The following is a 113,802-nucleotide window of genomic DNA, read 5'->3' as shown; positions in this document are numbered from 1 at the left end:
CGATACCGCGGAGGCCATGGTTGGGCTGCTTCGTCAGGCGGCGGAGACCAGCTGGTGGCATGAGTACGGAAGCGTGATACCGGCGAACTTCGATGTATATGTCGGGCTCGAGACCGCGGCTCGGAAGTTGACGACCTACCAGCCGGCCCTCGTTCCTGGGCTGCTGCAGATCCCCGAGTACGCTCGCGCGCTCATTCGAGCTGTGAAACCTGAAGAGACGGCCGCGGACCATGAGCGTCGAGTCGAGTTGCGGACGCGGCGGCAGGCAACGGTATCTCGGAGGTATCAGCCTCTGTCGCTGGACGTTGTCCTCCACGAGGCGGCGCTGCGGTGCAATGTGGGCGGTCCAATGGTGATGGCCGCTCAGCTGAGGCATCTCGCGGAGATCGGCAAATTGCCGAACGTCTCGGTTCGAGTGCTGTCGTTCAAGGCAGGAGCCCCGGTCGGTGATCCCGTGGGGCAGTTCGCGATTCTCGAGTTCGACGAAGATACCGGGGGCGAACGCGTCTGGCCTCCCGTGGTGTATCTGGAGACCTTCATCGGGTGTATGTACCTGGAGAAGGACGCCGACGTGCGGCGGTACTATCGGGTTCTCGATAGCCTTCAGCGGGCAGCGCTGGACGAGGCGGTCAGTCGTAACCTGCTGCGGCAGGTGGCAAAGGAGTTTTCAGCGTGACTGACCTATCCGCAGCCGAATGGTTCAAGAGCAGCTACAGCGGCGACAAGGCTGACTGTGTCGAGACAGCACATCTGCGAGACGGTTCGGTGGGGGTTCGCGATTCGAAGAACGCCAGCGGTCCCGCGCTGATCTTCACGCCGGAGCAGTGGGACGCGTTTGTTGCAGGTGTCGTGCGCGGAAAGCTGACTTCGAAACAGGCTTAGGTCGACTTCCAGGATTTGGCGCGCCGGGCGCGTTAGCGTGGGCTATGGCTGCTGATCAGGATCCGCCCGTTGTCCCTGGTGTTCGTCGGAGCTTTGTCGAGGCTCGGGGTGTTCGATTCCATGTGACGGAGGCGGGGGAGGGGGTGCCTGTGCTGGCGTTGCATGGGTGGCCGCAGCATCACTACACGTATCGGGATCTGTTGGCGGATCCGCCGGCGGGGATGCGGATCATTGCGCCGGATCTGCCGGGGTATGGGTGGTCGGGGGCGGCGCCGCATCGGTGGGCGAAGGACGACGTGGCCAGTGATCTGCTGGCGTTGATGGATGCGTTGGGGTTGGACGAGAAGGTCTTGTTGGTGGGGCATGACTGGGGTGGGTGGGTTGGGTTTCGGATGATTCTCAGGGAGCCCGAGCGGTTTCGGGGGTATCTGGTGTGCAATATGGCGCATCCTTGGTCGCCGCCGGGTGTGGTGGCTCGGCAGGCTTGGCGGATGTTGGCGTATCAGCCGCTGATGGCGAGTGTGGGGGTGCCGCTGCAGCAGCGGACACGGTTCCTGGAGTGGCTGATCGGGGCGGCCGCCAAGGGGGAGAACCGGTTTGATCGGGAGACAATCGAGATTTTTGCGGAGCGGTTCCGGGATCCGGTGGTGGCGCGGTCCGCGCGGGATACGTATCGGACGTTTCTGTTGAAGGAGGTGCCGGCGGCGGTTCGGAATCCGGAGCACAGGCGGGCTACCGTGCCGGTGCGGGCGTTGTTCGGGAAAGACGATGCGGCGGTGCACTATTCGCTGGCTGCGGCGGAGACGGCGCGGGCGGATGACTACACGCTCGAAATGGCGGAGGGGTGCGGGCATTTCATCGTCGATGAGCGGCCCGAGCTGGTGCGGGCGCGGCTGATCGAGTTGGCGGGTGAGACCGCGTAGGTGATGTGGCCGGTGCGGGCTCGCACAAGTGGGTGATTTCCGGTCGGAATGGTGGTGGGTGATGGGGAAAGTGCGGGATCTGACCGGATTACCGTCTGCGGCGTCTGATGGCTGCCGTGGCCTCGTCGACGCATCTTTCTACCGATTGATACACATCGGCTGCGGCGTACCTCAGCACGAGCCACCCATCGAGCATGAGCTCGTTCTGTCGACGCCTGTCGTGACGGAAGACCCTCGACTCGCTGTGGAACTCGCGACCGTCGATCTCTATGACGGTGCGCGATCGTTCGTCGACGAAGTCGCAGCGGTACGGGCCGATCGGGTGATTGCAGAGCAGGCGCATGCCTCGGCGGTTCAGGGCTCGCGCGAACAGGCGTTCCGGCTCTGACGCCGCGTGGATCGCGGCCTCGCGGAGTTGCCTACGGACAGTGGAAGACCCATGCAGGTGGGATTCGCACAATTCGAGCAAGGCCGGCCCTGACACACGCCGGCCGACGTTCAGATCGATCAGCGCATCGGCTTCACGCTCGGGAAGGACCGAGGCGCAGTCGAACATGGTCAACGCCGCTGTCGTGACTGGCAGGTCGTAGCACTCATCGATCCATTCGGCGCGGAGGCGGCGGCGGTAGAGCCGCAGCCAGTCCGGGGTGCAGCGGTCGGAAGCCTTGGGGATGGTCGCCTCCACGCGGGTCGGCTCATCAGGAAGGAGGCCGTGCAACCAGGCGGCGGTGCGATGGCTGAGGATCGCGCGCGGCTGCCAGGCGATGACCGCATGACATCTATCGAGAGTGGTTGGCGCGCCGACGCAATACGTACGAGGGAGCAGTCGTCTGTAAACGCCGCGCCGGCAGCGGTCGTTGATCGTGCCGACCGGGATGCCCTCCGCGAGGAGTTCGCTGCGTGTACGAATCATCGGGCAAGCGTGACACTGCGCCCGGACAGAACCGTGACGGCGAGCTGCGATTATGTCGGGTCTGTGGATGGTGGTGCGGCTGTGGAAATCAGTTGGTTCGAGTGCCGACATTTCACTTGCGGATGAACCGGCCGGCGGTTGCTCGGGAGTCGTCGACGAGTCAGGCCGGCGCGGTGCTGGTGAGGTTTCGCCTGTGCAAACTCTTTCGGGGTCGGAAGCAGGTGCTGTTGGTTGCTGGAGTCGAGGAAGCGTGGGTTGACCTGGCGGAATCGGCGTGTGCGGCGGCCGTGAAGCGGAGGCCGGCGATAGGGTGGCGGGCGCGGTTCGGCGCGGATGGCTAGAAATTGGTCAAGTGACCGACTAGTCTGCGGGAAACCTGAAATGAAACAGGTTCACTCTTTGGCGGGTGCGGGCTGGTTCGCATTGTCGCGGGTGTGGAAGTGAGGATGCGATGACTCTGTCCCGGCGGGCTGTGCTGGTGGGGGCTGCGGTGGGCGGCGTGGGGGCCGGTGCGGCGGCGTTCGGTGCGAATATGGTTGGGGCGCAACCCATCAGGCATCGGGACGCGGGGCAGGATTACCTGGTCGGGGTGGGGATCGCGGATATCACCGGGGCCCCTGCGGGGCAGGGGATGATGGGGTACTCCGAGGCCGATCAGGTCACTACGGGGCTGTTGACGCGGTGTTATGCGCGGGCCTACGTCGTGGTGGATCAGGCTACGGGGGATCGGGTTGCGTTCGTGAACACCGACAATGCCTGCCTGTTCCAGTCGGTGCATCTGGTGGTGATGCAGCAACTTCAGCAGCGGTTCGGGGATCTGTATACCGAGCGGAACGTCAATCTCAATGCGACGCACAACCACAACTCGTGTGGTGGCACCGCGCGGGAGTATGCGTATTCGCTTGCGGCCATGGGGTTTCAGCAGAACTCGCATGATGCCGAGGTGAACGGGATCGTCAAGGCGATCGTTGCGGCGCACGAGAATCTCGGGCCGGGGTCGATCACGCTCGGGCGGGGGGAGTTGCACGATGCCAGCGTGAACCGGTCGCGCGTGGCGTTCGAGGCCAATCCGGAGGGGGACAAGGCGGCGTTTCCGGATGCCATCGATCCGCAGGTCACCGTGCTGCGATTCCGGCAGGGCGGCAAGGATATCGGGGCGATCACGTGGTTCGCGACGCACGGTACCTCGCTGACCGATCGCAACACCCTCATCTCGGCGGACAACAAGGGATACGCCAGTTATCGCTGGGAGCACGACGAGATGGGTGTGCGGCATCTGGACGGTGCGCCATCGTTCGTGGCAGCCTTCCCGCAGACCAATGCCGGCGATATGACGCCCAATCTGTGGATCCGGCCGATGCATCCGTCGGGACCCACCGAGGACAATCGCACCAACTGCGCCATTATCGGTGAGCGCCAATATCAGGCGGGCCGAAAGGCTTTCGATGCCGCGACGCCGATGGGTAGTGCCGGCGTGGATTCGGTGTTGCACTATGTGAACCTCGCGGACACCGCCATCGACGGCGACTACACCCCGGATGGCAAGTCGGCCCGCACCTCGCCCGCCATGATGGGCGCGGCGGCCATGGCGACCAGCACCGAGGACAATTGGAACTCGCAGCTGTCGTTCCTGCAGGAGGGCGACGCCAATCCGATGGTGGCCGCGCTCGGCGGACTCAACTCGCCGATCGAAGACTGGATGCGAGATGTGCAGGCGCCCAAGCTGATTCTGGCCCCCCTCGGAGTGCTGCCGCCGCGACCGTGGGTGCCGCAGATCGTGCCGCTGCAGCTGATGCGCATCGGCGATCTCGTGCTGGCCTCGGGGCCGTCGGAGTACACGGTCGTGTCGGGGCTGCGAATCCGGCGACTGGTGGCGCGGGCATTGAACGTGCCGCTGGAGAACGTGCTGCTGCAGGGCTACGCCAATGGCTACTGCGGATACGTCACCACCCCGGAGGAATACGCCTCCCAGCAGTACGAGGGTGGCGAAACCCTGTACGGACGTTGGACACTCTCGGCACACATGCAGGAATTCGACCGGCTGGCAAAGGCTTTGGCGGCGCGCATCGACCTCGGCCGTGGCCCGGCCCCGCTCGACTGGGCCTTCGGATTGCAGCCGAACCTGCTGCCGCCGGTCCCGGCCGACGCCCCGCACGCCGGACGCGCGTACGGTGACGTCCTCACCCAGCCGAACGCGAACTATGCGGCAGGACAGACGGTTTCGGTGGAGTTCGTCGGCGCTCACCCCAATAACAACTTCCACCTGGACGGCACCTACTTCGAGGTCCAGCAGGGCTCCGGCGATGACTGGCGGCGCGTCTACGACGACAACGACTGGTGCACCGAACTGCACTGGTCCCGCCCGGACGGCCAGCCCGCCGCCTCCACCATCACTATCCAGTGGACGGTGCCGGACAGTGCCCCCTCGGGCCGCTACCGTATCCAGTACACCGGCGACAGCCGCGACGCCGGCGGAGCAGTCAACGAATTCACTGGAACATCGGCGGAATTCGTGATCGGCTGATCCCATGGTGTTTGTCCGGCCCGCCGACGTGGCGGACGAGAAGTTCCTGTGGGCCATGCTCTTCGAGGCGTCGTACGCCCGCGATCGCGGCATGGTCTCGCCGGACGAGCTGATGGATCAGCCGAAGCTCGCGAAGTATGTCCAGAACTGGGGTGCCGCAGGCGATCTCGGTGTGGTCGGCGGGTCCGACGGCGTACTGCTCGGTGCCGCATGGCTGCGCCGGTTCACCGCCGAGGACGCGGCCCTGGGGTACATCGACAGCGACACTCCGGAACTGGCAATCGGTGTCGCGGTCGTCAGCCGCGGTACTGGACTGGGGACTGCGTTGATGACGGCACTCCTCGACACCGCCCGCGAACAGTACGACGCCGTGAGTCTGAGTGTCCGCCTGGAGAATCCGGCCCGGCGGCTCTACGAACGCCTCGGCTTCGTCGACGTCCCGGGATCAGAGCAGATCAATCCGGCCGGAACCACCAGCATCACAATGCTTCTCCGCTTCCGCTGACCGAGTATTCGGGCCCTCTCCGATCGGCACAACGCGCCCGGACAGGCAGCTGCGACAGGCCCGTCCGCCGAGGACTATTGAGCGTTGGTGCCGCCGGTCCTCATCAACGGCAGGCCGACCGGCTCCAGCAGATCAGCCCTGCGGTGTGAGGTCGAATACCAGCCGCCCTGGCGCAAGATAGTCGTCGCGGTCCAGCAGCATTCGCACCTCCGGCCGCTCACCCTCCGGAATCCGGGCCACTTCCTCGTGCAGCGGCGTCCGGAACGCCTCACCCCGGGCGGTGATCAGCGGCAGCCAGTTGTCGTGATGGTTGGGCACGAACACCTTCGGCCGCAGCGCCTCGATATAGCTGCGCGGGTCACGCAGCCCGTTGGCGAACTGGTTGTACCCCTGCACCGCGCCGATGTGCACGTCCGACGCCGGCAGCGCGCGCAGCACATCCAGGACGTGCGGAGCCTTGTCCAGCAGCGGGCCGGAAGAATCGTGCCAGGTCAGCACGAAATCACCGAGCCGGAACTGGTACAGCAGAACTCCGCCCTCCGGCGCGAGTAGATTGCGCGCCAGGTGTCCGGCGTCGGCCAGCCCCGGGGGATAGGCGCGGATATCGCACAGGCAGGGCTTGGGTCGCACGGGTGCGGAGGCATCCGCCCCCTCGCGCCGGGGTGTCCGCGCCGAGTGCAAGTGGCGCACCGCGGTCACCGAAAGCCCCGGCGCGAGCTCGAAGTCGTAGCGGTCGCCCGACGCGGACTTGCTGGAACCCAGTTCCTGACAAGCCAATTCGGCCCCGCCCACCTGCTTGCGAGCCGTCGCGCAGTGCTCGGCTGTCCCGTGCACCACGGCACCGCTCGCCCGCGCGATCGCCCCCGCATCGGCCGCATGATCGAAATGGCCGTGCCCGATGAAGATCGCCGCCGGATCCAGCGCCGCGACCTCCTCCGGCCCGGTCGGCACATACCCGGAGGTCGCCCCGCGCGGCACCCACGCGTCCAGCAGAAACACCACGCCACCCATGGCCACCGCGAAACTGGCACACCCGAACCAGGAAACCAGCACCTGATCCTCCCGCACCGCCCCGCTCACCGGGTCCACCGCCTCCGCACCGAAAAAGCGCTGACGTGCGGCAATGGTCTGACTACTGGCCACCCGGTACCCCTTTGTCTCGCATCACAGCGGACACCGCCCGCCGCCGCCCCGCATTCTGCCTCCCTCCGACCGACCTGTCACCCAACCACCCTCATCCCAGATCCCCGCACAACACTCGGCCCGTCGGGTACCGCGATGGCGTCCGGAGTGGTGGATTGGGTTGTGCTGCCGCCCGGGCGTCGCGGTGCGCTTGGCCCGCAGTGGGGCAGTCGGAGCACGTCGCATATGCACCCAAGTCCTACCCGCACTGCGGTCGACCGCATCTCTTGGCCCGATGGCGCGAGCACGGTCGCAACACCACCGGCAACGATGCCGCCGGCCGCACGGCGACCACGCGATGGTCCTCGACACGTCTGGCTCGAGTCTCGCCGAGATGTTGTGCGGTGGGACGACAGCGGGCGCCGCTGTCGTCGTCAATCGCCGGTCCGTCACCGTCAGGGGCAGCACCAGATACACGTGCGCTGCTGAGCGCGTGGCCATACCCGAGTGCGGACGCCGCCCATCAGACCTTCGATCGTCCGAACTTGCTGAGGCTGAAGCCGAGATGGTGTCGCCACCCGGTTCTGGAGATTGGCGCAATCGCATCTGTTCGATGGTCGACACCCCGATTCCGGCGGTAAACCACTGCCTCACCGATCGGCTCGCTCGTCGGCCGGGGACGGGCCGGCGGGCGGCGTCGACGAAAGCAAGGAGCGGGTTGTCAAGGGTCGCTCGCGCACTCGTGGAGGTAACCGAGACCTTGCCGTTGCCGTGGGCTATCGGTTGGTGAATCCTGGAATCACACCGTGACTAAGCGGTCGGTAAATGTTCAGCCTGCTGTTAATCAATCAGCGTTGCATCGTATTCAGAGGTAGCTGAACGACGGCTGCTCCGAGGGCAATTGGGGGCTCATCATGTACAACGACGTGCATGCGGCCGCGCGGGAACGCGATGACCACAAGTACACGATGCGCATCAGCCGGCTGGCAATCGACAAACTCGGCATTCGGCTCTACGACAGGGTCTCGGCGGTCCTGGCCGAACTCATCGCCAATTCCTACGATGCCGACGCCACCGAGGTAGAGGTCGTGCTGCCGTGGGGTGCGATGCTGGCCGGAACCGTCAGGGCCGCAGACGAACCGGCATACGAGATCGTCGTCTCCGACAACGGGCACGGGATGACCGCGGAGGAGATCAACGAGCACTATCTGATGGTCGGGTCCGACCGGCGCGTGCGCACCGGGTCCGATCTGTCCCGGGAACGGCGACGGCCGGTGATGGGGCGCAAGGGAATCGGGAAGCTCGCCGCTTTCGGCATCTGCCGCACCATCGAGGTGATCACGGCGGGCAGCCGGGACGACGACCGAACCCCCCTGGGCTGGACCGTCTCCCACATCGTGATGGACCTCGACGACATGCTCTCCGACACCGAGAGCGACTACTTCCCCCGCCCCGGCCGGCTGGACGGCACGTTCGCCTCCCAACGGGGCACCACCGTCATTCTGCGGAATTTCTTTCGCAAGCGGGTGAATACGGGAACCGAACTGAACCGGCAGCTGGCGGCCCGTTTCGGCATCGAGCGTGCGGATTGGCGGGTCGAGGTGCGCAATGCCATCGGCCCGGAGAGCTTCATTCTCAGCCAGCTGCCGATCGACGTCATGGAGGAGACCCGGATCGACGCCGGCCGGGTGCCGGTGCGATTCGGGCGGCAATTCCTGCCGGTGACGGGCTGGATCGCCTATTCGAAGCAGCCCTACCGGGACGAGGCGATGGCCGGGGTCCGCATTTACGCGCGCGGCAAGATCGTCGCGCAGACAAGGGATTTCGGCATCTCCGCCGGATTCACCGGCGAATTCAAACTGCGCTCCTATCTGGTCGGCGCCATCCACGTCGACTGGCTCGACGATGACGACGATCTCGTCCGCTCCGACCGCCAGGACATCATGTGGAGCTCCCCGCGCGGTGAGGCGCTCGCGCAGTGGGGCCGGGCGCTGATCAAGGAGATCGGCAGGCTCGGCGAGAAATCCATCCGCCGCCGGGTCTGGGAGGAGTTCGTCGAGCGCTCGCGCATTCACGAGACCCTCGACGCCATCGCGCCCGGCGACCGCGTGTTCCGCGACTCCGTCCTGGACGCGGCGCGAATCCTGGTGGCGCACAAGGATCGTGCCTCGATGGACGATCCCGCGCACATCGAGAACATGCTGCGGCTGGCGTTGTCGCTGGGCCCGCAGCGCAGCCTGCTCGACACCCTCAAGGAGATCGCCGAGGACGCCGACCCCGCACTGGACGTGGTGGTCGCGCTGTTCGAGCGGGCCCGGGTGGCCGAGATCTACTCGCTGGGCCAGATCGCCAGTGAGCGTGTCGCCGTGGTGAACCGGCTGCGCTCGCTCATCGACGACCGCCGCTCCCTGGAACGACCCTTCCAGGAGCTCATCGAATCCGCCCCCTGGCTGCTCGCCCCCGAGTGGACCCCGCTGGGCATGAACGAATCCCTCAAACGCGTGCGCGCCAGCTTCGAACGCTGGTACGCACAGAAATTCGGCACGCCGCTGGTGACCACGTCCATCGGCAGCGAGAAGCGCGAACCCGACTTCGTCCTGCTGCACGACTCCGGCGAACTGTGGATCGTCGAGATCAAGCGCATGGATTACCACCTCACCGACGAGGAGTACAACCGCGCCGTCAACTACCTCTACGAGCTCGACCACTTCCTCGACGAGAACCCTCGCATCGGCGCCCAATTCCCGCGCCGCCGCCTCACTTTCATCGTCGACCATATCGACAAGCTCGGCCCCGCGTCCCTCTCCTCCCTGGTCAGCGACCACCGAGTGGACCGCCGCACCTGGCGCGAACTCCTCGACGCCACCCTCCGAGCCCACCGCGACTTCCTCGAACGCGTCTACGCCATGCGCGATCCCGAAGCCGACGAGAACACCCCGCCCCGAAACATGCGCGCCGGCTGAGGAAACCAAGGTCAGGGAGCCCTCACCGGGGAGATCCCCGAATCGCCACCACCAGCGCTCCCTGACCGCCAGCGACCCCGGGGTGGGGTCGCCCGCGCCGCATTGTCAGCGCCGGGCCGGAGGGGCACGGCCCGCGTGACGCGGCAATGCGCGATGCGGGGCGCGGTGCCCGGGCCGAAGAAGGGCCGGCCCGGGCACCTGCGGCGGACAGCGCCGCGAAAGATGAGGCACCTGGCCGTGACTCGCGGTGACCTCGTCCCGCGGACGCGAATATACAAATGCGATGCGGCGGTCGTGCTGGGGTGACACTCGCACGACCACCCTGGGCGAACCAGGATCAGGCAGCTCTCGGTGCGGAGACTTCTCCGTATCGCCTCCATCACAGCTCTCTGATCCTGGTCGGGAAGTTGGTGGGACATGCGTCTGTGGGGACGGTTGTGGTGGTGCGGATTCGAGGCGAAACGGGATGTGCGGGAAGGGCGTTGGCCAGGAGATTCGGCGCAGTGAAAGTCGGCGGGTGAGTGATGCGTGGGGGCAGGGAAATTCGATAGGGAGGTAGGGCCGTGTGAGTTGTCTTGGCCGTGGGAGCGGCTGGGCGGGCGTGGCGGCCGACCGTGTGGGCCGGGGGCGTGACACCATGGACCGCGGCACGCGCGGGGGCGTGGGAGTCCGGTCGGATCGAGAAGGTTTGGTAATGGTGCACGGCACGGTGAAGTGGTTCGACAGCGAAAAGGGGTTCGGGTTCCTGAGCCCGGACAGTGGCGGGCCGGACGTGTTCGTGGAGTACACCGCGGTGGAGGGCGAGGGCTTCCGGTCGCTCGTGGAGGGGCAGCGGGTCGAGTTCGAGGTGCGGCGCACCAAGCCGGGGCCCGAGGCGCTGATCGTGCGGGTCATTGCGGGAGCCGACTACTGAGTCGCGGCGTCCGGCCGGACACGCAGCGCGGCGGCCGTCCCGAGATGATCGGGGCGGCCGCCGCTGCGTGATGCTCGGGGGATTCTGTCAGCCGTGCAGCCGGCGCCGGAAGAACTCCGCGCATAGAGCCTGTGCATGTTGCCGGTGGGCCGCGTTGTCCCCGGCGAATTCCGCGGCGGCTCGCTCGAATTCGCTGGAGATGAACGTCGCGATCGGTTCGGGCACGCTGCCGGCGCCCATTTCCCGCGTGCGGGATTTCAACTCGGTCAGTTCTTTCACCGCGGTAGTGAAATCGTCGGGAAGGCCGCATTCGTCGAGCAGGGTCGACAAATGCATCGGCGCCACCGCTTTATCCGGGTATTCGTGTAGCCAGCGCAATGCCATGGCCGGCCGCAGCGAATAGAAAACCTTTTTCAGCGAACGATTGGTGTCGAAGAGACGCCACTGCCGGCGTCCCAGATGCAGGTAGTGCCGGGCCACCCGGTTGCGGTCGGCGACGTCGTCGGCCAGTGCGCGCAATTCGTCCCGGAATTGCGTGTCACCGCGGTAGACGATCGGAGACATCAGCCATTCGATGAGGACCGCGTTCCCGTTCACCAGCAGGCGCAGCGCCTTCACGAGGTCCCAGCCATTGACATCGAGTAAGCCAACCAAAGGGGTCTCGATGACGTCGCGACCGGGCCAGGGGGTGAGGTAGTCGTCCAGCGGCCGGAGGAAGACGAAGCGGCAGTCGTAGTCCGAGTCGGGGGAGGGGAAGCCCCAGGCGCGGCTGCCGCTCTCGATGGCGAGCAGCACGTCGACGCGGTGTTCGCGCACGATCCGGTCCAGTTCGCCGTCGATCGTGGCGACCACCGCCGGGTCCATGGAAGCAGGGATCGAGCGCAGGGTCATGGCGGTCGACGTTAGCGCCCCGGGATCCCGCTGGTCCACGCGTTTTCCGTGCGCCCAAGCCCTCAGAAATAGGGGCGTGATAGCCGCGTTATATGGCGGGAATTCGACACTCATATGAATGGTGCCACAGAATCCTGATGGCGTGACGCCGGTCACATAACGTAAATCCCTCGTAACAGGCCGTGAAACCGGCTCGATAGGCTTCACGTCAGAAAGTTCGTACGGAATTCAGAAGAGGTATTTTCATGATCCCCGTTATCATCGACACCGGTTCCGCTGCCCTCAACGGCCTGCTCGACACCGGTTCGGCCGCGCTGCACGGCATCCTGTCCACCCTGTGGACCGGCTCCTTCGGCCGCTAGGAACTGCTGACGTCGATTACTCGACTTTCGAAAGCCCGGCCCCGGACTCCGTAGCTCCGATGCCGGGCTTTCGGCTATCCGTGAAGGGTGTCTCAACGCCCTGAATTGCGCCTCCAGAGCATGCAAGTCCGTCGAAGTCAGCCGAAAGTCGAGGCCATACTTTCGCTGAGACACCTTCCGGCAATGCCCTATTTCTGGCTGCGCCGTGGCCGACATCATGATCGCCGCTGCGGACCGGGCCGCCGACACACCGGCCCGGTGGGATGCCGACCTGCCGGCCGCCGGCATGGAACCCGCAGGTGAGAACCGATGCACCGGAAAGATCCACGCGAGAACGGGTATCGGGGCTGTCATTGTGAATATCGAAGCGCTGCATCCACTGGCGCAGATCTGGATCGACGGCGCGGTGGCAGATCCGATGCTGACGGCCGAAGTTGCCGCCTGAGCCGTGCTCCCGGAGCCGCTTCCGGATCTCCGACACACGCTCCGGGTAAACCCGCAGTTCACGGGTTTGATGGCAGTTGCCTACCAGGCGGTAAAACACCCCGGATCCCAGCGCACTAAGCTATCGCCCGTAAATCCCGGAACCCTTCCTCAGGAGTACCCCACCGTGAGCCAAGCAGGCCGTCCTGTTGTTCTGATCGCCGACAAGCTCGCCCAGTCGACCGTCGACGCGCTCGGCGACGGTGTCGAGGTGCGCTGGGTCGATGGCCCCAACCGCCCCGAGCTGCTCGCGGCCGTGCCGGAAGCCGATGCGCTGCTGGTTCGTTCGGCCACCACCGTCGATGCCGAGGTGCTCGAGGCCGGCAAGAACCTCAAGATCGTCGCCCGGGCCGGCGTCGGCCTCGACAATGTCGACGTGCCCGCGGCCACCGAGCGCGGCGTCATGGTCGTCAACGCGCCGACCTCCAACATCCACACCGCCGCCGAGCACGCCGTCACCCTGCTGCTCTCGGCCGCCCGCCAGATCCCGGCCGCCGACGCCACCCTGCGCGAGCACACCTGGCAGCGCAGCAAGTTCAACGGTGTCGAGATCTTCGGCAAGACCGTCGGCGTCATCGGCCTGGGCCGCATCGGCCAGCTGTTCGCGCAGCGCCTCGCCGCCTTCGAGACCAAGGTCATCGCGTACGACCCCTACACCTCGCCGGCCCGTGCCGCCCAGCTGGGCATCGAGCTGCTGACCCTGGACGAGGTGCTCGAGCGCGCCGACTTCATCTCCATTCACCTGCCCAAGACTCCTGAGACCAAGGGCATGCTGAACAAGGAGACGCTCGCCAAGACCAAGAAGGGCGTCATCATCGTCAACGCCGCCCGCGGCGGTCTGATCGACGAGCAGGCCCTGGCCGACGCCATCACCTCCGGCCACGTGCGCGCCGCCGGTATCGACGTCTTCGAGACCGAGCCGTCCACCGACAGCCCGCTGTTCAACCTGCCGCAGGTCGTGGTGACCCCGCACCTGGGCGCCTCCACCGCCGAGGCCCAGGACCGCGCCGGCACCGATGTCGCCAAGTCCGTGCAGCTCGCCCTCGCCGGCGAATTCGTGCCCGGCGCGGTGAACGTCACCGGTGGCGCGGTCAACGAGATCGTCGCCCCGTGGCTGGACATCGTCCGCAAGCAGGGCGCGCTGCTGGGCGCCCTCGCCGACGAGCTGCCGGTCTCCATCGAGGTCCAGGTCCGCGGCGAGCTGTCCTCGGAAGACGTTGCGGTGTTCGAGCTCTCGGCGCTGCGCGGCGTGTTCTCGGCCCTCATCGAGGACCCGGTGACCTTCGTCAACGCCCCGTCGCTGGCCAAGGACCGCGGCCTCGAGGCCTCCGTCACCACCCACAGCGAGAGCCCGACCCACCGCAGCCTGGTCGACCTGCGCGCCGTGTTCGGCGACGGCCGCACCCTGAACGTGGCCGGCACCCTGACCGAGCCCGCCCAGGTCGAGAAGATCGTCAACATCAACGGCCGCAACTACGACATGCGCGCCGAGGGCCTGAACCTGGCCGTCCTCGCCTACGAGGACAAGCCCGGCCAGCTCGGCCGCCTGGCCACCAAGCTCGGCGACGCGGGCATCGACATCCTCGCCGCCCAGCTCACCCAGGACCTCGACCAGGAAGGCGCCACCGTCGTCCTGCGCGTCAACAAGGAGGTCCCGGCCGAGGTCCAGACCTCCATCGCCGAGGCCGTCGGCGCGGCCAAGGTCGCCCTCGTCAGCCTGGACTGAGGCAGACCTCGCGCAATGCGATGAGGGCCCCTTCCACGGACAGTGGAAGGGGCCCGATGCGTTCGAGGGGAAGTATCAGCGACCCGGTCGGTGATCCCGGGCTTCGATCGCGTCGCGCGCCTCGGCCAGACCGGCCGTCGGGTCCTGATCCCGGTACAGCTTGATGGCCTGGATCTTCTTGCCGCGCTGCAGGAGATCGTCGATCGCGCCGTAGTCGATGACGCCGCTCGGATCGGCGATACCCAGATGCTCGATGATGAGATCGATCTTGCGTTCCAGGCGATGAAGTTTGCGCTCGAGTCGGAGATTGTCGAACATCCACCGAACACTACCGACGCCGCCATGATTGATGAATGCGAGGAAAGACGCCGCCGACCGAGCCGCTGTCCGCGCGGGAGCGGCGCAATCTGCTGATCGGGAGCACTGTCGTCGTCGCGTTGATCGTGGCGGGGGTGGTGGCGTGGGCGGTGCTCGATCATCGGCCGGATTACTCGCGCTCCGAGAATGGTTGTGTCGCAGTGCTTTCCGCTGGGACGATGGGTGGTCAGCAGCAGCGGGCGTGTGGCAGGCAGGCGCAGGAATGGTGCCGGACGGTGGCGGGGCAGCAGGACGCTCTCGCCCTGCGCGTGCAACAGGAGTGCCGCCGCGCGGGAATTCTGCCCTAGCCCGCGTGCCGTCGCAGCGCCGCCACGAACCGGTGCGAGCGGCCGGTGATCCCACTGGTTGGGAGCGATTCGCCCTGGTGAAAGGGGTTACGGGCGTACCCGCTATGGTGGCCGGTGACTCTCCTGCCAGCGCGGAGAGGATCACCCGCGCGTCTTATCGAACGGAGCATGGATTTCATGAAACTGGCTGTCATTCCGGGCGACGGTATCGGTCCCGAGGTCATCGCCGAGGCCCTCAAGGTGCTCGACGTGGTGGTGCCCGGTGTCGAGAAGACCGAATACGACCTGGGGGCCAAGCGGTTCCATGCCACCGGCGAGATCCTCCCGGACAATGTCATCCCGGAGCTCAAGCAGCACGACGCCATCCTGCTGGGCGCCATCGGCGACCCGTCGGTGCAGAGCGGCCTGCTCGAGCGCGGCCTGCTGCTGCGCACCCGCTTCGAGCTGGACCACCACGTGAACCTGCGCCCGTCCAAGCTGTACCCGGGCGTCACCAGCCCGCTCGCGGCCAACCCGGACATCGACTTCGTGGTCGTGCGCGAGGGCACCGAGGGCCCCTACACCGGCACCGGCGGCGCGATCCGCGTCAACACCCCGCACGAGGTGGCCACCGAGGTCTCCACCAACACCCGCTTCGGCGTCGAGCGTGTGGTCCGCTACGCCTTCGAGACCGCGCGCAAGCGCCGCAAGCACCTGACCCTGGTGCACAAGAACAATGTGCTGGCCTTCGCCGGTTCGCTGTGGTCGCGCACGGTCGCCGAGGTCGGCGCGGAGTACCCGGACATCGAAACCGCCTACCAGCACATCGATGCCGCCACCATCCACATGGTCACCGACCCGGGCCGCTTCGACGTGATCGTGACCGACAACCTGTTCGGCGACATCATCACCGACCTGGCCGCCGCCGTCTCCGGTGGCATCGGCCTGGCCGCCTCCGGCAATATCGACGCCTCGGGCACCAACCCGTCCATGTTCGAGCCGGTGCACGGTTCGGCCCCGGACATCGCGGGCCAGTCCAAGGCCGACCCGACCGCCGCGATCCTCTCGGTGTCCCTGCTGCTGAACCACCTCGGCAAGGCCGAGGAGGCCGCCCGCATCGAGGCCGCCGTCGCCAAGGACCTGACGTCGCGCTCGGGCGCCGCCTCGACCGTCGAGGTCGGCGACCGGATCGCCGCCTCGCTCTAGCGTTCCACGGTCAAGCCCCCGTTCCCGCGACCGCGGGAACGGGGGCTTTTCCTTGTTCACGGCCGGATATCGAGCCCGACAAGGTGATTCGCCGGTCCGTACCACCCGGCGAATCGTCGAAACCCGACTACTTCACACGCTTCGTCCGTTCCCTCCTCGTCGCCGAAATGCAATCCTGGGAGGGGTTTCGTTGAAACCTCCTGGGCCAGTGAGGCATATCGCAGATTTTTATTCGTATGCGAAAACGTAACGGGCACAGCTCTTCCGGATTTGCCGGCGATCCGCCGGTCACCGGGAACCCGTGGGCACCAACGGGACTGCCGCCAGCGCCACCACCGCCGCCAGCAGGTAGGTGATCGGAAAACCGGCCGCGGTGATCAATGCGCCGAAGGCCGGGGCGATCACGGCCGCCGCCAGGTTCTGGCCCGTGTTCTGGACACCCAGCCCGCGACCCGACCAAAAGGGACCGGCGATCTCGGCCACCGCCGTGAAGGCCAGGCCGTTGTCGGCCACCGTGATGACCGAGGCCGCGACCAGAATCGGGACGGCCGCCCACCACTGGTGTGTCCAGGCCGCTACGGCCAAGGCGGACATGGAGATTACGGCCGCGATCGCCACCGTGCGCAGCGGCCGCAACCGGCTGCCCACCCGATCCGACCAGATCCCCGCGCCGATTCGCCCTCCCGCGCCCAGGATTTGGGTGGCCGTGACCAGCGCCCCCGCCGCCGGCAGCGACATGCCGACATCCCGATGCAGCCACAGCAGGCCGAAGGTCCAGATGGTGGCCTGCGGGATCACCAGCAGAATCGACACCCCGTGAATGCGCCACAGCGTGGAGTCGCCGCGGTACGGGTTGGCGGGACGCCCTGCGCCCCCGGCGGATTCGGGGCGCGGCGGATCCACAATCCCGAACAGGCAGCCGATCGCGGCCGCGCCCGCCATGGCCGCGGGGACCAGGACGGCCATCGAGAACCCGTGTGCCGCAGCGACGGCCGGAATGGTCATGGCGCCGACGGCCACGCCCAGCGGCTGGGCGGCCTGCCGGATGCCCATGGCCATCCCGCGCTGATCCGGCGGGAACCAGCCCACGATGACCCGCCCGCTGGCGGCATTGGTGCTGCCCGCTCCGGCCCCGGCCAGGAACAGCAATACGCCCAGCGCAACATAGTTCGAGACCGTCGCCGCCGCCGCGCCCGCCGCGAACATCAGCGCGGGACCGGCCACCAGGGCCTTGTGCTCGCCCACATGATCGACGATCCAGCCCCACGCGATCAACGTGCAGACCAGGCCGACGGTGGGCATGGCGACCAGCAGACCGGCGGTGGCCAGCGGCATTCCGCGCTGGGTCAGTGCGGGCAGCAGGAAGGCGGTGCCGTGCACCAGCGCGGCGCTGGAGCTCTGGGCGAAGACACCGAGCGCCAGCATGGTCCACCGTCGTGTCGTCCCGATTTGTGTCACGGTGGCCATGGCCCTCACCTCAGTCTCACTATATGGAATCAACGTCCTACTGTGTGAACATCGGATCTCACCGTACACGTGATGCGCAAGACGATTTCTGGGACGAGCTGTCAGTTTGCTCACACTCGCCCACTGATCTTGTGAGTCCACTCGCGAGACCCGAGTTCGCTTGCGTATAAGGGCTTTCCACATTCGGATCGGGGCGATGCGGGCCGGAATGCCACCCCTCCCGGCGGGCCCAGCCGCTGCCCGGCCCGCCCTGGTCCCCAGTTCCGGTCCCGCCCCGCGGTTGGGCGCGTTCGGGCAGGTCGAGGCCGGTCGATAGGATGCCAACCATGCGCCTAGGTCGAGTTGCCAGCCCAGATGGAGTCGCTTTCGTCAGCATCGAAGGGGACGGTTCCGACGCCGTCGTCCGGGAGATTGCCGAACACCCGTTCGGCACCCCGACCTTCACCGGTCGCAGCTGGCCGCTGGCCGACGTGCGGCTGCTGGCCCCGATCCTCGCCAGCAAGGTGATCTGCATCGGCAAGAACTACGCCGCGCACGCCGAGGAGATGGGCGGCCCGGCCCCGGCCGACCCGGTCATCTTCATGAAGCCGAGCACCTCGATCCAGAGCCCCAACGCTCCGATCATCCTGCCGCCCAGCTCTTCTCAGGTCGACTACGAGGGCGAACTGGCGATCGTCATCGGCCGCCCCTGCAAGGACGTGCCCGCCGCCCGCGCCAACGAGGTGATCCTGGGCTATACCGTCGCCAATGACGTCACCGCCCGCGACCAGCAGCGCCACGACGGCCAGTGGACCCGCGCCAAGGGCTACGACACCTTCTGCCCGCTGGGCCCGTGGATCGAGACCGCGCTGGACCCTTCGGATCTGGAGATCGTCACCGAGGTCGACGGCCAGGTCAAGCAGCGCAGCCGCACTTCACTTCTGCTGCACGATATTCCGAAGCTGATCGAGTGGGTCACCGCCGTAATGACCTTGCTCCCGGGCGATGTCATCCTCACCGGCACCCCGGAGGGCGTCGGCCCGCTGCAGGCCGGCCAGACCGTATCGGTGACCGTCTCCGGCATCGGCACCCTGTCCAATCCCGTTGCCGCCAAACGCTGAACGAAAGAGAGCCATGACTGACGTCCGGGTTCGTTTCTGCCCGTCACCCACCGGCACACCGCATGTGGGTCTGGTCCGTACCGCCCTGTTCAACTGGGCCTACGCGCGCCACCACGGCGGCACCTTCGTCTTCCGCATCGAAGACACCGACGCCGCACGCGATTCCGAGGAGTCCTACAACGCCATCCTCGACGCCCTGCGCTGGCTCGGCCTCACCTGGGACGAGGGCCCCGAGGTCGGCGGCTCCTACGGCCCGTACCGGCAGTCGCAGCGGCGTGACATTCATCTCGATGTGGTGCAGCGGCTGCTGGCGGCGGGGGAGGCCTACGAATCCTTCTCCACGCCTGACGAAGTCGAGGACCGGCACAAGGCCGCCGGCCGCGATCCCAAGCTCGGCTACGACAACTTCGACCGCGACCTGACCGCCGAGCAGATCGCCGCCTACAAGGCCGAGGGCCGCCCGGCGGTGGTCCGGCTGCGCATGCCCGACCGGGACCTCACCTGGAACGACCTGGTGCGCGGCGAGACCACGTTCCGCGCGGGCGTGGTCCCCGACTTCGCGCTCACCCGCGGTAATGGCGATCCGCTCTATACGCTGGTCAACCCGGTCGACGACGCCATGATGAAGATCACCCACGTTTTGCGCGGCGAGGATCTGCTGTCCTCCACTCCGCGGCAGCTCGCGCTCTACGAGTCGCTGAAACGAATCGGCGTCGCGGAGTTCACCCCGGAGTTCGGTCACCTGCCCTTCGTGATGGGCCAGGGCAACAAGAAGTTGTCCAAGCGTGATCCGGAGTCGAATCTCTTCCATCACCGCGACCGCGGGTTCATTCCCGAGGGTTTGCTGAATTATCTGGCACTGCTCGGCTGGAGCATCGCCGATGATCATGACCTGTTCTCGATGGCAGAGATGGTGGAAGCCTTCGATATCTCGAAGGTGAATTCGAATCCGGCTCGATTCGACCAGAAGAAGGCCGATGCGCTGAACGCCGAACATATTCGGCGGCTGACCCCCGGTGATTTTGCTCACCGGCTGCGCGAGTTCCTTACCGGACACGGCCATATCGGCGCCGAGATCGACGAGAAGCTGTTCGAAACGGCGGCCGATCTGGTGCAGACCCGGATCAAGGTGCTCGGCGAAGCCTGGGATCTGCTGAAGTTCCTCTTCATCAAGCCCGAAGAGTTCGCGATCGACCCCGCCGCGGAGAAAAAGAATCTGGGCCCCGATGCCGCTCCGGTGCTGCAGGCGGCGGTGAAAGCCCTCGAAGGCGTTTCGGAATGGACCGTCACGCCCCTGGAAGAGGCGCTCAAAGCCGCGCTCATCGACGAACTGGGCCTCAAGCCGAACAAGGCCTTCGCGCCCGTGCGCGTGGCGGTGACCGGATCCCACATCAGCCCGCCGCTGTTCGAGTCGCTGGAACTGCTGGGCCGCGAGCTCACCATGGACCGCATGCGGTCCGCGCTCGCCGGGATCGCCTGAGATCGCTGCCGCGACGGCCCGCGGGAAATCCGAAATGATGCACAAACCGGCCTCTGACCAGCCGGTTTGTGTATCTGCCGGGGGATGCTGCTAATCTTCTTCTCGGCCGGAAAGCGGTCGGGAGCTTCCCCCGGGAGGAACCCGAAAGCCCAGGTCAATGGGGTATGGTGTAATTGGCAACACAGCTGATTCTGGTTCAGCCATTCTAGGTTCGAGTCCTGGTACCCCAGCTGCGAGAGCTCCGGCTCTCGAATTCGAGAAGCTTCGGCGGACCACAAAGTCTGCCGAAATCTCATCCTGGTCCCGTCGTCTAGCGGCCTAGGACGCCGCCCTCTCAAGGCGGTAGCGCGGGTTCAAATCCCGTCGGGACTACAAAGCGAAGGCCCCCAGCCGAACGGCTGGGGGCCTTCACTTTTCTGTATGACCATGGTTGCCGACCAGCGGCCACCATGGTTGCCGGCCAGCCGTGCCTATGGTTGCTGACCAGCGGTGCTGCCGCCCAGCGGCATGGCGGGCAGGCCGAGTTTGCGGTGATCCCAGCTGCGGACGCGCTCGGGCACCACGCGCACGGCCACCCGCTTGTTCAGCATGGCCTCCACGAACGGCTTGGCCTCGTCGCTGTACGGCCCGGTGTAGCGCTCCCAGACGCTGATTCCCACCTTGAACAGCGCCTCGGGGTCGTCGACGACCTCTGCGCGGCCCTCGATGGAGATACCGCGCAGCTGGTCGTAGGTGTCGCCGGCCTCGAGCATCACGGTGATGCGCGGATCGCGGCGCAGGTTCACCGTCTTCTGGGCCTTGGCCTTGGTCTCGAACCAGATCTCGCCGTCGATCACCGCGTACCACATGGCGACCAGATGCGGTGCGCCCGTGGCGCCCAGCGTGGCCATGGTGGCGATGCGGCTGCGCTCGATGAATTCGGTGATCTCCTGGTCGGACATCACGATCTGCGCGCGTTGATTAACTCCCATGGGCCGACTGTAATTTACGGCGTATGAGCGCGGTCACAGTGGCCATTTCCTGCCACCTGGCTCACAGCCGGAGCGGCCGATCCGACCCTGGAGACGGCACCTCCGGGCCCGGAAACCAGCGCAGCCCCCGCCGGAATCCGGCGGGGGCTGCGGTCGGGAAGTCGAGCAACTGCGGGCGGGTGGCTGAGCGACCCGTGGGGCTGTCGTGACGGCAGTGGCCACCTCCAGGGTTGCCCCGGGCCCGCAAAGTCCGTCAGAGGCGCTTGTGGAGGGCGTCGGCGGCGGCCACCAGATCGGCGGCCCAGCGCGCGCCCGGGCGGCGGCCCATGCGGTCGATGGGTCCGGATACCGAGACGGCCGCGACCACGCCGCCCGCGGCGTCGCGCACGGGCGCGGACACGCTGGCCACGCCGGCCGCGCGCTCGGCCGCGCTCTGCGCCCAGCCGCGGCGGCGCACCTCGGCCAGGGCCCGCTCGCCGAAGACGGCCTCGGGCAGGACCGTGCGCTGCATCTCGGGATCGGCCCAGGCCAGTAGCACCTTGGCGGCCGAGCCCGCGGTGAGCGGTAGGCGCGCCCCGATCGGCACGGTGTCGCGCAGGCCCGCGGCGGGTTCCATGGCGGCCACGCAGACGCGGGCATTGCCGTCGCGCCGATAGAGCTGCACGCTCTCGCCGGTGATCTCGCGCAGGCGCGGCAGGATGGTGGCGGCGGCGTCGAGGAGCGGGTCGCTGGCGGTTGTCGCCAGCTCCGACAGGGCCGGGCCGGGCCGCCACAGACCCTGGCTGTCACGGGCCAGCATGCGGTGGGTTTCCAGGCCCACGGCCAGGCGGTGCGCGGTGGCGCGGGGCAGTCCGGTGCGGGTGCAGAGCTCGTTGAGGCCGCAGGGTTGCTCGGCTACGGCGTGCAGGACGGCCATCGCTTTGTCCAGAACCCCGATACCGCTATGCTGTCTCATAGAACGATATTAGCGTCTCGCATGTTGGGAAATGCAAACCAGCCGCTCCCAGCTCGGACGTCAGTCACCGCGCACACCAACCGGGCGTGGATATGTCAATCGAGAGGTGAGCAGTTATGGCCGACCGGCCACGCACTCTGGCGGAGAAGGTCTGGGACCAGCACGTCGTCGTCCGCGGCGCGGGCGAGGGCGCGAATCGCGAACCCGACCTCATCTACATCGACCTGCACCTGGTGCACGAGGTCACCAGCCCGCAGGCGTTCGACGGACTGCGCGCCGCGGGTCGCCCGGTGCGCCGCCCGGATCTCACCATCGCCACCGAGGACCACAACGTCCCGACCATCGACATCGACAAGCCGATCGCGGATCCGGTGTCGCGCCTGCAGGTCGAGACGCTGCGCAAGAACTGCGAGGAATTCGGTGTGCGCCTGCACCCGATGGGCGATCTCGATCAGGGCATCGTCCACGTGGTGGGCCCGCAGCTGGGCCTGACCCAGCCGGGAACCACGGTGGTGTGCGGTGATTCGCACACCTCCACCCACGGTGCGTTCGGCGCGCTGGCGATGGGCATCGGCACCTCGGAAGTGGAACACGTGCTGGCGACGCAGACTTTGTCGCTGCGCCCGTTCAAGACCATGGCCATCAATATCGATGGGCGGCTGCCCGCGGGCGTCACCTCCAAGGACGTGATCCTGGCGGTCATCGCGCAGATCGGCACCGGCGGCGGCCAGGGCTACGTGCTGGAGTACCGCGGCGAGGCGGTGCGCGGCATGTCCATGGAGGCCCGGATGACCATGTGCAACATGTCGATCGAGGCCGGCGCCCGCGCGGGCATGGTCGCGCCCGACGAGGTCACCTACGAGTTCCTGAAGGGCCGCCCGCACGCGCCCGAGGGCGCGGACTGGGAGGCCGCCGTGGCCGCCTGGGACGCCCTGAAGACCGATGAGGGCGCGGTTTTCGACGCGGAGGTCCACATCGACGCCTCCGCGCTGACCCCCTTCGTCACCTGGGGCACCAACCCGGGACAGGGTGCGCCGCTGGGCGACTCGGTGCCGGATCCGGAGCAGATTGTCGACGAGAACGAGCGCGCGGCCGCCGAGAAGGCGCTGCAGTACATGGACCTGCGGCCGGGCACTCCGCTGCGGGATGTCACCGTGGACACGGTTTTCGTGGGTTCGTGCACCAATGGCCGGATCGAGGATTTGCGCGCGGTCGCAGACATTCTGACGGGCCGAAAGGTCGCGGACGGTGTACGCATGCTGATCGTGCCGGGCTCGATGCGGGTGCGGCTGCAGGCGGAAAAAGAGGGTCTGGGCGAGATTTTCACCGCCGCGGGCGCGGAATGGCGCCAGCCGGGATGCTCGATGTGCCTGGGCATGAACCCGGATCAGCTTTCCCCCGGTCAGCGCTGCGCCGCCACCTCGAACCGGAACTTCGAAGGGCGACAGGGCAAGGGCGGTCGCACGCACCTGGTCTCGCCGCTGGTCGCCGCGGCCACCGCGGTGCGCGGAACCCTGTCCTCACCTGCGGATCTGAACTGATCACATTCCGGTAGCGGCCCAGATGCCGCTGCCCCCACAGACTCAGGAGAATCACCGATGGAAGCCTTCAAGGTCCACAAGGGGATCGGCGTTCCGTTGCGCCGATCCAATGTCGACACCGACCAGATCATCCCGGCGGTGTATCTGAAGCGCGTTACCCGAACGGGTTTCGAGGACGGCCTGTTCGCGGCGTGGCGGACGGATCCGAACTTCATTCTGAACACCGAGCCCTTCAACCGGGGTAGTGTGCTGGTCGCTGGTCCGGATTTTGGTACCGGATCCTCACGTGAGCACGCTGTTTGGGCCTTGAAGGACTACGGGTTCCGGGTGGTGATCTCGTCTCGCTTCGCCGACATCTTCCGCGGGAACGCGGGCAAGGACGGGCTTCTGACGGCCCGGATGGCGCAGAGCGATGTGGAATTGCTCTGGAAGTTGCTCGAGGAACAGCCGGGTTTGGAATTGGCGGTGGACCTCGAGGCGCGAACCGTCTCGGCTGGAACGGTCGTGTTGCCGTTCGATATTGACGACTACACCCGGTGGCGCCTGCTGGAAGGGCTGGACGACATCGGGCTCACTCTGCGGCACAGTGATGAGATCGACCGGTTCGAAAACGCAAGGCCGACTTGGAAACCCGCCACCATTCCGGCCCGTATTTCGCAGACGTAATCATTGATGGGCGTTAGCTGAACCCCCTCAAACCAGGTAGCTGAGCGTGTGCCATGCGTCATGTATTTCCGCGTGGCACATAGACTCTTGCCCGGAAAGGGTTTACCGTGGTACCTAGTCGGTCCGACGACGGGCCATTAGTCTGCGGAGGATTCAATGAACAAGGCGGAACTGATCGATGTTCTGACCGAGAAGTTGGGTACTGACAGGCGCACCGCTACTGCTGCAGTTGAGCAGATGGTCGACACGATCGTGCGTGCTGTGAACAAAGGTCAGAGCGTCACCATCACCGGATTCGGTGTCTTCGAACAGCGTAAGCGGGCCGCCCGGGTCGCTCGTAACCCGCGCACCGGCGAAACCGTCAAGGTGAAGCCGACTTCGGTGCCGGCGTTCCGTCCCGGCGCTCAGTTCAAGGCGATCATTGCCGGCAAGCAGAAGATCGCTTCGAGCGGCCCGGCCGTGAAGCGCGGTGTGGCCGCCCCGGTTTCGGGTAAGACCACCGCCAAGAAGACCACCGCCAAGAAGGCGGCCAAGAAGGCCGCCACCAAGGCACCGGCCAAGACCACGGCCAAGAAGGCCGCCTCGAAGGCGCCCGCCAAGAAGGCCACGGCCAAGAAGACGGCGGCGAAGAAGACGGTCGCGAAGAAGACCCCGGCCAAGGCCACTGCTGCCAAGAAGACCACGGTCGCCAAGAAGGCCACCAAGGCCACCGCTGCGAAGGTCACGGCCAAGAAGACGGCCAAGAAGGCTCCCGCCAAGAAGACCGCGGCCAAGCGCACCGCTCGCCGGTAGCGAGGCCACAACCCGTCGCTGACGGGGGTTTTCGAGCAGGACAACACGCGAGACGGCCCGGCATCGCCGGGCCGTCTCGCATGTGTGTGGGGGTGGGTTTGGGGGTTCGATGGGGGCTGGAATCGGCAGTGTGCCAGGCGGAAATCGGCAGTACGCACGGCGGAAATCGGCAGGGCGGCGGATGGATTCGGCCGGACAGGGGCCGGTACGGTGGCGTTCCAAGGGTTCTCGCCGGGGCCGGGCTGTCGGCACGGCGGGGAAAAAACGCCCGCCGACGGGCCGGAAAGCCGTCAGCCCCGGGGGAGATCGGCCGGGGTGAGAGCGCGGTCGAGATGGTCGGCCGCGATCAGACGGCCGTCGTGGAAGGACAGCACCCAGACGCTGCCCTTGCGATTGCGGGCCGGTGGCAGGCTGATGCCGTCGGCGGCGGCCCACCACTCCAGCAGATCCGGAATCACCTTGCCCTGACTGGAGATCACCCGCACGGTATCGGCGGAGACCAGGTCGCGGGCGCGTTTGCGGGCGGCATCGGGTGCTGCCGCATAACCGGATTCGGAGAACAGCGGTTCGAGTTCCACGTCCACGCCCAGCTTTTCCGCCAGCGGGGTCACAGTTTGGACACAGCGGTCCGGTGGGGCGGAGAGGATTTCGGCCGCGCCGAAGGCGAGCAGGTTCGGCACCAGGGCGCGAGCCTGTGCGCGACCGGCCTTTTCGAGCGGGCGCAGGTCGTCGTCACCGGCGAAACGGTCGCTGCGACCGGCCTTGGCGTGCCGCACCAGCAGCAGGGTGGCGGTTTCGGCGGGATGGCGCAGGAAGTTCCGGACGATGCTGCGGTCCATGGGATAGGACAGGGCGTCCATCACGGTGTCGAGACGGCGCCAGTCCAGGACGTCGACCTCCAGATTGGACTCGAACGCCCCGTCCAGGACCCGGGCGGCCCAGTAGTCCACTCGCTTGAGCTTGCGGTGCCCGGTCACCGGATACGTCACGTGGCCCAGATAGCGGCCCAGGCGCGAATTCAGGCCCGTTTCCTCGGCTACCTCGCGCACGGCCGTGACCACCGGCGTCTCACCGGGATCCAATTTCCCCTTGGGCAGCGACCAGTCGTCGTATTTGGGCCGGTGCACCAGGGCGATCTCGAGCGCGCCATCTGCCGCCGGACGCCACAGCACCGCGCCCGCCGCCAGAATATTGGCGGCGACGCGGGGATCGGCGAAATCGGCGGCAGGGTCGGAGTGGGCCGGGCTCACTGGTGCTGCACCGGACGTCGCAGCCGCATCAGGTGCTCCTGGTGATCGCGGATCTGATCGCCGGGGACGTCGGGTCCGGGCTGGGCGGTCCAGCTGCCGTCGGCCTGCAGCACCCAGCAGCGGGTGGCCGGGTGCAGCGCGGAGTCGAACACCTGGCCCAGCTGCTCGGTCAGCTTCGGATCCTTCACCTGCGCCAGCACTTCCACGCGCCGGTCCAGGTTGCGGTGCATCATGTCGGCGCTGCCGATCCAGTACTCGTTCTGCGCCTGGAAGTGCAGAACACGCGAATGTTCCAGGAAGCGGCCGAGAATCGAGCGCACCCGGATGTTCTCGCTCATACCCGCGACCCCGGGCCGCAGCCCGCAGATGCCGCGCACCACGATGTCGACCGGCACCCCGGACTGGGAGGCGCGGTAGAGGGCGTCGATGATCTGCTCGTCGACGATGGCGTTGGCCTTCAGCCGGATTCGCGCCGGTTCGCCCTGCGAGGCCAGCTCGACCTCACGCTCGATGCGTTCGATGATGCCCGCGCGCACGCCGGTCGGGGCGACCAGCAGGTTGCGGTAGTTGGCCTTTCGCGAGTACCCGGTCAGCGAGTTGAACAGGTCGGTGAGGTCCGCGCCGATCTCCGGTGCGGCCGTGAGCAATCCGACGTCCTCGTACAGGCGTGCGGTCTTGGGATTGTAATTACCGGTGCCGATGTGGCAGTAGCGACGGATGGTGGCACCCTCGCGCCGCACCACCAGGCAGGTCTTGCAGTGGGTCTTGAGCCCGACCAGGCCGTAGACCACGTGCACGCCGGCCTGCTCCAGCGCCCGCGCCCATTTGATATTGGCCTGCTCGTCGAAGCGGGCCTTGATCTCGACCAGCGCGACCACCTGCTTGCCCGCCTCGGCGGCGTCGATGAGTGCGTTCACGATGGGGGAGTCACCCGAGGTGCGGTACAGGGTCTGCTTGATGGCAAGCACCTGCGGGTCGGCGGCGGCCTGCTCGATGAAGCGCTGCACGCTGGTGGAGAAGGAGTCGTAGGGGTGGTGCACCAGCACGTCGCTCTCACGCAGGGCGGCGAAAACGTTTCGGGGCGTTTCGCGTTCGCCGAACGCCGGCGGGGTGGCCGGGACGTAGGGGGCGTCCTTGAGGTTGGGGCGGTCCACGCCGTAGACCTGCCACAGGCAGGACAGGTCGAGCAGGCCGGGCACCTGGATGACGTCGGCCGGGTCCACGTCGAGTTCGCGCAGCAGCAGATCGAGCATGTGCTCGGTCATGTCGTCGGAGACTTCCAGGCGCACCGGGGATCCGAAGCGGCGGCGGGCGAGTTCGCGCTCCAGGGCCTGCAGCAGATCCTCGTCGCGATCCTCCTCGACCTCCAGGTCGGCATTGCGGGTGATCCGGAACGAATGCTGTTCCACCACTTCCATTCCCGGGAACAGCTGATCCAGATGCGCGGCGATCAGCTCCTCCATGGGGAGGAAGGCGGCCAGGGACGAGCCTTGTGCCGCAGCGGAATCCCGGCCCGGGGCGGTATTGCCGGCCGCGACCCGGCGGACCCGGACGAAGCGATCCACATTGTCGGGCACCTTGACCCGGGCGAAGTGCTCACCGCCGGTGATCGAATCCTTCACCGTCACGGCGAGATTCAGGCTCAGGCCACTGATGTAGGGGAACGGGTGGGCCGGGTCGACCGCCAGTGGGGTCAGCACCGGGAAGACCTGATCCTGGAAATATCCGGACAGGCGCTGCCGCTCGGTGTCCTCCAGATCGGCCCAGCGGATGATGGCGATGCCCTCGGCGGTCAGCGCGGGCAGCACCTGGTCCAGGAAGACGCGGGCGTGGCGCTCGCCGATCTCCTGGGTGCGGACGGCGATCATCTCGAGCTGCTCGGTGGGGGACAGGCCGTCGGCGGATCGCACCGACAGTCCGGTTTCCGCGCGGCGCTTCAGACCGGCCACCCGGACCATGTAGAACTCGTCCAGATTCGAGGCGAAAATGGCGAGGAATTTGGCGCGCTCGAGCAGCGGCTGGGAATGGTCCTCGGCGAGGGCGAGGACGCGGGCGTTGAAATCGAGCCAGCTGAGTTCCCGATTGACGTAGCGGTCCGCCGGGAGCGGCGCTATGGCGGTGGGCGGTGGGGTTGCCGCGGGCGGCGCCGCCGGTAGTAGCGGCGATTGCTTGACGGTATCCGTATCGCTCACTCTCACGATCATTCCTTATGTCGCGGGTGGGGTGCCGAACTGACACCGTCCATTGCAGCGCAGATCACGCCGCGTCAGCACAGTGAGGACCCGGCTCGGTGCATATCGTCGATTCCTCGACACGCCTGCGACACGCCGATTTCACGCAGCAGCGCGCCGGTGGCCGTTCCGACCCCGAGCGCGGCGGCGCGTTCGAGATCCGCGGCGGTGTCGACGTCCTGCCGCAGCCCGGGCCAGTTGCCCAGCAACTCCACCGCGCCGCCGGCGATGTGACGGCGGGCGGAGTCCGGACCGAAAAGCGGGTTCAGCGCGGCGGATCCGCCGCGCACCAGCAGGGCGACGGTGCCGCTGCCCTCGTGATCGGCGACCACCGAGCGCTGATGCCCGGTGCTCGCCAGCATGTCGCAGAGTTCGGCCGGGCGCAGCGCGGGCAGATCCGCTTGCAGGGCAAGCAGATCGACCGGGCCGTGGGCCTTTCGCACCGCGGCCGCGCCCGCGGCCAGGGCGGCGTTCAGTCCGCTGGTGTGCGGCGGGACCGCGGCGGGTTCGGGATGGACCGTCGCGCCCAGGTCGCGCACCAGATCGGCGACCGCCGGATCCGGGGTCACCACCGTCACCGAGGCCACCCCGCGGGCGGCGGCCGCGGCGGTCACCGTGTCCGACAGCATGGCCAGCACCAGGCGCGGCCGTTGATGCGCGGGCAGCCCATCGGACAACCGACTCTTGGCCAGTCCGAGACTCTTGACCGCGATCACCGCGTGCACGGCTGTGTTCACTGTGCCCTCCGCTCCGCTCCGGCCGCGCGCATGCCCGAATCCTCCCACTCCAAGATGACGGCCGTGTGAGCGGCGTCGAATTCCAGGAGATGCCACAACGGCATGGCTCCGATCACACACGCATATATTGAGCAGATGGCAAGGGCAGCGGTGTTGGGCGCGGGGTCGTGGGGGACCGCGTTCGCGAAGGTGTTGGCGGAGGCGGGAACCGAGACCATCGTGTGGGCTCGACGGCCGGAGGTGGCCAAAGTGCTTGCCACCGAGCATCGCAATCCCTGGTATCTGCCCGATGTGGCGTTGCCGCCCCTGGCCGCGACCGATGATCCCGTGGTCGCGCTGGACGGTGCCGACATCGTGGTGCTGGCGGTGCCCTCACAGTCGCTGCGGACCAATCTCGCGGCCTGGAAGGACCTCATCCCGGCCGATGCCACGCTGCTGAGCCTGGCCAAGGGCATCGAGACCGGGACCCTGCTGCGCATGAGCCAGGTCGTCGCGGAGGTCAGCGGCGCGGATCCGAGCCGGATCGCGGTGCTGTCGGGCCCGAACCTGTCGCACGAGATCGCGGCCGGCCAGCCCGCCGCGACCGTCGTGGCCTGCCCGGACGTGGCGCGGGCCGAGGCGGTCCAGCACGCCTGCGCCACCGGCTATTTCCGGCCGTACACCAATTCCGATGTGATCGGCTGCGAGATCGGCGGCGCCTGCAAGAACGTGATCGCGCTGGCCTGCGGCATCGCCTCGGGGATGGGGTTGGGCGACAACTCGATCGCCACCCTCATCACCCGCGGGCTGGCCGAGATCATCCGGCTCGGGGTGGCCGTGGGCGCGGAGCCGGTCACCTTCGCGGGGCTGGCGGGTGTCGGCGATCTGGTGGCCACCTGCACCTCGCCGTTGTCGCGCAATCGCTCCTTCGGGCACGCGCTGGGTGCGGGCGGCACCATGGAGACCGCGCTGGACGCTACTCATGGCCAGGTCGTGGAGGGTGTGAAGTCCTGCACATCGGTGCGGGCGCTGGCCGCGGCGCACGGGGTGGAAATGCCGCTCACCAATGCGGTGCACCAGGTGTGCCACGAGGGGCTGTCGGCGGCCGAGGCGGTCGGACAGTTGCAGGGGCGCCGCCTGAAATCGGAATGACCTGTCCCTGGTCGGGGCGACCGTGTAACACTGCCGCCATATTCGACCGGGTACGGTTCGGGGCATGACCAACAGGACCAGGGTGGCGGTGGTGTTCGGCGGCCGCAGCAACGAGCACGGGGTGTCGTGTGTCTCGGCACGCACCGTGCTGGCGAGCCTCGATCCCGAACGGTACGAGGCGGTTCCGATCGGCATCACGCGCGACGGCACCTGGGTGCTCGGCGACGCGGATCCGCGGGCGCTGTCCGCGCAGGATCGAGCGCTACCCGCGGTCGACGAACAGGGCACCGCGCTGGCGCTGACCGCCGATCCCTCGCGCGGCGGCGCGCTGGTGCCGCTGGACGGCGCCGACACCGTGCTGGGCGTCGTGGACGTGGTGTTCCCGGTGCTGCACGGCGCCTTCGGTGAGGACGGCACCCTGCAGGGTCTGCTGGAGCTGGCCGAGCTGCCCTATGTGGGTCCGGGCGTGCTGGCCAGCGCGGCCGGGATGGACAAGGAGTTCACCAAGAAACTCCTTGCGGCCGAAGGTCTTCCGATCGGCGTGCAGGTGGTGCTGCGGCCCGGCGTGACGACGGTCGCCGACGCCGACCGGGCTCGCCTGGCGCTGCCGGTCTTCGTGAAGCCCGCCCGCGGCGGGTCGTCCATCGGCATCACCAAGGTGGACAGCTGGGACGAGCTCGACGCCGCCATCGAGACCGCGCGCCGCCACGACCCGAAGGTGATCGTGGAGGCCGGCATCGTCGGCCGCGAAGTCGAGTGCGGCGTACTGGAATTCCCGGACGGCAGGGTGGAAGCCAGTGTGGTGGCAGAGATCCGGATGCCCGAGGACGACGCCGAGGCGCCCGCCTTCTACGATTTCGACACCAAGTACCTCGACGACGTCTGCGAGTTCGACGTCCCCGCCAAGCTGGACGACGATGTGTCCCAGCAGATCCGGGAGCTGGCGGTGCAGGCCTTCCGGGCGCTGGACTGCCAGGGCCTGGCCCGCGTCGACTTCTTCGTGACCGCCGACGGTCCGGTCATCAACGAGATCAACACCATGCCCGGGTTCACCGCCATCTCCATGTACCCGCGCATGTGGGAGGCCACCGGCATCGACAACCGGACGCTGGTGAGCACCCTCATCGAGACGGCTCGCGCGCGCGGCACCGGCCTGCGCTGACCGCATCTCCGGCGGCCCGGTTCATCAATTCGGATGAGGGACCGGGCCGTTCGCATGCGACCTGCGGGCGACGGCAGCCGCCTCGGGCCGGGCGTAGCCTCGATCAGGTGATCGTGGCTCTGACGATTCCCGGCCTGGCCCTGCTGATCATCGCGGTGGCCTTCGCCGATGTGGCCTACCGCAGGGTGACCGGGCGGACCGCGCTGCCGTGGATGCGGGCCGAGGATGGCGACCGCAGCGCGGCGGCCATCGGCCTGGAGCAGTTCGACGCGGCGTTCAACTCGGCCAAGCGGCACGAGATGGAGCAGCGGCAGTCGGTACTGATGCACCGGGAGAACCCGGGTGACGGGGACGAGGGCGTGGAGATCGACCTCACGGCCGGGAAGGCCACGCTCCGCAAGCTCTGACGGATGGAGCGAGCACCGGCAGATATATCCGCCGGACCGGCTGCCGTCAGTTCGGGATCGGGTTCGGGTCGATCGGCTTCTGCGGGATCGTCTGCTGGATGGCCGCCGAAATGTCCTGCAACGGACCGGGTCCGGCATTGTCGGGCATGGTCAGCGCGATATAGATGCCACGGTCCACCGCCCAGTAGGTGCCGGAGGTGACACCGCTGGTCTGGTCACGCACCTCGAACCAGTTGACGCCCGAGTCCCCATTGGCCGCTTTGCTGGTCTGGATCTGGTTCATGCTCGAGGACTTGACGAATTCCAGCGGCCGATCCAGGCCGCAGCGCACCACGATGGCGTCGCCGCCGTCCGGCAGCTGCCAGGCGTGCGTGGCGGGCGGCGCGGGCTGCACCAGCTCGGAGGTGGTGTAGTCGCCGATCTTGTCGGGCAGCGCGGGCATCAGCGCGGTGCACTCCGGGCCGGACGCGGTCGGCGCGGGCACGGCGCCCAGGACCAGCGGGTCGCGGCTGTGGTGCCGATTGGCCAGCACACCCATGACGAGCAGCCCGACGACCAGCGCGACCGGGAGGGCGACGGCGGTGGCGATGAGCGCCGGCGAGCGGCGGACCTCATAGTCCTCGTCCGAGTCCTGGCTCGCGGCAGACTCTTCAACGGCGTCGGAATCCTTCGACTCCGCGACCTCCGAGTCCTCCGACTTCGCGGCGTCTGCGGTCTCCGCCGCCGTGGCGTCGGTGGCCTGCTCCGTGGCGTCGGCGGCCTTCGCCGCGTCGGCGTCGGTCGCGTCGGTGCGCTCCGGCGTGGTGTCCGGTTCGGTGCCGCGGGTGTCGTTGCTCATCCGGTCGTCGGTCCCCGATCGTGGCGTGCCGGGCACGCGTCCCGGCTGCTGGTCGTCGATTGCGGGTTCGAGGGTACCGTCGAGCGATCAGGCGTCCGCATCACACTCGTCCCGAAGGAGACCGCCATCACCGCCAGCAGCAGGCCGCAGTCCGTTCCGGCCGCCCGCACCGTGGGCGAGCTCGGGGAATTCGGCCTCATCGCGCTGGTGAACCAGGGGCGGACGCAGACGCCGGGGGTGCTGCTCGGTCCGGGCGACGACGCGGCGGTGATCGCCGCGCCCGAGGGCCGGTTCGTGGTGACCACCGACATGCTCGTGCAGGACCGGCACTTCCGCACCGACTGGTCGAGCGCGCACGATATCGGCCGCAAGGCCATTGCGCAGAACGCCGCGGACGTGGTCGCCATGGGCGCGGTGCCCAGCGCCTTCGTGGTGGGCCTGGGCTGCCCGTCGGACACCCCGGTCGAATTCGTGCGCGCGCTGGCGGACGGCCTGTGGGCCGAGGCCGGGCGGGCCGGGGCCTCGATCGCGGGGGGCGACATGGTGCGCAGCCCGCTGCTGATCCTTTCGGTGACGGCGTTCGGCGATCCGCGCCGCGCGCCCATCAAGCTGTCGGGGGCGCGGCCGGGCGACGTGGTGGCGGTGGCCGGGCGGCTGGGCTGGTCGGCCGCGGGGCTGGCGGTGCTGACGGCCGGGGCCGACGCCGCCGAGTTCGCGGACGCCGTTGCCGCGCACCGGGTTCCGCGGCCGCCGTACGAGGCAGTGCTGGAGCTGCCGGACACCGCGGAGATCACCGCGCTGACCGACGTGTCGGACGGGCTGCTCGCCGATCTCGGACATATCGCCGAATCCTCCGGTGTGGCCATCGATCTGGCGGCGGCGACACTGGCCGATCCCGGACTGGCGGCGGTGGGGAAGGCGCTGGGCGTCAACCCCCTCGACTGGATTCTGTCGGGCGGCGAAGACCACGCATTCGCAGCGACTTTCGCCGATTCGGGCGATGTGCCGGAGGGCTGGGTGCGCATCGGACAGGTCCGCGCCGGCGCGGGCGTCACCGTCGACGGCACCCTCCGGTCCGGACCGGCCGGTTGGGAATCCTTCGCATAGCCGGGTCCGGTACCGCGATGAAACTCGACACGATAAGTTTTCCCGACATGGGTGCGAAACCACTGTCGGAAGTCATCGATACGGGCTGGGCCGAGGCCCTCGAGCCGGTGACCGACCGCATTGCCGCGATGGGTGAATTCCTGCGAACCGAAAACGCCGAGGGGCGTGGCTATCTCCCGAAGGGGGAGAACGTGCTGCGGGCCTTCCAGCGGCCGTTCGACAAGGTGCGGGTCCTCATCGTCGGCCAGGATCCGTATCCGACGCCGGGGCATCCGGTGGGGCTGAGTTTCTCGGTGGCCCCGGATGTTTCGCCCATTCCGCGCAGCCTGTCGAACATCTACTCGGAGTACTCCAAGGATCTCGGCTTCCCGACGCCGTCCAACGGTGATCTGTCGCCGTGGTGCGATCAGGGGGTGCTGATGCTGAACCGAGTGCTGACCGTGCAGCCGGGCCAGCCGGCCTCGCATCGCGGCAAGGGCTGGGAAGCGGTGACCGAGCAGGCAATTCGCGCGCTGGTGGCCCGGGACCAGCCGCTGGTGGCGATTCTGTGGGGCCGCGACGCCTCGACATTGAAACCCATGCTGGGCAGCACTCCGTACATCGAATCCGCCCATCCCTCACCGCTGTCGGCTTCGCGAGGATTCTTCGGTTCTCGGCCTTTCTCCCGAACCAACGAATTGCTGGGTACCCTAGGGGCCGCGCCGGTGGACTGGCGTCTGCCGTAGCGCGGATCCGTTACCTGATTCAGGAGCATGTGTATGCAGAAGAAGACTGCCCGTGGTGTTTTCGTCGCGCTGGCCGCGGGTGCGGCGCTGGCCGCGGCCCCGGCCGCCGCGAACGCCGAGCCGTTGACGCTGGACCCGTACGTCCCCGACGTGAAGACCACCACGGTCACCCCGGTCGGCAGCCTGCTCGACACCAATAGCGTGAGCGGCCTGTCGTCGAACGTGACCTCGCGCCTGGCGTGCGTGGTGCAGTCGATCAGCCAGCAGGTGGACTGCATCAACGGCGCGGCGTGATCCCGGGCGTCGGGCGCCGGTCCTCGTCGCGCGGCGCCCGGCGCACCATCCGCACCTGCATTGCGGGACTGAAGGCTTCGACTCGGCGTTCCCCGTCGAGTTCGAAGCCGTACTTCTTGTAGAAGGCCTGCGCGCGGGGGTTCTCCTCGAACACCCAGAGTGAGGTGTCGGCGTCGTCCGGCAGCACCGTGCGCATCAGCTCGTCGGCGAGGCCGGTGCCGTAGTAGGCGGCACGCACGTACATGGCATTGAGTTCCCGTGGCGTGGGCGAGTTCTCCTCGGCCGCGGGGCCGGCGGCCGCGAATCCGACGACGGTGTCGTCGACGACGGCGACCCACACGTGCCCCGGATACTTCACCCGGACCCGGTCCCAGGCCGCCGCGCGCTGATCGACATCGAAGGCGTCCAGCACGTGCTGCGGGATCAGGCCCTGATACGCCTCACGCCAGCAGGCGACATGGCAGGCGCCGAGACCGTGGGCGTGCTCGGCCCCGAGCGGGACCACCCGCCATTCGCTCATGCGTCCTCCCACTGCAGACAAAAGCCCCGGATCACCCAATTCTGGGTGCCGGGGCTTTTGTGGAAAAGCTGATTCAGCCGCGAACGACCTTGCCCGCCTTCAGGCAGGAGGTGCAGACGTTCATGCGGCGGGTGTTGCCGGGGGCAACCTGGGCGCGCACGGTCTGGATGTTCGGGTTCCAGCGACGGTTGGTGCGCCGGTGCGAGTGCGAAACCGACTTACCGAAGCCGGGGCCCTTGGCGCAGACGTCACAGACGGCAGCCATAGTCGCGAGCTCCTTCATGTCATAGTGGGACGCGCTGCACGGTGTACAGCGTGTCCGAAAGCCTAATGTCTTGGACGTACCTACCAGCAAATCGCTGGTGAACGCGGGCCGATACCTGAGAGGGCAGGACCGTGCCTGCGTGAGGCAACCGGACAAGAGTAGCCAACCGTGCCCGGGCGTGTCCAATCAGCCCCCGGGCACGGTTCCGTATGCGGCGTACGAATGCCAGGTGGCGGCGTGGTGTCGGTTGCCCCGACTAGGCTGGCTGCCGGGATTCCACGACGCGAGAGGACGGTGACGGTGCCCGGGGTAGCGGACGCGTTCGACGGTCACGAGGGCCTGGATGGAACTGCCCTGCTGAGGTGGGGCCGGCTCGCCCTGAGCGCCCTGGAACGCCACCGGGACGAGATCAACGCCCTCAATGTCTTCCCCGTCGCCGACTCCGACACCGGCACCAATCTGCTCAGCACCATGCGGGCAGCCGTCAGCGGTGCCGAGGCGGCAGCGGGCACGCTGCACCAGTGCATCGGACCGGGCGCGGCCGTCTCGAAGGGCGAGGATGGCGCGCCCGCCCCCGGGGATGCGGCCGCCGCCGCGCATGCGAATCCGGGAAGCGGGCCCCGGGCCCGGGAAGTCGGCGCTGCCATGGCGCGCGCGGCGACCATCGGGGCGCGCGGGAATTCGGGGATCATCCTGTCGCAGGTGCTACGCGGGATCGCGGACGCGGTGACCGATGGGCCGCTGACGGAGCAGGCGCTGCGGGTCGCGTTGCGGCAGGCCGCGCGGCTGGTGCGGGAGGCGCTGAGTTCGCCGGTCGAGGGGACCATGCTCACGGTGCTGGAGCGGGCTGCCGAGCGGGCTGCCGACTGTGCGGAGCGGGATCTGGTCGCGGTGGCGCTGGCGGCGGCCGATGGAGCGGCCAAGGCGTTGGGGGAGACGCCCAGCCAACTGGGGGTGCTGCGCGAGGCCGGGGTGGTGGACGCCGGGGCGCGCGGATTGCTGGTGCTGCTGGACGAATTGGTGGCGGCGGCCGGTGGGAGCGCGCCGGCGCGACCGGCTTACCGGCGCGGCGCACCGGAACAGCACCGGGTGAGCGTCACGGGCGAGCTCGACGCGGACGCTCCGGGCGCGGGGCCGGGAACAGCCGCCGGAGCGGAATTGAATCCGATTGTCGCGGTGGCGAATTCGGCTGCCAGCGGATCGTTCGGCCGGGTGGCGGTGGCCACGCCGCACTACGAGGTCATGTTCCTGGTGCGCGGAACCGACGAGGAGCGGATCGCCGCCCTGCGGGATCGGCTCGGCGCGCTGGGGGATTCGGTGGTCGTCGTGGGTGACGGGTCGCAGACCTGGTCGGCGCACGTGCACTGCGCCGATGCGGGGGCGGCGGTCGAGGCCGGGCTCGAGACGGGGGCGCTGAGCGGGATTCGCATCGAGACGCTGACCGTGTCCACCCATGCCCCCGGCGGGACGGATCGGGCGATTCTGGCGGTGGCGGCCGGAGCGGGCGCGGTGCGGCTGTTCGAGGACGCGGGCGCCGTGGTGCTGGAGGGCGAGGTGACGGCGGACGTGCTCCTCGAAGCGATTCGCGCGGTCCGGCAGCGGGAGGTACTGGTGCTGCCGAACGGGGCGCTGCCCGCGCACGAGCTGGTGGCGGTGAGTGTGGCGGCGCGGGACGGGCAGCGGGAGGTACTGATGCTGCCGTGCGGGTCGATGGTGCAGGGGCTGGCGGCGCTGGCCATGCACGATACGGGGCGGGCCGCGGCGGACGACGCCTTCGCCATGTCGGAGGCGGCGGCCGGGACACGGTGGGGGGCTTTGCGAATGGCGCCGGAGCGGGCGCTGACCATGGTGGGGATGTGCGAGGCGGGGGACGGGCTCGGCCTGGTGGGCCACGATGTGGTGGTGATCGATCCGGATGTGCGGGCGGCGGGGCGCACGCTGCTGGACCGGATGCTCGGGCTGGGAGGGGAATTGGTGACCATGCTCATCGGATGCGATGCGCCGGAATGGCTTTCCGCTGATCTGGCCGGGCACGTGGCCGCGGGTTTCCCGGGTGTGGAAGTGGTGGTGTACCCGGGCGGGCAGGCCGGTGACCTGGTGCAGATCGGGGTGGAATAGATGGCGACACTGGCGGATCGGCTCGACCACGTGCTCGGGGTGAAGGCGGCCGAGGGGCTGCAGGAGCACTTCGACATGCAGACGGTGGAGGACCTGCTGCGGCACTATCCGCTGCGCTACGCCACCCAGGGGCAGCCGCTCACCGAGGAAGCGCCCGAGGAGGGCCAGCACATCACGGTGATGGGCCGGGTCACCAAGACCGAGCTGCGGCCCATGAAGAACCGGCGCGGCAGCCTGCTCAAGGTGAACCTGGACACCGGCGGCGCCCGCCCGGTGGAGATCACCTTCTTCAACGGCGACAAGGTGCGCTATCTGGTGAAAGAGGGTGTGCGGGCGATGATGTCGGGCACCGTGCACTGGTGGCGGCCCGACCGCTGGAACCTCTCGCACCCGGACTATCTGATCCTGCCGGAAAAGGGTGACGGGTCGATCGAGAGCCTCACCACCGTACGCGGCGGCGGCGCGCTGCGCGGCTTGGCACAGAGCGCGAAAGGTGCGGGGGGAGTGGATGTCTCGTTCTTCGAGCGCGAATTCATCCCGGTGTACCCGGCGACCGCCAAGGTGCAGAGCTGGGATCTGCTGCGCTGCATCCGCCAGGTGCTCGACCAGCTCGACCCCATCGACGATCCGCTGCCGGAAGCGCTGCGTACCGAGCACGCGCTGTTGCCGGTCTCCGACGCGCTGCGCCTGATCCACCTACCCGAGCACAAGGCCGATATCGAAGCCGCCCGCGGCCGTTTGCGTTTCGACGAGGCCATGGCCCTGCAGCTGGTGCTGGCCGAGCGCCGCCACCAGGTGGAGGGCCGGGCGGCCAAGTCGTGCCCGCCGCGCACCGACGGCATCGCGGCCGCCTTCGACAAGCGGCTGCCGTTCGAGCTGACCGAGGGGCAGCGCACGGTCATCGACGAGATCTCCGCCGACCTGTCGCGCAGCCATCCCATGCACCGGCTGCTCCAGGGTGAGGTGGGTTCGGGCAAGACCATCGTGGCCCTGCACGCCATGCTGCAGGTGGTGGACAACGGCCAGCAGTGCGCACTGCTCGCACCGACGGAAGTACTTGCGGCGCAGCACTATCGGTCCTTGACGAAGATGCTCGGCGATCTCGGGAACGCGGGGGAGCTGGGCGCGGCCGACCAGGCCACCAAGGTGGTGCTGGTGACCGGCTCCATGTCGGCGGGCCAGAAGAAGGCGGCCCTGCTGGACGCGGTCACCGGTGAGGCGGGCCTGGTGATCGGCACGCACGCCCTGATCCAGGACAATGTGGAGTTCTTCGACCTGGGCATGGTGGTAGTCGACGAGCAGCATCGTTTCGGCGTGGAACAGCGGGATGCCCTGCGCGCCAAGGCCAAGAACGCCGCCAGCCCGCACTTGCTGGTCATGACGGCCACCCCGATTCCGCGCACCATCGCCATGACCACGCTGGGCGATCTGGAAACCTCGGTGCTGACCCAGCTTCCGCGCGGCCGCTCCCCGATCACCTCGAAAGTCGTTCCCGCCAAGGTGAAACCGGCGTGGGTGGATCGGGCGTGGGAGCGCATCGGCGAGGAGGTGGCGCAGGGGCGTCAGGCCTATGTGGTGTGCTCGCGCATCGGCGACGAGGAGGAGAACGGAAAGGGCAAGGGCCGTAGGGCGAAAGCCGAGGAGGATAAGGAGGGGCCCACCACCCACTCGGCGGTCGACATGTACGAGATGCTCGGCTCCGGGGCCTTCAAGGAGCTGCGGGTGGGCCTGCTGCACGGTCGGCTGCCGTCCGATGAGAAGGACCGCGTCATGCGGGCCTTCAATGACGCCGAGATCGATGTGCTGGTGTGCACCACGGTGGTCGAGGTCGGTGTCGACGTCCCGAATGCCACGGTCATGGTGATCGTGGACGCGGATCGTTTCGGCGTGAGCCAGCTGCATCAGCTGCGCGGCCGCGTCGGCCGGGGCAAGCATGCGGGCCTGTGTCTGCTCATCACCGAGACCAATCCGATGGGAACGGCCATGGCCCGGTTGGAGGCGGTCGCGGGCACCACCGACGGCTTCGAACTGGCGGTACTGGATCTGCGGCAGCGCCGCGAGGGCGATGTGCTGGGCTCGGCGCAGTCGGGCACGGCCCGCAGCCTGCGGCTGCTGTCGCTGCTCGACGACCTCGAAGTCATCACGGCCGCACAGCAGCTGGCGCGCGAGATCGTCGAGTCCGATCCGGGCCTGCGGAACCATCCCGGCCTGGCGAGCATGATGCGCGCGGCCGTGGACGGCGAACGCCTGGAGTATCTGGCCAAGTCCTGACGGCTCAGCCGTCCGTGGGCTCCGGGGTCAGCCGCGCCAGTTCGTTCCACCGGGCGAGTTCTTCGTCGTGCGAACCCGTGAGCGTGGCCTCGGTGACATCGACCGCGGCCGCGTCATCGCTGTCGCCGTCGCGGGTGAGCAGCAGCAGCGGCCAGGTGGGCCGGCCGGGTTCGGACCCGTCGAACGGCTGCCAGGTCCAGGGTCCGCCGAAGCGCCACGCGCGCCCGCCGGCGTCGGCGACCTCGTCGCCGATCTCGAGGAAGGCGTATGGGCGGAAGCGTAATTCGACGCGCCGGGGGATGTCGTCGTCGGGGTCGAACGCGGCGCCCTGATCGTCGAGCTCCGGATCGAAGGATTGTCCCGCGCACAGGTAGACGACCTCCCGCCGCGGCCGCGGCAGCCACCCCGTCACGCGCGGCGGATCGAAGTGCCGCACGGCGACGACGTGGACGACGGTCGGCGGAATCCAGATGCGGCAGTCGGCCTCGGCAGCGAGTTCCCCGGCGGCGGGCTGGATCCGGAACACTTCCCGTTCCCATCCGGGCGTGTCCGGCCCGGCCGCCACCGCCACCACACCGTTCCACCGCACTCCGTCGCTCGCCGGATCCACGGCCCACCACGGCCATTCGACGAAGACGTCGTTCGCCGTCACCTCGGTCACCCGCGCCGCGGTGAACGGACAGGACAGCTCGAGGATGTCGCCAACCCGGTATTCGAACGCCACAGCCACCGAACCTAACCCGTTCCCACCCCCGCCGTCGCATTCCGCGGGACCGGCCGGTCTCGGGTACCGATCGTGGACGGGTGGGTGCGGCGCGTCCGGAAAGTCAGCCGGCGGCGGGGAATTCGTCGGCCTTCACGCCCTGGATGAAGGCTTCCCACTCCCGGACCGTGAAGAGCAGCACCGCGCCGTTGCTGCCTTCCTTGCTGTGCGCGACCACGATGCCGCGGCCGGGCCAGTAGCCGACCTGGACGCAGCTGCCATGGGGGCCGCCGGCCGCGCTCGTCCGCAGTTGGAGTTCGGCGGGCAGATCTGCCTGGGTGATCATGGGGGCGGTTCCTTTCGTCCTTTCACGGGTCGGGTCGGACGCGAGGCGAGGAAGAGCAGCCGGGGTCCACGATGCGGGACAGCGCCGTCTGGCATCGGCTGAACGAATGCGAACACGGGGTCCGGAGACGGCCGGATGACCGATTGTTCGACGGGTTCACACTACCGGGTAGCCGCTGGGTGCGCGCCCGATCGATTGCAAATCGGTGACCCGTCATGAGGATTCAAGATCGACGGCTCGCCACGGGTACAGACACGTTCGCCCGTACGGAATTCGGCGATGCCGTCCGTACGGGCCGCTCGGCGCGCTATGCGGGAATCTCAGCGGGGCAGGCGGGGATACGGCAGATCCGAACTGGTGTGCTCGCTGATCGCCAGCGGCCGCCCGATCTGCGGGAAGGCGCGCTGGGCGCAGCCGGGGCGCTCGCACACCTTGCAGCCCGCGCCGATGGGCGCGGCCGCGGCCGGATCGTCCAGCTCCAGGCTGCGCGAATACACCAGCCGGTCGGCGTATTCGATGTCGCAGCCCAGTCCGATGGCGAATTCCTTTCCGGCCGTGCCGAATCCGGTCGGGGTGGGCGCGGTGGTGCGGGCCACCCACAGGTAGCACCGTCCGTCGGGCATGGCGGCGATCTGGGACAGCATGCGGCCGGGATGATTGAACGCCTCGTGCACCACCCACAGCGGGCAGCTGCCACCCACCCGGGAGAAGTGGAAGGCGGTGGCGGACTGGCGTTTCGAGATATTGCCCGCGCGGTCGGTGCGGATCAGGAAGAACGGCACCCCGCGCTGGCCCTGCCGCTGCAGGGTGCTGAGCCGATGGCAGACGGTCTCGAAGCCGACCTCGAAGCGCAGGCTCAGCAGGTCGATGTCGTAGTGCAGCTCCTCGGCCGAGCGCAGGAACTTGCTGTACGGCAGGACGAGCGCGCCGGCGAAGTAGTTGGCCAGCCCGATCCGGGCCAGGGTGCGGGATTCGCCGGTGAGCGCGGGACTTTCGTCGAGAACCTCGTCGAGCAGGCCGCCGTGCAGCAGGAAGGCGAGGGTGGTGGCGATCTGGAAGGCCCGCTGCCCGGGCCGCAGCCGCCGGGCCAGGGTGAGGGTGCGGGTCTCGGGCTCGTAGTGGCGCTTGGGGATGTTCGGATCGGCGCCGTCGCCGCGGACCAGGACGGTGACCCCGGCGCGTTCCTCCGCGACCCGGGCCAGCTGCCGGTCGAGGGAGCCGATGGTGAGTCCGCTCTCCTCGAACAGCCGCTCGGCCGCGAGATCCAGCTGGGCGATGTGATTGTGGTGATCGTAGAAGAAGTCGCGCACGTCCTCGTAGGGCATGGGGACGCCGGGTGCGCCGGTGGGGGTGGCCACCTTGGAGGACAAGAGATCCAACTGGTCGGTCGCGGCACGTAGTCGGCGGTGCATGGCCACAACGATTTTCGCGACCTCGGGCATGCGGGTGGCCAGGTCCTCGACCTCGGCCACCGGCGCGGCATTGCCGCCCGCGGCCTCCACCAGGATCTCGTGCAGGTCCGAGACCAGCCGCGCGTCGGAGTCCGCGGCGAAGAACTGCACATCGAGGTCGAAGGTGGAATTCAGTTTCAGCAGCACGGGAATGGTGAGCGGCCGCTGATCACGTTCGAGCTGGTTGAGGTAGCTGGGGGACAGGTCCAGGGATTTGGCCAAGGCCGCCTGGGTCATCCGCCGTTCCTCGCGCAACCGCCGTAGTCGGGCGCCCGCATACATCTTGCGCACGTGCAGGATGGTACCGATTCGGCTTCGCAAACATCGCAATTTGAGGAGACTCGCCGCAACTTCGCCGACCCTGCGTGGCACTTCGCCATGGCGGACGGCCTGCGTAGCATGCGAATTCGATGCTACGAGCGGTTTTCCGCGCGAGTCCCCATCGTACGACCAACCCGACGCCGCCGAGGGGGAACGAGGTCCGGAATGTATGCCGAAATCCGCGGGTTCACCCCAGAATCAGGTGAACCTGGAGTTCGCCGACCAGGAACCCGAGCACCGCGCCGATGGCCACCAGCTTCCATTCGTCCTGTTTGAACGCCGGGCGCAGCAGGCCCTCGTACTCGTCGTCGGTGAGTTGCTTCGTCTTCTCGATGACAAGGTTGCGCACATCCAGGGCCTCGATGGCGTGCTGATCGAAACCGGAGTGCGCGGCGGCCTTGACGTGATCGAGCACGAAGGTGACCGCATCGCGTTCCAGGGCGGTGTAGCTGTCGCGCGCGACCATCATCATGAGCGGGCGGGCCGGGCCGGTCTGCAGTTCGAGGAACTCGCTGGCGTGCCGGCTCAGGAGAGAGGCCAACCGGTCGGCACGCTCGCCATTGAGGACGGCCTCGAGAATCCGTGCGGGGGTGAGGATCTCGGTGGCGATGAGATCACCGTAGTCGGTGCAGACCTGCTCCCGGCGCTTGTGGAACAGGCCCTGCCACTTGAACGGTCCGATACCGACCGGGCGGATCGGACGGAAGATCATCTGCAACGCCAGCCAGTCGGTGATCAATCCGGTGAAACCACCGAAAGCGGGCATGAGCAGCGGGGAGTGGGTGAGCGCCCAGGTGATCATCTGCACGAAGCCCAGCACCGTGCCGAAGATCAGGCCCGAGCGCACGATGAAGCGCAGCTCGTTGCGGCCCACCCGGCGCACCATCTCCACCAGCAGCGACTTGTCGTCCACCAGCGCGCTGATGGCCATACCGCGCAGATCCATCACCTGGTCGAGATTGGTGCGCAGGTCGTAGACGATGTCCTCGATCAGCTGCGGCAGATCCCGTTGCGCGCGTTCGATGATGGCGCGCTGGGCGGCGTCGGGCATGTTCACCCAGAGCCGGGGCTGATGCTTCATCATCATGGCGCGGACCATGTAATCGACACCGGCGTCGAGGGGTTCGCGCAGCCGCGTGGTCAGCTCGGCGACATCGATGCGGGCGATGACGTCCTGCGGATCGATGAGCTTGCCGAACATGAGATCCACCGCGATGGTCGCCATACGCGGCGCGGAGCGTGGAATGACGCCCTGCCAGCCCAGCCACGGTGGGATGCCCTTGAATTCGAGCGGATACATCAGCATCTGCACGGCGACGATCTTGGTCACCCAGCCGATGAGGGCGGCGACGAGCGGGATGGAGCAGTACAGCAGCCAGTGGTCGGCGAAATCCGCGATCAACCCTTCACCCCGGTGGTTGCCATGCCCTGCTCCTTGGTGCAATTATTCGTATTCAGCCGTGCGGCTATTTGTGCCGCGGCTCAGGCTAGGAGACCTGCGTGCCCACTGGCAAGACCGAGAGCTCACCGCCCACCCAGCGCGTGATCGCCATCGTGGAACTGCTGGCCGCCCAGGACGACTCGCTCACCTCCGCCGAGATCGCCGACAGCCTGGACCTGAACCGCTCCACCACCGGAGCGATCCTGGCCGCGCTCGCCGACGGTGGCTGGGTGCGCCGGCGGCCCGATCTGCGCTATGAACTCGGCGAGCGGCTCGCCGCGGTCGGGGCGCGCGCCGCGCTGGGACAGCGCGATCGCGCCTGGCTGGACCGGGAATTGGCGCGGCTGGCCGATCGCGTCGACTGTGGTGCGGCGCTGACCGCGCTCAGCGGCGGCCACCTGAAGTTCGTCGCCGTCACCCGCGACCGCCTCACCGTGGGAATGGAGTCCGGCGTACGGATTCCGCTGCTCGCTCCGGCCGGAGCCGCGATCATCGCCCACACCGGCGCTGCCCGCCAACGGGATTGGATCGACACACGCGGGGCCGAGCGGCGTGACGAATATCGCGCCGTCCTCGATACCCTGCGCACCGCAGGCTACTGTGCGTGGCGGCTGGAACGCGACAGCCTCCCCGGAGTCCGGGTGCTCTCCGAGGTCGCCGACCACCTCGCCGAACATCCGGGAAACACGGAGCTGCAGGGCAAGGTGCTGGCACAGCTGGCGACCTTCGGCGGCAGCGCCTACGACCAGCAGACGTTCGACAGCGACGCGACACTGCCGCTCAGTTATATGAGTGCCCCGGTTTTCGACAGCGGCGGCCACGCGGTCATGGAATTACAGATCGGCCCCCTGCGCGAGGACGTCACCCGCACCGAACGCCGCCACTACCTCACGGAATTGTCCGCGGCCGCCCGCCGCATCGGCGACGGGCTCGAGCCCGTCAGTCCTCGCCCCACACCACCGCCTGCGCGGCGATGACCGCGGTGCCGTTGAATGTCACCGCCGGTGATCCGTGCAATCGATACCCCTCGTCCAGCAGTGCGCTGATCCGCTCGCAGAAGGTCGCGTCGTCGGGCCCGGTGATCAGTCGATAGCGCAGTCGCGGTTGCTCGGTCATGACGCCAGCCTAGGGACGGCGGATTCCGGAGGGGCGGGCGCTACTGCATCTCGCGGGTGGTCGCGATGAGGAATTGGATGGTGTCCTGCACCTTCTGGTCCGTCATCCGCAGTGGGACCGAGCTCGTCGCGGCGATCTTGTCATCGATCGCCAGCATCCCTTCCCAGGTGCCGACCCGGGTCAGATAGCTGTCGTCCGGGGTGCGCCAGACGTCCTCACCGAAACCGTCCAGTCGCTGGTAGCGGGCGCCGATCGGGTCGGTGTGGTCCGGCTTGCGCATATTGCGGACCGTCAGCCACGCCACGTAGGGGGCGCGGCGCTGCAGGTTCAGGTAGCAGGATCCGGTGGTGTCGATCGAAGCGTCGATCGTGCCCTGGCTGAGTTCGGCCACCTGCACCTCGGGAACGCCGAGCGTGTTGTGGAAGAAGTCGATCATCCGCGTGCACAGATCTCGGTTCGAATGCGCGGAAGTCGTTGCGCCGGGACTGATTTGGGTTGCCGGGGACGATCCGCATCCCGCCAGCGCCAGCACGGCCACCACCGGCAGGCACCGGACCCCCCACCGCTTTCCGATCACCTCGACCTCCTGTCCGGGCCGCAGCGTAACAGGACCGGCGGGTCCGGCCAACCACGGTGGCGCAACTGCGCCGGGCCGACCATCAAGCGCCACAACAACTCTCGATGCGGAGGACGTCGACCGGGCTCGGTCAGAGGACCTTCACGATCGCGGGCACGACCTTCTGGACCAGGACGTCGGAGGAGCGGTCGGTCCAGGTCTGGAAGGACTGGACGGTGGCGGGATCGTCGACGATCACCAGCCTGGCGTGGGAGAGGCTGGAGGAGAGGAAGCTGCTGGGCAGGCCGCGCAGGCCGCCGTTGCCCGCCTGCCGGTCGGTGCGCACGACGATCACGATGTCGACGTCGGGGACCGAGACGTCGGAGGGGGACAGTGGGCGCGGCGACGCCTCGCCGGGCTGGGCGCGGTAGTCGGTGCTGTAGCGAAAGCCGATGTCCACCAGGAACTTCGCCTGATCGCTGGTGTCCAGGTCGGCGGAGAGGCTGCCGTCGCCGAAGTTGAACGCGGCGACGGTCTTGTTCTGGAAGGTGGGGTGGGCGGAGCGCACCTGATCCAGCGCATCGGTGTGCACGGTGGTGGTCACGGTGGCCGAGCCGCCGGAGTCGTGGTTGGTGACCAGGTAGGCGACGACGCCCGAAACACCGAGCAGCACGATGATCGCCGCGATGACCGGAGCGAGCCACACCCGCCGGTACGGCGCGGGCGGTCGTTGCGGGTCGATCCGCACGGTCGGCGGTTCGTCCTCGAGAACCGGGCGGGCGGCGACCGGTGGCGCGGGGACAATCGGTGCGGCGGAAGGCATCCGGCCCTGCAAGGCCAGCTCCGCGTCGCGGGTGAAGTCGTGGCAGGTGGCGTAGCGGTGGTCCGGATCCTTGGCCAGCACCTTGGCGATGACCGCGTCCAGCGCGGGCGGCAGATCCGGGCGCAGCGGGCTCAGCGCGGGCGGCGGCTCCTGGAGGTGACCCAGGGTGGCCTGGGCCAGGGAGGTCACCGGGAACGGGGTGCGGCCGGTGAGCAGCTTCACGAACGCGCAGCCCAGGCTGTAGATGTCGCCGCGATGGTCGAGCGGCCCGGCGACCAGGCGTTCGGGCGGCGCGTAGGCCAGCGTCGCCATCAGGCTGTCGGTGGCGGTGAGCTCGCGGCCGTCGGTAATCGATTTGGCCACACCGAAATCGGTGAGCAGCACCCGCTCCTCGCCGCCGGGCTCGCCGTCCGGTTCACCCGGCGAGAGCAGGAAGTTCGCGGGCTTCACATCCCGGTGCAGCAGCCCGCGCCGGTGCGCGTGGTCGAGGGCCTTGCCGACCTCGGTGATGATGCGCAGCGCCCGCCGCGACGTCAGGCCGGCGGGGTTCTTCTTCAATTCCACGGCGGCGTCGGTGCCGGGCACGTACTGCATGGCGATCCACAGCCGGCCGTCCTCCTCGCCGCGCGCGTAGACCGTGACGATGTTCGGATGATCCAGTTCCGCCGCGAGATTCGCCTCGCGCTCGAACCGCGCCCGGTAGTGCTCGTCGTGGGACAGATCGGTGCTGAGCACCTTCAGCGCGTCGAGCCGCCGCGGGAACATCGGATCCTGCACCAGATACACGGTGCCCATCCCGCCACTGCCGAGCACTCGGATCACCCGGTGGCCGCCCACGATCGTGCCGGGCCGCAACGGCATGGACATCCTCCCTCAGCACTGCCGGGATCCCGACCCTGTCGAATGTAGCAACGATCGTCACACCCGGCCCGGCATCAGATGTGCCCGTATGCCAGTAGCTCGTACTGTGCCGAAAGTCGTTGGCGCAGATCCTGGGACTGGTCGGCGAACACCTCGGCGACAAAGTGGTCGTAGGGCAGATAGCACAGGAATTTCGCTCCGGCGGCGTTCTTCTCGTCCTTCAGCTGCAGGCACCGGGCGGTCGCCAGGCCGGGCGGCGGGTCGATGGATGTGTACCGGTCGCCCAGCTCGTCCACGAAGGCGCCGGTGAGCCGTTGCGCGCCGGCTGCGTCCCGGGCCCGGTACACGCCGGAGAGCGCGTGCGCCACCAGGTCCACCCCGGCCTCGTCGAAGGCGCGCCGGGTGGCCGCCGGCCGATCGTCGAGGGTCAGGGCGGCGTGCGGACCGTACAGTCCCTCGGTCGCCCAGATCTGGCCCTTGCCCGGCGGCAGGGTGCGGCCGAGTAGATCCTCGGGATCGGCGGCCAGCCCGGCGAGCTGATCGAGCGGGGTGGGCCGGTAGTCCCGCATGGCCTCGATCGTCTTGTCCAGCACCAGTTTCGCCGTGTCCAGCAGAGCCCCCGGACCGTCGGGCACCGTGAGGTCGTCTTCGATGTAGAGCCAGTAGAGGTAGTCGTCCCGCGCGTAGGTGGCCTTCACCCATTCGAGCGACGTCAGCGCCGCCTTGGCGGTGGGGTATCCGGGAATCTGCAGCGGCCCCTTGTCCGGATAATCCGGATTGGCCAGTCCGACAAGAAAATTGCCGGCCGCCGCGGCCTGCTCGGGCTTCGCGAACCGCAGCACCGTGATGTCCACGTTCAGTCCGAGTGTGGTGTCGGACCGATGCCGCCCGCCCGACTCCCAGCCCGAGATCAGGCCCGGCGCTTTGTCATTGAAATTGTCGATGCTGATCGGTGGGTAGTCCGCCGTGATCGCGTGTGCGGCATTGTTGAACACCAGGCGGTTGTCGATATCCAGCGCCAGCGGTACGTGCTCGGCCATCCGGATCGACTCCTGCAGCAGATCGCCCACCGTGATGTCGGGCTTCTGGCTGGTGATCGTGCGCGGTACGACCGGATAGTTGCCCGGATCCAGTTGGGAGGCATCGACGATCGCGGCCTTCGAGGCGGGTGTCGCGGGATCACGATGGTCCGAGCCGCACGACGCCGCGAGGACGGTCGCCAGCGCCAGCAGGACCAGGCGGCCGGGCAGGGTGGCGGCGCGCGCGGTGGTCATGACTGTCCGCTCTTGGCCAGCATCGAATACTGCGCCGACACCCGTTGCGGGAACGAGGCCGGTGCGCCGCCGCTGAACCGCGCCTCCGCCCCGATCACCGCGACATACCGGCCGTACACGACCGCGCAGAGGTAGGTGTACTGGCGAATCGGCTCGGGTTCATCGAGCTGGATGCAGTGCGCGTCGGTGATGCCGGGCGGATTGGGGAATTCGTCGTCGTCGCGGCCCAGGGTGGTCAGCGCGGCCTGTAAACCGAAGGCGGCCGCCAGGTCCCGGGTGCGGTAGACGGTCGCGGCATTGCGGGCGACCAGATCCACACCGGCCGCGGCGAATGCCTTGCGGGCGGCGGCGCCGTCGCGCTCGTAGTGCAGGGCGCCCGCCGGGGTGTAGATACCGCCGTAATTCCATCCGAACTGGTCGGCATCGGAGGTGTCGTACTTGTTCGGCAGCGTCAATCCCAGGATGTTGTCGGGGTTGATCGGCAGATCGGGAAGGTCCTCCAGCGGCGTCGGCGTCAGATCGGCCATCCGGGCAAGCTGGGCCTGCACCATGGCCCGCAGTCGCACCCCCAGCGCGGCCGGATCGGCCCGCGGGATCACGGCGTGGCCGACGATCGCGTACACGCCGTGCACCGCGAAGACCTGGCCCTTGGCATCGGTGATGGACGAGGCCCGCGCGTCGACGCCGTCGATCGGAATCGGGTGCAGCCCAGGGGCGGCCAGCGCATCGGCGAACCCGTCGATCGCGGCCCGGGCGGCCGGCTCGGTCGGAAACCGCATGACCGCCAGCGTGATGTGCTTGCGCGCCCGGACACTGTTGTTGTTGCGCCAGATGTACGCGCCCGCGATCATGCGATTGTGCTGGGCGACCGCCTGCCAGGCCTTGGGGAAGGGGCCGTCGGTGTCGTCGAAGTTCGCGTCGGAGGTGTCCAGCACCCGGGCCCCGCCCAGATACGTGACGTCGGGATCGATTTCGTCCGGGCCGACCAGATAGGTCATCATGCGGCGCGATTCGATCTGGTACGCGTCGGTGGTGACCGAGTACGTCGGGGCGTACTCGATCGGGGCCGAAGGATACGGTCCGACAATGAGTTTCGAGAAGTCGGCCGGTGTCATGCCGGGGATCGGGCGACCCGGAACCGTCGACGACGCCATCGCGATGCCGAACGCCAGGACCGTCGTCACCACCGTCACGACCACCAAAGCCGTTCGTGGCCTGCGGAATTCTCGGATTCGCCTCACGCCGTCACCTGCTCGTCACCAGCACGTACTCGGCCGAGGTCTTCTGATACAGCTCCGGCACGTTCATGGCGCCGACCTGCACGGTGTACCGGTCCACGTGGAAGTTGCACTGGTTGGCGACCACATGTCCGTGGTCCAGCACCGCGAAACAGCCGATGTCGCCGGGGAAACCCGGCGGCGGGGCGATGCTCCGGCGATCGCCGGAGGTGTCCGTGGCCGGATTCCACCGGTCCCACAGCGCCCGGGCCGCCGTCCCGGTCCGGCTGTGGAACACCAGCGCGTCGCCGTAGCCGACCAGGTCGATGTCGCCGACCGTCAGGAAATCGAGGTCGTTGTCGGTCAGGCTCTGCAGCGCGCCGCGGCCCGTGTACACCCCGTCCGGATCCGGCCGCATGGGCTCTTCGGGATTCGTCGGCAGGGTGCGGCCGAGAATGCCGTCCGGATCGAGCGGCAGGTGCTCGAACCGGTCCGCCGGTGTGGGCTGGAACCGGTCCAGCAGCGGTAGCGCCACGTCCAGCATCCGCTCGGTGCGGGCGGTCAGGTCGAGCAGATCCGGTGCCGCGGCCAGCTCGTCGACCACCTTGATGAACACGACGTAGCGATCGTGCACGGTCCAGGAGCCGATCGAGGCCACGTTCGGCCGCCAATGCGCCTTGCTGTCAGGGTATTTCGGGAGGGTGACGGCCCGGTTGTCGACGTTGTAGGTGAAGTCGTCGTGCTCGAGCGCGGGGCCGACGGCCGTGGCGCGCCCGGCGTCCGGCAGCTCCAGCACCGCGATGCTCAGCCTGCGGTGCTTGTCGTCGGAATCGGATCCGGTGCACCAGGTATCGACCCAGCCGCCGCGCAGATCGTGGGCGACCTCGTCGAAGGTGTCGTTGATGAGGATGTCGCCCAAGCCCTTGTGATTGGTGACGATGTGCGGGCGGACGTCGTCGGAGCACTCGTAGGCGTAGTCCCGGTCGGCCTCGAACGGCAGCGCCACGTAGTCCGACAGCCGCTGTGACTCGCGGATGCGGGATTGCTTGTCGGTCTTGGCATTTCCCACCATGCGCGGTGCGATCTGATAGTTGCCGACCTCTAGGCCTCCCGGATCGGTCTGCTGCCGCACCGGTTGACCGGAAACGCTGGTGGTACAGCCGGTCGCGGCGGCGAGCACGACCGCGACACCGCACAGCAGCGGCGCGCGCGACGCGAACGATCTCACCGTCCCCTCCTCGCGCCGGATGTTACCGGCGCGCAAGTCTTCTCGCGCGGCTTTGGCCGCCGGTGGTGTGGTCTCGGACACGATCGCGCGGCGATCCGGGCACCGGGATGTCTCGGCGCGCGCCCGCGCCGCGGCGGGCCTTGGGGGCGCAATCCTTAGCATGACGGCGAATTCCGTGGTCGGAGCATCGCAACCCTCACCGACAGGGATGTATCGCGGTGATTAACACAAATTCGCAACCGAAAGGTCCGTCCTGTGAAGATTGCACCGAACGGGACTTCGATGCCCGATCCGTATCCCCGGGCAGGTACCTTCTACCCATGTTCTCCAAAGTCCTGGTCGCCAACCGCGGCGAGATCGCCATTCGCGCCTTCCGCGCGGCCTACGAACTCGGCATCGGTACCGTCGCGGTTTTTCCGTACGAGGACCGCAACTCCGTGCACCGGCTCAAGGCCGACGAGGCCTACCAGATCGGTGAGCCCGGTCACCCCGTGCGGGCGTACCTGTCGATCGAGGAGATCATCAAGGCCGCCAAGAGCGCCGGTGCGGATGCCATCTACCCGGGCTACGGCTTCCTGTCGGAGAACCCGGACCTGGCCGCCGCCTGCGCCCGCGAGGGCATCACCTTCATCGGCCCGTCCGCGCAGGTCCTCGAACTGACCGGTAACAAGGCGCGCGCCATCGCCGCCGCCAAGGCCGCCGGACTGCCGGTGCTGCGCTCGAGCGAACCGTCCGCCGATGTGGACGCGCTCATGACCGCCGCGGAGTCCATGGAGTTCCCGCTGTTCGTCAAGGCCGTGGCCGGCGGCGGCGGGCGCGGCATGCGGCGGGTCACCGATCCGGCCCAGCTGCGCGAATCCATCGAGGCCGCCGCGCGCGAGGCCGAATCCGCCTTCGGCGACGCGACCGTGTTCCTCGAGCAGGCCGTGGTCAACCCCCGCCACATCGAGGTGCAGATCCTGGCCGACCAGCAGGGCAATGTCATCCACCTCTTCGAGCGCGACTGCTCGCTGCAGCGCCGCCACCAGAAGGTGATCGAGCTCGCCCCCGCCCCGAATCTGGATCCCGAACTCCGCGACCGCATTTGCGCCGACGCGGTGGCCTTCGCCCGCCAGATCGGTTACTCCTGCGCGGGCACCGTGGAATTCCTGCTCGACGAGCGTGGCAATCACGTGTTCATCGAGATGAACCCGCGAATCCAGGTGGAGCACACGGTGACCGAGGAGATCACCGATGTCGACCTGGTGCAGTCGCAGCTGCGGATCGCCGCCGGGGAGACCCTGGCGGATCTGGGCCTGAACCAGGACGGCATCCAGATCCGGGGCGCGGCGCTGCAGTGCCGCATCACCACCGAGGACCCGGCCAACGGCTTCCGGCCCGACACCGGCCGCATCACCGGCTACCGCTCGCCCGGCGGCGCCGGCGTGCGTCTGGACGGCGGCGCGAATGTCGGCGCGGAGGTCGGGGCCTACTTCGACTCCATGCTGGTCAAGCTCACCTGCCGCGGGCGCGATTTCGCCACCGCGGTGGCGCGCGCCCGGCGCGCGGTCGCCGAATTCCGCATCCGCGGCGTGACGACCAACATCCCGTTCCTGCTCGCGGTGCTGGACGATCCGGACTTCCGCGCGGGCCGGGTGACCACCTCGTTCATCGACGAGCGGCCGCAGCTGCTCACCCTCAAGAGCTCGGCCGACCGCGGTACCAAGATCCTGCAGTACCTGGCCGACATCACCGTGAACAAGCCGCACGGCTCGCGGCCGACCAAGGTGTACCCGCACGACAAGCTGCCCGCCCTCGACATGACCGTGCCGCCCCCGCCCGGCTCCCGGCAGCGGCTGCTCGAGCTGGGACCGGAGGGCTTCGCGCAGTGGCTGCGCAACCGCGAGGGGGTGGCCGTCACCGACACCACCTTCCGCGACGCGCACCAGTCGCTGCTGGCCACCCGGGTCCGCACCAACGGCCTGCTCGATGTGGCCGGACACGTCGCGCGCATGACGCCCGAGCTGCTGTCCATCGAATGCTGGGGCGGCGCAACCTACGACGTGGCGCTGCGCTTCCTCTTCGAGGACCCGTGGGAGCGGCTCGCGGCGCTGCGCGAGGCGGTGCCGAACATCAACCTGCAGATGCTGCTGCGCGGCCGCAACACCGTCGGCTACACGCCGTACCCCGAAAAGGTCACGCGCGCTTTCGTTTCCGAGGCCACCGCCACCGGCATCGACATCTTCCGCATCTTCGACGCGCTCAACAATGTCGACCAGATGCGCCCGGCCATCGACGCCGTCCGCGAAACCGGCACCGCCCTGGCCGAAGTCGCGCTCAGCTACACCGGCGACCTGTCGAACCCGAGCGAGGACCTCTACACCCTCGACTACTACCTCAAGCTCGCCGAGCAGATCGTCGAGGCCGGGGCGCACGTCATCGGCATCAAGGACATGGCCGGACTGCTGCGCGCGCCCGCCGCGCACACCCTGGTCACCGCGCTGCGCCGGGAGTTCGACCTGCCCGTGCACGTGCACACCCACGACACCCCGGGCGGCCAGCTGGCCACCTACCTGGCGGCCTGGCAGGCCGGTGCGGACGCCGTCGACGGCGCGTCGGCGCCCATGGCGGGCACCACGTCTCAGCCCGCGCTCTCGGCCATCGTTGCGGCAGCGGCGAATTCGCCCCACGACACCGGGCTGAACCTGCAGAACGTGTGCGACCTGGAGCCGTACTGGGAGGCGCTGCGAAAGGTGTACGCGCCCTTCGAATCCGGGCTGCCAGGGCCGACCGGCCGCGTCTACCACCACGAGATTCCCGGCGGCCAGCTGTCGAACCTGCGCCAGCAGGCCATCGCGCTCGGCCTGGGCGACCAGTTCGAGCAGGTCGAGGCCAAATACGCCGCGGCCGACCGGATGCTGGGCCGGCTGGTCAAGGTCACCCCGTCCTCCAAGGTGGTCGGCGATCTGGCGCTGGCACTGGTCGGCACCGGCGTCGACGTCGAGGACTTCGCCGCCGACCCGGGCCGCTACGACATCCCGGACTCGGTCATCGGGTTCCTGCGCGGCGAGCTCGGCACCCCGGCCGGCGGCTGGCCCGAGCCCTTCCGCAGCCGCGCCCTCGCCGGCCGCGGCCCCGCCAAGCCGGAGACCCAGCTGACCGCGGCCGACGAAGCCGGGCTGAACGGGACCTCGGCCGAGCGCCGGGCCACCCTCAACCGCCTGCTGTTCCCCGGCCCCACCGCCGAATTCGTCGCCCACCGCGAGAAGTTCGGCGACACCACCGGGCTGTCGGCCAACCAGTTCTTCTACGGCCTGCGCCACGACGAAGAACATCACGTCCAGCTCGACAAGGGCGTCACCCTGCTCATCGGCCTGGAGGCCATCTCCGAGCCCGACGAGCGCGGCATGCGCACGGTCATGTGCATCCTCAACGGGCAGCTGCGCCCCATCACGGTGCGCGACCGATCCATCGCCAGCGAGATCCCCGCCGCCGAGAAGGCCGACAAGACCAATGCCGGCCACATCGCGGCGCCCTTCGCCGGCGTGGTGACCCTGGCCGTCGCCGAAGGCGATTCGGTCGCGGCGGGCGACACCATCGGCACCATCGAGGCCATGAAGATGGAGGCCGCCATCACCGCCCCGCGCGCCGGCGTGGTCCGCCGCGTGGCCATCACCAAGGTGCAGCAGGTGGAGGGCGGCGACCTGCTCGTCGACGTGAGCCTCACCGAGGCCGCCGCCGAATGACCCGCATCGTGGCGGGTACCGCCGGGGGCCGCCGCCTGCGCGTCCCCCCGGCGGGCACCCGCCCCACCTCCGACCGGGTGCGCGAGGCCCTGTTCAGCCTTCTGCACGCCCGCATGGATTTCGACGGCCTGCACGTCCTCGACCTCTACGCGGGCTCGGGGGCGCTGGCCCTGGAGGCGCTGTCCCGCGGCGCCTCGCACGCGCTGCTCATCGAAGCGGACCGCAAGGCCGCCGCCATCATTCGCGGCAATATCGGCGACCTCGGACTGCCGGGCGCGGAGCTGCGCCAGAACTCGGTCACCAGCGTCCTGTCCGGTGCGCCGCCGGAACGCTACGACCTGGTCTTCTCCGACCCGCCCTACGACCTCGACGTCGCCGACGTGCAGGCCGACCTCCGCGCGCTCGCCGCCAACGGCTGGCTCCACGACGACGCCCTCATCGTCGTCGAACGCTCCACCCGCTCGCCCGAGGTGTCCTGGCCCGACGGCTACGCACCCCTGAAGTCCCGCACCTACGGCGAAACCCGCATCGACCTCGCCGAATTCGAGGGCTGAGTGGTCATGCCATCCGCGGCAGTACGGCGTCGGCGTCCTGAGTCGCGCCGAAGATGAGTTCGCCCGCGGCTGCCGCAGCGGCGAGCTCCTCGGCAGCCGCGGGTTCGCGGAATTCCTCGCTTTGCGTGCTCATTCTTCGCGACTACGAAGAATGCGGAGCGAGGGCCGACGGATTCTCGGACTGCCACTGGTCTGAATACCGACAGGAACAGACCGGAGTAGGGAGTACGTGATGTCGGATTCGATACGGACCGCCGTGGTCACCGGTGCGAGCCGGGGATTCGGGCGGGCGATCGCCGCCTCACTCGTCGCGTCGGGCGCGCGGGTGATCGGCGTGGCGCGGGACGAGCAGGCACTGCAGGACGTCCGTGTGGAGCTCGGGGAGAGGTTCGTGCCGGTGGCGGCCGACGCTACCGAGGAAGCCGTGGCGCAGAAGGTGATTCGCGTGTACCGGCCGGAATTGCTGGTGCTCAATGCCGGGGCCACTCCACCCCTGGCCCCCGTGCACGAGCAGACCTGGGAGACCTTCAGCCGCAACTGGGAGACCGATACCAAGCAGGCGTTCGTCTGGATCGGGGCCGCCCTGCGGGAGCCGCTGCCCTCGGGGAGCGCGGTGATCGCCATGTCGAGCGGGGCCGCGTTGGCAGGGTCGCCGCTCAGCGGCGGATACGCGGGAGCCAAGTCCACCATCCGGTTCATCCGGGCCTACGCCGCCGAGGAATCGGACCGCGCGGGGCTCGGCATCCGGTTCGTGGCCCTGCTGCCCCGGCTGACACCGGCCACCGGGCTCGGCCAGCAGGCGGTCGCGGGGTATGCCGCCCGGCAGGGCATCGACGTGGAAACCTATCTCGCCGGGATGGCACCGGTGCTCACGCCCGAGCAGGTCGGCAAGGCGGTGGTCGAACTCGCCGATGATGCCGGCAGCGCGGCGGAATACTTGGTGAGCGGCGCCGGGCTGAAGCAGATCGGCTGAGGGGTCGCGACCATGACGACCAGCGCACCTCCGGGAGTAGCGGCCATGCCCTCCGACACCGAACGGCCCGCGGTCACCGCACCGCCCACCGAGCGCGAATTCGCCGCTCTCACACAGCGATTCCGGCCGGAGCTGCTCGCGCACTGCTATCGCATGCTGGGGTCGGTGCACGATGCCGAGGACCTGGTGCAGGAGACCTACCTGCGGGCCTGGCGTGGGTTCGGCGGGTTCGAGGGCCGGTCGTCGCTGCGGCACTGGCTGTACAGGATCGCCACCATGGCCTGCCTGACCGCGCTGGAAGGGCGATCGCGCCGGCCGCTGCCGTCGGGGCTGGGTGCGCCGGAGGACGATCACCGGGTGGCGATCACGGCCCGGGAGCCCGGGGTGGCGTGGTTGCAGCCCGCGCCGGACTCGGTGTTCGGGTTCGACGATCCGGCCGCCATCGTGGCCGGGCGGACAGGTGTGCGGCTGGCCTTCATTGCGGCACTGCAACTTCTGCCCGCCCGGCAGCGCGCGGTGCTGACGCTGCGCGACGTGCTGGCCTTCCGGACCGCGGAGGTCGCCGCCATGCTGGACACCACGCCGACCGCCGTGGACAGTGCGCTGCGGCGGGCGCGGAGCCGATTGGCGCAGGCCGGACCAGTGGAGGCGGACCTGGCCGAGCCGGACGAACTCGCGCAGCGGCGGCTGCTCGACGGCTATGTCGACGCGTTCACCCGCGCCGACCATGCCGCGCTGCTCGAACTCCTGCGTGCCGACGTGGAGATGGAAATGCCGCCCACGCCAACGTGGTTCACCGGACGCGAGGCGGTCCTCGGATTCCTGCGCAGCCGTATCCTGCGGCCGGGCCTGTGGCGTTTCACGCCGACCCGCGCGAATGGCCAGCCCGCCTTCATCGTTCACAAACGCGTCGACGACCACCACTACGAGGCCTACGGGATTCACGTCCTGACGCTGATCGGGGCCAGGATTGGGCGCATCACCGCGTTCAACGACCCGGCCCTGGTCCGCACCTTCGGCTTCGCCGCGACGATTGAACCGGACAAAGACGTCACAGATGGTGAAGACGCTCACTGACCAGCCGAACCCGGGCACTATGGACGAGTACATCTGCCTGCGATGACCGGGAGGGGTTCGTGCGTAGGTCATACAAGTTCCTGCTGCGCCCCACTCCGAAACAGGCCCAGGCGTTGACAGAGATGCTGGCCGATCACTGTTCCCTGTACAACGGTGCGTTGCAGGAACGCCGGGACGCATACCGGCACCAGTCGAAAACGACTGTGCGATACAACGAACAGTCTGGCCAATTGAAGGAGATCCGGGCATTCGATCCGGATCGGCAAGGCCGCTGGTCGTTTTCCTCGCAGCAGGCCACGCTACGCCGCCTCGACAGGGCGATGCAGGGGTTCTTTCTGCGGGTTCAGGCAGGTGAGGCTCCGGGCTATCCGAGGTTCAAGGGAGTCGGGTGTTTCGACACGGTGGAATTTCCCCGGGACGGCGACGGATGCCGGTGGGACTCCACGCCGACCGAACCGGTCACCCGGGTCCGGTTCCAAGGTGTCGGGCATGTCCGCGTCCACCAGCATCGTCCGATATCGGGCCGGGTGAAAACCGTGTCTGTGAAGCGCGAAGGGCGACGTTGGTTCGTCATCGTGTCCTGCGACGATGTGCCTGTCCAGCCATTGCAGGAAACCGGGAGGAGCATCGGTATCGATATGGGAGTTGTCCACTTCCTCACCACGTCCGGCGGTGAGCATGTGGCCAATCCCCGTTACCTGGCGCAATCCGAAAACCGGCTCATCGGCGCACAACGTGAGCTGGCGAAGTTCCCGCGGAGACCGAGGACCAAGCGGAGCCGTAGGCACCGCGCGGCGGTTGCCAAGGTCGCCTCTGTACATCGGAAGATACGACGGCAGCGCCTGGACCACGCCCATAAGACCGCGTTGAACTTGGTGCGACAGTACGACGTGATTGCCTACGAGCGCCTGAATGTTGCAGGCATGACCCGTGCTCCGAAACCTGGACTCGGCAACGAGGGTGAGTTCATGCAGAACGGAGCGCGAGTCAAGGCCGCGTTGAACCGTTCGATTCTCGATACAGGGTGGCGAAGTTTCCTGACGATCTTGGTAGGCAAGGCTGAAAGCGCCGGTCGCCGTACGGTCGAAGTGGATGCTCGCAACACCTCTCGCACGTGCCCAGCTTGCGGGTACGTGTCGGCACACAACCGCATCACGCAAGCGGAATTCATCTGCCTGCGATGCGGATTCACCGGTCATGCCGATCGGGTAGCCGCATGCAATATCGCAGTCAGGGCTGGGCTGGCCCTTCCTGCCGTCGATTAGCGGCGGGGAAAGCCCTGCGGCTTCTGCGGCGGGGCGGAGTCACCATGATGTAGAAGGTGTCGAAAAATCGTAGATGACCTGGCGTAATCCTCGTGGCAGACATCGGGGCGGAGGTCAGGCGTCCGGTGAGGTGCGGTAGCGTTCGGCCATGGCTGGAGCACTGTGCCCCGGGTCGTTCGACCCCGTGACCAATGGACATCTCGACGTGATCGCCCGCGCCGCCGGGCAATTCGACGAGGTCGTCGTGACCGTCGTGGTGAACCCCAACAAACAGGGCATGTTCACCGTCGAGGAGCGGATGGACCTGATCCGCGAGGTCACCGCCCACCTGCCCAATGTGCGGGTGGAATCCTGGCGCGGCCTGCTGGTCGACTTCGCCAAACAGCAGGGCATCACCGCCATCGTCAAGGGCCTGCGCGATGCCACCGACTTCGGCTACGAGCTCCAGATGGCTCAGATGAACCGCAAGCTCACCGGTGTCGACACCTACTTCATCGCCACCAACCCGGCCTACGGCTTCGTCTCCAGCTCCCTGGTCAAGGAGGTCGCCGCCTACGGCGGTGACGTCGCCGACCTGCTCCCGCCGATCGTCCACAAGCGCCTGCTCGCCCGCATCGCCGAACGCCGGGGCTGATCGCCACCGCGGGGGCGCAACCTCTTCCACCCCTGCGGAATCCGGCCCGGTTCGGAGTGCGCGGACGGCGATAATCACAGTGCGCGGACCGTCAGGCCGCGCGGTTCGGGCGCCGGGGCCGGCTCGATCCGGCCGTCCGGGCGGCGTCGGCGGGTGGCCAGGGCGGACCGCAGGTGCCGGGCCGGCCGCCCCCTGACCAGGTCGTCCCAGGTCCAGCGGACCACGTCGAAACCGAGGGCGCGCAGATAGGTTTCACGGGTCCGCTCGCGCTGCACGGCGGCCGCGAGGTCCTGACCCGGCCGCAACAGCCGGCCGTACTCGGTGGGCCCGTCGAATTCGCAGAGGACACCGGCGGATTCGTAGTAGAAGTCGACCCGGCCGACGAACCGGCCGTCCGGAGTCAGCACATTGCCCTGCGATCGGGGCAGCGGTAGCGCGTGCTGCTGGATCATGGTGCGGCTCAGGGACTCGCCGATGCTCCGACTGCGGCCGTCGAGCATCGCGATCACCTGCTTCGCCTGCCCGATCCCGTAGCGGCCCTTGGCCCGGGCGAGCTCCTCACCCAGTTCGGCCGCTCCCAGTCCGAACATGCCGGCCAGCGCGTCGCCCGCCACGACGGCCGCGTCGAACGGCAGGGTCAGGGCCAGATCCACCACCGTCCGCGCCGGGGTGGTGACCAGCAGCCCGTCGAGCTCCGCCGCCGAATCCACCGGCGAACCATGGATTTTCGTGCAGGGCCTGGTCCGGCCGCCACCGCGGCGGTTGCGGGTGACGCACACGCGGTCCAGGGGCGCGCGCCACAGCGTGGTGCCGTAGAGCACGGCCGCCGACTGGTGACTCACCACGGTGCCCGCCGCCATGTCCGGCAGCACGGCCCGGATCAACCGCCGATGCTGTTCCCGCCGGTCCAGAGCCGGCGCGAGCCCGTGCTGCCCACGTCCGCGCTGTTGCCCGAGGCTCCGCTGCTGCCCGTGGCTCCGCTGTGCGCCGCACCCCTCGAGCAGCGCCTGCCGGGATCCGCTTGTCCCGCACCGCCGTCCGCCACTCCCGGCCGTCCCCCTGGCACCGGTGGTGATCGTCTCGGCCGTGGCGCCCATCGCCGCGGCGGCAGCCGTGGTCCGGGCTGTCACTCGCCCTCCCGGCGGGGCGGCTGCGGGCGCCGGTGCCGCACGCACGACCCGCAGACCCGCCCCGTCGGCCGCTGCGGTCGCGGCCCGGCCGTATCCCGCCGTCCCCCAAGGCATCCGCGCCAACGGTCCATGTCGGAACTCCTTTCGTCGTCGATGCTGTCTTGGACGCCGACCGGCCGAAAAGGGTTCCCGCACACGCGGAGAACACCGAGGGGATGAGGCTCAGAACACCCAGAGCCGCAGGGTGAGGAAGCGCATGGTGCCGACCGCGGCGGTGATGCCCAGCACCGCAATGGCTTCGGTGAGGCCGCCGATGCCCGGCTCGGTGACCTCGAGAATGGCCAGCCCACCCGAAGTGATGGCCAGTCCGGCCAGCGCGAGCGCGCCGCCTTCCAATTGCGCTGTGTACCAGCGCACCCGGTCGGCCGCCTGGAAGGTGAGCCGCCGGTGCATCTCGTTGGCCAGCGCGGTGCTCACGATGGAGCCGGCCAGATTGGCCAGCTGCGGGCCGCCGCCGTAGAGCGCGAGGAACAGCAGGATGTAGCCGACATTGCTGAGGCCGCCCACCAGGGCGAAGCGAATCAACTGCGCGAAGACCGCGTCGCCGCGGAGCCATACCCCGAGCCGGCCAAGCCAGCGCGAGCCCGTCGCGTGCAGGGCTTCGGTGCCGTGGGCGAGGGCCTCGGTGCCGTAGGCCAGGGCTTCGGTGCCGTACGTATAGGTGTTCACCAGCCCGGTCACGGGCATCGTCGCCCGTTCCGGAATCTCGTGGACAGCCATCGTCTTCCCCATCCGAACACATCGGTGTCGGCCGGGCGGTCCGGAGTTCTTCCGGGCCAGCCAGTGGCCGACACGTTCTCGCCCTTCCACGGTAACACCAAGTGGAGTGGATTCCTCCACTTGTTTTTGTGGTCTGTGAAACAGGCCATGTTCCGGAAAACCAGCGACACGCCGTGTCGGACCTTGTTGACAGCGCTGAGATTGGCAGACTGGCGGAAGCGGAGAGTCTCGCCGTGAGTCCTGGCAGGAGAGTGGGGTAGCACATGTACCGGGTATTCGAAGCGCTCGACGAACTGGTGGCCATCATCGAAGAGGCCCGTGGCATCCCGCCGACCCGCAACTGCATCGTGCCGCGCGGTGAGGTGCTGGAACTTCTGGATGATGTCCGCGAGGCCCTGCCCGGCGAACTCGACGACGCCCAGGACGTGCTCGATCACCGCGACAAGATCGTCACCGACGCCCGCACCGGCGCCGAGACCACGGTCAAGACCGCCAATGAGCAAGCGCACCACACGGTTACCTCCGCGCGCGACGAGGCCGACCGCATCCTCGCCGACGCCAAGGCGCACGCCGATCGCATGGTCGCCGAGGCCCGCGCCCACGCCGAGCACCTGGTCGGCTCGGCGGAGGAGGAGGCCGAGCGCACCGTCGCCGACGGCCAGAAGGAATACGACACCCTCACCGGCCGGGCCCGCGCCGAGGCCGACCGCCTGGCCGTCGCCGGACAGGCCTCCTACGACCGCTCGGTCGCCGAGGGCAAGGCCGAGCAGGACCGTCTGGTCTCGCAGACCGAGGTGGTCCGCGCCGCCCATGTCGAATCCGCCCGGCTCATCGACACCGCCCAGGCCGACTCGGACCGCCTCCGCCAGGAATGCGACGACTACGTCGACGGCAAGCTCGCCGACTTCGAGGAAACCCTGCACAACACGCTGCGCATCCTCGGCCGCGGCCGCCACCAGGTCCGCCCGGGCGGTTCCGTCCCCGACTACGCCTCCGAGTTCCGCCGCTGAATTTCCGGTTGGATTGCCCGCTTTCGTCCCATTTGGGTCGCAAGCGGGCCCTTCGGTATTGTTGGGTGGTTGCCCATTCCACACCTAGCGTGAGTGAGTTCAGAGATGTCCGCCGATTCCGGTCATGGTTCGCGTCATCGTCACAAGACGACCGACGCGGGCTTCGTGCTGGACGTACGCAGTCTCGGACGCGCCCCCGGTTCCATGCGCGAACTGCAGCGCACCCTGACGACCGCCGAGAAAATCGGCCTCGATCTGATCGGCATCCCGGCCGGTGCGCAGGTCGAGCTGGATCTCACGCTGCAGTCGGTCTCCGAGGGTGTGCTCGTCACCGGCACGGTGTCGGCTCCCATCGAGGGCGAATGCTCGCGCTGCCTCGAATCGTTCACCGACGAGATCGAATTGCAGCTCACCGAGCTGTTCGCCTACCCGGACAGCGCCACCGAGCAGACCACCGAGGAAGACGAGATCCCGCGCCTGGTCGACGATTTCATCGACCTGGAACCGGTGATCATCGACGCCGTCGGCCTGGAGCTGCCGCTGCAGCCGCTGTGCGAGCCGGACTGTGCCGGATTGTGCCCGGAATGCGGCGTCAAGATGGCGATTGCGGGTTCCGGCCACGGTCATGAGATACTTGACCCTCGCTGGGCCGGACTCGCCAAGTTCTCTGCCAAAGAACACAGCAACGCTGAGTCCACCGACGCGGAGACCGTGTCGGACCCATCAACCGATTCCACCCTTGCGGGACACAACGGTGCCGCAAGTAAGAAGACAGAGGAGAGCTAGTCGTGGCCGTTCCGAAGCGCCGGATGTCCCGTGCCAACACCCACGCGCGTCGCAGCCAGTGGAAGGCCGCCGCGCCGACCCTGATCACCTGCCCGAACCGCGCCTGCGGCCAGAAGACCCTGCCGCACATCGCGTGCCCGAGCTGCGGCACCTACAAGGGCCGTCAGGTCACCTCCGCGATCTGATTCGCTTCAGCCGACCGTGACCGCCAGCAAGGATGCGGCGGATATTCCCGCCGTAGGTGATGCAGCCGACCATGCCAGTCTGCTCGAGGCACTCGGCGTGGACGTACAACCGGAGCTTCTGCGCCTAGCGCTGACGCACCGGTCGTACGCCTACGAGAACGGTGGCTTGCCGACCAACGAGCGCCTGGAGTTCCTGGGCGATTCGGTGCTCGGCCTGAGCATTACCGAGCGCCTCTATCTGGAGCACCCGGACAAGTCCGAGGGTGAGCTGGCGAAGCTGCGCGCGAGCGTGGTGAACATGCACGCGCTGGCCGAGGTGGCCCGCTGCCTCGGTGAGGGCGGTCTCGGCCGCCATCTCCTGCTCGGTAAGGGCGAGGAGCTCACCGGTGGCCGCGACAAGCCGAGCATCCTGGCCGACGGCATGGAGTCGCTGCTGGGCGCGGTGCACCTGCAGCACGGCATCGATGTGGCACGCACCGTCGTGTTGCGGCTGTTCGCCGAACTGCTCGAGCGCGGTCCCCGCATGGGGGCCGGGCTCGACTGGAAGACCAGCCTGCAGGAGCTGACCGCCGAGCGCGGTATCGGCGTGCCCAGTTACGAGATCACCTCCACCGGGCCCGACCACGACAAAGAGTTCACCGCCACCGCGGTGATCGGTGGTCAGGGTTATGGCCAGGGGGTGGGCCGCTCCAAGAAGGAAGCGGAACAGAAGGCCGCGGGCGCGGCCTACAAGGCGTTGAACGCCGAGAACGCGCCCGAGGGTTCGGCCGACGGCTCGAAGAGCTAGATGCCCGAACTTCCCGAGGTCGAAGTCGTCCGGCGCGGGCTCACCGAGCATGTGGTGGGCCGCGTCCTGGACCGGGTGACGGTCAAGCATCCGCGTTCGGTGCGCCGGCACGAGCTGGGCGGAGACGATCTTGCCGCCCGACTGACCGGTCTGCGCGTCGAGAACGCGCAGCGGCGGGGCAAATTCCTGTGGCTCACCTTCGATGAGCCGGACACATCTCTGGTCGTGCATCTCGGCATGTCCGGGCAGATGCTGGTGCAGCCCGCGACCGCGCCGCTGGAGAAGCACGCGCACATCATCGCCGCCCTCGACGACGGAAACGAACTGCGGTTCGTGGACCAGCGCACCTTCGGCGGCTGGATGCTCTCTGATCTGGTCGAGGTGGACGGGATCTGGGTGCCGGAGTCCGCCGCGCACATCGCGCGCGACCCGCTGGATCCGCTCTTCGACGCCGATGCCGTGGTGAAGACCCTGCGCGGCAAGCAGTCCGAGATCAAGCGGCTGCTGCTGGATCAGACCGTGGTGTCCGGTGTCGGCAATATCTATGCCGACGAGGCGCTGTGGCGGGCCAAGATCCACGGTGAGCGCTCGGCGGCCAAGCTGACCGGGCCCGCGCTGCACACGCTGCTCGGCGAGACGCGGAACGTCATGGACGCGGCGCTGCGGGCCGGCGGCACCTCCTTCGACGCCCTCTACGTGAACGTCAACGGCCAGTCCGGGTACTTCGAGCGGTCGCTCAATGCCTATGGGCGCGAGGATGAGCCGTGCCGGCGCTGTGGTGCGATCATGCGCCGGGAGAAGTTCATGAACCGTTCGTCTTTCTCATGCCCCCGTTGCCAACCCCGCCCGCGCGGCTGAGACCAGCGGGTATTCTTCGCTTCAAGGTCATTCCAGTGTGGCCGAGCCTCCCTATCCTGTCTGTCGAGGCGCTACCTTTTTCACTAGCGGCATGTGTTGTGCCGGCTGGAGGAAACAATGCGCAAACTGACCTACTACGTCGCGGCCACCATCGACGGATTCATCGCCACCGATGCGGGCTCGGTCGACTTCTTCCCGGTCGGGGGTGACCACGGGCCCGCGATCATCGCGCAGTATCCCGAGACTCTCCCGACCAAGGTTCGTCAGGTGCTGGGCGTCGACAAAACCTGCCAGAACTTCGACACCGTGATCATGGGCCGCAAGACGCACGATTTCGGCGTCCGGACCGGCACTTCCAGCCCGTACGCCCATCTGCGGCAGTTCGTGGTGTCCACCACGCTGCCGGAGAATCCGGCCCCCGATGTGGAGTTGATCGCCGGGAACCCGACCGAGCGGGTGCGCGAGCTCAAGCGCGAGAAGGGGCTCGGCATCTGGCTGTGCGGCGGCGGTGAACTCGCCCAGACCCTGCTGCCCGAGATCGACCAGGTGTTCCTGAAGCTCTACCCGATGGTGCTGGGCCACGGCCGCCCGCTGTTCGGCACGGCCGGTCACCTGCCCGAACCCGCCCGGTTCCGGGTGCTCACCAGCCGCGTCTTCGAGGACGGCGTGGCCTTCATCAAGTACAGCCGGGTGCGCTGACCGCCGCTATGCCAGGTCGTGGTCGAGCGCGTAGATCGCGGCCTGGGTCCGATCCCGGACACCCAGCCGCGTCAGGATGTTCGAGACATGGTTCTTCACCGTGCCCTCGCTGACATACAGGGCGCGAGCGATCTCCCGGTTGGACGCGCCGGTCGCCAGCAGGCGCAGGATCTCCGACTCCCGTTTGGTCAGGTCGGCGGCGGGTTGCGGGCCGGTGCCGCGGCCCGGGTCGCGCAGCATGCCGAGCACGCGGGCGGACACGGTCGCCGAGTACTGATCGATACCGGCGTGCACGAGCCGGACCGCCGCGGCGAGGTCGGCCGCCGGCAGATCCTTGAGCAGGTATCCGCGCGCGCCCGCCCGCAGGGCCCGGATGACGTACTCGTCGTCGTCGAAGGTGGTGAGCATGAGGACCTTCGTGCGATCGCGTAGTGCCGCCGCCGCGGCCAGGCCGTCCAGGACCGGCATCCGGACGTCCATCAGTACCACGTCGGGTTTCCTTTCGAGGGCGAGATCGACTGCGGCCGAACCGTTCTCAGCGGTGCCGACTACTCGCACCCCGGCCTGGAGCGTGAGCAGGGAGGCGATGCCCTCGCGAACCAGGGGTTGATCGTCGGCGATGAGGACGGTGGTCGCGGTGGTCATCGTGCACCCCGGGGGAGTCGCGCTCGCAGCCGGGTGCCGGCCGGCCCGGTGTCCACCCGGAGTTCTCCGCCCAGGAGTGCGAGCCGTTCGCGCATGCCGGTCAGGCCGTGACCCGCCACCGCGCCGGGATCGAAACCCCTTCCACCGTCGGAGATTTCGAGGAGGCTGTGCGCGGTCCGGTGCTCCACGCGAACCGTGGCGGTCGGCGCTCCGGAATGGCGGAACGCGTTGGTGAGACCCTCCTGCGCGGCCAGATACAGGGCGAACGCCGCGGATTCGCCGGGCTCGTCGGCGCCGGCGATGTCTATCCGCACCGGAAATCCACTGCCGTCCAAGCGGTTCGCCAGTGTTGTCAGTGCGGCGGCGAGCGTGAAGCCGCCGGTGTCGGCGCGCAGGGTTCCCACGGCGGTGCGTACCTGATCCAGTGCCGCACGTGCGGAATCGCGCGCGTCGGCGAGGGCCTGATCCGCGGCGGCGGCATCCCGGCTCCGGTACGCGGCCGCTTTTTCCAGCTGGATCGCGACCACCGCCAAATGGTGTCCTGCGGTGTCGTGGATATCGCGCGCCACCCGCGCGCGCTCGGCGGCCGCGGCCAGCGACGCCGCCTGATCGGCGTATTCCCGCAGGCGCGCATGCGATTCCGACAACTCCGCCAGCAACCGTTCGGCCCGCCGCTGGCCGTTCTCGGCCCGCACCGTCAGCGCCCCGAGAGCCACGGCGAACACCACCCCGGTCGAGAACATCACGAACTCGGCCGGCCGCGCGGTGCCGGTGCGGTCGTGTGCGTGCAGCGCGACGGCGGTGGCCACCACGCCGAGGATCGTCGCCGCCACCCCGATCGCGGCCCGGCGGCCCAGCGTCACAAAGGCTTCGAACGGCAACAGCACGAACAAGACCTTGGCATTGCCCGAAACGTCGGCAGCCGCTGCCACCGCGAACAGCACCGCATGCCCGCCGACCGCCGCCACCGCCATGATCCACCCGGCCCGCCACGGCTCCGGCGCTGCGGCCACACCCGGCGCCCCGGAAGCAACCGCCGCGCAGGCTGATTCGGCCGCGGCTCCGTCGTCGCGTCGGTGCGGCTCGTCTGGCGGGCGCGGCGTGCTGCCCGGGTTCGAATCGGGAGGCCATCGGCGGCGGTGCAGCGTGGGCGACTCCGGGTCGTCGGCAGGGTGCCGGGAGGTGGCCGCGATCCGGCCGGCGACCTGGGTGGACCGGCCGGAGCGGAGGTCCAGCGCGGTGAGTGCGAGCAGGGCGAGGGTGAGGGTGGTGAGGCGGAGGGGAGTGGCAGGGATGGTGGCGGAGAGGGCCGCGAACCAGGCGGCGCACAGGACCGAGGCGTAGGTGAAGCACGTTACCCAGGTGAGTGCGCGCGGCCGGGACATGGGATCGAGCGTAGGGACGCGGTGCGGGCGGGGCGAGGGACCGGCGCGGAAATAGGTCGAAGGTCATGCTTTCGTCACCGTCACCGTGCCGCAGGTCATCGGCCGGGCGGCACTTATCGGCCGGGGGTGCCGGTTCGTAGCGTTCGGGAGGTACGACTTCGTCTGCCCCGGAAGGGAATTGCGTAATGAACGGTCGATCGTTGTTCCGGCTCGCCGCCGTCGCCGGTGTGGTGTGCGGTGCGGCCACCGCACTCGCTGGTGTCCTGGAAACCATTGCCGTGCAGAAGTTTCCGGTCACCGAGGTGCTCAATGGCGGGGCGGTGCCGTTCGGGATCGCGTTCGCGGCGGGGCTCTACCTGGCGCAGTACGAGCGGATGGGGCGGTTCGGTGGATGGGCGTTCGCGGTGCACTTCCTGAGCTTCGGATACTTCGCGGGCATCGCGTTCACCATGAACTTCGTCCTGGTGCATCTGGATTCGGCCGTGGTCGGCCACCTGCTCGACGGGCCCGCGCGCTGGGCGTTTCTCGCCACAGCGGCGCTCACCCTGCTCGGGACCTGGCTGTTCTCGGCGGCACTGTGGCGTGCGCGAATGGTCCCGCCCTTCGCCGTCGGGTGCTATGCCGCCGGACTGACGGCGCTGTCGCTGACGTTCCTGCTGCCCGCGCCGATCGTGCGGGTGGGCCATGTGTTCGTGGGCGCCGGCATGATCTGGCTGGCCACGTGGCTGCGTGCGGCGGCCGGGCGCGCCGCGGACCGGCTGCCGCAGTACAGCTGATATGTGGGCCTGTTCTGTCAAGTGGCAGGTGAAAGCGGTCCCGGCAACGTGGGTTGCCGGGACCGCTTTCGTGTGCGGTCGGGCGGGTCTGCCTCGGGTCGTGTCGTGTTGGCGACGGCGTGGTCAGACTGATATGCGCGGGTTGGTTACCGCAGGACGACTGTTCGATGGGGACGGTGCCGCTGGTCTAGAGTCGGGCGTGACAACGCGAAAAACGTTGCTGCCCATAGCTGTCGCGGATCGTCCCGCACGCCGACACGAGTGTTCGCCGCCCGGCCGCGGGTCCCGGGGCCGGTGCTCAGCCGTCGAGGACTGCCAGTGACCAGCACCAGCCGGCGAGTTCGCGGGCGATGGCGACATTGGCGATCACGGGGCGTTTGTGGTGGGCGGTGAACTGTTCCCAGCGGTGGTGGAGCCGGTGGTTGCCAGCGTGCCCGCGAGCGCGGGCAGCGGCAGGGGCCAGCGCCCATCGGGCACTCATGGTGGCGGTGGGATTGCGGTAGGTGCGGCGGTGGTGCCAGGCGGCCTCGACCAACAGTCGGCGGGCGTGACCGTTGCCGGTCTTGGTGATCGAGCCCTGGCTGCGAGTGCTGCCGGAGGAGTATTCGGTGGGCACCAAACCCAGATACGAGCCGATGGACTTGCCGGTGAACAGGTGCCAGTCGCCGATCTCGGCTGCCAGAGCGAACCCGGTCAGGGTCGAGATACCACGCAGACACCCGAGCCGGCGCACGAGCGGGTGTATTCGCTGGTAGCGGCCAGCTCGGCGATGGCGGCATCGAGCCTGTCGCGGCGCGTCTTGGTCAACAGCATCGCTTCGAAGTCGGCGTCGAAGGCCGTCTGCAAGGGCGGCTGGTCGAAGCGCTGGGCCCGCAACCAGACCTCGTGGGCCCCGGTCCACGCCTGTCCGCCCGAATAGACGATCCCTTGCCGCAGAAGAAGTTTCGACAACCGGTGCCGGGACCGCATCAGATCACCGCGGGCGTCCTCGCGGGCACGGACCAGATCCCTCGCCGCTTCCTGAGCAACGGTGGGCACCCTCACCGCCACGATCTCGCCCAGCCGCAGCAGCCGCGCCAGATGAAGCGCGTCACGCGCGTCGGTCTTGACCCGGTCCCCGACCGGGCGTTGCAGTTTCGACGGGGCCACCACCACCGTGTCGATCCCGGCCGCCGTCAACGCCCGATACAACCCGAACCCGGTCGGCCCGGCCTCGTAGGCCACTCTCACCGGTGCCGCCAAACCTGTCAACCAGCCCACGATCTCGACCGGATCCGGGCACAACCGCCGCCTGCTCACCTGCCCGGACTCGTTGTCGATCGCGCACGCCACCACCGACAACGCGTGCACATCCAGCCCGACACTCGTACGCTCGATACTCACCGGGGGCCTCCTGACCTGCAAATGTGGCTCTACCGAAGTGAGTTTCACCCCGGCAACCCACGTCGTTTTGCAGAACCGAGGCCTCCGGCCCCAAACCTCAGCGGGCCCTCATACCGTCTAGCCGGGCCTCAGAGGATCGCGACCGCCACCACCAGGCCGATGGCGATGTGCGCGGCGGACACCACCACGGACTCGCTGTTGAACTCCGGATTCTTCAGCACCGCACCGATATCGATGCCGAGCACGAATTCCAGGCTGCGCATCGCGATCACCTGGGCCACGATGCCGACCAGTCCGTAGATCGTGGTGGCGATCAGGCCCTCGGCGAGCTTGCCCGCCTGCGCGTAGATGGCCAGTACCACGATGAACGCCGTGCTGAGCATGGCCGCGGAGCTGACGATCACGGCGTTCGGCAGCCCGCGCGCCACCATGGCGCGCAGGGGGCCCGGGGTGGTCCAGTCCACGGCCTGGAAGCCGATGAGCAGCAGCACCAGGCCCAGCAGGGCGTAGCACAGGATCGCGCCGACGCCGCGGCCCAGGGAGTGCCAGTACCCGGCTTCGAGTGCGAGAGCGGTGGTCATCGGGATCCTCCGGATCGGGGTGAATCGGGCGGTGGCTACTGCGGTGTGTGCGGCTACTGCGGTATGCGGTGCGGGACGAAGGTGGAGCTGTCGTCGGTGATCAAGCCGACGGTCTCCCGGATACCCAGTCCCGCGGAGGTGTCGCCCACGATCCAAGCACCCAGCACCGGTCGCATGCCGTCGAATTCGGGGAGCGGGTCCAGCATCTGGTAGACGTACCCCTCCGCGCCGTAGACGCCGCCGGTGGCGGTTTCCATGCCCGCCCCGACGATGGTCATGTTCGCGCCCTCGCGGCCCAGCTTCGGCTTGCGGATGTACTCGGTCAGCTCGTGCGGGTCGTCGAGGTAGGCGGGCAGCAGGTTGGGGTGGCCGGGGTACATCTCCCACAGCACCGCCAGGATCGCCTTGTTGGACAGCAGGGACTTCCAGAGCGGTTCGATCCACATGGTTTCCGGCAGGGACTCCACCACGCGGCGGCCGAAATCGTCGTCGAGGGCCCATTCCCACGGGTAGAGCTTGAAGATGGCCTCGATGGGAGCGTCGGCCAGATCCACGAAACGGTGCAGCTCCGTGTCGAATCCGACGTCCTCGATGGGCAGGGCGACGGTGTCGAATCCGGCCTCGGCGGCGGTCTCCTGCATGTAGGCGGTGGTGACATTGTCCTCGCCGGAGGAGTCCGCGCCCGACCAGCTGAAGTGCAGCTGCGAGCCCGGCAGCGTCTCGCGCATCTCACCCCAGCGCTCGACCAGCTTCTCGTGCAGCGAATTCCACTGGTCGTCGTCCGGGTGGGTGTCGGTGAGCCAGTGCCACTGCACGATTGCCGCCTCCAGCAGGGAGGTGGGCGTATCGGCGTTGTACTCCAGCAGTTTCGCCGGGCCGCGGCCGTCGTAGCGCATGTCGAAGCGGCCGTAGATGTGCGGGTCGGAGCGGTGCCAGGACTTGGTGATGGGTTCCCAACTCCACTGCGGCAGACCGAAATCGGCGAATCGCTCGGTCAGCACCACCTGTTCGACGGCGTGCAGGCACATGGAGTGCAGCACCTCGACCTGCGCCTCCATGGCCAGGATCTCGTCCATGTCGAACTCGTAGTGCACCGACTCGTCCCAGTAGGGCCGGGGTTGCCCGTTCGGGTATTGCCCCGGCGAGCCGTAGACCAGACCCTGACTCTCGATGATCCGCTGCCAGCCCGGCCGCGGAGTGCTGCGTACCCGCCGCACTAGGAACCTCCACCGTGGATCTTCGCGCCGAGTCCGCCGCGTTGAATCGTGCTGCCGCTCTTGGTCTTCACCGTCGCACCGCTGGGCGCCGAGGTGCTACCGCCGCTCGGCGCGTGCCCGATGGTGCCGGTGCCGCCGTAGTAGTAGCGATACGAGTGCCCTGCCAGGAGGAAGAAGCCCGGGTGAATCCCGCTGTCCCCGTGGTCCGTCGCATCCGAGCAGTAGTTGTCCGGAACGACGATCTCCTGATTGTCCTGTGTCGCAGTGACACTCTGCCCCTGCCCGGTGGGCACGGTCTCACCCTTGTTGGCCACCACCGTGCAATAGGCGGTCACCTCGGGTCCGTTCCAGGCCGACGCCACCAGGTACCCGCCGCCGACCAGCGCCGCGATCCCCACCACCGCCGCACCGCCGATGAGTAGCCGCTTCTTCTTGCGCTGCTTGGCTTCCGCGGCCTCCGCCTCGGCCCGCTCCTGCTCCTCGGCCCGCTTCCGGGCCTTCTCGCGTGCCCGCGCCTCCGCGACCGTGGGCGGCCGCGGCTGGGTGATCCCCGCCTCCTGCGTGGTGATGGTGCCACGTCGCGGCGGCGCGGCCGGCTCGACCACAGGCGCCGGCAAGGCCGGTTCCGCCGGCTCCAGCACCGGCCCGGGCAGGACGAATCCGGCGTTGCCCAGCAGCGGCCCCGGCGCGGCGGTCGGGCCACCGGCCCCCGGCCGCCCGAAAGCTCCGGGCCCACCATGGAATTCCCCCGCGAGATGATGCGGCCCGTGCTGCTCGCCGCCGTGCTCCGCCCCGAAATCCGCCGGCATCGGCAGCGTCGGCTGGTGTCCCGCCGGGCGATCCGCACCGGGCTCGCCGAAAACGCCTGCGCCGCTCTGAGATTCACCGGATCCGGATTCGTTCGGCAGCGCGAGCGTCGGTTCGTTGCCGCCCCGGCGACCCGGGCCCGGCGGGCCGGATTGTCCGGACTTGCCGCCCGCATCTTCTGCACCGGATTCGGCGGGCAGCGCGAGAGTTGGCTCCTGGCCGCGTGGTTGACCTGATGCGGGTGCTCCGGTCGAATCAGGTGCGGAGCCCGAACCTCGCGCGGTCTCCGGTGTGAATCGGACGGTCGGGTCGGTACGGCCGATCGGCGCGAAGGTCTCGTCGTCCGGATCGCTGGGGAGCGGGTAGTGCTCGTGGCCCGGGTGGGCGGGATCGGCTGGGGCGGTATGGGATTCGGCGGGGTGCGCGGGGTCGGGGGTGGGGCGGTCCGGGTTTTCCGGACTACCGGGACGGTCTGTGGACATTGGTCGACTCCGTGGGCTCGCCGCTCGCTAGCGTTCTTCGAATCCTGTCATGTCGCCCGCGGCGGCATTCCAGTCTTCCACCACCAGGTTTACCCGACCCGGTGTAGTACCGGAACGTAGCAGGTCGAGCAGGGTTTCGCAGCGATCGCGGGGCCCTTCGGCCACGACGTGCACGCGGCCGTCGCTGTGATTGCGGGCATAGCCGGTCAGGCCCAGTTCCAGGGCGCGCGAGCGCGTCCACCAGCGGAAGCCGACTCCCTGGACCAGGCCGTGGACCCAGGCGCTGAGCCGGACCGGTTCACCGCTCATTCGTCGACGCGGAAGGTCAGGTTGACGGTGGTGCCCGCCTTGAGGGTGCGGCCGACCGTGCAGACCTTGTCGACGGCGCGCTGCGCGGCGACCAGCAGGCGGTCGCGGGTTTCGGCGTCGAGTTCGCTGAGGTCGAGCTCGAACTCCTCGTTGAGCTCCGGGTACACCTCGTTCTCGCGGTCGGCGTCGCCGGCGACGTGCACGGTGGCGTCGAACGTGTCGCCCAGCCGGCGCGCGAGGGTGAAGTCGGCGCTCAGGCCGGTGCAGCCCGCCAGCGCGATCTTCAGCAGCTCACCCGGGGTGAACGCGCCCGGCACGCCCGCGGACGCGATGAGCACCTCGCCACCGCGGTTGTTGCGGCCGGTGTAGGCGCGGGTGCCGGTGCGTTCGGCCCACAGCTTGACCGGCTCGGCGGCCGGGTCGGTGGTGGCGGTCTGCGGTGCGGCGGTCTGTTCGGACATAAGGAAGATCCTCCCATTGGGTCACCCGGGGCAACCATCTGGTTGCCGCTCGTTCGGAACGCCGAGGTCGTCAGCCGAATTCCGCCATCAGCTCCGGGGTGATCTCTTTCAAACTGTCGGCGACGTACGCCGCCAGCGCGAGGGCGTCCACGGTGAGCGGGTACTTGGGATGCGGAACGGCGATGACCGTCATACCCGCGGCGTGGGCGGCGCGCAGGCCGTTGCTGGAATCCTCGATGGCCACACACGCGTCGGGGTCGATGCCCAGCCGTGCGGCGGCCTCGAGGTAGCCGTCGGGTGCGGGCTTGCCGCGCGCCACCTCCTCGGTCGACACGGTGGCGGCGAACAGGTCGGTGACGCCCATGCGATCGAGCACCACGTCGATCAGCCGGCGCGGGGACGAGCTGGCCAGCCCGAGGGTGTGGATCCCGGCCAGCCGGCGCACGGTGTCGACCGCGTCCGGCATGAGCGGCAGGTGGTCGCCGTAGCGGGCGGCCATCCGGGTGATGACGTCCTCGGCGACCTCGTCGGGTGTGCGGTGGCCGTCGAGCAGATCCTCGCTCAGGTACCGCGACCATTCGGCCGTGCTCATTCCCATGAGCCGCTCCTGGGTGTCGGGCAGCCAGCGCCCGCGCATCTCCTCGACGTACGCGCGCCGCACCTCCTCCCAGATGGGCTCGGTGTCGATGAGCACGCCGTCCATGTCGAACACGATCGCAACAGGCATGTCCTCCATGGTGGTTCATCACCGTCCGGGTACCCGGCATCGGGGGCGCGTGCGGCGCGTCCACTGAATGGGATCGCGGTGCGGAACCGCGCCGCGCGCTCGCGGGCGGCGTTAGCGTCCGAAGCGAAAGACGCATACCCGCAAGCGAATACCGAGGTGGGCCGTGGGCACGGTCATGGACATCTACGATCCGGAGCTCTATGTGTCCGGGCCATTCCACGAGATCTTCGCCGATCTGCGGCGCACGGACCCGGTGCACTGGCAGGAGATGCCGGGCGAACCCGGCTACTGGGCGATCCTCAAACACGCGGATGTGGCGCACGTGGCCCGCAATCCGGAACTGTTCTCCGCCGAGCGGGAGGGCGTGATCCTGGAGAACCAGCCGCCCGAACGCCTCGAGCAGACCCGCAACATGCTGCTCATGATGGATCCGCCGCGGCACACCGACTACCGCAGGCCGCTGGCCGAGCACTTCAAGGCGCGGGTCATCGGCGAGCTGGAGGATCGGGTCCGGGAGCTGACCCGGAATCTGCTCGAAAGCGTCGACGGCGACGTCGAATTCGTGCACGACGTGGCGGGCGTGCTGCCCAGCCAGGTGGTGGGCGGTCTGTTCGGGATTCCGGTCGCGGACTGGCCGAGCATCCGGCGCTGGGCCGAACAGTCCACCAGCCAGCAGGATCCGGACCTGGTCGGCGATTTCGACGTGACGGCCGAGCTCACCAATATGGCCATCTACGCCATCCAGTTCGCCATGGCGCGGCGGGCCGAGCCGCCGCAGGCGGATCTGACCTCGCTCATCCTGGGCGGGTTCTACGGTGGAAAACCCATGTCGGACCTGGAGTTCGGCAGCTTCTTCACCCAGCTGGTGACCGCGGGCAACGACACCACCAAGACCATGCTGTCCTCGGGTCTGGAACTGCTGCTGCGGCATCCCGAGCAACTCGCGGCACTGCGCGCGGATCCGGCGCTGATTCCCGGTGCGGTAGAGGAGATCCTGCGATACGCCAACCCGCTGCACTACTTCCGGCGCACCGCCACCGCCGACACCGAGATCCGCGGGGTCCCCATCAAGGCCGGGGACAAGGTGGCCATGTGGTACACCTCGGCCAATCGGGACGAGGACGTCTTCGACGATGCCCAGCGCTTCGACATCCGGCGAAATCCCAACCCGCACCTGTCCTTCGGGCTGGCCCAGCACTTCTGCCTGGGCGTGCACCTGGCCCGGCTGGAGGGCCGGGTGTTCTTCGAGGAGCTGCTGACCCGCTTTTCCGCAATAGAGCAGACCGGCGAATCCCGCCGGATCCGTTCGAATCTGAACAACGGCCTCAAGACATTGCCGCTCCGCCTGACGCGGTAAGTTCGCGCGTCCATCACCGCGACGACGCCCGGCCGTTACCCGCACCCGCGACTCTGTCGAGATCTCGGCGCACCCGCCCGGGTGGCCGGAGGTGAGGAGACGGAATTGAGTCAGGCGCGGGGACTGGGCTACCGGCTGGCAGCGGCCGGGGCCTGCGGGATGCTCGGGCTGGCCGCCGGGTGCGGGAGCAGCGGGGATTCTGCGGCGCACGATCAGCATGTGCTGCTGCTGTCGATCGACGGCATGCACCAGTCGGATCTCGCCGGCTATGTGGCGGCGCACCAGGATTCGGCGCTGGCCAAGCTGGTCGCGCGCGGCGCACAGTACACCGGCGCGCAGGTCCTGGCGCCGGCCGACTCCTTCCCGGGCACCATCGCGATGATCACCGGCGGCAGCCCCAGGACCACCGGCGTCTACTACGACGACACCTGGGCCCGGGACCTGCTCCCCGCCGGCACCAAGGACTGCGCCACCGCAAAGAAGGGTGCGCAGGTCCCGCTGACCGAAGAGATCGACAAGAACACCGACGAGCTCGACGGCGGCCAGGGCCTGACCGGTCTGCCGGACGGCATCGCGGCCATGACCGGAGATCCGAGCTCGGTGCTGGATCCGGCCAAGCTGCCGGTGGATCCGGCTACCTGCAAGCCGATTTCGCCGTCGGATTATCTGAAGGTGAACACCGTCTTCTCGGTGGTGCACGACGCCGGGCAGCGCACCGCCTGGTCGGACAAGCACCCGGCGTACCAGATCATGAACGGCAAGGGCGGCCGCTCGATCGACGACCTGTTCACCCCGGAGATCGACAGCAAGTCGCCGAAAGGTGATGCCTGGACCAAGGACCCGGACCAGATCAAGCGTTACGACACCTACAAGGCCGACGCGATCGTCAACGAGATCAACGGCAAGGACCACTCCGGCATCCAGCAGGCCGGCGTGCCCGCGGTGTTCGGCATGAACTTCCAGGCGGTGTCGGTCACCCAGAAGCTGCCCGCGTCCAAGGGCTACTCCGCCGACGGGAAACCCGGTGCGCTGCTGTCGGCTTCGCTGGATTTCGTGGACCAGCAGATCGGCCGTTTCGTCACCGCCCTGGACCGGGCGGGCCTGACCGGCAGCACCACCATCGTGCTGACCGCCAAGCACGGGCAGTCGCCGATCGATCCGAACGCGCTGACCCGGGTCGACGACAAGCCGATCATCGATGCGGTGAACAAGGAGTGGGCGGCCACCCACCCCGAGACGCCGAAGCTGATCGCGCACTCGATCGACGACGCCGCCATCCTGTGGTGGCTGGCCGACCGTTCGCCCGAGGCCACCGCCTTCGCGAAGCGAAAGCTGCTGGAGGCCAGCGGAACCGGCACCGACATCAATGGCAACCCGAAGCCGTTCACCGCGTCGGGCGTGGACACCGGCCAGGTGTACGCGGGCGCGGACGCCGTGAAGTACTTCGGCGCGGACGCTGATGACACCCGCGTGCCCGACCTCTTCGCCGGTACCAACGGCACGGTCTACACCGCCGGCAAGTCCAAGATCGCCGAGCACGGTGGCACCAGCCCCGACGACCGCCACGTCCCACTGGTGGTCGTGGGCTCGGGCATCTCGAAGCACGATGTCCCCGACCAGGTTTCCCTCACCCAGGTCGCTCCGACCATCCTGGCTCGCCTCGGCCTGGACCCCCGCAAACTCGACGCCGTGAAATCCGAACACACGGCGACCCTGCCGAGCTAGGGGGTCCATACCAGATCAGGGAGCTCTCAACGCGGAATTCTGTCCGATACCGCGTGGTGAGGGCTCCCTGATCGCTGTCCGGGGGGGATTCACGACTGGAAGCGGTAGCCCATGCCCGCCTCGGTGAGCAGGTGTTTGGGCTGGGAGGGGTCGTCCTCGAGTTTGCGGCGCAGCTGAGCGAGATAGACACGCAGGTAATGGGTTTCGGTCGCATAGGACGGGCCCCAGACCTCGCGCAGCAGCTCACGGCGGCCGACGAGCTTGCCGCGATTACGGACCAGCATCTCCAGCACGCCCCACTCGGTGGGAGTCAGGTGCACGTCGTGGCCGTGGCGGGTCACCTTCTTGGCCGCGAGATCGACGGTGAAGGAAGCGGTTTCGATGACCGGCTCGGCGGTGTCGGCGGTACTGGCCGAGCGGCGGACGGCGGCTCGCAGCCGGGCCAGCAGTTCGTCCATGCCGAAGGGCTTGGTGACGTAGTCGTCGGCGCCGGCGTCGAGGGCCTCCACCTTGTCGGAGGAGTCGGTGCGGGCGGAGAGCACGATGACCGGGGCGGTGGACCAGCCGCGCAGTCCGGCCAGCACCTCGATGCCGTCCATATCGGGCAGGCCGAGGTCGAGAATTATGACGTCCGGGTGCTTCTCGGCGGCCGCGCGCAGGGCCGCGGCCCCATTGGACGCGGTGGTCACCTCGTAGCCGCGGACCGACAGATTGATGCGCAGGGCGCGCAGGATCTGTGGTTCGTCGTCGACCACGAGCACTTTGATCGGCGCTGCCGCCGCGTTCGTCACCCGACCTCCTCTTCGGTGTTCGCGGGGTCGTCTCCCGCGGGCAGATCGATCACCATGGTCAAACCGCCGCCCGGGGTGGGCTCCGCGTGCACGGTGCCACCCATGGCGTCCACGAAACCGCGCACCACCGACAGGCCCAGGCCCACGCCGGTGGAGGTGTCGCGGTCGCCGAGTCGCTGGAAGGGCTCGAACAGCTGGTCCTCCAGGCCGGTCGGTACGCCCGGACCGGTATCGACCACCGTAACGGCCACCCGCGTCCCGACCTGCTCTGCCGCCACCCGCACCATCGAATCCCTGGGGGAGTAGCGGGCGGCATTGTCGATCAGATTGGCCAGGACCCGTTCCAGCAGACCGGGATCGGCGCGCACCGAGACGGTGTCGACGTCCACCTTCACCCGGTCCATGGTGGTGCGGCGCATGCCGCGGGTCCCCATACCCATGAGCGCGTGATGCACCACCTCGTCGAGGTAGACCTTGCGCACCTGCGGCTTGATCACGCCGACCGCCAGGCGCGAGGAGTCCAGCAGGTTGCCGACCAGCGCGGTCAGCTGATCCACGGATTCCTCGATGGTCTCCAGCAGTTCGGCGGTGTCCTCGGGGGAGAACTCCACATCGTCGCTGCGCAGGCTGGACACCGCCGCCTTGGCCGCGGCCAGCGGGGTGCGCAGATCGTGGCTGACCGCCGAGAGCAGGGCGCGGCGCAGCTTGTCGGCCTCCATGACCGCCTGCGCGGCGCTGGCCTCCTCCTGCAGCTGCTTCTGCTGCACCAGTCCCGCAGCCTGATTCGCGACCGCGCCCAGCACCAGGCGGTCCCCGGAGGTCACGGGACGTCCTCGCAACAGCAGCCAGTGCATGTCATCGCCTGCCTCCAGGGCGGTTTCGGCGTCGCTGACCTTCATCGGCGGGCGCTCGCCCACCGACGCGATGACCTCGTCGTCGGTGACCAGGCTGACGGCGTCCTGGCCGTAGGTCTCGCGGGCGCGTTCGAGCAGATCCGGGAGATCCGCGCCGTGCAGCACCGAGCCCGCGAACAGCGTCAGCAGCTCGGCCTGGCGAGAGGCCTTGCGCGCCTCCAGGGTTCGCTTGGCGGCCACATCCACCAGCGCCGCGACCGCGACCGCCACGAACAGCAGCACCACGATGGTGAGGAAGTTGTCGAGCTGGTCGATGGTGAGGCTGTAGCGGGGTTCGGTGAAGAACCAGTTCAGCAGGACACCCGACAAGAGCGCCGACAGCGCCGCGGGGGCCACACCGCCGAGCAGCGCGACCGCGATGACGCCGATGAAGAACAGGGCGCTCTCACCGCTGAGGTCCAGCAGGCGATCGAGCCAGAAGTAGATGACCGCGCAGATCACCGAGGGCACGATGAACGCGGCCGACCAGGAGCCGACCTTGCGCTCGCGCCGGGTCAGCGAGGACCAGCGGAAGCCGCCCTTGTTGGATTCCTCGTGGGTCACCATGTGTACGTCGATCTTGCCCGACTCCTGCACCACGGTGGCGCCGATACCCTCGTCGAGCATGCGCGCCCAGCGTGAGCGGCGGGAAGTGCCCAGCACCAGCTGGGTCGCATTGACCTGACGCGCGAAATCCAGCAGCGCCGTGGGCACGTCCTCGCCGGTGACGGTGTGCAGGCTGGCGTCGAGGCTGGTGGCCAGGTCGCGCAGGCGGTTCAGCCGTTGCGTCGAGACCCCGGCCAGGCCGTCACCGCGCACGATGTGCACCACGATCAGCTCGGCGCTGGATTTGGCGGCGATGCGACTGGCGCGCCGCACGATGGTCTCCGATTCCGGGCCGCCGGTCACGGCCACCACGACGCGTTCGCGCGCCTCCCAGGTGGTGGTGATCTTGTGGTCGGCACGGTATTTGGCGAGCGCGGCATCGACCTGATCGGCCAGCCACAGCAGCGCCAGCTCGCGCAGCGCGGTCAGATTGCCCGGGCGGAAGTAGTTGCGCAGCGCCGCGTCGACCTTCTCGGCGGCATAGACATTGCCGTGGGACATGCGGCGGCGCAAGGCTTCCGGCGTGATGTCCACCAGCTCCACCTGGTCGGCGGAGCGAACCACCCAGTCCGGCACGGTTTCCCGCTGCACCACGCCCGTGATCTGCTCGACCACGTCGTTGAGGCTCTCCAGATGCTGCACATTCACCGTGGACACCACGTCGATGCCCGCGTTCAGCAGGTCCTGGACGTCCTGCCAGCGCTTCTCGTGCTTGCTGCCCGGCACGTTGGTGTGCGCCAGCTCGTCGACCAGCACCACCGCCGGATGCCGCCGCAGCACGGCGTCCACATCCAGTTCGGGCATGGTGGTGCCCCGGTACTCGATCATCTTCGGCGGGATGCGCTCGATTCCGGCGAGCAACTCGGCGGTCTTGTTGCGGCCGTGGGTCTCGACGACGGCGGCCACCACATCGCGCCCACGCTCGAGCCGCCGATGCGCTTCGGCGAGCATCGAGAAGGTCTTGCCTACGCCGGGGGCCGCGCCGAGGTAGATCCGTAGTTGCCCGCGTTTCACTCGTCCATCATCGCGCGGTGTGCGCGGAAGCCCTGCTGTGCCGTGCGGATGGATTCGCGAGTGCCTTCGGCGGTGGCCAGGACGCGCAATATCAGCGCGCAACCGAGGAACCCGAAGATCACCATCAGGGTGACGGCGATGTGCGGCACGGCTTCTCCTTTACCTATCGGGGGTGTGCGCCCGGGCGCGCGTGCGCCAGTGCGGGTTCCCACTTCATACCTCCGATGCTGGTCAGGTCGCTGATCCTGACGGTTTCTTTACGGTGGTGTCTCGCGTTGTTGACAGGATCCGAGCGGGCTCGGAAAGACCCACCGGTACGAGATCAAGCTGGATGTCGGCATCCGGGAGTCGCTCCGTGAACCACCGCACGGATAGCAACAAAGTGGCAAGCATCGTGCTCACCGATAGCGAGGCTATTCGTGTGATGTGTGAGTCGCTTGTGGCTCGATGCGACTTATGGGCAAATAATGTGGTTTACGCCACACTTTCCTGCATAACACAGTTACTGTGTAGCTATCATTCTTGACGCACGTGTCCGATAACCAGTGGTCAGGGGAGCTGTTCCAAGTCGAATCCAGCGAGAGGGCGGTCGCATGACTCGTCGGTATGGAGAATCCAAGACCAGCGCGTCGCGACGCGCCCTGCTGCCGGTCGTCGGCGCGATACCACTGGCTGTCGCGGTGACCTGCTCCATCGCCGCGGGCGACGCCGCGGCGCAGCCCAGCGTCCCGGCTCCCGCGGCTGTCGAGCAGCTCTGGACGAGCCCGGTACAGCCCGCTGTGTTCGGCATCCCGGTGCCGCAGAGTGTCCCCGACACCGTGCTCGATCAGGCGAAAAACGCTGCAGCAGCTGCCAATGCCGCCGTCGGCGGCGGCCTGCACTCGGTCGACGACAACTTCTCGGACAGGGTCACCAGGCTGAATGTGAATAGCGGCACCGCCGGTCTCATCATCGGCACGGTCGTGGGGGCTGTACCGGGCGCAGTGGTCGGGGCGGTGCCGGGAGCGATTATCGGGGCTGCGTTCGGTGCGATTGCCGGCGCGATCGCGGGCGGCGTCGTCATGGCCGTCCCGACCATGGGAATGGGTGCGCCCTTGGGCGTCGCAGGCGGCGCCCTCGCGGGGGCCGGCGTCGGTGGTGTGGTGGGTGCCGTGGCCGGCGGGTTATTGGGCGGTGTTTCCGCTGGTGTCGTGGGCGCAGCCGTCGGTTACGAGCTCGGCGCAGCCACCGGGCAGGGCAACGGTATGCAGGGCACTTAGCCGGAATTCACCACGCTCGAAAAGACTGAACGGTACGAGATCTCGCGCGGGCAGTGTGGGAACCCTAAGCTGTCGTCCGTGAATTCCGGGCGGGCAATGGTCGACGGGCGTTTCGAGTTGATCGAACCACTCGGCAGTGGCGGCATGGGCACGGTGTGGCGCGCCTACGACATCGCGCTGCACCGTGAGGTGGCGTTGAAAGAGGTGCGGGCCGAAGGCGACGCGGGCTCCGCGGAGGTGCAGCGGGAACGGGTGCTGCGCGAGGCACGCGCGCTGGCGCGGATCACGCACCCGAATGTGGTCGCCATTCATCACATCGTGGACACACCCGCCGAGAAGCATCCGTGGATCGTGATGGAACTGGTCGCGGGCGGCTCGCTCGCGGACCGGCTGGACGAGGGGCCGATGTCGCCGGGGCAGGCCGCCTGGGTCGGTCGCGGCATCCTGGCCGGCCTCCGCGCCGCACACGCGGTGGGCGTCCTGCACCGCGACGTGAAACCCCCGAATGTGTTGCTGCGCACCGACGGTTCGCCCGTCCTCACCGACTTCGGCATCGCCGCGGTGAACGACCTCACCGGTCTCACCTCCACCGGCAGCGTCGTCGGCTCCCTCCCGTACGTCGCCCCCGAACGCCTCCAGGGCCACGAGGGCAACCCCGCCTCCGACCTCTGGTCCCTCGGCCTGGTCCTGTTCGCCGCCGTCGAGGGCTATCAGCCCATGCGCCGCGACACCGATGTGGCCACCCTCGCCGCCGTCCTGATGGGCGCGGTCCCGCCCCCGCGCCAGGCGGGTCAGCTGACCCCGGTCCTGCAGGCCCTGCTGGTCCCCAACCCCGGCCACCGCCCGCCGGCCGACCAGGTCGACCAAATGCTCGCCCAGGTCACCCAGGACTTCACGCCGCCGTCCCAGGGCTTCCAGCCGTCGCCGCGGGACTTCACGCCGCCGCCCCATTTCCAGGGATTCACGACGGCGACCGGACCCCAGGACGCGCCGCCGTCGCAGGGCTTCCCGGTAACGCCCCCGCCCCAAGGGTTTTCGACCGCACCGCAGCAGCAGGGCTTCCCGACCGCGCCACCGACGACGGGATACCCGACAGTCCAGCAGCCCCACGGATTCACCGCATCCCAGCCGTTTCCACCTGGCTCGCCGAACCCTGTCCACCCTGCGCCGCAACGCAATTCGCGCCCCTTGATCCTCGCCGGCGTCGGTGTCGTCCTGGCCGTCGCCGCGGTCGCCGCCATCGCTGTGTGGCCCTCCTCCTCCGGCGGCCAAGGCCAATCGGGTCAGCCGAACATCCCCACGCAACCCACGGGCATCCCCCTGAGCGGCATCATCCCGCCCACCGTCATCGCCCCCACCACCGACGAGGGCGACGCCACCACCGACCTGCTCACTCCCGACGGCATCCGCAAGGCCGTCGCCGCCCTCGAAAAGGTCACGGGCGGCAAGCAATTCACCGAAACCACGATCTACCCGACGTACATCAGCACGGGCGCCCCGGTCCAGGGCCAGTCCAAGCTCTACGACCAGTTCTCCTACCGTAAAGGCACCGCCAAGCGCGACGGCGCCGGCAGTGAGCTGACCGAGCCCACCATCGACCTCGGCTCCATCAACTGGGACCTCCTCCCCACCCTCCTCACCGCCGCCGCCCAGCAACTCAACGTCCCCAAACCCACCAGCCGCTACATCATCGTCAACCCCGCCTGGACCTTCAACGACCACCAGCCCAGCCTGCTCGTCTACCTCTCCGACGACTACGGCAGCGCCTACCTGGCAGCCGGCCTCGACGGCACCATCGTCAGGACCTACCCCCGCAAGTAACCCCGCCGTTCAGGCCACGGTCGAGGGCCCGGCCACCCGGTCCCGTTCCCGATGCGGCTTCTGGCGACAGCCCCGGAGAGCATTGCTCTCCGGGGCTTCTCCGCGTCCGGATTCCGTCGAAATACCAGGTCCTGACGGTTTCTTGATGGATTTGGGCGATATGTCGACGACATCTCTGCGACACGCGGCGTGACCCTGTAAGCGGAGCGTCAATGCGACCCGCTGGGACGCTAAGAAGGCGTAAAGGACCTCCAAGTCGGGCTATCCGGGCGCTTGACTCACTGCGGCGCGTCTCAGGACGTGCCCGAAAGCAGAGAGGTTTCGAGACATGTCTGTCGTGGTGTTCACGGTGCTGACGGTGGCGATCTTCGCACTGTTCGGCTTGATCCAACGCGGGGTGGAACGGCTGTGACGCAGAACATTATCGGTCTGGTCCTGGCCATCGGTATCGCCATCTATCTGGTGGCGGCGCTGCTGTATCCGGAGAGGTTCTGAGTGAGCACGACAACAGCGGGGATCCTGTTCGCGGTATCCCTGATCATCGCGCTGGCCGCGGTGCATGTGCCCCTGGGCGACTACATGTACCGGGTCTACAGCAGCGAGAAGCACTCCAAGGCCGAGAAGGGCATCTATCGACTGATCGGCGTGCAGCCGGGCGTCGAGATGACCTGGGCCGTCTACGCGCGCAGCGTGCTGGCCTTCTCGGCCATCAGCGTGCTGCTCCTGTTCTTCCTGCAGCTGATTCAGGGCAAACTGCCGTTGCACCTGAACGATCCGGGTACCAAGATGACCCCGGATCTGGCGTGGAACACCGCCATCAGCTTCGTCACGAACACGAACTGGCAGAACTATGCCGGTGAATCGACGATGGGTCACGTTGTTCAGGCCGTGGGCCTGAGCGTGCAGAACTTCGTCTCGGCGGCCGTCGGTATGGCCGTGGCGGTCGCGCTGGTGCGCGGTTTCGCCCGGCGTCGCAGCGGCGAACTCGGCAACTTCTGGGTGGATCTGGTGAGGGGAACCACCCGTATTCTGTTGCCGCTGTCGATCGTGTTCGCCATCGTGCTCGTCGCGGGCGGCGCCATCCAGAACCTGCACGTGTACGACCAGATCGCCCAGACGGTGGGCAACACCGGTTCGCAAACCCTGCCGGGCGGACCCGTTGCCAGCCAGGAGGCGATCAAGCTGCTCGGCACCAACGGCGGCGGTTTCTACAACGTGAACTCGGCGCACCCGTTCGAGAACCCGACCGCGTGGACCAACTGGGTCGAGATCTTCATGCTGCTGGTGATCAGCTTCTCGCTGCCGCGGACCTTCGGTCGCATGATCGGCTCCAAGAAGCAGGGCGTGGCCATCGCCGCCGTCATGGCGACCCTGGCCATCCTCAGCGTCACCGTGATGAACCTCTTCCAGCTGCAGCACCACGGCACGGTGCCATCCGCCATCGGCGCGTCCATGGAAGGTGTGGAAACCCGTTTCGGCGTCTCGAATTCGGCGACCTTCGCCACCGCGACCACGCTCACCTCGACCGGCGCGGTGGACTCGGCGCACGACTCGTACACCAGCCTCGGCGGCATGATGACCATGTTCAACATGCAGCTCGGTGAGGTCGCGCCCGGTGGCACCGGTTCGGGCCTGTACGGCATGCTGATCCTCGCGGTCATCACGGTGTTCATCGCCGGTCTGATGGTCGGCCGTACCCCGGAGTACCTGGGCAAGAAGATCACCCCGAAGGAAATCAAGCTCGCCGCTTCGTATTTCCTCGTCACCCCGCTGATCGTGCTGACCGGCACCGCCGTCGCCATGGCCCTGCCGGGTGAGCGCGCGGGCATGGCCAACTCGGGTCCGCACGGGCTCTCGGAGGTGTTGTACGCCTTCACCTCCGCGGCCAACAACAATGGTTCGGCCTTCGCCGGTCTGTCCGGCAATACCGTGTGGTGGAACACCGCACTCGGCCTGGCCATGGTCTTCGGCCGCTTCATTCCCATGATCTTCGTACTGGCACTGGCCGGTTCGCTGGCGGCGCAGGGTCATACCCCCGCCTCCGAGGGCACGCTGCCCACGCATCGGCCGCAGTTCGTCGGCATGGTCGCGGGCGTCACCGTCATCCTGGTCGCGCTCACCTTCCTGCCGATGCTGGCGCTCGGCCCGCTCGCTGAAGGAATCCACTCATGAGCACTCCCACCCTCGATTCCGCGCCGGCGGAACAGGCGCACGGCAAGCCGAAACGCGGTGTCTCGGCGGGGTTGTTCGACCCCAAGATGCTGGTGAAGTCCCTGCCGGACGCGGTCAAGAAGCTGGATCCGCGCATCATGTGGCGCAATCCGGTGATGCTGATCGTCGAGATCGGCGCGGTCTGGTCCACCATTCTCGCGCTGGTGCATCCGACGTTCTTCGCCTGGGCGATCGTCGTATGGCTCTGGCTGACAGTGATTTTCGCCAACCTGGCCGAAGCGGTGGCCGAGGGCCGCGGCAAGGCGCAGGCCGACACCCTGCGAAAGGCCAAGACCGACACCATCGCTCGCCGTCTGGTGAACTGGTCCCCGGGCGCGCGGGTGGTCGAGGAGCAGGTCGCGGCCCCCGACCTGCAGCGCGGCGATTACGTGGTCGTCGAGGCGGGCCAGGTCATTCCGGGTGACGGCGATGTCGTGGAAGGCATTGCCTCCGTGGACGAGTCGGCCATCACCGGTGAGTCCGCGCCGGTCATCCGCGAGTCCGGTGGTGACCGTTCCGCCGTCACCGGCGGCACCACGGTGCTGTCGGACCGGATCGTCGTCGAGATCACCCAGGAGCCGGGCGGCTCGTTCATCGACAAGATGATCGCGCTGGTCGAGGGCGCCTCGCGGCAGAAGACGCCGAACGAGATCGCGCTCAACATCCTGCTGGCCGCGCTGACGATCATCTTCGTGTTCGCGGTCGCGACCCTGCAGCCGCTGGCCATCTTCTCGAAGGTCAACAACCCGGGTGTGGGCGACAACCAGGCGCTCGACATCAACGGTGTCACCGGCATCGTGATGGTCTCCCTGCTGGTGTGTCTGATCCCGACCACCATCGGCGCACTGCTGTCCGCTATCGGCATCGCCGGTATGGACCGTCTGGTGCAGCGCAATGTGCTGGCCATGTCCGGTCGTGCCGTCGAGGCCGCCGGCGACGTCAACACCCTGTTGCTGGACAAGACCGGCACCATCACCCTCGGTAACCGCCAGGCCTCGGACTTCGTGCCGATGCCCGGCATCACCGCCGATGAATTGGCTGATGCCGCACAGCTTTCCAGCCTCGCGGACGAGACCCCCGAGGGCCGCTCCATCGTGGTGTACGCCAAGCAGGCATACAACAAACGCGAGCGCACCCCGGGCGAGCTGGTCGGCGCCAGCTGGGTGGAGTTCACCGCCCAGACCCGTATGTCGGGTGTGGATCTGGCCGATGGGCACCAGTTGCGCAAGGGCGCGGCCAGCGCCGTCACCGAATGGGTGCGCGGCAATGGCGGTGAGGTCCCGAACGAGGTCGGCGTTGCCGTCGACGGCATCTCGGCCTCCGGCGGCACCCCGCTGGTGGTGGCGGAGATCAAGAAGGGCACCGCCACGCTGCTCGGCGTCATTCACCTCAAGGACGTCGTCAAGCAGGGCATGCGGGAGCGCTTCGACGAGATGCGCAAGATGGGCATCCGCACCGTCATGATCACCGGTGACAACCCGTTGACCGCCAAGGCGATTGCCGACGAGGCGGGCGTGGACGACTTCCTCGCGGAGGCGACTCCGGAGGACAAGCTCGCGCTCATCAAGAAGGAACAGGCCGGTGGCCGCATGGTCGCCATGACCGGTGACGGCACCAATGACGCGCCCGCGCTCGCGCAGGCCGACGTGGGTGTCGCCATGAACACCGGAACGTCGGCGGCCAAGGAAGCCGGCAATATGGTCGACCTGGATTCCGACCCGACCAAGCTGATCGAGATCGTGGAGATCGGCAAGCAGTTGCTGATCACCCGTGGTGCGCTCACCACGTTCTCGATCGCCAACGACATCGCCAAGTACTTCGCGATCATTCCCGCGATGTTCGTGGTGCTGTTCCCGGGTCTGGACGTCCTGAACATCATGCGCCTGCACTCGCCGCAGTCGGCGATCCTGTCGGCGGTCATCTTCAACGCGCTCGTCATCGTGGGCCTGATCCCGCTGGCGCTGCGCGGTGTGAACTACCGTCCGTCGAGCGCGTCGAAACTGCTGAGCCGCAACCTGTACATCTACGGCCTCGGCGGCATCATCGCGCCGTTCATCGGGATCAAGCTCATCGACCTCGTCATCCAATTCTTCCCGGGGATGTCCTAATGCGTATGTCAACCTGGATCCGGCAACACATCGCGGCGCTGCGCGCGCTGCTGGTGCTCACGGTGATCACCGGGATCATCTATCCCGCGGTGGTGCTGGGCATCTCGCAGATACCCGGGCTGAAGGACAAGGCGGACGGGTCGCTGATCACCAAGGACGGAAAGCTGGTGGGCTCCAGCCTGATCGGGCAGGCGTTCACCGACGGCAAGGGCAACGCGTTGGTGCAGTACTTCCAGACGCGGCCGTCCAACTCCGCCCCGGCCGACGGCAGCATTCCCGACGGCTACGACCCGACCAACACCGCCTTCGGCAATATGGGCCCGGAGTCGGTGGTCGACAGCCTCGACGCCAGTGACCCGAAGAAGGACAAGCTGAGCCTGCTCAGCACCGTGTGCTCGCGTAGCGCGGCGGTCGGCCGGCTGGAGGGTATGGACGGCAGCCGTCCGTACTGCACCTCCGGTGGCGTCGGCTCGGTGCTGGCGGTCATGGGCGATCGTGACTCGCATGGTCTGGTCACCCACCCGACCCAGGTGATCAGCGTCAACGAGCCCTGCTCCACCGATCCGAAGAACCCGACCACCCCCTTCCAGGAGGCGTACGAGGGTGTGAAGGTGGAATGCGCCAAGCGCGGCGAGGACTACTCGGCCGGTCGGATCGTGCCGATCCGCGGCGACGCCTCCTCCGACACCCCGGTGCCGACCGACGCGGTAACCGCCTCGGGCTCCGGCCTGGATCCGCAGATCTCCCCGGAGTACGCCGCCATCCAGGTGGCGCGGGTTGCCAAGGCGCGCCACGTCTCCGAAGATCAGATCAAGGCCCTCGTGGATGCCCACCGGAGCGGCCGGGCCCTGGGCTTCATGGGTGAGCCCACGGTCAATGTCGTCGAGCTGAACTACGACCTGGACAGCAAGTACCCGTCCAAGGGCTGATCAGCCGACTCGGGGGGTCCGGTCGCTTCGCTCACGAAGGCGACCGGGCCCCTTGGCATGTCACCGTATCGACGCCGGAAGCCCTTGCCGCGTCGGAGTATTCGGTGCGTGCGGATTGGTGGCTGCGATGGTGCAGCAGGCGGTGGCGCCCGGCGCAGGGGCCGGTCGTTGCCGAGCATCTCCAAGGCCCCGAATTCTGGTGTGTGACCGCGTCATCGGTAGCGCGTATGGATTCGGTAAAGAAGGTGGGCCGGGTCGGACTGGGGCCGTCAAGGTCGGGCGACCAGCCCGTCCGCACGGCCTAGCGTCGGTGGCGACAAGGTTCCGTGGTCGAAAGGCGAGGCGTCGGTTCGATGGACAACCCAGCGGATGAGCTGTCCGCACTACGTGAGCTGGTGAATCACCGCGGCGTGGTGGAGTTGCTCGACCTCCTGGCCCGCGAGCCGCACACGGTGCGGCAACTGCACGCCGAACTCGGCCTCCGCAGGCCCGGAGTCTCGCGAGTTCTCCGGCTTCTTGCCGCATACGGCGTCGTCACCGCCGACCACGTCGGCACCTGGGACGACCCCCTCGATTTCGCCGGCCCCGTTCATCTGACCGAAAGCGCCTGGCGCACGATCGAATTGCTGAGCAGCTTCGCGGTCTGGGAAGCGCTCTACCAGCACCCGCATTCGGCCCGCGACCGCTGATCACCAGCCGGGTCCGCGCAGCATCGGGCCCGGAATCGTCGTGTCAGGGGGTGTGTCAGGCCCGTGTCAGGTGTGTGGCAGCGGGGGCGACGACAGTTGCGGACATCGCCCGACGCGGATCAAGGAGAAACCTGTCATGACGAACAACAGCACTTCCCCGGCCACCTCGACCTGGACCGGCATGGTGGCGGTGGAGGACACGGCCCTCGCGGTCAGCGACACCGGCGGTAGCGGCGTTCCGGTCGTCTACCTCAACGGTTCCTATGCCACGCAGAAGAACTGGAAGAAGGTGATCGCCGATCTCGGTCCCGGGTTCCGGCACATTACCTTCGACGAGCGGGCGCGCGGTAAGTCGACGACCTCGGCGGACTACTCGTTCGACGCCTGTGTGCGGGATGTCGATGCCGTGCTCGCGGCGCGGGGTGTGGAGCAGCGGCCGATTCTGGTGGGCTGGTCCTACGGTGCGCTGGTCGCGGTGCACTGGGCCGACCGGAACCCGGACCGCATCGCGGGCGTCGTGTCGGCCGACGGCGCGATGCCCTGGGGTTTCACCGACGAGGAGAACCTGGAGCGGATCCGGGCGATGTTCCGCAAGATGGGGCCGATGATGCCGGTGCTGCGCCCGCTCGGCCTGGCCGCGCGGATGAGCGCTGAGCAGCACGCCGAGGTCAATGTCGAGCTCAACCAGCTCTGCGCCGCCCTCGGCCCGGTCCTGGAACGGCTGCGCTGCCCGGTCCGCTACGTCGTGGCCACCGGCGCCAATCTCGGTGCGGCCGAGGAGGAGATCGAAGCGGTCCGGGCCTCCCTCGAACCGCTGCTGGCGATCAACCCGAACCTGACGGTCAGCGCACGGGTCGCCAGCAATCACTCCAAGATCCTCGCCAAGGATTTCCACGCCGTCGCCGAGGCCGTCCGCGAGACCGCGTCGGCTCTCGACCGGCTCAGCTGAGCCGGTCGATCCATCTGACACTCACCAGGTTTCAGGACACCCGTGCACTTCGGCCACCACCGGTCCGGGATGGAGCTACCACCAGTCCAGGATGGGCTGGAGTTCGCGGGCCAGTTCGGGGGCCATGGACCGCGAATAGCTTGCGGTCAAATGGTGTTCGTCGTGGTAGATGAGGATGTTGCCCTCGGCGACGGGGCAGATGTCGTGCTCGCAGACCGCGTCGTTGGGGTCGATGAGGTGCATGTTCGGGAAGGCGGCGGCGGGGGTGGCGGCCGGGTTCTCCGCATTGAGGGCCTCGGCGCGCGGGATGCCGCAGCTGAGGCGATCGCCGCCGCCGGCCAGGCAGTCGATGGCGCGATAGCGAATGCCGTTGCGGCGCAGCCACGGAGTGTCGCGGATGCCGATGAGCTGGAGGCCGCGGTCGGAGAGCGCGGACCAGACGTCGACGTAGTCCTGCGGGGTCTCGTCGCCGCCATTGTCGCTGGGGCGGGTGGCGGTGGTGAAGACGTAGTCGGGGCGCTCCACGCCGAGCCGGTCGATCACCTCGGACGACCAGTCGCGGCAGTCCGGATTCTGCTGGCCCTTGTACACGGGCTCCTCGGCGACCGTGAGCGGGCAGCCCATCTTCAAGTAGACGACGACCCGGAAACGGTACTGCTCGCCCAGGATCTGCAATGCCGGAATCCAGTGCTCGGCATGCGAATTGCCCACCACCGCGAGGGTACGGTGCGCGTCACGGTCACCGTAGGTGCAGGTGGTGACCGCGCGGGTGTCGAAGTCGGAGATGCAGCCGTCACGCGTGGGGTAGGGGATATCGGCGGGGGCTTCCTCGGTGGTGGGGCGCATCGGGGCGCGCGGCACCAGCGCGTGATCGGTGAGCGCCTCCGCACCCGGATATTTGGCGGGATCCAGCTCGCCGACCGCGTGCGCCTTCGCACCCATGCTCCACTGCCAGGCGAGGGTCGAGCCGACCAGCAGCACCCCGACCGTGGACACCGCCACCCCGGCGAGCACGCGGCCGAGCGCGGGGGTCGCGGCGGGCCGCGAGCGCAGCCGCAGCGGCTCCTCGACCAGATGATGGGTCACGAAGGCCAGCAGCAGCGAGATCAGGATGATGACCAGCCCGCCCAGCCACCCGGCCCGGCGCTGATGCTGTTCACCCAGATAGAAGATGAGCATCGGCCAGTGCCACAGGTACAGCGCGTAGGCGAACCCGCCGAGCTGCACCACCGGTCCGGTGGCCAGCAGGCGATTCACCACCGGCTGATCGGCGGTATCGCGGCCCGCACCCGCGAGAATCAGTGCGGCCGTGGCCAGGACCGGAATCAGGGCGGCCGGACCGGGGAAGACCAGGGAGCCGTTCACCATCCAGCCGCAGCAGGCGATGGCCGCGATTCCGGTCCAGGCGAACACTTCCCGCGTCGGCCTGGGCAGCCGGATCAGCGGCGCGGCCAGGGCGAGCAGACCGCCCACCAGCGGTTCCCAGGCGCGGGCGAAGGTGTCGTAGTAGTTCCAGCCCTGCTGGGTCGAAACGCCTTCACCGGCATGGCGGAACGAGATGAAGGCGGCGGCGGCGAACATTACCGCGAGCGTCAGCCGCAGCATGCCGTCCTGTCCGATGCGGCGCAGCAGCGGGTACTCGGCGGCCAGTTTCCACGCCCCTGCCCGGACCACGCCGCGCAGCACCCAGGCCACGGCGGCGACCGTCAGCAGCACTACGAGATACATCTGGCCCTGGACCGACATCGACCACAGATGCTGCAGCGGGCTCACCGAGGGATCCGCGGCCAGATAGTCCGACCAGGACAGCGCCAGGTACCAGTTCTGGTAGTAGAACAGCGAGGCCAGCGTCTGGCCGGCGATATTCGACCAGCGGGTGTGGGGGAGCAGCACCACCGTGGCGACGACCACCGCCGCCAGCACCACCACCATGGCGGGCAGCAGCCGGCGCAGCGTGCGCCGGATAGTGGTCAGCACCCCCACCGATCCGCTGTCGGCGCGGCGCACCAGCATGCCGGTGAAGAAGAAGCCGGACAGCACCAGGAACACGTCCACACCGCCGGATACGCGTCCGGCCCAGATGTGGAAGGCGACCACCAGCGCGATAGCTACGCCACGCAATCCGTCCAGATCGCGTCGGTAGGCCCCGGGCCGGGTGGGTGCGTCCGGTGCGTCCTGTCGGTCGCTGCCCGGCGCGGTCGGGTGATCGGTGCTGGATATGGACATGGCGGCTGCCATTGTCGGTCAGGGGTCGCGGAAATTACCAATCGCCACACAGAACAGGTCCGTGTTGTGCCGATTGTCGCTGGTCAGGCGAATGCGAAATAGCGCAGCCACAGATATGGCGCGGCCACCGCAATCGTGACCGCGGTCACCGGAATGCCCTTCCGGGTGAATTCCCAGAACGAGATCGGATGGTCCGAGCGCCGTGCAATGCCGAGCATCACCACATTCGCGCTGGCCCCGACTGCTGTGAGATTGCCACCGAAATCCGCGCCCAGTGTCAGCGCCCACCACAGGGCATTCCCCTGGGCCGGGTGATGAACGTGCTCCACCAGCTGGGCCACCAGTGGACTCATGGTCGCCACGTACGGGATGTTGTCGATGACACCCGACAGCACCGCCGAGACCACGAGTATCAGCAGCGTTGCCACGAGCGCGTCACCGCCGGTGAGTTCGGTCGCGGATTTCGCCAGCCGGGCGATCACACCGGTTTTCACCAGCGCCCCGATCATCACGAACAGACCGGCGAAGAACAGCAGCGTTTCCCATTCCACCGCGGACAGGTAATCCCGTTGCGGCAGACCGGAAATCAGCACCAGCGCGCCCGCGCCGAGCAATGCCACCAGCGACGGTTCGAGGTGGAGAACCGGGTGGCCGAAGAATCCCGCGAACACGGCGGCGAGCACAATTCCGCACTTGATCAACAGCTTCGGATCGCGAATCGCCTCGCGCTCGTTCAGCTGCATGATGTCGGCGGCGCGTTCGGGATCGACATCGAAGGAGCCCTGGAACAGGCGCGGCAGCAGCAGGGTGAACACGGCCAGCGTGATCAGCACGATCGGTGTGAGATTCAGGAAGAAGTCGTTGAACGACAGCCCCGCCCGGCTGCCGATGATGATGTTGGGCGGGTCGCCGATGAGGGTCGCCGCGCCGCCGATATTGGAGGCCAGCACCTCGGCGATGAGGAACGGCGCCGGCGGCACCTCGAGGCGCTCGCACACCAGCAGGGTGACCGGGGCGATGAGCAGCACGGTGGTGACATTGTCCAGGAAGCCGGACGCGGTGGCGGTGATGAGCACCAGCAGGATCATCACCCGCAGCGCGGATCCCTTGGCGCGCTTGGCCGCCCAGATCGCGACGTACTCGAAGATGCCGGTCTGCCGCAGTACCCCGACGATGATCATCATGCCGAGCAGCAGGTAGATGACGTTCCAGTCGATGCCGGTCTCGTGCGAGTAGAAGACGTCGTCGGAGTCGAGGATGCCGATGCCGATGACCACGCCCCCACCGACCAGCGCCGCGATGGTCTTGTGCACCCGCTCCGTCGCGATGAGCACATACGCGACGACGAAAACGGCGATGGCGACAGCGGTCACGACTGCCGCCCCGGCGGGCTCAGTTCGCCAGCGCCACCTCGAGCAGCCGCGCGGACGTGATCACGCCGAGCAGCGTCGTCCCGTCCTGCACCGCCACCAGCGGCGACTTGTACTTCGCCATCAGCGCGGCCACCTCGACGATATTGTCGTCGGCCTTCGCCGCCGGAATCTTGGTGAGCCGCTCCGGAATCACATCCCGAACCTTCTTGCCCCGCAACCGCTTCACCACCTGTCCGCACATGGACTCGTTCAGCACCCCCGCCAGCGACGGATCGTCCTGCACGTACTTCGGCACGATGAACAGCACCACCTGCGATGCCGGCAGCACCGAATGCGGCTCCCCCTTGGCATCGGTCACCAGAATCCCGGGTAGTCGATGCTCGGCCAGCAACTTCGCCGCGTCGATCGCGTCGGAGTCCAGATCGATCACGGGATAGTCCTCGGCCATCTGAGCGGCATGCATAACTGCAGGATACGACGAACAGCCGGGCATTCACGGCAGCAGAATACGTCAAGATCGAAAACGGATGCCGCATCGAAACTCCCAGGTAGGACCGTGCGGCCCGAGGTTTCGGACCGGCCGACCAGACTTCCCGGCACACCGTGTGTAGAGATTTCGTCAACGGTACCGCGAACGGGTTTACCTGTCGCCTGGGTGGCTGAGCTCGTACACCCGGCAGGCCGTGCGGATAACCGGATAGGAGACGTTGCGGACCTCCACGCCGCCTGCGGTGCGGCCGAATTCGGTGCCGCCGTGGGCATGGCCGTGGATGGCGAGGGCGGCGCCGGCCGCGTCCACCGCCTCGGCGAGATCGTGACAGCCCAGGCCCGGGTAGATCTTCGGGGCTTCGCCGGCCAGGGTGTCCACGACGGGGGAGAAGTGCATGAGGGCGATGCGGAGACCGGTGTCCAGGGATTCCAGGGCGGCGCGCAGGCGGGTGGCGTCGGCGGGGCCGCGGCGGAAGCGGGCGCGGTGTTCGACACTGCCCTCGGCGGGATTGCCCGGGTGGCCGGGAAATCCTCCGCTGCCGCCCATCACCCCGGCGATGCCCAGGCGAATCCCATTGACGGGCAGGGTGATCGCGGTGCCGTCGAGCATGTGGACGCCGATCCCGCTGAGCCGCACCGAGATCCGGAAGCCGAGCCGGCGGTCATGATCGTGATTGCCCAGGACGGCGACCACCGGGACCGGCAGCTCCTCGATCTCGGCGCACAGCGCGTCGGTGTCGCGCAGGGTGCCGCCATTGGTCAGATCACCGGCCAGCAGCAGCACATCCGCGCGTTCACCCAGCTCCAGCAGGGCGGGCCGGAATCGGCCGCGCATGCTCTCGCGCATGTGCAGATCGCCCACTGCCGCGATCCGGACGCGTCCGGAATCGCTCTCACCACGGCCCATACCGTCAGCCAGCCACAGAACCTTCCTGGCTGTCAACGCTATTCGGGCCGTGGCCGGTGCGGGCCTACTCGCCCAGGGGCTCCAGCCGCAGCGGGACGCCGATCCGGTTCCACAGGTTGATCTGCGCGGTCACCGCGACCAGACCCGCCCGCTGGCCCTCGTCGAAGTGCTTCTCCACGCCCGCCCAGATCTCGTCGCTCACCCCGTGCGGGCCGAGTTGCGTTGCGGCCTCGGCGTATTCCAGCGCGGCCTGCTCGGCCGGGGTGAAGAGCTCGGACTCCCGCCAGGCGTTGAGGTGCCAGAGCCGCCGCTCGGTCTCGCCCTCCTTGCGGGCCTCGGTGGAGTGCATGTCGATGCAGAACAGGCAACCGTTGACCTGCGAGACGCGGATCTTGACCAGTTCCCGCACGGTGGCGTCGAGGGGGCCGCGACGGATCGCGGTCTCGGCGGCGATCCAGGCCTTGTAGACCTCGGGGGCCGCCTGCTGCATGTTCAAACGCGACATGGTGTCGTCCTTTCCTCCGGTTCGTTTCCACACCAAGGACGAGACAGGGCCCGCGGACGTGACGGGTGGGCCGCTGTGGCCTCGATCACACCAGCGTGGCGCTGGTCGTGGCCGCAGTTGCCGATGGGTGTCCGGCCCGCGTCCCAGCTGGACCGGTCGGCTCCTTCGGTCCGGAGGGTGGCGTTTGCCGTAATTGTGCGAAATGCGGCGCGGCGGACAATAATCCGCACGTGGGAACAGTTCTGCTGATCGCGCTGGGTCTGTTGTGCTTCGTCACCGGACCCGCATTGGCGCTGGTTATCGTGCTCGCCGTACGAGGGTCGGCGCGGGGCGCCGCCGCCGCGCCCCGGTCCGGACGCCGTGATGCCGGACGGATACCCGTCGGCGTCCACCAGGGCCATCGCCGATAGCCACGGGATCGCCCGCGCGACGGCCAGGTTCCGATGGATCCCCCAGGCGATCCACCGGAACCCGGCCGGACACCGGATCACCCCTGAACCGATGCGCGGGAACCGCTACGGCCGCGTCAGTGCGGCATAGCGGGCGATGTGCTGGTCGGTGGTGCCGAACTCGTACTGCACGGCGGTCAGGCGCTTGAAGAAGTGGCCGATGGCCAGCTCCTCGGTCATGCCCATGGCGCCGTGCAACTGCACCGACTCCTGGCCGATGCGCCGGGCGGCGCGGCCGATGGTGGCCTTGGCGGCCGAGGCGGCGCGGGCCCGCTCGGGTGCGGGGGCGTCCAGCTTCAGCGTCACCAGATACGTTGCGGCCACGGCCTGTTCGAGCTCCAGCAGCATGTCCACCATCCGGTGCTGCAGCGCCTGGAAGCTGGCGATCGGGACGCCGAACTGCCGGCGCTGCTTGGTGTAGGCGACGGTGTCGGCGACCACCTTGCGCATGGCTCCGACCGCCTCCGCGCACACCGCCGCGATGGCCTCGTCCAGGGTGGCCGCAATGGCCTCGCCCGCGTCCGCGAGCAGCAGGGCGTCGGTGGGCACGCGCAGGGCCTCGAAGGTCAGGTCCGCGGCCTGGCGCTCGTCGATGGTGCGGTACGGGCGCGCGATGAGCCCGGCGGGCGGATGGGCGGCGTCGAAATCGACCACGAACAGCGCGATGCCGCCGTGCAGTCGCGCGGTCACCAGCAGGTGGGTGGCCAGCGGTGCGGCGGTCACCACCGTCTTCTCACCGGTCAGCACCCAGTCGTCACCGTCGCGGACCGCGGTGGTCGCGACAGCGGTGTAGTCGTAGCCGGATTGCGGTTCCAGCGCGGCGAATCCGGTGACCACCTCGCCGGCGGCGATGCCCGTCAGCAGGTCCTCGGCCCGCTTGCCGTCGGCGCGCCGCAGCAGGCCGCCACCCACCACCACGGTGTCCACGTACGGTTCCAGCACCAGTGCCGCGCCCAGCGCCTCGGCGATGATCATGGTCTCGACCGGGCCGCCTCCGATGCCGCCCACCGACTCCGGCAGGCTCGCCCCGAGAATCCCGACCTCCTCGGCCAGCCCGCGCCACACCTCCGGCTGCCGGCCGGCCCCGGTGCGCGCCGCCGCGCGGCTGGGCTCGAGCGGATAGCGCGCCGCGAGGAACTCGGTGACGGTGTCGCGGAGCAGTTCTTGTTCGGCGGTGAAGGAGAAGTCCATGGCTACAGTCCCAGGGTGGCTTTGGCGATGATGTTGCGCTGAATCTCGTTGCTGCCGGCGTAGATCGAGCCGGCACGGTCGTTGAAGTACCGCAGCGGGGCGACCGCCTGCCAATCCGCGCCGGCGACGAAACCGTCTGCGGGCGGGGTGAAATCGGCGATCGGGCCGCCCGGCATGGTGGCGTGCGGCTGATAGGCGCGACCGCGCGGACCGGCGGCCTCCAACGCGAGCTCGGTGAGTGTCTGGCTCAGTTCGGTGCCCAGGATCTTGATGGTGGACGCGGCCGGGCCCGGGTCCTTACCGCTGGAAACCAGTGCGAGGGTGCGGTATTCGAGGATCTCCAGCACGTCCGCGCGCAGGCGGGCATCGGCCAGCTTGGCGGCGAAGGCCGGGTCGTCGATGAGCGCGCCGCCGTTCGGGGCGACCTGCTCCGTGGCCGCCTGGGCGAGCTCCTCGGCCATGACCTGCAGGGCCGGGGCCGCCGCGCCGCCGCCGCGCTCGAAGTTGAGCAGGTACTTGGCGACGGTCCAGCCGTCGTCGATCGCGCCCAGCACATTCGCCTGCGGCACCCGCACCTGGTCGAAGAACACCTGGTTCTGCACCTGCTCGCCGGAGGTCATGACCAGCGGGCGGATCTCGATGCCCGGGGTGCGCATGTCGATGAGCACGAAGGTGATGCCCTGCTGCTTCTTGGCCTGCCGGGAGGTGCGGACCAGGGCGAAGATCCAGTTGGCCTCGGTGGCGTGCGTGGTCCAGATCTTGGAGCCGGTGACGACCAGGTCCTCGCCGTCGGGCACCGCGGCCATGGTCAGCGAGGCCAGGTCCGAGCCCGCCTCGGGCTCCGAATAGCCCTGGCAGAAGAAGACGTCGCCGGTGAGGATGCGGGGCAGGAAGAAGTCCTTCTGCTCCGGGGTGCCGAAGGCCATGATGGCGTGCGCGACCATGCGAATTCCCATGGGGGACAGGTTCGGTGCGCCGGCCAGGGTGCATTCGCGGCCGAAGATGTAGTGCTGGGTCAGGCTCCAGTCGCAGCCGCCGTACCGCACCGGCCATGCCGGGGCGGCCCAGCCGCGTTCGTGCAGGATGGCCTGCCACTGCATGCTGGCCTCGTGGTCCGGGTAGACGCTGGTCGCCAGCCGTCCCGCACGGCGAAGATCGTCGGTTAACTTTTCGTCGAGGAAGCTGCGCACTTCATCACGAAATGCCAGATCGGCAGGCGACCAGTCGAGGTCCACGATGACTCCTTGTCCGAGAACTGACACTAACCATCTCACCGCATCACCCCTGCTGGCAAATGTGCTGGCACCCGCCTTCACTTCAATTGCTTGACATTCCATTGTGGAGGTTTATCCTGGATTCATATTCCACTGTGGAACATATGGCAGCGTCCGACCGAGAGGATCGACATGGACATCACCACCGGCACCCGCGCCTCCGACGCCGAGCGCACGCAGATCGCCGACCTCCTCGGCCGCCACCTCTCCGACGGCCGCCTCGACCTGGCCGAATACAACGAGCGCCTCACCCGGGTCTACGCCACCGCCACCCGCGAAGACCTCCAACTGGTCCTCCAGGACCTCCCCAAACTGCCCAGGACCGTTGCACCCCAGTCCATCTCCCGCACCCGCTTCCCCATCTGGCAGCAGATCGAAGGCAGCGCGTGGCTCGGCGTCAGCCTCCTCTGCCTGGTCATCTGGGCCGCAATCTCCCTCGCCACAGGCGAATTCACCTACCCCTGGCCCATCTGGGTCATCGGCCCCTGGGGCGCAGTCCTCGTCTTCCGCGTCGTCATGGGCTGGGAATCCGCCGCCCAGCACCGCCACCGCACCCGCTGACCCCCGACCGTGCCGCACGTCCGATGCGGGAGGTGCGGCACGCTATTCGGCCGTGGACGCCGGCGGTCGTCGCTTCAGCGCTGAATGATCCGGGCGCGGAGGGCTGCGGCGAACCAGTCGAAGGCCGGGCCGAGGTCGGGGAGTGGGGGCCAGGCGTTGATGGTGGCTACCAGGTGCCAATAGCGTTCTACGCGTGGGTCGTTGGCGATTTCCAGGCGGTTCAGAATCCATTCGCGGAGATTGCGGTCGTCCGGCTTGGTGAAGGTTTCGGCATAGCGGGCTGTGAGGGTGTCGAGGACAGGTGCTGCGGCGGGGCTTTCGGGGGCGATGCCGTCGGTCAGGGCTCGGGCGACTTCGGTGCGGACGGCCTCGGTGAGATCGTGGTGGAGGCCGGTGTGGTCGCCGGCGGCGCGTTCCTCGGCCTGGTAGTCCGCCATGCGGCGGACCGCGGCGCGAAATTCCTTGTCCTGCACCAGTTCCACCAGGTCCATCCAGGCGCCGACCTGGTCGGGGGTGGGGTCGTCGGGGAGTTCCGGCATGGTGGAACGGAGCAGTTCCAGGACGGCGGGGTTGCCGTCCACGGCGCCGAAGGTGTCGTCGACGAAGTCGTGAATGATGCGGGCGCGTTCGGCTTCGGACAATTGCACCAGTTTGTGCATGAATCCCATCTCCTTGTCATCCGATCCCCGGTTGGCCACCGCCCGGAGCACCGCGCGCCGGAGCCGCAGTACACGGATCTGCACGTCCACCGCCTCGGCGTGCGCGGTCGCGACCTCGGTCAGGGAGGTTTCGCGGGACAGCACGCGCCGCACGGTCGCCAGGTCCATGCCCAGTTCGCGCAGGGTCCGTACCAGTTCCAGGCGCGCCACGGCCTCGATGTCGTACAGCCGGTAGCCGCCGGGGCTGTACATGGTCGCCGGAACGATCCCCTTGTCGGAGTAGAACCGAATGGTCTTGACCGTCAGGCCGGTGCGTTCGGCCAGCGCCCCGATCGTGTAGAGCGTTTCGTCGTCCATGCGTCAACCTTGGTGCTTCCCCTTGGTGGAGACTCAAGTCCTGGTATCCGGCATACTCGGGGCAATCCCGGCGGAGCGGGTAGTCTGAGCCGCTGTGCACCTGAAGAGTCTGACGCTGAAGGGGTTCAAGTCCTTCGCGTCCGCGACGACGTTGCGATTCGAACCGGGGATCACCTGCGTGGTCGGGCCCAACGGGTCGGGGAAATCCAACGTCGTCGACGCGCTCACCTGGGTGATGGGTGAGCAGGGCGCGAAAGCCCTGCGGGGTGGGAAGATGCAGGACGTCATCTTCGCCGGTACCGCGGGCCGCGCCCCGCTCGGTCGTGCCGAAGTCACGCTGACCATCGACAACTCCGACGGCGTGCTGCCCATCGAGTACTCCGAAGTGTCCATTACCCGCCGCATGTTCCGCGACGGCGCGGGCGAGTACGAGATCAATGGAAACTCCTGCCGGCTCATGGATGTCCAGGAGCTGCTCAGCGACTCCGGCATCGGCCGGGAAATGCACGTCATCGTCGGTCAGGGCCAGCTGTCGGCGATTCTGGAATCGCGGCCGGAGGATCGGCGGGCCTTCATCGAGGAGGCCGCGGGCGTGCTCAAGCACCGGCGGCGCAAGGAGAAGGCGGTTCGCAAGCTCGACGCCATGCAGGCCAACCTGGCCCGCCTCACCGACCTCACCACCGAATTGCGCAGGCAGTTGAAGCCGCTGGGCCGGCAGGCCGAGGTGGCCCGCCGCGCCGCGACCGTCCAGTCCGAGCTCCGCGACGCCCGCTTGCGCCTGGCCGCCGACGATCTGGTGAGCCGTCGCCGCGAACTGGAGAGTCAGCAGAGCAAGGAGGCCTACGCCCGCGAGCGGCAGGTCAATATGCAGGCCGAGCTGGACGCCGCCAATGCCGCTCTGGCCCAGCAGGAATTCGAGCTCTCCAAGCTCACCCCCAGCGCCGAGGCCGCCGCCCAGACCTGGTTCCAGCTGTCCGCCCTGACCGAACGCGTCAATGCCACTATCCGCATTGCCCGCGATCGCGCGCGCAACCTCACCATCGAGCAACCCGCCGGCGCCGGCCGCGACCCGGAACAACTGGAGCGCGAGGCGGATCGGGTCGAAGCCGAAGAGGCCGAACTGCGCGAAGCGGTCGAAATGGCCACCGAAACCTTGGAAGCCGCCCGCGAGCAACTGCACGAACGCGAGCAGGCCGCCAAGGCCGCCGAACAGGCACACCTGGCCGCCGTCCGCGCCATCGCCGACCGCCGCGAGGGCCTGGCCCGCCTGTCCGGCCAGGTCGACACCCTGCGCATCAGGGCCCAGTCCGTGGACGGCGAGATCGCGCGCATGTCCACCGGCATCGCCGAGGCCCGCCGCCGCGGCGAGGACGCGAACGCCGAATTCGAGGCCGTCCAGGGCGAATTGAGCGAACTCGACGCGGGCGAGGAGGGCCTCGACACCTCCTACGAGCACGCCGCCCAGGCGCTCGCCCTGGCCGACCAGCGCGTCACCGAACTGCGCGAGAAGGACCGCGAGGCCGGTAAACGCGTCGCCTCGCTGACCGCCCGCATCGAGGCCCTCACCATGGGCCTGCGCCGCAAGGACGGCGCGGCCTGGCTGCTCGAGCACCGCACCGACGGCCTGCTCGGCCCGCTGTCCGGGCTGATCCGGGTGCACGGCGGTTTCGAGTCCGCGGTCGCCGCCGCACTGGGCCCGCTGGCGGACGCCGTCGCCGCCGACACCGGGCCCTCGGCCCACGCCGCCGTGCGCGCCCTCAAGGAATCCGACGGCGGCCGCGCCGCCATCGTCTACGCCGACGCCACCGATCAGCCGGTGGCACAGGCGGATTCGCGACTACCGGCCGCCGCGCGCTGGCTCGCCGAGGTGGTGGACTGCCCCGCCGACCTGCGCGGCGCCATCGCCGCCCTCACCGCCGGCATCGCCGTCACCGACGATCTCGCCACCGCCGCCCGGGTCCTCGCCGAGCGCCCGGAACTGCGCGTGGTCACCCGTGACGGCGACCTCACCGGCAGCGGCTGGCTGCTCGGCGGCTCCGACCGCGCCCCCAGCCAGCTCGAGGTGCAGGCCGACATCGATTCCGCCAAGGACGAATTGGTCTCCTGGCAGCGCACGGCGGAGGAACTCGAGGCCGCGCTCGCGGGCGCGCTCGCCGAGCAGTCCGACCGCAAGGAGGCGGTCGACCACGCCCTGCTCGCCCTGCACGAATCCGATCAGGCCCTGGTCGCCATCTACGACCGCCTGGGCCGCCTCGGCCACGCCGCCCGCACCGCCCAACGCGAATGCGACCGGCTGCTGGCCCAGCGCGACGACGCCGAAACCGGCCGCGAGGAAACGCTTTCCAAACTGGCCGACCTCGAGGACCGGCTGCGCCACGCCGAACTCGAGCAGGCCGAAATGGATCCGGAGGCCGCCGGCACCGAGACCGCGGGGTACGCCCGCGAGGAGGCCGCCGCCGCCCTCGCCGAGGCCCGCTCGATGGAGGTCGAGGCCCGCCTGGCCGTCCGCACCGCCGAGGAACGCGCGGAATCGGTACGCGGCAAAGCGGATTCGCTGCGCCGCGCGGCCCGCGCCGAACGCGAGACCCGCGCCCGCGCCGAACGCGCCCAGGCCGCCCGCCGCCAGGCCGCCGCCGTCGCCGCCGTGGTCGCCGAGTCCGCGGAACGGGTGGCCGCCGAACTCGAGCAGGTGGTCGGCCAGGCCGCCACCCGCCGCGACGAATTGGTGCGCCGCCGTAGCGAATTCGCGGCCCAGGTGGAGCAGACCAAGGAACGCTCCCGCGCCCTCACCACCCAGCTCACCCAGCTCACCGACGCCGTGCACCGCGACGAGGTGGCCCGCGCCCAGGCCGCGCTGCGCATCGAACAGGTCGAGACCACCATCTCCGAGCAGTTCGGCATCAGCCTCGACGACCTCATCGCCGAATACGGCCCGGACGTCCCGATGCCGCCCACCGCGCTGGAGCTGATGGAGTACGAGCAGGCCCGCGACCGCGGCGAAGCCGTCAGCGCGCCCCGGCCCATGCCCTACGACCGCGCCACCCAGGAGCGCCGCGCCAAGCGCGCCGAGAAGGACCTCACCACCCTCGGCAAGGTGAATCCCCTGGCGCTGGAGGAGTTCGCGGCCCTCGAGGAGCGCTACACCTTCCTCAATACCCAGCTCGAGGACGTCAAGAAGGCCCGCCAGGATCTGCTCGACGTGGTCGCCGAGGTGGACGAGCGCATCCTGCAGGTCTTCACCGAGGCCTACGAGGACGTCGAACGTGAATTCACCGGCGTCTTCGGCCGTCTGTTCCCCGGCGGTGAGGGGCGGCTGCTGCTCACCGATCCCAGCGACATGCTCACCACCGGCGTCGAGGTCGAGGCCCGCCCGCCGGGCAAGAAGGTCAAACGGCTGTCGTTGCTCTCCGGTGGGGAGAAGTCCCTTGCGGCAGTGGCTTTCCTGGTGTCGATCTTCCGGGCCCGGCCCTCCCCGTTCTATGTCATGGACGAGGTCGAGGCGGCGCTGGACGACACCAACCTGCGCCGGCTCATCGGCCTGTTCGAGCAGCTGCGCGAGAAGAGCCAGCTCATCGTCATCACCCACCAGAAGCCGACCATGGAGATCGCCGACGCGCTCTACGGCGTCAGCATGCGCGGTGACGGCATCACCCAGGTGATCTCCCAGCGCATGCGCGGGGAGAATCTGGTCGGCGCGACACCGTGACCCGGTGACGAGCCCGGCGCCGCCGTCCCGATGAGCGGGATTGCGGTGCGGGGCAAAGTGAAACGCCTGCGCGTCGCACGGGCGAGGCATTAGCGTCCGGCCCCATGAGACGCTCCATCGCAGTACTGGCCGCCGGCATCGCCGTCGGCCTGGCCGCCCCGCTTCCGGCCGCCCTGGCCGACTCCGGATCCTCCGCACTCGGATCCGGATCGGCCTCCGGCTCGGGCACCGGCTCCCTGTCCGGTTCCGGTGGCAGCAACAGCAACCTGCCGCCCTACAGCCAGTGGATCGGCGACATCACCCCGATCGCCGCCGACGCGCAGACCTACCTCACCACCGCGCTGCCCGGAACCACCAAGCCCGCCATCGTCTTCGACGTCGACAACACCGTGCTCGAGACGACCTACCATCCGGGCCCGATCACTCCGGCCATCCAGCCGATCCTGAAGCTGGCGCAGTGGGCGAAAAGCCAAGGCGCGTCCATCATCTTCGTGACCGGCCGGCCCGCGCTCATGAACGTCTACACCCAGATCAACCTGACCACCGTCGGCTACCCGGTGGACGGGCTCTACGGCGGCGGCCTCACCACCGGTTCCAGCGGCGCGGGCGCACTCGCCGACTACAAGACCGCCACCCGCGCCTCCATCGAGGCCCAGGGCTACACCATCGTCGCCAATATCGGCAACAGCGCCTCCGACCTGTCCGGCGGCCACGCCCTGAAGACCTTCAAGCTGCCGGACTACAACGGCGCCCTGCAGTGACCTACCCGGTCCCGTGACCGCGGGAGAGGAGGCTCGGGTCCTCCTCGCCCGCGGTTCTCACCCGTCCAGCAGCGACTTCAGCCGTGCCGCACCGGTTTCGGCCAGCCACATGTCGAAAGTCCGCAAGCCGGGATGGATTTCGCGCAGCGCGGGAATGTCGGCGTGCCAGCCCTGGCCCTGTCGCGACAACCGCCAGACCGCCCCGACCTCGGGTCCCATGGCCTCGGCCTCGGCCTCGGTGCCCTCCAGGTAGCGCACCGCGTGCCCGGTGGCGGCCGTGATGGCGGCGGCCGCGGCGGGCATGGTCGGATCGTCACCGGCCAATTCCAGGACCTGGCCGTGGAATCGGGCCGGATCCTCGAAGGCGAGCTGGGCGAACACGGCGATATCGTCGAGGGCGATGGACTGCACCGGCCGGTCCGCCGGGAACAGATGCTTGTGCACGCCATCGTTGATGCCGTCCACCGGGAAGCCCTGCATGAAGTAGTTCTCCATGAAGCGGGCCGGGCGCAGGATCGTCCAGTGCAGACCACTGGACTGCAACACCTCCTCCACCCGTCGCTTGCCCTGCGCACCCCACTTGCCGTCCTCGGTATAGGAGGCGACGGTGGTGAACACGATGAACTCGACCCCGGCGGCGCGCGCCGCCGCGATGAACCGCGCGCCACGCTCGACCTCCAGTTCGGTGTCCCAGCCGTTCGGGCCGAAGGTCGCGGGCGGCACCAGGAAGGCCGCGCCCACGCCGGACAGCGCCGGGGCGAGGGACTCGGGAGTGTCGAAGTCCCCGACGGCCAGTTGCGCACCCGCGGCCGCGAGTTCCTGTGCCGCAGGCGATTCCGGATCACGAACCAGCGCCCGCACCGCCCGGCCGGCGGCGAGCAGCCGGCGCGCGGTGGCCCCGCCCTGCTTGCCGGTCGCCCCGGTCACCAGCACCAGATCATTGCGAGAAGGCTCGGTCGGATCATTTCGAGAAGACATCGTCAGCCGTTCGTTCGGTAGCATTCGGGTCGGTCAACCCGAATATGGACGCTAGAACCGCCCGTTTTCCTTGACCACCACCGGAAAGGACCCGCGTAACGAAATGTCCGCGCCCAGCCTGTCCCACGTAGATCACAACCTCTCCCGCATAGAGCCGACCCTGTTCCGCGACAAGCCCGCCCCGAACACCCGGTCCGATGCGCGCCGCAATCGCGCGCTGGTGCTGGCCGCGGCGCAGCGGGCCCTCGCCGAGGGCGGCGTCGCCGTGTCACTGGCCGAGGTGGCCCGCCGCGCGGGCGTCGGCGCGGGCACGGTCTACCGGCATTTCCCCACCAAAACCGCACTGCTGGAAGCGGTCATGCAGCAGCGCATCGACCGCCTCACCGCTCTCGCGCACCGCCTGCGGGACGCGCCCGACCCGGGCCGGGCCTTCTTCGTCTTCTGTACCGAGGTCATCGTCTCGTCTCATCGCAACCAGGCCGTCTGCGACCTGGCCGCCAATGACGGCTGGCCCCGCGAACTGGTGCGGGACGCGGGCGCCCGCTTCCACACCGCCCTCGATGATCTGCTGGTCGCCGCGCAGCGTGCCGGCGCGGTCCGCCCGGACCTCGCGCTCTCCGACGTGCTGGCGCTGTTCACGGGATGTGTTGCCATCCAACGCCTCAGCCCGGGTCGCGAGCTGTCCCGCCCCGCCGCCCTGGTCCTGGACTCCATGCGGGCCCGGCCCGTGTCCGGCACCGTGACGAAACTCCGGAACCCGCCCGCGCCCCGTGACGAAACCACGGCGCGTGACGAAACGCCGCACTGCCCGATCTGCGCCACCCCGATCCACCCGACCGGCACCGGCCGCCCGGCCCGCTACTGCTCCGCCGCCTGCCGTCAGAAGGCACATCGTCGTCGCCACGCCATCCCCGCATGAGCCCCTAATCGGCCCCCACTGAAAGGCGTTGGGGCACTTCGTGACCTGGGTGTGTCCGAACGGATGCGAAGGTGTGACGAGGCGGGTGCAGAGGCGAAAAATACTGGTAGAAGGCCATATTTGGCGTCTTCGTATGGACCCGCAACAGGCCAGTGGGGAAGTACGCTCCCTGCGTGGTTTGGGTGTCGGCCGCGACGTTCGGTGTCGCATGGTGGCTCGGTTTGTATCTACTGGCGCGGGATCCGCGAAAGCCGTTGTTACGCAGGGCTGCCATCGGGCTGCTGGCATTCGCCGCGGCCGTGCTGGCGGATCGGCTGGCCGGCGGCAACTCCTGGTTCGACGGTCCGCGGATCGTGCTGATGTGCGCGCCGGTGCTGGCCTTCAGCGGAGTCTTCGTGCGGCTGCTGCCCCTCAACGCCGTCGAGCGCGTGGACCGCTGGTGGCGGGCCGGGCTGCTGCCGCTGTGCGCCCTGCTGGCCATGCCCGCCGCGGGCGGCTTCCTGCCCGCCGGGTATCTGCTCGGCGCGCTCACCCTGCTGGCGCTGCTCGGCACCATGCTCGGAATGCTGGGACAGCACGCCGAATGGTCCGAGGATTCGCGGCGGTCGGCGGCCGGCCTGCTGACCATCGGCGCGCTGCTGCTCGGGCTCAGCGCGGCCCTGATCCTGTTGGGGCTCAACGTCCTGCCGCGCACGGCCATGCTGTCGGTGATCGCGGCCGACCTGGTGGTGCTGGGCCTGGGCATCGCCGTGGTGGACGCCTACGACGAGGGTGAGGCGCTGCGCGCCGACATGACCCACTCGCTGGTGCTCTCGGCGGCCACCGCGGCCGTGTTCGGCGGTCAGGCCGCGCTCGCTCTCACCCTGGCCGGTGAGCGCCCCGCCCTGATCGCCCTGTTCTTCGGCGCTGTCGCCGGCTCCATCACCCTGCAGGTCCTCCACGGCCTCCTGCACGCCGGCGCCGACCGCGTGGCCTTCGCCTCGGACCCGCAGCTGTGCGCCGCTCGCGTCGAATTGCGCAGCGCCACAGAGGCATTGTTGCGCAGGGGTAGCGACAACGGGCTGCACACCGGCGGCTGAGCCGGCTGCGGCAGGGTCTCAGAGCAGGTCGCTGACGTCGTCGGGGACGTCGACGGCGTACTTGCGCAGGGTTTCCATGGGCACCACCTCGAGGGCGTTCTCGTGGGTGGCGGCCAGCACGACCGGCGCGGCCACCCCGTCCTCGTGGGCGTGCAGCCAGCGCACGGCCACCACACACCACCTGTCGCCCGGTTGCAGGCCCGGGAAGTTGTTCTCGGGCCGCGGAGTGACGAGATCGTTGCCGATCGACTTCTGGTGCTCCAGGAATTCCGCCGTCACCACGGTGCAGACGGTGTGGCTGCCCAAATCCTCGGGACCGGTGCTGCAGCATCCGTCCCGGTAGAAGCCGGTGAGAGGATCGGTGCCGCACTCCTCCAGCGGTCCCCCAAGCACATTTCGATCGGTCACGTCGCCGATCCTATTGTCTCGGTGTCGCATTCGCCGCTCCTTCCGCACTGTGGCACGTTCTCGAGCAGACCGGTTGGTAGTTGCGGGTATTTCCAGGCCCCTACCCGGCGTGTCTCCGCGTCACACGGCATCGCTGTGTGATAGACGACACTGCCCTGCGACGCGTCGGTAGGTATGTGAATCCGGCAATGCAGGTGCCTCTGAAAGGATGGGGGCGTGACGACTGCTGAACTGTGGATTCTCATCGCCGCGATCGCGGCGGTGCTGCTCGTGGCGCTGGTTGCCGGCTACGCCCTGAACAAGCGTCGCCGGATCTCGCTGACCCCGGAGGTCACCGAGACCAAGGAGGTGACCGACCGGTCGGGCGGATATCAGGCCTCGAGCGGATTCAACTTCAGCCAGGGCAGCGGCACCGCCGAGCGCGAACAGGCGCCCGCCGCCAAACCCAAGCCGCAACCGCTGCCGCTCCCGCCCGAGCGCACCGACGACGAGGGACAGCCGCACGTCGGTGACGACGCCGCCGTCCCGCGCGACGCCGCCAAGCGGACCATCACCAATGTCCGCCTCCCCGACCCGGTCCAGGGCCCCGAGCTCGCTCCGGCCACCGAGCACGTCACGCCCCCCGAGCCCGTCACCACCGAATCCGCCCCGGCCGCCGAGGTCGCCGACGCGGGTGAGGCGGCCACGCAGTCGCCCGAGAACGCCGAGGACAGCGCCCGAGCCGCGGCGGTCGAGGCTGCCGAGCAGGCCGGTGAGACCGCGGCCGATACCGCCGCCGGGGATGTCGTCGAGCACCCCGCGTCGGAAGAGGCCGCCGCCGAGGAGGCCGCCGAGGCCGCCGTCGCCGCCGCCGAGGTGGCCGCTGCCGCCGAGGCCGCTATCGCCGCGCATGCGGGCGCGCCTGCCACCGCGCCCGAAACCGCGCCCCCCGCCGAGGCGGCAGTCCCGGCCATCGCCGAGATCGAGCCCACCGCGGGCCGGCTGACCCGGCTGCGCGGTCGCCTGTCCCGCTCCCAGAACGCCGTCGGCAAGTCGCTGCTCGGCCTGCTGGGTGGTGGCGATCTGGACGAGGACTCCTGGGAGGAGATCGAGGACACCCTGGTCATGGCCGACCTGGGTACCGCCACCACCACCGCCGTCGTGGAGCGGCTGCGCCAGGAGATGGCCGCCCGCAGCATCCGCACCGCCGCCGACGCGCGCGCCCTGCTGCGCGAGGTGCTCGTCGACGCGCTACGACCCGAGCTGGATCGTTCCATCCGTGCCCTGCCGCACGCCGATCACCCGTCGATCCTGCTGGTCGTGGGCGTGAACGGCACCGGAAAGACCACCACCACCGGCAAATTGGCGCGTGTGCTGGTGGCCGACGGCCGCCGCGTGCTGCTGGGCGCGGCCGACACCTTCCGTGCCGCGGCCGCCGATCAGCTGCAGACCTGGGGTGAGCGCGTGGGCGCGGAGACCGTCCGCGGTAAGGAGGGCGCGGATCCCGCGGCCGTCGCCTTCGACGCGGTGTCGGCCGGTATCGATCGCGGCGTGGACGTGGTGCTCATCGACACCGCCGGTCGCCTGCACACCAAGACCGGCCTGATGGACGAGCTGGGCAAGGTCAAGCGTGTGGTGGAGAAGAAGGCCGCGGTGGACGAGGTCATCCTGGTGCTCGACTCCACGGTCGGCCAGAACGGCCTGATGCAGGCGCGGGTCTTCGCCGACGTCGTGGACATCACCGGTGTCGCGCTGACCAAGCTGGACGGAACCGCCAAGGGCGGCATCGTCTTCCAGGTGCAGCATGAGCTGGGCGTTCCGGTCAAACTGGTCGGTTTGGGAGAGGGCGCCGACGACCTCGCACCCTTCGAACCGGGCGCCTTCGTCGACGCCCTGCTCGGTTAACCGCTACTGAACTGCATCGATACCGAGATCAACATCATCCTCACCCGGTCGTCATAACAGCGGTGCGGTTTCGGAAACGCGACCGCAACACTGCAAGCTCACCCGTTCACCTAGGCGAAACGCCGCAGGATCACGGCTGAAACACCGACTGGTGAATCTCATTGCAGGCTTATTCGCAGGTTGCTGCGGGGCCAGAGATGAGGAGGACAAAGGTGGCGTACCCCATCGTTGATTTGCCGAACACCGGCGACACAGCCTGGATGTTGGCGAGTTCGGCATTGGTGCTTTTAATGACCCCGGGGCTCGCGTTCTTCTACGGCGGCATGGTCCGTAGCAAGAACGTGCTCAACATGATCATGATGAGCATCAGTGCCATGGGCATCGTCGGCGTGCTATGGGCAATCTTCGGATTCTCGGCAGCGTTCGGCGACAACAAGTTCGGACTGATCGGCAACCCGAAGCAGTTCTTCGGGCTCAAGGGCCTGATCGGTGCCGACGCGGTCGCGGATTCCGATCCGACCAAGGTCGTCGGGATCCCGCTGGCCGGTAACACCCACATTCCGATGACCGTGTTCGTGGCGTTCCAGCTGATGTTCGCGATCATTACCGTCGCCCTGATCTCGGGCGCGGTCGCCGACCGCCTGAAGTTCGGCGCCTGGGCGCTGTTCGCCGCGGTCTGGGCCACGATCGTCTACTTCCCGGTCGCGCACTGGGTCTTCGACTTCAACGCCACCGACTCCGACGGCAATGTCATTCACGAGGGCGGCTGGATCGCCAACAAGCTGCACGTGATCGACTTCGCCGGTGGTACCGCGGTCCACATCAACGCCGGTGCCGCGGGCCTGGCCCTCTGCCTCGTCCTGGGTAAGCGCAAGGGCTGGCCGAAGACCCCGATGCGTCCGCACAACCTGCCCTTCGTCATGCTCGGCGCCGGTCTGCTGTGGTTCGGCTGGTTCGGCTTCAACGCCGGTTCGGCGCTGTCCTCCAACGGCACCGCGGGTTCCACCTTCCTGACCACCACCTTCGCCACCTGCTCGGCCATGCTCGGCTGGCTGCTCGTGGAGAAGCTGCGTGACGGCCACGCCACCTCGCTGGGCGCCGCGTCCGGCGTCGTCGCGGGTCTGGTCGCCATCACCCCGTCCTGCTCCTCGGTGAACGTCCTCGGCGCGCTGGCCATCGGCGCGGTCGCCGGTGTGGCCTGCGCCCTGGCCGTCGGCCTGAAGTTCAAGCTGGGCTTCGACGACTCGCTCGACGTGGTGGGCGTCCACCTGGTCGGCGGCATCATCGGCACCCTGATGGTCGGCCTGGTGGCCACCAAGGAGGCGCCGGCCCATGTCGCGGGTCTGTTCTACGGCGGCGGTTTCGACCAGCTGTGGCGTCAGGCCGCGGGAGCCGGTGTGGTGCTTGCCTTCTCGTTCATCGTGACGCTGATCATCGCGTTCGCCATCAAGTTCACCATCGGCCTCCGCGCGAGCGAGGAAGAGGAGTTCGTCGGCATGGACGAGTCGGATCACGCTGAAACGGCATACGATTTCGCTGCTGTGGGTGGTGCGGCGCGCACCGCCGCCGTCAAGGAGGCATGACGAAAATGAAACTGATCACTGCGATCGTGAAGCCGTTCACCCTGGAGGACGTGAAGACCGGCCTGGAGCAGGCGGGCGTGCTCGGCATGACCGTCAGCGAGGTTCAGGGTTACGGTCGCCAGAAGGGCCACACCGAGGTCTACCGCGGTGCCGAGTACTCCGTCGACTTCGTCCCGAAGGTTCGGGTCGAGGTGGTCGTGGACGACGCCTCCGTCGACAAGGTCGTCGAGGTCATCGTGGAGGCCGCCCGCACCGGCAAGATCGGCGACGGCAAGGTCTGGGTGACCCCGGTCGACGCCATCGTCCGGGTGCGCACCGGCGAACGCGGTTCCGACGCTCTGTAAGCGGTAACCGGAGCAGCGGAACCAGTGGCGGCCCTGGCCACCGTCGGTGTCGAACCGGCGGTGGCGGGGCCGCCCCCATGTGCGGCGAAGAACTGAATTCAGATGGGTGGTGGGTTGTGGGTTTCCAGCAGGAACGCGACGACAGAACCGAGGCTGAGCAGGTTTCCGGCGGAGCCTCGGACCTGGTCCGGGCCCGCAACCAACTGCTCGCGGAGCACAGCGCCAATGGCCGCGCGTCCCGTCTGGACCCCGAGGCGCTGCGGGAAGCGCTGGTGGATCTCTACGAGCTGTGGCTGACCACCAAGGGCCACGAGGTCGGCATCACCGCCGACAGCGGGCTCGCGCTCGTCGCCGTGGGCGGACTGGGCCGCAGGGAAATGCTGCCCTACTCCGACCTGGATCTGGTGCTGCTCTACGACGACGTCGATCCGCATCGGGTCGCCGAGGTCGCCGATCAGCTCTGGTATCCGCTGTGGGACGCCCACATCAAGCTCGATCACAGCGTGCGCACCGTCCCGCAGGCGCTGCGCGTGGCCGCCGACGATCTCACCGCCGCCCTCGGCATGCTCGAGGCCCGGCACATCGTGGGCGACGACGGCCTGAGCAACCTGCTCATCAGCGGCGTACGCCGGGACTGGCGCGCCGGAATCCGGTCCCGCTTCGACGCCCTGATCGAACAGGCCCAAACCCGCTGGCGCAGAAGCGGAGACGTCGCGCACCGCGCCGAGCCCGATATCAAGAACGGGCGCGGCGGGCTGCGGGACATCCAGCTGCTGGACGCGCTCGCCATCGCACAACTGACCGACGCCATGCCGGGGCTCGGTCCGGATGTGCCCGGTGGCGGGTTGCAGCAGGCGCATCGCCGCCTGCTGGATGTCCGCACCGAATTGCACCGGGTGGCGGGCCGGGCCCGTGACCAGTTGCGGGCTCAGGACGCCGACGAGATCGGGGCGGCCCTGCGCATCGGGGATCGCTTCGACCTGGCCCGCACGCTCAGTGATGCGGCCCGCACGGTGAGTTACTCCACCGACGTCGGGCTGCGGACCGCAGGGAACGCGCTGCCACGGCGCGGGCTCGCGCGCTTGCGCCGCGCCCCGGTACGCCGACCACTCGATGAGGGGGTGGTCGAACACTCCGGG

Annotated in this window: 105 protein-coding genes, 2 tRNA genes and 1 pseudogene (2 of these 108 only partly in view); 60 read left to right on the top strand and 48 right to left on the bottom strand. The window is 68.3% G+C overall.

Going from position 1 to position 113,802, the window contains the following annotated elements; genetic code table 11:
• The 3 genes in view from ABZV44_RS19625 to ABZV44_RS19615 are tightly spaced (at most 44 nt apart) and all read left to right on the top strand, a layout consistent with a single transcriptional unit that may run on beyond the window.
• Positions 1–676 carry the 3' portion of a helix-turn-helix transcriptional regulator gene (locus tag ABZV44_RS19625; protein WP_354837926.1) on the top strand. Its footprint begins 206 nt before the window's first position, so only the last 676 of its 882 coding nucleotides appear in the window; its start codon lies beyond the left edge, outside the window; its stop codon occupies positions 674–676.
• Positions 673–882, top strand: coding sequence for a DUF397 domain-containing protein (locus ABZV44_RS19620; RefSeq protein WP_354837924.1), 210 nt, complete (start codon positions 673–675; stop codon positions 880–882). Before ABZV44_RS19625 ends, ABZV44_RS19620 begins: the two co-directional genes overlap by 4 nt.
• A gap of 44 nt (positions 883–926) precedes the next feature.
• Entirely contained in the window at positions 927–1,805 is an 879-nt protein-coding gene (locus ABZV44_RS19615) for an alpha/beta hydrolase (protein ID WP_354837922.1), read from the top strand.
• A gap of 88 nt (positions 1,806–1,893) precedes the next feature.
• Here ABZV44_RS19615 and ABZV44_RS19610 read toward each other — a convergent pair whose 3' ends face one another.
• Positions 1,894–2,718, bottom strand: coding sequence for a DUF559 domain-containing protein (locus ABZV44_RS19610; protein WP_354837920.1), 825 nt, complete (start codon positions 2,716–2,718; stop codon positions 1,894–1,896).
• 451 nt (positions 2,719–3,169) lie between these two features.
• Between ABZV44_RS19610 and ABZV44_RS19605 the strand changes: the two genes are divergently transcribed.
• Both ABZV44_RS19605 and ABZV44_RS19600 read left to right on the top strand, forming a co-directional pair.
• Positions 3,170–5,242 carry a neutral/alkaline ceramidase gene (locus tag ABZV44_RS19605; protein ID WP_354837918.1) on the top strand — a complete coding sequence of 691 codons (2,073 nt, stop codon included), beginning with the start codon at positions 3,170–3,172 and terminating at the stop codon, positions 5,240–5,242.
• A gap of 4 nt (positions 5,243–5,246) precedes the next feature.
• Positions 5,247–5,747, top strand: coding sequence for a GNAT family N-acetyltransferase (locus ABZV44_RS19600; RefSeq protein WP_354837916.1), 501 nt, complete (start codon positions 5,247–5,249; stop codon positions 5,745–5,747).
• A gap of 132 nt (positions 5,748–5,879) precedes the next feature.
• Here ABZV44_RS19600 and ABZV44_RS19595 read toward each other — a convergent pair whose 3' ends face one another.
• On the bottom strand, positions 5,880–6,890 hold the full coding sequence (locus ABZV44_RS19595; protein ID WP_354837914.1) for an MBL fold metallo-hydrolase: 1,011 nt from the start codon (positions 6,888–6,890) through the stop codon (positions 5,880–5,882).
• An 893-nt stretch (positions 6,891–7,783) separates the two neighbouring features.
• Between ABZV44_RS19595 and ABZV44_RS19590 the strand changes: the two genes are divergently transcribed.
• Both ABZV44_RS19590 and ABZV44_RS19585 read left to right on the top strand, forming a co-directional pair.
• Positions 7,784–9,832, top strand: coding sequence for an ATP-binding protein (locus ABZV44_RS19590; protein WP_354837912.1), 2,049 nt, complete (start codon positions 7,784–7,786; stop codon positions 9,830–9,832).
• Between the two features lie 694 nt (positions 9,833–10,526).
• Positions 10,527–10,745, top strand: coding sequence for a cold-shock protein (locus ABZV44_RS19585; protein WP_354837910.1), 219 nt, complete (start codon positions 10,527–10,529; stop codon positions 10,743–10,745).
• 87 nt (positions 10,746–10,832) lie between these two features.
• Here ABZV44_RS19585 and ABZV44_RS19580 read toward each other — a convergent pair whose 3' ends face one another.
• The gene (locus ABZV44_RS19580; RefSeq protein ID WP_354837908.1) at positions 10,833–11,636 is read right to left on the bottom strand and encodes a nucleotidyltransferase domain-containing protein; all 804 of its coding nucleotides are present in this window, start codon (positions 11,634–11,636) and stop codon (positions 10,833–10,835) included.
• Positions 11,637–12,203: 567 nt separating this feature from the next.
• On the opposite strand from ABZV44_RS19580, the gene ABZV44_RS19575 reads away from it, so the two are divergent.
• Both ABZV44_RS19575 and serA read left to right on the top strand, forming a co-directional pair.
• Complete coding sequence (locus ABZV44_RS19575; RefSeq protein ID WP_354837906.1) at positions 12,204–12,443, top strand: hypothetical protein; 240 nt, start codon at positions 12,204–12,206, stop codon at positions 12,441–12,443.
• A 165-nt stretch (positions 12,444–12,608) separates the two neighbouring features.
• Complete coding sequence (gene serA / locus ABZV44_RS19570) at positions 12,609–14,207, top strand: phosphoglycerate dehydrogenase (RefSeq protein WP_354837904.1); 1,599 nt, start codon at positions 12,609–12,611, stop codon at positions 14,205–14,207.
• Between the two features lie 75 nt (positions 14,208–14,282).
• On the opposite strand, the gene ABZV44_RS19565 is transcribed toward serA, so the two are convergent.
• The gene (locus tag ABZV44_RS19565) at positions 14,283–14,525 is read right to left on the bottom strand and encodes a hypothetical protein (RefSeq protein ID WP_354837902.1); all 243 of its coding nucleotides are present in this window, start codon (positions 14,523–14,525) and stop codon (positions 14,283–14,285) included.
• Between the two features lie 35 nt (positions 14,526–14,560).
• Between ABZV44_RS19565 and ABZV44_RS19560 the strand changes: the two genes are divergently transcribed.
• Together ABZV44_RS19560 and ABZV44_RS19555 are read left to right on the top strand one after the other, a co-directional pair.
• Positions 14,561–14,872, top strand: coding sequence for a hypothetical protein (locus ABZV44_RS19560; protein ID WP_354837900.1), 312 nt, complete (start codon positions 14,561–14,563; stop codon positions 14,870–14,872).
• 177 nt (positions 14,873–15,049) lie between these two features.
• Positions 15,050–16,057 carry a 3-isopropylmalate dehydrogenase gene (locus tag ABZV44_RS19555; protein ID WP_354837898.1) on the top strand — a complete coding sequence of 336 codons (1,008 nt, stop codon included), beginning with the start codon at positions 15,050–15,052 and terminating at the stop codon, positions 16,055–16,057.
• Between the two features lie 288 nt (positions 16,058–16,345).
• Here ABZV44_RS19555 and ABZV44_RS19550 read toward each other — a convergent pair whose 3' ends face one another.
• Positions 16,346–17,524, bottom strand: a complete 1,179-nt coding sequence (locus ABZV44_RS19550) for an MFS transporter (RefSeq protein WP_354837896.1) — start codon at positions 17,522–17,524, stop codon at positions 16,346–16,348.
• Between the two features lie 326 nt (positions 17,525–17,850).
• On the opposite strand from ABZV44_RS19550, the gene ABZV44_RS19545 reads away from it, so the two are divergent.
• The 4 genes from ABZV44_RS19545 (at position 17,851) to ABZV44_RS19530 (ending at position 20,476) form a co-directional block, all read left to right on the top strand.
• Positions 17,851–18,624: a fumarylacetoacetate hydrolase family protein gene (locus ABZV44_RS19545; protein WP_354837894.1), complete on the top strand. Its 774-nt coding sequence runs from the start codon at positions 17,851–17,853 to the stop codon at positions 18,622–18,624.
• Between the two features lie 13 nt (positions 18,625–18,637).
• Positions 18,638–20,104, top strand: coding sequence for a glutamate--tRNA ligase (gene gltX / locus ABZV44_RS19540; RefSeq protein WP_354837892.1), 1,467 nt, complete (start codon positions 18,638–18,640; stop codon positions 20,102–20,104).
• Positions 20,105–20,262: 158 nt separating this feature from the next.
• Positions 20,263–20,334: transfer RNA gene (locus ABZV44_RS19535), tRNA-Gln, on the top strand.
• A 69-nt stretch (positions 20,335–20,403) separates the two neighbouring features.
• A tRNA-Glu gene (locus ABZV44_RS19530) sits at positions 20,404–20,476 on the top strand.
• Between the two features lie 98 nt (positions 20,477–20,574).
• On the opposite strand, the gene ABZV44_RS19525 is transcribed toward ABZV44_RS19530, so the two are convergent.
• Both ABZV44_RS19525 and ABZV44_RS19520 read right to left on the bottom strand, forming a co-directional pair.
• Positions 20,575–21,075 carry a PPOX class F420-dependent oxidoreductase gene (locus ABZV44_RS19525; RefSeq protein ID WP_354837890.1) on the bottom strand — a complete coding sequence of 167 codons (501 nt, stop codon included), beginning with the start codon at positions 21,073–21,075 and terminating at the stop codon, positions 20,575–20,577.
• Between the two features lie 253 nt (positions 21,076–21,328).
• Complete coding sequence (locus ABZV44_RS19520) at positions 21,329–22,030, bottom strand: IclR family transcriptional regulator (protein ID WP_354837888.1); 702 nt, start codon at positions 22,028–22,030, stop codon at positions 21,329–21,331.
• Between the two features lie 116 nt (positions 22,031–22,146).
• Between ABZV44_RS19520 and leuC the strand changes: the two genes are divergently transcribed.
• From leuC to ABZV44_RS19505, 3 genes are all read left to right on the top strand, one after another.
• Complete coding sequence (leuC, locus tag ABZV44_RS19515; RefSeq protein ID WP_354837886.1) at positions 22,147–23,571, top strand: 3-isopropylmalate dehydratase large subunit; 1,425 nt, start codon at positions 22,147–22,149, stop codon at positions 23,569–23,571.
• Positions 23,572–23,628: 57 nt separating this feature from the next.
• The gene (gene leuD, locus ABZV44_RS19510) at positions 23,629–24,237 is read left to right on the top strand and encodes a 3-isopropylmalate dehydratase small subunit (protein WP_354837884.1); all 609 of its coding nucleotides are present in this window, start codon (positions 23,629–23,631) and stop codon (positions 24,235–24,237) included.
• 156 nt (positions 24,238–24,393) lie between these two features.
• Entirely contained in the window at positions 24,394–25,029 is a 636-nt protein-coding gene (locus tag ABZV44_RS19505) for an HU family DNA-binding protein (RefSeq protein WP_354837882.1), read from the top strand.
• Positions 25,030–25,319: 290 nt separating this feature from the next.
• On the opposite strand, the gene ABZV44_RS19500 is transcribed toward ABZV44_RS19505, so the two are convergent.
• The 3 genes from ABZV44_RS19500 to cofC all read right to left on the bottom strand — a co-directional run bounded on the left by ABZV44_RS19500 (position 25,320) and on the right by cofC (position 29,247).
• Entirely contained in the window at positions 25,320–26,279 is a 960-nt protein-coding gene (locus tag ABZV44_RS19500; protein ID WP_354837880.1) for a bifunctional NUDIX hydrolase/histidine phosphatase family protein, read from the bottom strand.
• Positions 26,276–28,483 (bottom strand): RNA degradosome polyphosphate kinase, encoded by a 2,208-nt coding sequence (locus ABZV44_RS19495; RefSeq protein WP_354837878.1) that lies wholly within the window; start codon positions 28,481–28,483, stop codon positions 26,276–26,278. Before ABZV44_RS19495 ends, ABZV44_RS19500 begins: the two co-directional genes overlap by 4 nt.
• 62 nt (positions 28,484–28,545) lie before the next feature.
• A complete protein-coding gene (cofC, locus tag ABZV44_RS19490) occupies positions 28,546–29,247 on the bottom strand; it encodes a 2-phospho-L-lactate guanylyltransferase (protein WP_354837876.1) in 702 nt (233 codons plus the stop codon).
• Between the two features lie 135 nt (positions 29,248–29,382).
• Here cofC and ABZV44_RS19485 point away from each other — a divergent pair, with 135 nt between their 5' ends.
• From ABZV44_RS19485 to ABZV44_RS19475, 3 genes are all read left to right on the top strand, one after another.
• Complete coding sequence (locus ABZV44_RS19485) at positions 29,383–30,378, top strand: NAD(P)H-dependent glycerol-3-phosphate dehydrogenase (protein WP_354837874.1); 996 nt, start codon at positions 29,383–29,385, stop codon at positions 30,376–30,378.
• A gap of 64 nt (positions 30,379–30,442) precedes the next feature.
• The gene (locus ABZV44_RS19480; RefSeq protein ID WP_354837872.1) at positions 30,443–31,540 is read left to right on the top strand and encodes a D-alanine--D-alanine ligase family protein; all 1,098 of its coding nucleotides are present in this window, start codon (positions 30,443–30,445) and stop codon (positions 31,538–31,540) included.
• A gap of 107 nt (positions 31,541–31,647) precedes the next feature.
• Complete coding sequence (locus ABZV44_RS19475; RefSeq protein ID WP_354837870.1) at positions 31,648–31,947, top strand: DUF6191 domain-containing protein; 300 nt, start codon at positions 31,648–31,650, stop codon at positions 31,945–31,947.
• 46 nt (positions 31,948–31,993) lie between these two features.
• Here the strand turns inward: ABZV44_RS19475 and ABZV44_RS19470 are convergent, their stop codons facing one another.
• Positions 31,994–32,785, bottom strand: coding sequence for a DUF3515 domain-containing protein (locus tag ABZV44_RS19470; RefSeq protein ID WP_354837868.1), 792 nt, complete (start codon positions 32,783–32,785; stop codon positions 31,994–31,996).
• Positions 32,786–32,956: 171 nt separating this feature from the next.
• On the opposite strand from ABZV44_RS19470, the gene ABZV44_RS19465 reads away from it, so the two are divergent.
• From ABZV44_RS19465 to ABZV44_RS19455, 3 genes are read left to right on the top strand one after another with little or no spacing between them, the layout of a single operon-like run.
• Entirely contained in the window at positions 32,957–33,892 is a 936-nt protein-coding gene (locus ABZV44_RS19465) for a thiamine-phosphate kinase (RefSeq protein WP_354837866.1), read from the top strand.
• A 47-nt stretch (positions 33,893–33,939) separates the two neighbouring features.
• Complete coding sequence (locus tag ABZV44_RS19460; RefSeq protein ID WP_354837984.1) at positions 33,940–34,617, top strand: uracil-DNA glycosylase; 678 nt, start codon at positions 33,940–33,942, stop codon at positions 34,615–34,617.
• Positions 34,618–34,650: 33 nt separating this feature from the next.
• Entirely contained in the window at positions 34,651–34,911 is a 261-nt protein-coding gene (locus ABZV44_RS19455; protein WP_354837864.1) for a hypothetical protein, read from the top strand.
• Here the strand turns inward: ABZV44_RS19455 and ABZV44_RS19450 are convergent.
• Together ABZV44_RS19450 and rpmB are read right to left on the bottom strand one after the other, a co-directional pair.
• Entirely contained in the window at positions 34,895–35,431 is a 537-nt protein-coding gene (locus ABZV44_RS19450) for a GNAT family N-acetyltransferase (RefSeq protein WP_354837862.1), read from the bottom strand. The genes ABZV44_RS19455 and ABZV44_RS19450 overlap by 17 nt on opposite strands.
• Positions 35,432–35,504: 73 nt before the next feature.
• Positions 35,505–35,696 carry a 50S ribosomal protein L28 gene (gene rpmB / locus ABZV44_RS19445; RefSeq protein WP_011210730.1) on the bottom strand — a complete coding sequence of 64 codons (192 nt, stop codon included), beginning with the start codon at positions 35,694–35,696 and terminating at the stop codon, positions 35,505–35,507.
• A 300-nt stretch (positions 35,697–35,996) separates the two neighbouring features.
• On the opposite strand from rpmB, the gene ABZV44_RS19440 reads away from it, so the two are divergent.
• Both ABZV44_RS19440 and recG read left to right on the top strand, forming a co-directional pair.
• Positions 35,997–37,814 carry a DAK2 domain-containing protein gene (locus ABZV44_RS19440; RefSeq protein WP_354837857.1) on the top strand — a complete coding sequence of 606 codons (1,818 nt, stop codon included), beginning with the start codon at positions 35,997–35,999 and terminating at the stop codon, positions 37,812–37,814.
• Positions 37,815–40,085, top strand: coding sequence for an ATP-dependent DNA helicase RecG (gene recG / locus ABZV44_RS19435; protein WP_354837855.1), 2,271 nt, complete (start codon positions 37,815–37,817; stop codon positions 40,083–40,085). It abuts the gene before it with no gap.
• Positions 40,086–40,089: 4 nt separating this feature from the next.
• On the opposite strand, the gene ABZV44_RS19430 is transcribed toward recG, so the two are convergent.
• The 4 genes from ABZV44_RS19430 to ABZV44_RS19415 form a co-directional block, all read right to left on the bottom strand.
• Positions 40,090–40,809, bottom strand: a complete 720-nt coding sequence (locus tag ABZV44_RS19430; RefSeq protein ID WP_354837853.1) for a hypothetical protein — start codon at positions 40,807–40,809, stop codon at positions 40,090–40,092.
• Positions 40,810–40,912: 103 nt separating this feature from the next.
• Positions 40,913–41,134, bottom strand: coding sequence for a DUF397 domain-containing protein (locus ABZV44_RS19425; protein ID WP_354837851.1), 222 nt, complete (start codon positions 41,132–41,134; stop codon positions 40,913–40,915).
• A gap of 320 nt (positions 41,135–41,454) precedes the next feature.
• Positions 41,455–42,876: a short-chain fatty acyl-CoA regulator family protein gene (locus ABZV44_RS19420; protein ID WP_354837849.1), complete on the bottom strand. Its 1,422-nt coding sequence runs from the start codon at positions 42,874–42,876 to the stop codon at positions 41,455–41,457.
• Positions 42,877–43,093: 217 nt separating this feature from the next.
• Complete coding sequence (locus ABZV44_RS19415) at positions 43,094–44,308, bottom strand: DUF445 family protein (RefSeq protein WP_354837847.1); 1,215 nt, start codon at positions 44,306–44,308, stop codon at positions 43,094–43,096.
• 98 nt (positions 44,309–44,406) lie between these two features.
• Between ABZV44_RS19415 and ABZV44_RS19410 the strand changes: the two genes are divergently transcribed.
• On the top strand, positions 44,407–45,324 hold the full coding sequence (locus ABZV44_RS19410) for a helix-turn-helix domain-containing protein (protein WP_354837845.1): 918 nt from the start codon (positions 44,407–44,409) through the stop codon (positions 45,322–45,324).
• Here the strand turns inward: ABZV44_RS19410 and ABZV44_RS19405 are convergent.
• The 6 genes from ABZV44_RS19405 to ABZV44_RS19380 all read right to left on the bottom strand — a co-directional run bounded on the left by ABZV44_RS19405 (position 45,287) and on the right by ABZV44_RS19380 (position 51,422).
• A complete protein-coding gene (locus ABZV44_RS19405) occupies positions 45,287–45,463 on the bottom strand; it encodes a DUF1737 domain-containing protein (RefSeq protein WP_354837843.1) in 177 nt (58 codons plus the stop codon). The two genes, ABZV44_RS19410 and ABZV44_RS19405, sit on opposite strands and share 38 nt — an antisense overlap.
• Positions 45,464–45,503: 40 nt before the next feature.
• Entirely contained in the window at positions 45,504–46,040 is a 537-nt protein-coding gene (locus ABZV44_RS19400) for a hypothetical protein (RefSeq protein ID WP_354837841.1), read from the bottom strand.
• A 130-nt stretch (positions 46,041–46,170) separates the two neighbouring features.
• A complete protein-coding gene (locus ABZV44_RS19395) occupies positions 46,171–47,703 on the bottom strand; it encodes a serine/threonine-protein kinase (protein ID WP_354837839.1) in 1,533 nt (510 codons plus the stop codon).
• A gap of 74 nt (positions 47,704–47,777) precedes the next feature.
• On the bottom strand, positions 47,778–48,977 hold the full coding sequence (locus ABZV44_RS19390; RefSeq protein WP_354837837.1) for a hypothetical protein: 1,200 nt from the start codon (positions 48,975–48,977) through the stop codon (positions 47,778–47,780).
• Positions 48,974–50,218, bottom strand: a complete 1,245-nt coding sequence (locus tag ABZV44_RS19385) for a hypothetical protein (protein ID WP_354837835.1) — start codon at positions 50,216–50,218, stop codon at positions 48,974–48,976. The genes ABZV44_RS19390 and ABZV44_RS19385 overlap by 4 nt, the downstream gene beginning before the upstream one ends.
• Before the next feature lie 4 nt (positions 50,219–50,222).
• The gene (locus tag ABZV44_RS19380) at positions 50,223–51,422 is read right to left on the bottom strand and encodes a hypothetical protein (RefSeq protein ID WP_354837833.1); all 1,200 of its coding nucleotides are present in this window, start codon (positions 51,420–51,422) and stop codon (positions 50,223–50,225) included.
• A gap of 320 nt (positions 51,423–51,742) precedes the next feature.
• On the opposite strand from ABZV44_RS19380, the gene ABZV44_RS19375 reads away from it, so the two are divergent.
• Together ABZV44_RS19375 and rsmD are read left to right on the top strand one after the other, a co-directional pair.
• A complete protein-coding gene (locus ABZV44_RS19375; protein WP_354837831.1) occupies positions 51,743–55,147 on the top strand; it encodes a pyruvate carboxylase in 3,405 nt (1,134 codons plus the stop codon).
• The gene (gene rsmD / locus ABZV44_RS19370; protein ID WP_354837829.1) at positions 55,144–55,701 is read left to right on the top strand and encodes a 16S rRNA (guanine(966)-N(2))-methyltransferase RsmD; all 558 of its coding nucleotides are present in this window, start codon (positions 55,144–55,146) and stop codon (positions 55,699–55,701) included. Before ABZV44_RS19375 ends, rsmD begins: the two co-directional genes overlap by 4 nt.
• 4 nt (positions 55,702–55,705) lie before the next feature.
• On the opposite strand, the gene ABZV44_RS19365 is transcribed toward rsmD, so the two are convergent.
• A complete protein-coding gene (locus tag ABZV44_RS19365; RefSeq protein WP_354837827.1) occupies positions 55,706–55,834 on the bottom strand; it encodes a hypothetical protein in 129 nt (42 codons plus the stop codon).
• A gap of 99 nt (positions 55,835–55,933) precedes the next feature.
• Here ABZV44_RS19365 and ABZV44_RS19360 point away from each other — a divergent pair, with 99 nt between their 5' ends.
• The 4 genes from ABZV44_RS19360 (at position 55,934) to coaD (ending at position 59,650) form a co-directional block, all read left to right on the top strand.
• Positions 55,934–56,674: an SDR family oxidoreductase gene (locus tag ABZV44_RS19360; protein ID WP_354837825.1), complete on the top strand. Its 741-nt coding sequence runs from the start codon at positions 55,934–55,936 to the stop codon at positions 56,672–56,674.
• Between the two features lie 12 nt (positions 56,675–56,686).
• On the top strand, positions 56,687–57,751 hold the full coding sequence (locus ABZV44_RS19355; RefSeq protein ID WP_354837823.1) for a sigma-70 family RNA polymerase sigma factor: 1,065 nt from the start codon (positions 56,687–56,689) through the stop codon (positions 57,749–57,751).
• Positions 57,752–57,810: 59 nt separating this feature from the next.
• Positions 57,811–59,016, top strand: a complete 1,206-nt coding sequence (locus ABZV44_RS19350; RefSeq protein WP_354837821.1) for a transposase — start codon at positions 57,811–57,813, stop codon at positions 59,014–59,016.
• Between the two features lie 148 nt (positions 59,017–59,164).
• Positions 59,165–59,650 carry a pantetheine-phosphate adenylyltransferase gene (coaD, locus tag ABZV44_RS19345; RefSeq protein WP_354837819.1) on the top strand — a complete coding sequence of 162 codons (486 nt, stop codon included), beginning with the start codon at positions 59,165–59,167 and terminating at the stop codon, positions 59,648–59,650.
• A 74-nt stretch (positions 59,651–59,724) separates the two neighbouring features.
• Here the strand turns inward: coaD and ABZV44_RS19340 are convergent, their stop codons facing one another.
• Positions 59,725–60,780 carry a hypothetical protein gene (locus tag ABZV44_RS19340; RefSeq protein ID WP_354837817.1) on the bottom strand — a complete coding sequence of 352 codons (1,056 nt, stop codon included), beginning with the start codon at positions 60,778–60,780 and terminating at the stop codon, positions 59,725–59,727.
• A 222-nt stretch (positions 60,781–61,002) separates the two neighbouring features.
• Positions 61,003–61,560, bottom strand: a complete 558-nt coding sequence (locus ABZV44_RS19335; RefSeq protein WP_354837815.1) for a GtrA family protein — start codon at positions 61,558–61,560, stop codon at positions 61,003–61,005.
• 263 nt (positions 61,561–61,823) lie between these two features.
• On the opposite strand from ABZV44_RS19335, the gene ABZV44_RS19330 reads away from it, so the two are divergent.
• The 6 genes from ABZV44_RS19330 to ABZV44_RS19305 all read left to right on the top strand — a co-directional run bounded on the left by ABZV44_RS19330 (position 61,824) and on the right by ABZV44_RS19305 (position 65,885).
• The gene (locus ABZV44_RS19330; RefSeq protein WP_354837813.1) at positions 61,824–62,570 is read left to right on the top strand and encodes a DivIVA domain-containing protein; all 747 of its coding nucleotides are present in this window, start codon (positions 61,824–61,826) and stop codon (positions 62,568–62,570) included.
• Between the two features lie 105 nt (positions 62,571–62,675).
• Complete coding sequence (locus ABZV44_RS19325) at positions 62,676–63,356, top strand: DUF177 domain-containing protein (protein ID WP_354837811.1); 681 nt, start codon at positions 62,676–62,678, stop codon at positions 63,354–63,356.
• 2 nt (positions 63,357–63,358) lie between these two features.
• Positions 63,359–63,541: a 50S ribosomal protein L32 gene (gene rpmF / locus ABZV44_RS19320; protein WP_040859971.1), complete on the top strand. Its 183-nt coding sequence runs from the start codon at positions 63,359–63,361 to the stop codon at positions 63,539–63,541.
• 16 nt (positions 63,542–63,557) lie between these two features.
• Positions 63,558–64,328, top strand: a complete 771-nt coding sequence (gene rnc, locus ABZV44_RS19315; protein WP_354837808.1) for a ribonuclease III — start codon at positions 63,558–63,560, stop codon at positions 64,326–64,328.
• Entirely contained in the window at positions 64,329–65,186 is an 858-nt protein-coding gene (mutM, locus tag ABZV44_RS19310; protein WP_354837806.1) for a bifunctional DNA-formamidopyrimidine glycosylase/DNA-(apurinic or apyrimidinic site) lyase, read from the top strand.
• Positions 65,187–65,303: 117 nt separating this feature from the next.
• The gene (locus tag ABZV44_RS19305) at positions 65,304–65,885 is read left to right on the top strand and encodes a dihydrofolate reductase family protein (protein ID WP_354837804.1); all 582 of its coding nucleotides are present in this window, start codon (positions 65,304–65,306) and stop codon (positions 65,883–65,885) included.
• A 6-nt stretch (positions 65,886–65,891) separates the two neighbouring features.
• Here the strand turns inward: ABZV44_RS19305 and ABZV44_RS19300 are convergent, their stop codons facing one another.
• Positions 65,892–66,530, bottom strand: a complete 639-nt coding sequence (locus tag ABZV44_RS19300; protein WP_354837802.1) for a response regulator transcription factor — start codon at positions 66,528–66,530, stop codon at positions 65,892–65,894.
• Positions 66,527–67,915: a histidine kinase gene (locus tag ABZV44_RS19295; protein WP_354837800.1), complete on the bottom strand. Its 1,389-nt coding sequence runs from the start codon at positions 67,913–67,915 to the stop codon at positions 66,527–66,529. Before ABZV44_RS19295 ends, ABZV44_RS19300 begins: the two co-directional genes overlap by 4 nt.
• Before the next feature lie 185 nt (positions 67,916–68,100).
• Between ABZV44_RS19295 and ABZV44_RS19290 the strand changes: the two genes are divergently transcribed.
• Positions 68,101–68,691, top strand: a complete 591-nt coding sequence (locus tag ABZV44_RS19290) for a hypothetical protein (RefSeq protein ID WP_354837798.1) — start codon at positions 68,101–68,103, stop codon at positions 68,689–68,691.
• Between the two features lie 298 nt (positions 68,692–68,989).
• On the opposite strand, the pseudogene ABZV44_RS19285 reads toward ABZV44_RS19290, so the two are convergent.
• The 7 genes and pseudogenes from ABZV44_RS19285 to ABZV44_RS19255 all read right to left on the bottom strand — a co-directional run bounded on the left by ABZV44_RS19285 (position 68,990) and on the right by ABZV44_RS19255 (position 74,658).
• Positions 68,990–70,074: pseudogene (locus ABZV44_RS19285) on the bottom strand (IS110 family transposase).
• A 128-nt stretch (positions 70,075–70,202) separates the two neighbouring features.
• Positions 70,203–70,655 carry a DUF350 domain-containing protein gene (locus tag ABZV44_RS19280; protein WP_354837796.1) on the bottom strand — a complete coding sequence of 151 codons (453 nt, stop codon included), beginning with the start codon at positions 70,653–70,655 and terminating at the stop codon, positions 70,203–70,205.
• Between the two features lie 53 nt (positions 70,656–70,708).
• Entirely contained in the window at positions 70,709–71,872 is a 1,164-nt protein-coding gene (locus ABZV44_RS19275; protein ID WP_354837794.1) for a glutathionylspermidine synthase family protein, read from the bottom strand.
• Positions 71,872–73,161, bottom strand: a complete 1,290-nt coding sequence (locus tag ABZV44_RS19270; protein WP_354837792.1) for a hypothetical protein — start codon at positions 73,159–73,161, stop codon at positions 71,872–71,874. Before ABZV44_RS19270 ends, ABZV44_RS19275 begins: the two co-directional genes overlap by 1 nt.
• A gap of 27 nt (positions 73,162–73,188) precedes the next feature.
• Positions 73,189–73,470 carry an acylphosphatase gene (locus tag ABZV44_RS19265; RefSeq protein ID WP_354837790.1) on the bottom strand — a complete coding sequence of 94 codons (282 nt, stop codon included), beginning with the start codon at positions 73,468–73,470 and terminating at the stop codon, positions 73,189–73,191.
• On the bottom strand, positions 73,467–73,931 hold the full coding sequence (locus ABZV44_RS19260; RefSeq protein WP_354837788.1) for an OsmC family protein: 465 nt from the start codon (positions 73,929–73,931) through the stop codon (positions 73,467–73,469). The genes ABZV44_RS19265 and ABZV44_RS19260 overlap by 4 nt, the downstream gene beginning before the upstream one ends.
• A 70-nt stretch (positions 73,932–74,001) precedes the next feature.
• Positions 74,002–74,658, bottom strand: coding sequence for an HAD family phosphatase (locus ABZV44_RS19255; protein ID WP_354837786.1), 657 nt, complete (start codon positions 74,656–74,658; stop codon positions 74,002–74,004).
• Positions 74,659–74,821: 163 nt separating this feature from the next.
• Here ABZV44_RS19255 and ABZV44_RS19250 point away from each other — a divergent pair, with 163 nt between their 5' ends.
• Together ABZV44_RS19250 and ABZV44_RS19245 are read left to right on the top strand one after the other, a co-directional pair.
• A complete protein-coding gene (locus ABZV44_RS19250; protein WP_354837784.1) occupies positions 74,822–76,015 on the top strand; it encodes a cytochrome P450 in 1,194 nt (397 codons plus the stop codon).
• Positions 76,016–76,120: 105 nt separating this feature from the next.
• Positions 76,121–77,740: an alkaline phosphatase family protein gene (locus ABZV44_RS19245; protein ID WP_354837782.1), complete on the top strand. Its 1,620-nt coding sequence runs from the start codon at positions 76,121–76,123 to the stop codon at positions 77,738–77,740.
• Between the two features lie 89 nt (positions 77,741–77,829).
• Here the strand turns inward: ABZV44_RS19245 and ABZV44_RS19240 are convergent, their stop codons facing one another.
• From ABZV44_RS19240 to ABZV44_RS19230, 3 genes are read right to left on the bottom strand one after another with little or no spacing between them, the layout of a single operon-like run.
• Entirely contained in the window at positions 77,830–78,531 is a 702-nt protein-coding gene (locus ABZV44_RS19240; RefSeq protein ID WP_354837780.1) for a response regulator, read from the bottom strand.
• The gene (locus ABZV44_RS19235; protein WP_354837778.1) at positions 78,528–81,044 is read right to left on the bottom strand and encodes a sensor histidine kinase KdpD; all 2,517 of its coding nucleotides are present in this window, start codon (positions 81,042–81,044) and stop codon (positions 78,528–78,530) included. Before ABZV44_RS19235 ends, ABZV44_RS19240 begins: the two co-directional genes overlap by 4 nt.
• Positions 81,041–81,193 (bottom strand): hypothetical protein, encoded by a 153-nt coding sequence (locus ABZV44_RS19230; RefSeq protein ID WP_354837776.1) that lies wholly within the window; start codon positions 81,191–81,193, stop codon positions 81,041–81,043. The genes ABZV44_RS19235 and ABZV44_RS19230 overlap by 4 nt, the downstream gene beginning before the upstream one ends.
• Positions 81,194–81,637: 444 nt before the next feature.
• Here ABZV44_RS19230 and ABZV44_RS19225 point away from each other — a divergent pair, with 444 nt between their 5' ends.
• The 8 genes from ABZV44_RS19225 to ABZV44_RS19190 all read left to right on the top strand — a co-directional run bounded on the left by ABZV44_RS19225 (position 81,638) and on the right by ABZV44_RS19190 (position 91,010).
• Entirely contained in the window at positions 81,638–82,303 is a 666-nt protein-coding gene (locus ABZV44_RS19225; protein WP_354837774.1) for a hypothetical protein, read from the top strand.
• Between the two features lie 78 nt (positions 82,304–82,381).
• Complete coding sequence (locus ABZV44_RS19220) at positions 82,382–84,124, top strand: protein kinase (protein WP_354837772.1); 1,743 nt, start codon at positions 82,382–82,384, stop codon at positions 84,122–84,124.
• 300 nt (positions 84,125–84,424) lie between these two features.
• The gene (gene kdpF, locus ABZV44_RS19215; RefSeq protein WP_354837771.1) at positions 84,425–84,619 is read left to right on the top strand and encodes a K(+)-transporting ATPase subunit F; all 195 of its coding nucleotides are present in this window, start codon (positions 84,425–84,427) and stop codon (positions 84,617–84,619) included.
• Positions 84,620–86,296: a potassium-transporting ATPase subunit KdpA gene (gene kdpA, locus ABZV44_RS19210; RefSeq protein WP_354837770.1), complete on the top strand. Its 1,677-nt coding sequence runs from the start codon at positions 84,620–84,622 to the stop codon at positions 86,294–86,296. It abuts the gene before it with no gap.
• Positions 86,293–88,443, top strand: a complete 2,151-nt coding sequence (gene kdpB / locus ABZV44_RS19205) for a potassium-transporting ATPase subunit KdpB (protein WP_354837769.1) — start codon at positions 86,293–86,295, stop codon at positions 88,441–88,443. The genes kdpA and kdpB overlap by 4 nt, the downstream gene beginning before the upstream one ends.
• On the top strand, positions 88,443–89,372 hold the full coding sequence (locus ABZV44_RS19200) for a potassium-transporting ATPase subunit C (protein WP_354837768.1): 930 nt from the start codon (positions 88,443–88,445) through the stop codon (positions 89,370–89,372). The genes kdpB and ABZV44_RS19200 overlap by 1 nt, the downstream gene beginning before the upstream one ends.
• 353 nt (positions 89,373–89,725) lie before the next feature.
• Entirely contained in the window at positions 89,726–90,061 is a 336-nt protein-coding gene (locus ABZV44_RS19195; RefSeq protein WP_354837767.1) for a helix-turn-helix domain-containing protein, read from the top strand.
• A gap of 136 nt (positions 90,062–90,197) precedes the next feature.
• Positions 90,198–91,010, top strand: coding sequence for an alpha/beta hydrolase (locus ABZV44_RS19190; RefSeq protein ID WP_354837765.1), 813 nt, complete (start codon positions 90,198–90,200; stop codon positions 91,008–91,010).
• Between the two features lie 75 nt (positions 91,011–91,085).
• On the opposite strand, the gene ABZV44_RS19185 is transcribed toward ABZV44_RS19190, so the two are convergent.
• From ABZV44_RS19185 to ABZV44_RS19165, 5 genes are all read right to left on the bottom strand, one after another.
• A complete protein-coding gene (locus tag ABZV44_RS19185) occupies positions 91,086–93,236 on the bottom strand; it encodes an acyltransferase family protein (RefSeq protein ID WP_354837763.1) in 2,151 nt (716 codons plus the stop codon).
• Between the two features lie 83 nt (positions 93,237–93,319).
• Complete coding sequence (locus tag ABZV44_RS19180; RefSeq protein WP_354837761.1) at positions 93,320–94,609, bottom strand: ArsB/NhaD family transporter; 1,290 nt, start codon at positions 94,607–94,609, stop codon at positions 93,320–93,322.
• A gap of 19 nt (positions 94,610–94,628) precedes the next feature.
• Positions 94,629–95,072, bottom strand: a complete 444-nt coding sequence (locus ABZV44_RS19175; protein WP_354837760.1) for a CBS domain-containing protein — start codon at positions 95,070–95,072, stop codon at positions 94,629–94,631.
• A 177-nt stretch (positions 95,073–95,249) separates the two neighbouring features.
• Positions 95,250–95,960, bottom strand: coding sequence for a metallophosphoesterase (locus ABZV44_RS19170; protein ID WP_354837758.1), 711 nt, complete (start codon positions 95,958–95,960; stop codon positions 95,250–95,252).
• 109 nt (positions 95,961–96,069) lie between these two features.
• The gene (locus ABZV44_RS19165; protein ID WP_354837756.1) at positions 96,070–96,510 is read right to left on the bottom strand and encodes a carboxymuconolactone decarboxylase family protein; all 441 of its coding nucleotides are present in this window, start codon (positions 96,508–96,510) and stop codon (positions 96,070–96,072) included.
• Between the two features lie 230 nt (positions 96,511–96,740).
• Here ABZV44_RS19165 and ABZV44_RS19160 point away from each other — a divergent pair, with 230 nt between their 5' ends.
• Complete coding sequence (locus ABZV44_RS19160; RefSeq protein WP_354837754.1) at positions 96,741–96,920, top strand: hypothetical protein; 180 nt, start codon at positions 96,741–96,743, stop codon at positions 96,918–96,920.
• Between the two features lie 105 nt (positions 96,921–97,025).
• Here ABZV44_RS19160 and ABZV44_RS19155 read toward each other — a convergent pair whose 3' ends face one another.
• Both ABZV44_RS19155 and ABZV44_RS19150 read right to left on the bottom strand, forming a co-directional pair.
• Positions 97,026–98,150 carry an acyl-CoA dehydrogenase family protein gene (locus ABZV44_RS19155; RefSeq protein ID WP_354837752.1) on the bottom strand — a complete coding sequence of 375 codons (1,125 nt, stop codon included), beginning with the start codon at positions 98,148–98,150 and terminating at the stop codon, positions 97,026–97,028.
• Between the two features lie 2 nt (positions 98,151–98,152).
• Positions 98,153–99,385, bottom strand: a complete 1,233-nt coding sequence (locus tag ABZV44_RS19150) for an acyl-CoA dehydrogenase family protein (protein ID WP_354837750.1) — start codon at positions 99,383–99,385, stop codon at positions 98,153–98,155.
• Between the two features lie 171 nt (positions 99,386–99,556).
• Between ABZV44_RS19150 and ABZV44_RS19145 the strand changes: the two genes are divergently transcribed.
• Complete coding sequence (locus ABZV44_RS19145; RefSeq protein WP_354837748.1) at positions 99,557–99,985, top strand: DUF1707 domain-containing protein; 429 nt, start codon at positions 99,557–99,559, stop codon at positions 99,983–99,985.
• A gap of 74 nt (positions 99,986–100,059) precedes the next feature.
• Here the strand turns inward: ABZV44_RS19145 and ABZV44_RS19140 are convergent, their stop codons facing one another.
• Positions 100,060–101,001 (bottom strand): MerR family transcriptional regulator, encoded by a 942-nt coding sequence (locus tag ABZV44_RS19140; RefSeq protein WP_354837746.1) that lies wholly within the window; start codon positions 100,999–101,001, stop codon positions 100,060–100,062.
• A 94-nt stretch (positions 101,002–101,095) separates the two neighbouring features.
• Between ABZV44_RS19140 and smc the strand changes: the two genes are divergently transcribed.
• On the top strand, positions 101,096–104,707 hold the full coding sequence (smc, locus tag ABZV44_RS19135) for a chromosome segregation protein SMC (protein ID WP_354837744.1): 3,612 nt from the start codon (positions 101,096–101,098) through the stop codon (positions 104,705–104,707).
• A 104-nt stretch (positions 104,708–104,811) separates the two neighbouring features.
• Entirely contained in the window at positions 104,812–105,468 is a 657-nt protein-coding gene (locus tag ABZV44_RS19130) for an HAD family acid phosphatase (RefSeq protein WP_354837742.1), read from the top strand.
• Positions 105,469–105,525: 57 nt separating this feature from the next.
• Here ABZV44_RS19130 and ABZV44_RS19125 read toward each other — a convergent pair whose 3' ends face one another.
• Positions 105,526–106,446, bottom strand: a complete 921-nt coding sequence (locus tag ABZV44_RS19125; protein ID WP_354837740.1) for an NmrA family NAD(P)-binding protein — start codon at positions 106,444–106,446, stop codon at positions 105,526–105,528.
• Between the two features lie 103 nt (positions 106,447–106,549).
• Between ABZV44_RS19125 and ABZV44_RS19120 the strand changes: the two genes are divergently transcribed.
• Together ABZV44_RS19120 and ABZV44_RS19115 are read left to right on the top strand one after the other, a co-directional pair.
• Complete coding sequence (locus tag ABZV44_RS19120) at positions 106,550–107,365, top strand: TetR/AcrR family transcriptional regulator (protein WP_354837738.1); 816 nt, start codon at positions 106,550–106,552, stop codon at positions 107,363–107,365.
• 173 nt (positions 107,366–107,538) lie between these two features.
• Positions 107,539–108,444, top strand: coding sequence for a hypothetical protein (locus ABZV44_RS19115; protein WP_354837736.1), 906 nt, complete (start codon positions 107,539–107,541; stop codon positions 108,442–108,444).
• 18 nt (positions 108,445–108,462) lie between these two features.
• Here the strand turns inward: ABZV44_RS19115 and ABZV44_RS19110 are convergent, their stop codons facing one another.
• On the bottom strand, positions 108,463–108,852 hold the full coding sequence (locus ABZV44_RS19110) for a DUF2237 domain-containing protein (protein WP_326357779.1): 390 nt from the start codon (positions 108,850–108,852) through the stop codon (positions 108,463–108,465).
• A 216-nt stretch (positions 108,853–109,068) separates the two neighbouring features.
• On the opposite strand from ABZV44_RS19110, the gene ftsY reads away from it, so the two are divergent.
• The 4 genes from ftsY to ABZV44_RS19090 all read left to right on the top strand — a co-directional run.
• A complete protein-coding gene (gene ftsY / locus ABZV44_RS19105) occupies positions 109,069–110,736 on the top strand; it encodes a signal recognition particle-docking protein FtsY (protein WP_354837734.1) in 1,668 nt (555 codons plus the stop codon).
• Positions 110,737–110,933: 197 nt separating this feature from the next.
• A complete protein-coding gene (locus ABZV44_RS19100) occupies positions 110,934–112,319 on the top strand; it encodes an ammonium transporter (RefSeq protein WP_354837732.1) in 1,386 nt (461 codons plus the stop codon).
• 5 nt (positions 112,320–112,324) lie between these two features.
• Entirely contained in the window at positions 112,325–112,663 is a 339-nt protein-coding gene (locus ABZV44_RS19095) for a P-II family nitrogen regulator (RefSeq protein ID WP_040859831.1), read from the top strand.
• Positions 112,664–112,779: 116 nt separating this feature from the next.
• On the top strand, positions 112,780–113,802 hold the 5' end (the start) of the coding sequence (locus ABZV44_RS19090; RefSeq protein ID WP_354837730.1) for a [protein-PII] uridylyltransferase. 1,425 nt of this gene lie beyond the right edge of the window; the window shows 1,023 of its 2,448 coding nt (coding positions 1–1,023); the start codon lies at positions 112,780–112,782; its stop codon lies off the right edge, out of view.

This window comes from Nocardia sp. NPDC004860 (assembly GCF_040609015.1).
Classification (GTDB): Bacteria; Actinomycetota; Actinomycetes; order Mycobacteriales; family Mycobacteriaceae; genus Nocardia.
The sequence above is the reverse complement of the archived record's forward strand: the minus strand, read 5'-3'. Positions and strand labels throughout refer to the sequence as shown.

Bases quoted from the DNA above. Each gene is read 5' to 3' on its own strand.
- ABZV44_RS19615 (WP_354837922.1), top strand. From the start codon at position 927: ATGGCTGCTGATCAGGATCCGCCCGTTGTCCCTGGTGTTCGTCGGAGC.
- ABZV44_RS19610 (WP_354837920.1), bottom strand. From the start codon at position 2,718: ATGATTCGTACACGCAGCGAACTCCTCGCGGAGGGCATCCCGGTCGGC.
- ABZV44_RS19605 (WP_354837918.1), top strand. From the start codon at position 3,170: ATGACTCTGTCCCGGCGGGCTGTGCTGGTGGGGGCTGCGGTGGGCGGC.
- ABZV44_RS19600 (WP_354837916.1), top strand. From the start codon at position 5,247: ATGGTGTTTGTCCGGCCCGCCGACGTGGCGGACGAGAAGTTCCTGTGG.
- ABZV44_RS19590 (WP_354837912.1), top strand. From the start codon at position 7,784: ATGTACAACGACGTGCATGCGGCCGCGCGGGAACGCGATGACCACAAG.
- ABZV44_RS19585 (WP_354837910.1), top strand. From the start codon at position 10,527: ATGGTGCACGGCACGGTGAAGTGGTTCGACAGCGAAAAGGGGTTCGGG.
- ABZV44_RS19580 (WP_354837908.1), bottom strand. From the start codon at position 11,636: ATGACCCTGCGCTCGATCCCTGCTTCCATGGACCCGGCGGTGGTCGCC.
- ABZV44_RS19565 (WP_354837902.1), bottom strand. From the start codon at position 14,525: ATGTTCGACAATCTCCGACTCGAGCGCAAACTTCATCGCCTGGAACGC.
- ABZV44_RS19560 (WP_354837900.1), top strand. From the start codon at position 14,561: ATGCGAGGAAAGACGCCGCCGACCGAGCCGCTGTCCGCGCGGGAGCGG.
- ABZV44_RS19555 (WP_354837898.1), top strand. From the start codon at position 15,050: ATGAAACTGGCTGTCATTCCGGGCGACGGTATCGGTCCCGAGGTCATC.
- ABZV44_RS19550 (WP_354837896.1), bottom strand. From the start codon at position 17,524: ATGGCCACCGTGACACAAATCGGGACGACACGACGGTGGACCATGCTG.
- ABZV44_RS19545 (WP_354837894.1), top strand. From the start codon at position 17,851: ATGCGCCTAGGTCGAGTTGCCAGCCCAGATGGAGTCGCTTTCGTCAGC.
- gltX (WP_354837892.1), top strand. From the start codon at position 18,638: ATGACTGACGTCCGGGTTCGTTTCTGCCCGTCACCCACCGGCACACCG.
- ABZV44_RS19525 (WP_354837890.1), bottom strand. From the start codon at position 21,075: ATGGGAGTTAATCAACGCGCGCAGATCGTGATGTCCGACCAGGAGATC.
- ABZV44_RS19520 (WP_354837888.1), bottom strand. From the start codon at position 22,030: ATGAGACAGCATAGCGGTATCGGGGTTCTGGACAAAGCGATGGCCGTC.
- leuC (WP_354837886.1), top strand. From the start codon at position 22,147: ATGGCCGACCGGCCACGCACTCTGGCGGAGAAGGTCTGGGACCAGCAC.
- leuD (WP_354837884.1), top strand. From the start codon at position 23,629: ATGGAAGCCTTCAAGGTCCACAAGGGGATCGGCGTTCCGTTGCGCCGA.
- ABZV44_RS19505 (WP_354837882.1), top strand. From the start codon at position 24,394: ATGAACAAGGCGGAACTGATCGATGTTCTGACCGAGAAGTTGGGTACT.
- ABZV44_RS19495 (WP_354837878.1), bottom strand. From the start codon at position 28,483: ATGATCGTGAGAGTGAGCGATACGGATACCGTCAAGCAATCGCCGCTA.
- ABZV44_RS19485 (WP_354837874.1), top strand. From the start codon at position 29,383: ATGGCAAGGGCAGCGGTGTTGGGCGCGGGGTCGTGGGGGACCGCGTTC.
- ABZV44_RS19480 (WP_354837872.1), top strand. From the start codon at position 30,443: ATGACCAACAGGACCAGGGTGGCGGTGGTGTTCGGCGGCCGCAGCAAC.
- ABZV44_RS19470 (WP_354837868.1), bottom strand. From the start codon at position 32,785: ATGAGCAACGACACCCGCGGCACCGAACCGGACACCACGCCGGAGCGC.
- ABZV44_RS19460 (WP_354837984.1), top strand. From the start codon at position 33,940: ATGGGTGCGAAACCACTGTCGGAAGTCATCGATACGGGCTGGGCCGAG.
- ABZV44_RS19455 (WP_354837864.1), top strand. From the start codon at position 34,651: ATGCAGAAGAAGACTGCCCGTGGTGTTTTCGTCGCGCTGGCCGCGGGT.
- ABZV44_RS19450 (WP_354837862.1), bottom strand. From the start codon at position 35,431: ATGAGCGAATGGCGGGTGGTCCCGCTCGGGGCCGAGCACGCCCACGGT.
- rpmB (WP_011210730.1), bottom strand. From the start codon at position 35,696: ATGGCTGCCGTCTGTGACGTCTGCGCCAAGGGCCCCGGCTTCGGTAAG.
- recG (WP_354837855.1), top strand. From the start codon at position 37,815: ATGGCGACACTGGCGGATCGGCTCGACCACGTGCTCGGGGTGAAGGCG.
- ABZV44_RS19425 (WP_354837851.1), bottom strand. From the start codon at position 41,134: ATGATCACCCAGGCAGATCTGCCCGCCGAACTCCAACTGCGGACGAGC.
- ABZV44_RS19405 (WP_354837843.1), bottom strand. From the start codon at position 45,463: ATGACCGAGCAACCGCGACTGCGCTATCGACTGATCACCGGGCCCGAC.
- ABZV44_RS19395 (WP_354837839.1), bottom strand. From the start codon at position 47,703: ATGCCGTTGCGGCCCGGCACGATCGTGGGCGGCCACCGGGTGATCCGA.
- ABZV44_RS19390 (WP_354837837.1), bottom strand. From the start codon at position 48,977: ATGACCACCGCGCGCGCCGCCACCCTGCCCGGCCGCCTGGTCCTGCTG.
- ABZV44_RS19375 (WP_354837831.1), top strand. From the start codon at position 51,743: ATGTTCTCCAAAGTCCTGGTCGCCAACCGCGGCGAGATCGCCATTCGC.
- rsmD (WP_354837829.1), top strand. From the start codon at position 55,144: ATGACCCGCATCGTGGCGGGTACCGCCGGGGGCCGCCGCCTGCGCGTC.
- ABZV44_RS19365 (WP_354837827.1), bottom strand. From the start codon at position 55,834: ATGAGCACGCAAAGCGAGGAATTCCGCGAACCCGCGGCTGCCGAGGAG.
- ABZV44_RS19360 (WP_354837825.1), top strand. From the start codon at position 55,934: ATGTCGGATTCGATACGGACCGCCGTGGTCACCGGTGCGAGCCGGGGA.
- ABZV44_RS19355 (WP_354837823.1), top strand. From the start codon at position 56,687: ATGACGACCAGCGCACCTCCGGGAGTAGCGGCCATGCCCTCCGACACC.
- coaD (WP_354837819.1), top strand. From the start codon at position 59,165: ATGGCTGGAGCACTGTGCCCCGGGTCGTTCGACCCCGTGACCAATGGA.
- ABZV44_RS19335 (WP_354837815.1), bottom strand. From the start codon at position 61,560: ATGGCTGTCCACGAGATTCCGGAACGGGCGACGATGCCCGTGACCGGG.
- ABZV44_RS19330 (WP_354837813.1), top strand. From the start codon at position 61,824: ATGTACCGGGTATTCGAAGCGCTCGACGAACTGGTGGCCATCATCGAA.
- ABZV44_RS19325 (WP_354837811.1), top strand. From the start codon at position 62,676: ATGTCCGCCGATTCCGGTCATGGTTCGCGTCATCGTCACAAGACGACC.
- mutM (WP_354837806.1), top strand. From the start codon at position 64,329: ATGCCCGAACTTCCCGAGGTCGAAGTCGTCCGGCGCGGGCTCACCGAG.
- ABZV44_RS19305 (WP_354837804.1), top strand. From the start codon at position 65,304: ATGCGCAAACTGACCTACTACGTCGCGGCCACCATCGACGGATTCATC.
- ABZV44_RS19300 (WP_354837802.1), bottom strand. From the start codon at position 66,530: ATGACCACCGCGACCACCGTCCTCATCGCCGACGATCAACCCCTGGTT.
- ABZV44_RS19295 (WP_354837800.1), bottom strand. From the start codon at position 67,915: ATGTCCCGGCCGCGCGCACTCACCTGGGTAACGTGCTTCACCTACGCC.
- ABZV44_RS19290 (WP_354837798.1), top strand. From the start codon at position 68,101: ATGAACGGTCGATCGTTGTTCCGGCTCGCCGCCGTCGCCGGTGTGGTG.
- ABZV44_RS19280 (WP_354837796.1), bottom strand. From the start codon at position 70,655: ATGACCACCGCTCTCGCACTCGAAGCCGGGTACTGGCACTCCCTGGGC.
- ABZV44_RS19270 (WP_354837792.1), bottom strand. From the start codon at position 73,161: ATGTCCACAGACCGTCCCGGTAGTCCGGAAAACCCGGACCGCCCCACC.
- ABZV44_RS19265 (WP_354837790.1), bottom strand. From the start codon at position 73,470: ATGAGCGGTGAACCGGTCCGGCTCAGCGCCTGGGTCCACGGCCTGGTC.
- ABZV44_RS19260 (WP_354837788.1), bottom strand. From the start codon at position 73,931: ATGTCCGAACAGACCGCCGCACCGCAGACCGCCACCACCGACCCGGCC.
- ABZV44_RS19255 (WP_354837786.1), bottom strand. From the start codon at position 74,658: ATGCCTGTTGCGATCGTGTTCGACATGGACGGCGTGCTCATCGACACC.
- ABZV44_RS19225 (WP_354837774.1), top strand. From the start codon at position 81,638: ATGACTCGTCGGTATGGAGAATCCAAGACCAGCGCGTCGCGACGCGCC.
- kdpB (WP_354837769.1), top strand. From the start codon at position 86,293: ATGAGCACTCCCACCCTCGATTCCGCGCCGGCGGAACAGGCGCACGGC.
- ABZV44_RS19200 (WP_354837768.1), top strand. From the start codon at position 88,443: ATGCGTATGTCAACCTGGATCCGGCAACACATCGCGGCGCTGCGCGCG.
- ABZV44_RS19195 (WP_354837767.1), top strand. From the start codon at position 89,726: ATGGACAACCCAGCGGATGAGCTGTCCGCACTACGTGAGCTGGTGAAT.
- ABZV44_RS19190 (WP_354837765.1), top strand. From the start codon at position 90,198: ATGACGAACAACAGCACTTCCCCGGCCACCTCGACCTGGACCGGCATG.
- ABZV44_RS19185 (WP_354837763.1), bottom strand. From the start codon at position 93,236: ATGTCCATATCCAGCACCGATCACCCGACCGCGCCGGGCAGCGACCGA.
- ABZV44_RS19175 (WP_354837760.1), bottom strand. From the start codon at position 95,072: ATGCATGCCGCTCAGATGGCCGAGGACTATCCCGTGATCGATCTGGAC.
- ABZV44_RS19165 (WP_354837756.1), bottom strand. From the start codon at position 96,510: ATGTCGCGTTTGAACATGCAGCAGGCGGCCCCCGAGGTCTACAAGGCC.
- ABZV44_RS19155 (WP_354837752.1), bottom strand. From the start codon at position 98,150: ATGGACTTCTCCTTCACCGCCGAACAAGAACTGCTCCGCGACACCGTC.
- ABZV44_RS19145 (WP_354837748.1), top strand. From the start codon at position 99,557: ATGGACATCACCACCGGCACCCGCGCCTCCGACGCCGAGCGCACGCAG.
- ABZV44_RS19140 (WP_354837746.1), bottom strand. From the start codon at position 101,001: ATGGACGACGAAACGCTCTACACGATCGGGGCGCTGGCCGAACGCACC.
- ABZV44_RS19130 (WP_354837742.1), top strand. From the start codon at position 104,812: ATGAGACGCTCCATCGCAGTACTGGCCGCCGGCATCGCCGTCGGCCTG.
- ABZV44_RS19125 (WP_354837740.1), bottom strand. From the start codon at position 106,446: ATGTCTTCTCGAAATGATCCGACCGAGCCTTCTCGCAATGATCTGGTG.
- ABZV44_RS19120 (WP_354837738.1), top strand. From the start codon at position 106,550: ATGTCCGCGCCCAGCCTGTCCCACGTAGATCACAACCTCTCCCGCATA.
- ABZV44_RS19100 (WP_354837732.1), top strand. From the start codon at position 110,934: ATGAGGAGGACAAAGGTGGCGTACCCCATCGTTGATTTGCCGAACACC.
- ABZV44_RS19095 (WP_040859831.1), top strand. From the start codon at position 112,325: ATGAAACTGATCACTGCGATCGTGAAGCCGTTCACCCTGGAGGACGTG.